The following is a 111,911-nucleotide window of genomic DNA, read 5'->3' as shown; positions in this document are numbered from 1 at the left end:
ATCAGCCGCACCGCTTCTTCGGTGACCAGTGCCGCCGTCAGCCAGCCAAGGCCGATGCCGATGACGGCGCCCGGCATCATGTCGATCAGCATCTTGCGGTCATAGACCCCCCACCATGTCCACACCGAGACGATGTCCATCAAGCACAGGATCGGCAACAGGATGGCGGCTGCCTGCACCGGTGGCATGGTCAGCGCCATCAGCGGCACGCCGACGAAACCGACGGCGCCGCCGAAGCCGCCCTTGGACAGGCCGACCAGAATGACCGCCGGAAGGGCGGCCGCGTAGAACCACGGATCGAGAAGCAGGCCGGACATGGGAGGGGGACTGGTCTGGAGGGAAAGCGTATCGACGCTTGAATAGCCCAGAATCCCGAGCGGGGCGACAACAAATATCGGCAGGGCCGCCCCATCCCTTGGCTGTCGGCGCCTTTGCCTATCGGCGGGCCGAGACCAGCAGGAACATCGGCCGCTCTAGCTCCTCAGCCAGTTCGGGTTTGGCCGCAATCTGTGCGTCGGTCGGGCGGAATTCCTCGACATGGTCGATGGTGAAGCCGGACCGGATCAGAGCGTTGAGCGTGGTGCCGATCGTGCGGTGATGTTTCACCACACCCTTGGCCAGCCAGTCCGTCCGGCGCGGTCCTTCAACCAGGTACTGGTCGACAGGCCATGTCTTGCGGCCCTCGGCATCGATTGCCCAGCCGGGATTGGTCGGCGCCATGAAAATCGGATGCTCGGTCGAGAAGACGAAATGCCCGCCGGGCGCCAGCGCCTGATGCACGGTCCTGAACAGACGCATCACGTCCTCGACATAGTGCAAGGCGAGCGAACTGTAGACGAAATCGAAGCTGGCTTGCCGCAGGCTGAGCTGATCGAGGTCGGCCGTCTCATAGGTGATGCCGGCGTCCGGGCCGGCCGCTCTCGCCCGGGCAAGCATCTTTTCCGACAGGTCCAGGCCAAGCACATGCACCGCCCCGTGCTCGTGCGCCCAGCGGCAGAACCAGCCGAATCCGCAGCCGAGATCGGCGACTCTCGAGCCGCTGACATCGGGCAGCATCGCGCGCAGCGCCGGCCACTCGGCGGCGCCATCCAGACCTTCGACGGAACGGCCGAGCTGGCTGTAGCCTGCGAAGAAATCCTCCCGGTCGTATATATTCTGCGCCATGACGGTCTCGATTCGTTTGGCCGGCACCCTAACCAACCGGCCCGGCTTTCCACCCGGCTTCGATCGGCCCTCTGAAAACATGGCCGAGCCCAGCCTGGCTCAGGAAGCCTGCAAGGCCTTTACCCTGTCACGAGGCGCGGTTGCATCGAGCGGCGGCGGCCGCCGCCGGATCGGCTGCGCCTTGATGATGGCGGTGCTGGTCTCGGCCTTGTCGGCGATGCGGTCGAGAATCCCGTCGAGATCACCGATCGAGCGCACGAACAGCCGGGCGACGAAACAGTCATCGCCCGTCACCTTGTCGCATTCGCCGAATTCGGGGATTTCCTCGATCAGCTTCTGGACGATGTGCAGCTTGCCCGGCAGAGGCCGGATGCGCACGATTGCCTGCAAGGTATAGCCGAGCGCCAGCGGATCGATCTCGACAGTGAACGCCCGGATGACGCCGCGCTCCTCGAGCCGTCGAAGCCGCTCCGAAACGCTTGGCGACGACAGCCCGACCTGGCTGGCCAGCTCCTTCAGCGAGGTGCGCGCATCCTTGACCAGGATTTCAAGGAGATTTCGGTCGAGATCATCAAGCATTTTACATTTCTCGCTGATTTGGAACCACCGCCTAATATAATTAGGTAACTTATTCATACATCCTTTCTGATCGGATGGAAAGCCGCGTTTCCGCATGAGATTATGACGGTTCAACTGATACGGAGGTTTGTTGTGAACGATACAGTGCGTGGCACGGTCGAAATGTCCGCCGCAATGGCGATCCTGGGAACGATCGGATGGTTCGTCGTCCTGTCCGGCCAGCCGATCATGGATGTGGTGTTCTGGCGCTGCGCGTTCGGCGCGCTGACGCTGCTCATCATCTGCGCCGCCCTGGGGCTGCTGCGCAACCGACTGTCGTTGCGCATCATCGGCATCGCCGCGCTCGGTGGCGTCGCCATCGTCGTCAACTGGCTTTTGCTGTTCAGCGCCTTCTCCCGCGCGTCGATCTCGATCGCCACCGCCGTCTACAACACGCAGCCCTTCATGCTGGTCGGCTTCGGCGCGCTCTTCTTCGCCGAGCGGCTGACCTTGACCAAGCTGACCTGGCTGGCCATCGCCTTCGCCGGCATGGTGCTGATCGTTGAGGCCGCTCCCGACGCCGGTGATGTCGGGACGGATTACTTTACCGGCATCGTCATGGCATTAGGCGCGGCTTTCTTCTGGGCCGTCGCCGCCATCGTCACCAAGAAGCTCAAGGGCACGCCGCCGCACCTGATCGCGCTGATCCAGGTCTGCGTCGGCGTCGTCATGCTGGCGCCCTTCGCCAATCTTTCCCAGCTTCCAGCGGATGCATGGAGCTGGACCATGCTGGCGACGCTCGGCATCGTCCACACCGGCCTCATGTACATATTGATGTACGGCGCCATCCAGAAGCTGCCGACGCATCTGCAGGGGTCGCTGTCCTTCATCTATCCCGTCGTCGCCATCCTGGTCGATGTCGTCGCCTTCGGCCATCGGCTGCATCTGAGCCAGGTCGTCGGCGCCACCGCCATCCTGATCGCCGCCGCCGGCATGAATCTCGGCTGGACGCTGTGGAAGGGCAAACCGCCCGTGGCGAGCCCGCACCCGATCAAATGAAGCGCCCCGCCGGCTGCCCGGCGGGCCAACATCGCGATCCCGGCTGCCCGCCTGTTCAAAGCGGGCACTTTGCTCTATGCCGCAATCCAACCATCTTCGCCCGGCATAGGCGAAACGCGGGACCCGAAGAACCATGAATGACGCAACGCCCCCCAACCGCTGTCGCATTGTGCTGATCGCGCCGCCCGGCGTGCCGGCGGCCCGAATCGCCGCGGCATTCGAAGGCGGCGACGTCGCTTCGCTGATCCTGCCCGAGAACGGCATGGATGAGGCCTCCTTCCAGGCTTTCGCCGAACAGATCGTGCCGGCAGCGCAAGCCGCCGGTGCGGCCGTTATTATCGCCGGCGACACCCGCATAGCCGGCCGCGTCCAGGCCGACGGCATCCATGTCGAGGTCTCCAAGGCCGAGCTGGCCGAGACGATCGAACACTTCCAGGCAAAGATGATGGTCGGCACCGGCGGCGCCAAGACGCGTGACGACGCGCTCGAGCTTGGCGAGACACGGCCCGACTACATCTTCTTCGGCCGCTTCGGCTACGACAACAAGCCCGAACCACACCCGCGCAACCTGTCGCTCGGCAGATGGTGGGCGGATATGATCCAAATCCCGTGCATCGTCATGGCCGGATCCGACATCGCCTCGGTCGAAGCCGTGGGCGCCACCGGTGCCGAATTCGTGGCGCTGTCGAGCGCCGTGTTCGCCGACGGCACCGATCCTAGGACAGCGGTCGCCAGCGCCAACGCGCTGCTCGACGAAACCGCGCCACGCTTCGAGGACTGACGTGCCCTCGGCGAGGCTTCCCCTCCAGGCCCTGCTTGCGATGCTGATGGTCCAGGCAGCGGCCGCGGAGACCATCCCGCTGCCGCAGCCCAAGCCGGAAATCGGCGTGCACACCGACAAGCCGATCGACAAGCCGCTGCCGCAGCCCGCCACCACGGCAGAACCGGCGCCGCTGCCGTCGGCCGACACGGTCAATCCCGACCGCTTCGGCGCAAAACCCGCCGACGCGGCCTATGGCGCCTTCCAGCGCGGTCTCTACAAGACAGCTTACAATTTGGCATTGGTCCGGGCGCAAAACGGCGATCCGGCGGCGCAGACCTTGGTGGCCGAGATCCTGTCGCGGGGGCTCGGTGTACCGGTCAATTCGGCGCAGGCGGCGAAATGGTACGCGCTGGCCGCCGAACAGGGTGTGCCGGAATCGCAGTTCCAGTATGCGCTGATGCTGCTCGACGGCCGCTATGTCAAAAAGGATGGAAAAGAAGCCTACGCCCTGATGCAGGCCGCCGCCGAAGCCGGCAACCGGCTGGCGCAATTCAATTTCGCGCAGATGCTGGTCCAGCAGGACCCCGGCGATGCCGGCATGGCCAAGGCGGTCTCCTACTATGAGCGCGCCGCCGCGACCGGCCTCGCGGACGCGCAATATGCGATGTCGCAGATCTACGCCAATGGCGTCGGCGGCAAGCCACGCGACGACGCCCAGGCAAGGCGCCTGCTGGCGCAGGCAGCCAGGCAGAACTACGACACCGCGCAGATCGATCTCGCCGCCTGGATGATCGAAGGCCGCGGCGGTGCGCGCGACCTGAAATCCGCCTTCGGCTGGATGAAGCAGGCGGCGGAAGGCGGCAATGTCGCCGCCCAGAACCGCCTGGCCAAGCTCTATATGCAAGGCATCGGCACCGATCCGGACCTTGTGCTTGCCGGCGCCTGGTACGTCGTCGCCCGCCGTGCCGGCCTCATCGACCCCCAGATGGACGACTTCCTGCAGGGGCTGGACGACGACCAGACCAAGCAGGCGCTGCAGAAGGCCAACCGGCTGCCTTGACGGCGGTTCTCGCGGTCAAGGCAAGTGTAACCCCGGCTCCCTGGCCTGGTTCCAACCTGCCCGCTCCCTTGCCTCTTCTGGCGATTTGTGGTCTTGGGAGCCCGAAATCGCTTTCCCTGCGAACATCCCATACCAACGGCGTGGCCGTTGGCATCATTCCGGATCATCTCATCATGGCCAAGATCAATGGCAACGAAATCCGTCCCGGCTATGTCATCGAGCATGATGGCGGCCTTTGGGTGGCGGTCAGGACCAACACCGTCAAGCCCGGTAAGGGCGGCGCCTACAATCAGGTCGAACTGAAGAACCTCATCAACGGCACCAAGCTCAACGAGCGCTTCCGCTCGGCCGAGACGGTCGAACAGATCCGGCTCGACCTGAAGGATTTTTCCTTCCTCTACGCGCAGGAAGACGCACTGGTGTTCATGGACACCCAGAGCTACGAGCAGCTCGAATTGAACAAGGACTTCGTCGGCGATCGCGCCGCCTTCCTGCAGGACGGCATGATGGTGACGGTCCAGCTCTACGAAGAGCGGCCGATCGGCATTTCGCTGCCCGACTATGTGACGCTGACCATCACCGAGGCCGACCCGGTGGTGAAGGGTCAGACGGCGGCATCGTCCTACAAGCCGGCGATCCTGGAGAACGGCATCCGCGTCCTGGTGCCGCCCTTCATCGGCGCCGGCGAGCGCATCATCGTCGACACCAACGAAATCACTTACGTGCGCCGCGCCGACTGACGCATGTCGCCCAAAAGTGGCCCCGGTTCTGGGTCACCGACATGCATCGAGGCGGAGTTTAAAGCGCAGCACCGGGAAAAAGCACTATGGCACGCTCAGCCCTTCTCAACGTCATGGTCCAGGCCGCAATGAAGGCCGGCCGCTCGCTGTCGCGCGACTTCGGCGAGGTGCAGAACCTGCAGGTCTCGATGAAAGGCCCCGGCGACTATGTCAGCCAGGCCGACCGCAAGGCAGAGGACATCGTCTTTGCCGAACTGTCCAAGGCTCGGCCCGGCTATTCCTTCCTGATGGAGGAGCGCGGTGCGGTCGAAGGCGACGACGGCCAGCATCGCTGGATCGTCGACCCGCTCGACGGCACCACCAATTTCCTGCACGGCATTCCGCTCTTTGCCGTTTCGATCGCGCTGGAGCGCCAGGGCCAGATCGTCGCCGGCGTCATCTACAATCCGGCGATGGACGAACTCTACACCTGCGAACGCGGCGGCGGCGCCTTCATGAACGACCGCCGCTTGCGCGTCGCTGGCCGCATCAAGCTGGTCGACACCGTGATCGGCTGCGGCATGCCGCATCTCGGCCGCGGCCACCACGGCAATTTCCTGGTCGAACTGCGCAACGTCATGGCCGAGGTTTCCGGGGTCCGCCGCCTCGGCTCCGCCTCGCTCGATCTTGCCTATGTCGCCGCCGGCCGCATGGATGGCTTCTGGGAAACCGGCCTGTCGGCCTGGGACATCGCCGCCGGGCTGCTTTTGATCCGCGAGGCGGGCGGCTTCGTCTCCGACATGGACGGCGGCCAGGACATGCTCGACAACGGTTCGGTCGTCGCCGGCAACGAGGTCATCCAACGCGCTTTGCTTAAGGCCGTCAAGAAGCCGCTCTCGGCGCGCTGACAGGCACGCCGCGCTGATGCGCCGCAGTCGCAAAACCGCAACGAAAGCTTGAAATACTGCCCGGCATGCGCCCAAATTGGAGGGCGCGGTGCAGGAACCCGGCTTAGTGAGAGACAACGAACCCTACCCCGATATCCCGTTCATCGGACGCTGGCACTATTCGCGTGCCGAGATGATCGCAGACGGTGTCGTCCACGCGGTCGGCATCGTGCTGGCGATATCGGCCGGTTCCGCACTGCTGGCGCTGGCGGCGTTTCGTGTCGGACCGGGCGAATACATCGCCGCCGCCTTCTACGTGGTTTCGCTGCTCACCGTGCTCTCGGTGTCGATGACCTACAATCTGTGGCCGGTGTCGTCTCCGGCAAAATGGGTGTTGCGGCGTTTCGACCACGCCGCGATCTATCTGCTGATCGCCGCGACCTATACGCCTTTCCTGGCGCAGCTCGAAGGCTCGCCGCTGGCGCGCTGGATGATCGTGCTGGTCTGGACCGCGGCAGTGCTGGGCATTGCCATCAAGGTGTTCTTTCCCGGCCGTTTCGACCGGCTGGCGATCGGCTTCTATCTCGCCATCGGCTGGAGCGGCATCATCCTGGTCAAGCCGCTTGTCCAGACGCTACCGACGACATCGATAGCGCTGATCGTCGCCGGCGGCATCGTCTATTCCTGCGGCGTCATCTTCTTCGCCTGGAAGGGGCTGCGCTTCCACAACGCGCTGTGGCACGGTTTCGTCGTCACCGGCGCCGGCCTGCATCTGGCCGCCATGGTCGACTGTCTGGTCATCAATCGCCTCTGACACTATCGACGCGGCAATATTGCCAAGCGCCATTCAATTTGGTCACAATTCCGTTTAGAGTCGCGGCTTACGTGATCGGCGGCGGCATCGGAAACGGGGCACGGATGGCTTTTCTCAGATCCTTCGGCATGGGCAGACGTTCTGATGTCCTGATCTACGACCCGCATAAACTATCGAGCCCGCAGGTCTTTTTGCTGACCATGGTGATCTTCCTGGTCATCGTCGCCTTCATCGCCGCCATTCTGACCCGACAAATCTCGACCGCCTTTGGCAGCAATCCCGGCCTCAATGGCCTGATCGTCGGCGTGCTGGTGGTCGGCATCCTTTTGGCCTTCGCCCAGGTCGGGCGACTGTTTCGCGAGGTGCGCTGGGTCAACTCCTTCCGTGCCGGCTCTGAGACGACAGAACCGGTGCTGCTGGCGCCGATGAAGGCGATGATCGGCCGTTCCTCGGCGATGGCCTTCTCGACCACTTCGATGCGCACCATGCTCGATTCCATCGCCACCCGCCTCGACGAAAGCCGCGACACCTCGCGCTATCTCGTCGGCCTGCTGGTGTTCCTCGGCCTGCTCGGCACCTTCTGGGGCCTGTTGAACACCATCGGCTCGATCCGCGAGACCATCGAATCGCTCGATCCCGGCACCGGTGACGCCGCCGCGGTGCTCGATTCCCTGAAGCAGGGGCTTTCCGCGCCGCTGGCCGGCATGGGCACGGCCTTCTCGTCCTCGCTGTTCGGCCTCTCCGGCTCGCTGGTGCTCGGCTTCCTCGACCTGCAGGCCGGCCGCGCCCAGACGCGCTTCTACACCGAACTGGAAAACTGGCTGTCCTCGGTGACCGACCTGTCGTCGGACATCGTCGTCGCCGACCCAGCCAAGACCGAATCCTCCGACGAGATCCGGGTGCTGTCGGAACGGCTGCGCAGCATGCAGGAGAATGGCGGCGGCTCCAACCCGCGCGTCGCCACCGCCATGGCCAATCTCGCCGACGGCATTTCCGGCCTGGTCAAGAACATGCGCTCGGAACAGCAGATCATGCGCGACTGGGTCGAAGCCCAGTCCGACGAGCAGAAGGCGATGCGCAACACACTGGAAAAGATCGCCGATGCCCTGAAGAAGCCCGGAGTGCACTGAAGTGGCACTCGCCAGGGGCCGGCGCACCGATCGCCGCATCGACTACTGGCCGGGCTTCGTCGACGCGCTGTCGACGTTGTTGCTGGCAATCATGTTCCTGCTCACGGTCTTCGTGCTGGCGCAGTTCCTGCTGGGACGCGAAATCTCCGGCAAGGATACGGCACTCTCGCGCCTCAACTCCCAGATCAACGAACTGACGCAGTTGCTGGCGCTGGAGCGCTCGACGGCGCAGGACAAGGATGACTCGCTGGCCAATCTGCAGGCATCGCTGTCGGCGGCGGAAGCGGAAAGGAGCCGGCTCCAGCAGTTGCTGGCGCAAGGTGCGGGCGCCGGCGACGCCGCCAACCAGCGCGCCGCGGCGCTCGGCGGCGAACTCGACAGCCAGCGCCAGATCAGCCAGCAGGCACTGAGCCAGGTCGAGATCCTCAACCAGCAGATCGCGGCACTGCGCAAGCAGATCGGCGCGCTCGAGGATGCGCTCAACGTCTCCGAAATCCGCGACCGCGATTCAAACACCAAGATCGCCGACCTCGGCCGTCGCCTCAACGTCGCACTGGCACAGCGCGTGCAGGAGTTGAACCGCTACCGCTCCGACTTCTTCGGCCGCTTACGCGAAATCCTCGCCGACCGCGAGAACATCCGCATCGTCGGCGACCGCTTCGTCTTCCAGTCGGAAGTGCTGTTCCCGACCGGCTCCGAGGTGATCAACGATGCCGGCAAGGTCGAGATGAAAAAACTCGCCGACGCCATCATCGAGCTGCAGAAGGAAATCCCGCCCGAGATCAACTGGGTGCTGCGCGTCGACGGTCATACCGACAACAAGCCGCTCTCCGGCGCCGGCCGTTACCGCGACAATTGGGAGCTGTCGACGGCCCGTTCGACCTCGGTGGTGAAATTCCTGATCGAGAACGGCGTGCCGGCCAACCGCCTCGTCGCCGCCGGTTTCGGTGAGTTCCAGCCGCTCGATCCCGCCGACACCGAAGAGGCGCGCAACAAGAACCGCCGTATTGAACTGAAGCTCACCGAACGTTGATCCATCATCACGCGAACTCACGCGAACTTGTTCGTCGGCTCAACTCTAGGGCGCATATCGAGGCCGGCAAGGCCTGAAAAGATTATCTTTTTTAATTACACATTGTCGCGGGGCGGTCCTAGCTTGCCGCCCGGGCCGAGAACCGCCGGCGATGAATCCCCCTCATCGCGACGCGACGGAACCGGACGGCCCAAGGCCGGAAGGCAGGCGGACAACCGCCGCTTTCCTCTACAAGAGGAGACGCGTGATGCGCTCTTTCAAGACCTCGCTTAGAACTGCGACACTCACGGCGTTCCTCATCGCCGTTCCGCTTGCCGGTGCCTATGCCGCGGGCCATCACAAGGGCGCTCTCGACGCGACCGATCCGACCGACATGACTGGCCCGCGTGTCGAGGCGCTTATCGCACAGGTGCAGGGCGTCCGGCAGGGCATCGTGGACGCAAGACAGGCCAACAACATCACCCCGGCCGTGGCGGAACGCCTGGAAATGCGCACGGCCCACATCAGTCAGGCGGCAGAGAAAGTCGCCGCGTCCTATCATGGCAGGATACCGGCCGCGCAATACCATGACCTGTTGCGTCGTCTCGACAATGTCGACCAGCGGTTGATGGTCGATACCGGCAGTGGTTTCCTGATCGGCGACGGCGCCGACGGCGGCAATTACCCGAACGGCTAAACGGTCCAAGAGGACGGCTGAAACGGTCCAAGAGGAAGGGACGCTGACGCCTTCGGGGAGCCATCCCGCGGGCGTCCTTTTTACCAGCCGAGCCACACCGCGATCAGCGCAACCGCCGCCGGCACGGTCTGGATGAACAGGATCTTGCGCCCGACCGTTGCCGCGCCATAGAGGCCGGCAATGGCCACGCAAGCCAGAAAGAAGACTTTGACCTGGAAACCGGCCGCACCAAGGTATAACCCCCAGATGAGCCCGGCGGCGAGGAACCCGTTGTAGAGTCCCTGATTGGCGGCGAGCACTTTCGAGGCACTGGCGAATTCCCGGGTCAGGTTGAAAGCCTTGTGTCCGCGCGGCGTGTCCCACAGCACCATCTCCAGATAGACGATGTAGGCATGGATCAAGGCCACCAGCCCGACCAGGATGTTGCCGATCATTTTTTCCCCCCTTGATGTGTTGCCGGCAGCATTTCATGCGCGGCCTCGCCTGCGCAAGGTGCATCTGCTGGACGGCGTCTGAGGGTTGCCAACGCCTTTGCGTTGGTATCTTTTCGCGCCGTCCCCAATCACGGAAGCCGCCATGTCCTTTCAGAAACTCGATAATCTCGGTCACAAGCTCGAAGCACTCGAGCATGCGCTGGCCATCCTCGGTGCCGACGAGGCCACCCACATGGCCGTCGGCGGCGGCGAGAAGCGTGCCGAGGCGATGTCGGCACTGGCCGGCATGTATCACACCAGGGCAACGGCGCCGGAGATAGCAGACTGGATCGCCGCGGCAGAGCAGGAAGCGTTGGGTGAAGAGCAGCGCACCGCGGTCTCGGAACTGCGGCGCCAATATACCAACCTGACCTGCCTGCCGGTCGAATTCGTCGAACGCCAGACGACCGCGCGCATGCGTTGCGAGCAACTGTGGCGCGACCTGCGCGCCAAGAACGACTGGGCGGGCTTCCAGCCGGCGCTGGAGGGCGTCGTGGAGTTGGTGCGCGAGGAGGCGGCGCTGCGTGCCGACATGCTCGGCCTCGCCCCCTATGACGCGCTGATGGAGCAATACGACCCCGGCAACCGCACCGCCGACATCACGCCAGTCTTCGCCGACCTGAAGGCTTTCCTGAAAGGCTTCGTGCCGGAGGCGCTGGCTATCCAGGACGCACGGCTGCGCAAGCGCCCGCTGAAGCCGCTGTCGGGCACCTATGCGATCGACCGGCAGCGCGAGCTCGGCCTTGCCATGATGGCGTCGGTCGGCTTCGACCTGACGCACGGGTCGTTGTCGGTGTCGCACCACCCTTTCTGCGGCGGCGTGCCGAGCGACGTGCGCATCACCACCCGCTACAAGACGTCCGACTTCCTGTCGGCGCTGATGGGCGTGCTGCACGAGACCGGCCATGCGCTCTACGAACAGAACCTGCCCAAGGCATGGTCGCACTGGCCGCTCGGCAAGGCGCGCGGCATGGCCGTGCATGAAAGCCAGAGCCTGTTCGTCGAAAAACAGCTCGGCCGCAACCCGGCCTTCTGGAACTGGGCGCTGCCGGTGGTTGAAAAGCATCTCGGTGAGGCCTGGTCGCTCGACGATATCCTGCCGCATGTGCATCGCGTCGAGCGCGGCCTGATCCGTGTCGATGCCGACGAGGTGACCTACCCCCTGCATGTCATCCTGCGCTACGAACTGGAGCAGGAGCTCGTCGCCGGCCGGCTGGAGGTCGCCGACCTGCCCGAAGCCTGGGACGCCAAGATGCGCGATTACCTCGGTCTTTCCACCATCGACAATCCGGCCGACGGGCCGATGCAGGACGTGCATTGGCCAGGGGCCGCCTTCGGCTATTTCCCCTCCTATACGCTGGGCGCGATGATGGCGGCGCAGCAATGGGCGGCGCTGACGCGGGATCATCCTGCCGCCGATGACGATCTCGCCAAAGGCAATTTCGAGGCGATCAACGAGTGGCGCCGCAAAAAAATCTGGTCGCAGGGATCACGCTGGTCGACGCCGGATCTGCTCGAACGCGCCACCGGCGAAAAGCTCAACGCCACCTATTTCGTGAACCATCTGAAGCAGCGCTACGGAACCGCGTAGAGCGCACATCAGGAACGTAGTTGGTTCTGACTACTCCGCCGCGCCCCTGAAAGCAGTGGCGCCGGTTTCGAACTGCAGCTTGGCCAGCCGCGCATAGATGCCGCCCTTGGCGACAAGGCTTTGATGCGTGCCTTCCTCGACGATCGAGCCGCCATCCATGACCAGGATCCTGTCGGCCTTCAGCACCGTTGCCAGGCGGTGGGCGATGACGATCGTGGTGCGGCCCTGCATCAGGCGTTCCAACGCCGTCTGCACCAGCGTCTCGCTTTCGGCGTCGAGGGCGGAGGTGGCCTCGTCGAGCAGCAGGATCGGGGCGTCGCGCAGGATGGCGCGGGCGATCGCAACCCGCTGGCGCTGGCCGCCTGACAGCGTCACGCCGCGCTCACCGACCTGGCTGTCATAGCCTTTTTCCAGCTTGAGGATGAATTCATCGGCAAGTGCATCCTTCGCCGCCGTCTCGATTTCGGCCTTGCTGGCTCCCGGCCGGCCGAAACCGATATTGTCACGCGCGCTTGCCGCGAAAATGGTGACGTCCTGCGGCACGATCGCGATGCGCTGGCGGACCGAAACGGGATCGGCCTCGCGCACGTCGACACCGTCGATCAGGATCTTGCCTGTTTCGGGATCGTAGAAGCGCAGGATCAGTGAAAACACCGTGCTCTTGCCGGCCCCTGACGGCCCGACGATCGCCACCGTCTCGCCCGGCATGACCTGAAAGCTCAAGCCGTGCACGGCGGCGCGGTCGGGCCTTGCCGGGTAGGAGAAGGAGACATTGTCGAAGACGATCGCGCCCTTGGCGACGGCCGGCAGCGGCTTCGGATCGGCGGGAGCCTGGATCGCCGGCTTCTCGGCCAGGATCTCGGTCAGCCGTTCGGCGGCACCCGCCGCTTGCGCAAGCTCGCCCCACACTTCCGAGAGTGCGCCCAGCGCGCCGGCGGCGAACACCGAATAGAGCAGGAACTGGCCGAGCGTACCCGGCGATATCGAGCCTTCGAGCACGTCGCGCGAGCCGAACCACAGCACCGCCACGACGGACGAGAAGATGGTGAAAATGGCGAAGAAGGTAAGGAAGGAGCGCGCGAAGATCGAGGAGCGCGCTGCTTCGAAGGCGGCTTCCACCGCGGCCGAGAAATGCCCGGTGACCAGCTTTTCATTGGTGAAGGCCTGCAGCGTGCGCACCGCGCCGATCTGCTCGCTGGCATAGGCGGTGGCATCGGCCAGCGTATCCTGCGCCTGGCGTGATTTGCGCCGCACCGAACGGCCGAAAGCGACCAGCGGCAGCACGATGACGGGTATCGCTGCGATGACCAGGCCCGACAGTTTCGGACTGGTGATGACCATCATCCCCACCGCGCCAAGACCAAGGATTACGTTGCGCAGCGCCACCGAGGCCGTCGCTCCGACCGCCGACTTGACCTGCGTCGTGTCGGCGGCAAGCCGCGACACGATCTCGCCCGACTGGGCGGTGTCGAAAAAGGCAGGCGACAGCGTCGTCACATGGGCAAACACATCGCGCCGGATATCGGCGACGACGCGCTCGCCCAGCGTGATGACGAAATAGTAGCGGCCGGCCGATGCCGCCGCCAGCAGGGCGGCCATCGCCACCAGCGCTGCGAAATATTCGGCGATGAAGGTGGTGCTGGCCGACGAGAAGCCATGATCGATCATGCGTCGCACCGCCAGCGGCAGCGCCAGCGTGGTTGCCGCCGCGATGACCAGCGAGATGATGGCGCCGACGACCAGTGTGCGATAGTGCGTGATGTACGGGAACAGGCGCCGGAGCGGCTTGAGCGAACGCCGGCGCTCGTCTGCGCTGGTGATTTGCGCCATCCCGATGTTTCCTCCAGCCGCCCTTGGGGTCTACGCCTCAATGCGCTTGCCGCGGCCTTGTGATTCAATTCCGGCTGATGTATAGGCTCGCCGACCGTTTTAGAAGCCGTGGCTCCTCAATAGCTGCGGCTTCGAGTTTTAAAAAGAGGCGCATCGACGCAGGCTTATGCCCGTCGGCAGCGCCGGCAAGCCAGGAACCGAGCCATGAAGAGCGCTATTCATCCCGACTACCACACCATCAAGGTCGTCATGACCGATGGCACCGAATACACGACCCGTTCGACCTGGGGCAAGGAAGGCGATACGATGAACCTCGATATCGACCCGACCACCCACCCGGCCTGGACCGGCGGCCAGCAGACCCTGCTCGACCGCGGCGGCCGCCTGTCGAAGTTCAAGAAGCGTTTCGAAGGTTTCGGCATCTAAGCTCAACGAGCTTTCACGGATCAAAAACCCGCCTCCGTGGCGGGTTTTTTGTTGCGGCGCGGCGCTACTCGGCCAGCAATTCCCTTAGCGCCATGCGCTTGTAGGCGGCGACCAGCCTGTCGCCCTCCTGGCGCTCGACCGAGATCGCCAGCCGCATGGCGGCCTCGCCCATCTGCCAGACCAGAAACGCCGTGGTTTCCAGTGTCGCCGGATCGACCGCCGGCCGCAGCCGTTTCAGCACCGCGGTGAGGAATTCGGCGTTGGCGCGGCTGTCGGCGAGTTCGAGTTGGCGCAGCGCCTTGTCGGCCTGCGTGCCCGACCAGATGTCGCGCATCACCGGCTCGGCCAGGAACAGCCGGTAATAGATGTCGACTAACTCTGAAAACGCGGACTGCAGGCCTTCGGCGTCGCTGACGCCGGCGAGTGCCGCCGAGATGCAGGCTTGGCTTTCGGCGGTGTAGCGCTCGGCCAGCGCCCAGACGATCGCCCGCTTGTCGGGAAAGAACTGGTAGAGCGAGCCGATCGACACACCGGCCCGTTCCGCCACTTCTCCCATGCGCATGGCATCGCTGCCTTGCTCGGCGATCAGCGCCGAGGCAGCGGCCAGCATGCGCTCGACCCGCTCGCGGCTGCGCTGCTGGCTCGGCGCCCGGCGCGGTGAAGCAACCTGCTCCTGTGCGGAAACGGGGGCTGCCGTGTCTTCCAATGACTGACTCCAAATGCAATCAAGATCGCTTGACTCACAAAATACGAGGGTTTATCACGTTTTGCAAATGTGAGGATTGTTCATATTTTGACGCAAAGGAAAACACAACGGGCATATGGAGCAAATGACATGATCGCGAAACTTCTTCCCACCCTCATCTTCATTGCCGCACTCGGCTCAGGCGTCGTCGGCGGCGTCTTCTTTGCTTTCTTCAGCTTCGTCATGCCGGGCCTCGCCCGCATGCCAGCCACAAGCGGCATTGCCGCGATGAATTCGATCAATGTCACAGCTGTGACCCCGCTGTTCATGACAGCGCTGTTCGGCACGGCGCTCGTCTGCGTCCTTGTCGCCATCGGTGCGGTGATTGGCTGGAGCCAGCCGGGTTCGCTCTGGCTGATTGCCGGCAGCCTGCTCTATCTCATCGGCATCGTGGTGGTCACGATGATCTTCAACGTCCCGCTCAACGATGCGCTCGCCGCCGGCGATCTGGCCAGCAGCAATGGCGCAGGCCTGTGGCCACGCTACCTCAATGAATGGGTGATGTGGAACCATGTCCGCGCCATCAGCGGCATAGCCGCGCTGGCATCCTTCTGGTTCGCCACGCGTTGACGACGATGGATGGAGCGACCGATGAAGGATCAATACGCAAAGATGGCCTTCGGCATGGCAATCGGAGTTGGTGTCGGTGCCGCGATCGGCACCGCTCTGGATGAGCTTCCGATGGGCGTCGCCGTGGGTATTGCGATTGGTGCCGCCGTCGGTGCGTGGCGACGCAAGTGACGGCAGCGCTGGCGACCCCTATGCCTTTGTCTTCCGATCGGAATGGCCGAGGTCGCGATCCGGGTCGATGACGTCGCGGACCAGTTGCTTCAGTTTGGCCGCGTCCGGAAAACCGCCGTCGCGCTTGCGGTCCCAGACCAGCACGTCATTGCAGCTGATGGTGAAGATGCCCCCAGTGCCGGGCACCAATGTCACCTCGCCGAGATCGGTGCCGAAGGTCGACAGCAGTTCCTGAGCCATCCAGCCGGCGCGCAGCAGCCAATGGCACTGCGTGCAGTAGGTGATGCGGATGGCGGGGAGTATCTGCTCGCTCATGCCGGGCTTCCGCTCATGCCGCGCTGAGCTTGGCCATGGTCTCGTCGTCGACTTCAAAGTTGGCGTAGACGCTCTGCACGTCGTCGTCGTCCTCGAGCGTGGCAACCAGCTTCATCAGCGACTGTGCCCGGTCCTCGTCGACCGGAACATTGTTTTGCGGCTTCCAGATCAGCTTCACCGATTCCGCCTCACCGAGTGCGCCTTCCAGCGCCTTCGAGACCTCGCCGAGATTTTCGAAGGCGCAATAGATCGTGTGGCCTTCCTCATCCGACTCGACATCATCGGCGCCGGCTTCGATTGCCGCGTCCATGACCTTGTCGGCACTGCCTGCGGAGGCCGGATAGTAGATCTCGCCGGCACGGTCCCACATGAACGACACCGAGCCGGTTTCACCGAGCGCTCCGCCGGCCTTGGTAAAGGCGGCGCGCACATTCGACGCCGAACGGTTACGGTTGTCGGTCAGCGCTTCGACGATGACGGCGACGCCGCCCGGGCCATAGCCCTCATACCGCACGGCTTCGTAGTTCTCGGCGTCGCCCATCGAGGCCTTGTTGACGGCACGCTGGATGTTGTCCTTCGGCATCGACACCGCCTTGGCGTTCTGGATCGCAAGGCGCAAGCGCGGGTTCATCGATGGATCGGGCGTCCCGCTCTTGGCGGCGACGGTGATTTCGCGCGCCAGCTTGGAAAACATTTTCGACCGCACCGCGTCCTGGCGGCCCTTGCGGTGCATGATGTTCTTGAACTGTGAATGGCCAGCCATGGTGTCGTCTTCTCGGCTAGAGCATCCCGAAGCGAAGCGATCTGACCTCGTCTTCCGCATGCCCGAATTCAAAATTTCAGAGCGTCCCAGGTGCAACTCGTGGAAGCACGGCGTTCTCTGTCGGAATGGCCGGCTTATAGATAAATCGGCTCAATTCGTCCAGCCGCACCGCGCATGCGGCGTAAGACATGACCTGCTGCGGCCGCTCACGCCTCGAGGTCCGACTTCAGCCGGTCGATGATGCTGAGCGCATGTCCGGCATACTGGCTGATCCAGCGGTCGTGGATCTGCTTGATCGGCAGCGAGTTGAGATGGTTCCAGCGCTCGCGGCCGTCGCGCCGCGCAACGATCAGGTCGGCCTCCTCCAATACCTTGAGATGCAGCATGACGGTGCAGCGATCGATGTCGGGAAAGGCCTCGCACAGCATGCCGGTCGTCTTCGGCGCGTCCTTCAGCTGATCCAGTATTTCACGCCGGCGCGGATGCGCCAGCGCCTTGAAAACATTGTCGTCTTGCGATCGGCTTGACATGTTATGTTTCTATAACATATTGTTGGGCCGATCAAGGGAAGGAGTTGTGGATATGTCACTTGGATTCAGTGTTTCCGGACGCATCGGCAAGCCGGTCGCCGACGTCTTCGACGCAGTCGTCAATCCGAAGAAACTGAGCGGCTATTTCACCACGATCGGCGGCGCCAGCGCCCCGCTGGAAGCTGGCGCCGGCGTCGTCTGGTGGGGCAAGGTGCCGGTCGAGGTCGACGAAGTGGTCAAGGACAGCCGCATCGTGCTGCGCTGGGATGCCACCGACGCCGACGGCAAACCCGCCTACAAGACCCGCATCGAGATGAATTTCGAGCCGCTCGACGATGGCGGCACCTTCGTCACCATCGCCGAGAGCGGTTGGCAGGAAGGCGCGGTCGGCCTGAAGAAGTCCTACCTCAATTGCGAGGGCTGGTCGCAGATGCTGGCCTGCATGAAGGCCTATGTCGAATACGGCATCAATTTGCGCGACGGCTACTACCGCAGCGAGATGAAGGGCGAACCCGCCAACGAGACCAATATCTGAGCCACCATGGGGAGGATGGAGATCCGCGATGAAGAAAGTAACGCCATTCCTGATGTTCGAGGGCAAGGCCGAAGAGGCAATGACGCTCTATTGCGAGACCATTCCCGGCAGCGGCGTCCTTGACGTCACAAATTACGGCCCCGGCGAAGATGGCCCGGACGGAACGGTCAAGCTGGCGCGCGTGTCGATCGCTGGCCTGGAAGTCATGGTCTTCAACAGCCCCGTGCACCACGCCTTCACGTTCACGCCGTCGGTCTCGCTCTATGTGGACTGTTCCTCTGAGGACGAACTGAACCGAATTGTCGAGACACTGGCAAAGGACGGCGGGTTTCTGATGCCGCCCGACAATTACGGCTTCAGCCGCCGTTTCGCATGGCTCAACGACAGGTTCGGGGTCTCCTGGCAGATCAATCTCGCATGACTGGTCTGGGCAAGGGCGACCACCAACAGCCGAACACGACAACGGAGCCAGCAATGACCACGAAAATCACCGGCGGCATCAACATCGCCATGAAGGTGCCGCCGCACCAGTACGAGGCGACGATCGCCTTCTACCGCGACGTCGTCGGCCTGAAGCCTTTCACGGACAAGGCGCCGGCCATCGGCTTCGAGCTTGGCCCCAACCGTCTGTGGATCGATGAGGCGCCAATGATGAGTCAGGCCGAGGTGTGGCTGGAGCTGTTCACCAAGGATTTCCCCATGGCTGCGGATCATTTAGCCAAGGCTGGCGTTGTGCGTTGCGATGCCATCGAGCCCCTGGGCGAGGGCTTCCGCGGCGGCTGGATCACCAACCCCGCCAATATCATCCACATGCTGCGCGAACCGGACGCCTGGTGAGCGCCAAGCCACGAAAGGAGCATCCGATGGACATCCAGAAAAACCGACCGCCGAAGCCGGCATGCTGATCCGGCGGCCTGTCGCCGAGGTGTTCGAGGCCATCGTCGACCCCGCCATTACAACGAAATTCTGGTTCACTCATGGCAGCGGCCGGCTGGACAGCGGCAAGCAGATCCGCTGGGAATGGCGCATGTACGGCGTGTCGACGACGGTCGACGTCAGCGAGATCGTCGCGAACGAAAAGATCGTCATGCAATGGAGCGATCCGCCGACCACGGTGGTCTGGACCTTCACCGAAATGCCCGACGAGACGACTTTTCTCGAGGTTCGCAATTTCGGCTTTGCCGGCAATGGCGACGAGCAGGTGAAAGAGGCCGTCGGCTCAACCGGCGGCTTCACGCTGGTACTGGCCGGCGCCAAGGCGTGGCTGGAACAGGGCCTGACGCTCGGCCTGATCGGCGACCGTCACCCGAAGGGCGTGCCAGGACATTAGGTATTCAGGGTCTGCCTAATGCCCGCCGCCCGACTTCTTACGTCGCCGCGCCAGCATGTTGAGCCCCTCGACCAATGCCGAAAAGCCCATCGCCGCATAGATGTAGCCCTTGGGCACATGGTAACCCATGCCGTCTGCGATAAGCGTCATGCCGATCATCAGAAGGAAGCCCAGCGCCAGCATGACAATGCTCGGGTTCTTGGCGATGAAGTTGGCCAGCGGCCCGGCCGCCAGCATCATCACGCTCACCGCCACGATCACGGCGATGTACATGATGGCGATCTCGTCGGTCATGCCGACGGCGGTTATGATTGAATCGATCGAGAAGACCAGGTCGAGCAGCAATATCTGGAAGATCGCGCCGGCAAGGCTGATCTGCAGCGTCTCGCCCATCATCGTATCCTTGTGGTCGTCGGGATCGACCGTGTGATGGATCTCCTTGGTCGCCTTCCAGACCAGGAACAGGCCGCCGGCGATCAGGATCAGGTCGCGCCAGGAAAAACCGTGGCCGAAGGCCGTGAACACCGGCGTGGTCAGCTGGACGATGATCGAAATGGTGGCCAGCAGCACCAGCCGCATGATCAGCGCCGCCGAGATGCCGAGCCGGCGGGCACGGGCCCGTTGTGCTTCCGGCAGCTTGTTGGTCAGGATCGAGATGAAGATCAGGTTGTCGATGCCGAGCACGACCTCGAGCACAATCAGCGTCAGCAGCGCGACCCAGGCGGTCGGGTCGGACACGAATTGGAAATGCGGCGCCAGGAATTCGATGAGCTGCATGGAGGTCGTCCCCTCTTTTAACGATCTAGAGCAGTGTCGCCGGCAGTTAGGTACTAAGCGTGCCTATATCAATGTCAGGACCAGAAGGACGGTGCGGTTTCTTCCAGCCGTGGCCCGCGACGAAACGGCGCGATCCGCTCGGTCAGCCCTGTGCGGTCGGAAATATCGACGCCAACGCCGCACAAGGTCGCCGGTCCGGTCGCCGCCTCGAAGCGGCCTTTCGGCACCTTCGACAGGAACCGGTTGAGCGGCTCCTCCTTGTCCATGCCGAGCGAGGAATCGTAGTCCCCGCACATGCCGGCGTCGGACATATAACCGGTGCCGCCGTTGAGGACCTGGTGATCGCCGGTCGGCTGGTGGGTGTGGGTGCCGACGACGAGGCTGGCGCGGCCGTCGACGAAATGCGCGAAGCACATCTTTTCCGAGGTCGCCTCGGCGTGGAAGTCGATAATCACGGCATCCGCCTGCTCGCCGAGCGGACAGGCGGCAAGCTCGCGTTCGCCGGCCTGGAACGGATCGTCGAGCTCGGGATGCATGAACACCCGGCCCATGATGTTGGCGACCAGCACGCGCGCGCCGCTCCTGGCGATATAGACACCGGAGCCGCGCCCGGGCGTGCCCTTGGGAAAGTTGGAGGGACGCAGGAAGCGCTCTTCACGCGGCGCGAAGGCGAGCGCGTCGCGCTGGTCCCAGACATGGTTGCCGGTGGTGACGACATCGGCACCGGCGGCGATCGTCTCGCGAAAAATATCTTCGGTGATGCCGAAGCCCCCCGCGGCGTTCTCGCCATTGACGATGACGAAATCGAGTTTGAAGTCGGAGATCAGGCCGGGCAGTTGTTCCCACACCGCCGTCCGTCCTGTCTTTCCAACCATGTCACCGAGGAAGAGAAGTCTCATATGATCCCGCACCGAAGGTCAGCGAAAGCTGCATGACGCCAGTGAAGATCATGCGTCCCTTGTACTTATCTACAATTTTGGCGCGAAGCGGCGCAACCCGCTCTCGGTCAGTATTTCCGGAATGACGACGTCATGTTCCTCATCCGGCACCATTGCCACCTCCTGGCAGTCGAAGGCGATGCCGACCAGCCGCGGCGGCTGTCCCTTGTCGATCAGCTTGGCGATGGCGCGGTCGTAATAGCCGGCACCATAGCCGATGCGATGGCCGCGCGCATCGAAAGCGGCGAGCGGCACCAGCATCACAGAGGGGTCGAGCACCTCGGCTTCCTCGTGAGGGCCGACCGTGCCGAAACCCATCTCGACCATCGGCGCGCCGCGCACCAGTTCGCGAAAGACAATGGTGGTCTTGTCGAGAATGGCCGGCAGGCAAAGCCGCGCGCCCTTTTCACGCAAGACAAACATCAACGGCCGAACGTCGACTTCGGAACGCATCGGCCAGAAGCCGGAAACGATCTGGCCTGGCTCGACATGGAGATGATCGCGTGCCGTCTCTGCCATTTCAAGCGCGACCTCCACCCGCCAGAATTCATCGAGCGCATCGCGGCGTCCGAGGGCCTCGCGGCGAAGCTGCTTTTTCAGGTCTTTGAGAGAGGTCATGCAGCCAGGGTAGAAAAGGTCAGATCTGGATGGAGTTTTGGGAGCGACGTTTTCCACCGCAATCATCCACCGAAATGCGGGACGCGTGGCAATAAGTGACGATCCACACAACCGGTGGAGAGAGCGATCCCGGGAACCTACAAAGTAGGTGGGCGCCGTGTGAGAAAACCCACGGGTCTTCCCAGGGACAGCTCCCTAAGGATCGTTAAGGCCCCGGGGAAAATGTTCTCCTGCCGGGAAGCACAGACCGTCCCGCCCAATATAGACTGCCGGCCGGCTAAGCGCCAGTGAGACGGGCATATGTTTCCATCAGGGTTCAAGCCCATTCGTCGCGGCCGGCGCACCCTTGCACAGGGTGAGCCGCGTCCTTACGGTTGCCATGACGAACCGAGGAGCAAGAATGCGTTTCGAAGGCACGGCGGCCTATGTCGCCGACAAGGATCTGATGGTGGCCGTCAACGCGGCGATCGCGCTGGAGCGGCCCTTGCTGGTCAAGGGCGAGCCAGGCACCGGCAAGACGGAACTGGCCCGCCAGGTGGCTGCTGCACTTGGCCTCGACCTCATCGAATGGCACGTCAAGTCGACCACCAGGGCGCAGCAGGGCCTTTACGAATATGACGCCGTCTCGCGCCTGCGCGACAGCCAGCTTGGCGACGAGCGCTTCAACGACATCAGGAACTACATCAAACGCGGCAAACTCTGGGAGGCGTTCGCCGCCGGCAGGAAGGTCGTGCTTTTGATCGACGAGATCGACAAGGCCGACATCGAATTCCCCAACGACCTCCTGCAGGAACTCGATCGGATGGAGTTCTTCGTCTACGAGACCGGCGAAACCATCCGCGCCGCCGTCAGGCCGATCGTCATCATCACCTCCAACAACGAGAAGGAGTTGCCGGACGCGTTCCTGCGCCGCTGCTTCTTCCACTACATCCGCTTTCCCGACGTCGACACGCTGCACAGAACCGTCGATGTCCACTATCCCGGCATCAAGCAGAACCTGGTGCGCGCGGCGCTGACCCAGTTCTACGAAATCCGCGACGTGCCCGGCTTGAAGAAGAAGCCGTCGACCTCCGAGGCGCTCGACTGGATAAGGCTGCTGGTCGCCGACGACATCGCGCCGGAAGATCTGCGCGCCGATCCGAAGAACGCCCTGCCCAAGTTGCATGGCGCATTGCTGAAGAACGAGCAGGACGTGCATTTGTTCGAGCGGCTGGCGTTCATGGCACGAAGGCAGCAATAGGTAGCAGCAGCGCTTTCCCTTCTGTGGACCGTTGCCGGCAGCCGAACAGGCAGGCAGCTTCGGCCAAACCTTAAGAGGAGATGACATGGCTGAGATTATCGTCCGCCCGCTCGCGCAGTCCGACCACGCCGATTGGCGGCGGCTGTGGACCGACTACCTCACCTTCTATGAGACGAAGCTGCCGGAAGAGGTCTACGCCATCACCTGGAAGCGGCTGTTCACCGAGGGTGAGTTCGAGCCGAAAGGCTTCATCGCCACGCTGGACGGCAAGGCGGTTGGGCTCACCCATTATCTCTACCACCGCTCAGCCTGGTCGGAAAAAAACAACTGCTATCTGCAGGATCTGTTCGCCGACCCTGACGTGCGCGGCAAGGGCATTGGTGCTGCGCTGATCGAGGCAGTGAAACAGGAAGCCGAAAAAGTCGGCGTCAAGAACGTCTACTGGATGACACACGAGACCAACACCACCGCGCGCAAACTCTACGATCATGTCGCGCGCCGCACCGGCTTCATCGAATATGATCTGCTGTAGATAGACAATGTTCATCCCCTTCTTCCTCGAACTGAAGGCAGCGCGCGTTCCCGTTTCGCTGCGGGAATATCTGTCGCTACTCGAGGGGCTGGAAGCCGGGCTGGTCGACTATGATGTCGAAGGTTTTTATTACCTCGCCCGTGCGGCGCTGGTGAAGGACGAGCGCCATATCGACCGCTTCGACCAGGTGTTTGCGCATGTCTTCAAGGGCATCGAAGCGCTGGGCGGGCCGGATGCCGTCGATGTCGCTGACATTCCCGAGGAATGGTTGCGCCGCATCGCCGAAAAGCACCTGACCGACGAAGAGAAAAAACTGGTCAAGGCGCTGGGCGGTTTCGAGAAATTGATGGAGACCTTGAAGCAGCGGCTGGACGAGCAAAAAGGCCGCCACCAGGGCGGCTCGAAATGGATCGGCACCGGCGGCACCTCGCCCTTCGGTGCCTATGGCTACAATCCCGAAGGTGTGCGTATCGGCCAGCATGAAAGCCGCAACCGCCGCGCGGTGAAGGTGTGGGACAGACGTGAGTTCAGGAATTTCGATGATGCCGTCGAACTCGGCACCCGCAACATCAAGATCGCGCTGAAGCGGCTGCGTCGCTGGGTGCGCGAAGGCGCCGAGGAGGAATTCGACCTGCCCGGCACCATCCACGCCACCGCCGAACATGGCTATCTCGACGTGCAGACGCGGCCCGAACGCCGCAACGCGGTGAAGCTTTTGATGTTCTTCGATGTCGGCGGCTCGATGGACGACCACATCAAGAGCGTCGAGGAGCTGTTCTCGGCCGCCCGCGCCGAATTCCGCCAGCTCGAATATTTTTACTTCCACAACTGCCTCTATGAGGGTGTGTGGAAGGATAATCGCCGCAGGCATGCCGAGGTGATTCCGACCTTCGACCTCCTCCACAAATATGGCCCGGACTACAAGGTGATCGTCGTCGGTGACGCCTCGATGAGCCCTTACGAGATCGCTCACCCCGGCGGTTCGGTCGAGCACTGGAATCCGGAGGCAGGCAGCGTCTGGCTCGGCCGTCTGCTGCAGCAATGGCCGAACGCGGTATGGCTGAACCCCGAAGACCCCAAGAACTGGGGCTACACCCATTCGATTGCGATGATCCGCGACATCTTCGGCGGCCGCATGTTCCCGCTGACTTTGGCCGGGCTTGAAGGCGCGACCAGGCAGCTTTCAAGAAAGCACTGAAAGACCGACAGGAGATCCGATGATCTGCTTCCTCTGCCTGCAATGCGGCGTCCAGTTCGCGGCGACAGAGACGCCGCCAAGACATTGCCCGATCTGCGAGGACGAGCGCCAATATGTGCGCTGGGAAGGGCAGGCGTGGATCACGCCGGAGGAACTTGCTGAAGGGCATCGGCTTGTGATGAAGGATGATGCCGGCGTTCTCGCCTTCGGCATCGAGCCGCGCTTCGCCATCGGCCAGCGGGCGCTGCTGGCACAGACGCCACACGGCAACGTGCTGTGGGACTGCGTTTCGATGGTCAGCGACGAGGCGGTGGCCGAGATCAACCGCCGCGGCGGCCTGGAGGCGATCGCCATCTCGCACTGCCATTATTATTCGGTGATGGTCTGTTGGAGCGAGGCGTTTGGCGGTGTGCCGATTTATCTCCATGCCGATGACCGCCAATGGATCATGCAACCGCACAAGGCGATCGTCAGCTGGGAAGGCGAGACGCTGGCCATAAACCCTTCGCTGACGCTCATCCGCTGCGGTGGCCACTTTGCCGGCGGTCAGGTGCTGCACTGGAAACGCGATGGCGGCGACGTCTTGCTGGCCGGCGATATCCTGCAGGTGACGCCGACGCGCCGCCATGTCAGCTTCATGTACAGCTATCCGAACTACATTCCGCTCAATGCAGCGGCCGTGCGCCGCATCGCGGCGGCGCTGGAGCCATTCGCGTTCGACCATATCTACGGCGCGTGGTGGAACCAGAACATCATCGGGGGCGCAAAAGCGGCGTTGGCTGGCTCGGTCAATCGCTCTCTGGCGGCGATCGCATGAGAACCCAATCGAAAATGCGGGAAAATGCCGTAACAAATGCCTATCTTGGTGCGAATATGAGGTTGCAATCCGCGCATGACCCCGAACCTCCGGTTCGGAAAGGATCATGCGCAAAACCAAAGTGCTATAGCGTCCCTTGCGCGTCCGATGGACGCGCGGCGCTGTAGGAGCGAGCCGGCAAGGCTGAGGAGATCACATGGACACCCACACCTACCCTGTAACCCGCACCGACGCCGAATGGCGCGCCCGGCTGACGCCGGAGCAGTATGCCGTCATGCGCGGTCACGGCACCGAGCGGCCGGGAAGCTGCGCTTTGCTCTACGAGAAGCGCGCCGGCACCTTTTCCTGCGCCGGCTGCGACCAGCCTTTGTTCGAATCCAAGCTGAAGTTCGAGAGCGGCACCGGCTGGCCGAGCTTCAACGACCCGGTGCCGGGCTCGGTCGAAAACACCGTCGACCGCAGCTACGGCATGGTTCGCACCGAATGCCATTGCGCCCGCTGCGGCAGCCATCTCGGCCATGTCTTCGAGGACGGCCCGCCGCCGACCGGCCTGCGCTATTGCATCAACGGCGTGGCGCTGAAATTCGAGCCCTCGGCCTGAGCCATCCGGGGTTCGACACTATGAAAGGGCGGCATCTGTCGCCCTTTTCGTTTAAATATCCGTCGCCCCCCTCTGGGCAGACGATCAGACCACGATCATCGCCACCAGCCACAGCGTGGCGCCAAGCGTCATCATCCAGGCCTTGGCCCCGGGAATCTTTTCGGTGGTCCGCCACACCGCCAAGGTCAGGAACAGGCTGTAGGGCACCGACGCGAAATGCACTGCCAGCACAAGCCCGAGCGGCAACTTCAATCCGAGCAAGACGAGCGCCAGCACCGATGCGGCGATGCTGACCGCGGTGCCGACGAGGACAAGGTCGCGCCAGAACAGCCGATCGAGCGGCACCTGGCCTTGCCAGCGTGAGCGGAAAAAGGAGCCGATACCTTCTGGCAACACCGGATGTCTATCCCTGCCCCAGGACTTCGGTTACCGCACGCTCGAAGCGCGAACATTCGGTCACCAGCCAGTCGGCCATGGCTGGCCAGTTGTCCTCGGCATAGCAGTTCACCCGCCACATCGAATTGATGCCGAGGCCCTCGCAACTCTGTTCCGGCCTGAGCTTCAGCCTGTCTTCGATTTCACGCTGAAACGGCTTCAGCCGCGACCAGGCTTGCGTGGCGCCGAACTTCTCGTTGCGACCGAAGAAGACGCCGACCTGGCTCTGCGCCGGCGCGACATACATGGAAAGGACCAAGGCGAAGTCGGGCAGCCCGCGCTGCCAGAACCAGGGTCCGCGCCGCGCCATCAGAGCCCTTTCTTCCGGATGCCGCACAGCGAACAGCGTCCAGAAGCCGCGCTGGCGGAATTCAGAGGCGCGGCGGGCGCCGAAGTCGAATTCGCTCATGGCTCGATGCTCGCTCCGGCATCATGCTCGGCCCGAGCCTGTTTCGAAATTCGCTCTGGCGAGTCATATGGTGGTGGTTTCGAGAACCGGAGCGGAGCGTACTTAAAGTACGCGAGCACCGGAAGCGCAGAAAACGCCACCAGATGACCGCCGGAGTAGAATTTCCAGACAGTCTCTACACCATGCCGAGCGCGGCCTTGTACAGATCGAGGATGGTTTCCTCTTCCTGCCGCTCGGCCTGGTCCTTCTTGCGCAGCCGGATGATCGTGCGCATCGCCTTGGTGTCGAACCCAGTGCCCTTGGCCTCGGCGAACACTTCCTTGATATCGTCGGAAATGGTTTTCTTCTCTTCCTCGAGCCGCTCTATGCGCTCGATGAAGGCCCGCAGCTGGCCGGCGGCAACAGTCTGGCTGGTATCGGTGATATCGTCGGCCATATTTTTCTCCAAAAGCATCGGCTCCGCGACTCGCGGACGACTGCGGCAAAATTTGAGCCGGTTCGATGCCCGACCGGCGGCGGCGGGTCAAGCCGTTATCGACCAAGCCACGCGGGCTGCCGCCAGAAGCCGACAACCGGTCCGTTTTGCGAACTCTAATTGAAAGCGATCAGCAGATCCTTGGCATCGATCTGGTCGCCCGCCTTGACCAGCACCTCGGCGACCGTCCCGTCGCGCTCGGCGTGCAGCGCCGTCTCCATCTTCATCGCTTCGATGGAAAGCAGCACGTCACCGGCCTTCACAGCCTGGCCGGCAGCCACCGAAAGCGCCGAAACGACGCCTGGCATCGGCGCGCCGACATGCGCCTCGTTGCCGGGTTCGGCCTTGCGGCGGGCCTTGGCGGCGGACGCGCCATGCGCCCGGTCGGGCACCTTGACACGACGCGGCTGGCCGTTGAGCTCGAAGAACACGGTGACCATGCCCTTCTCGTCGACATCGCCGATGGCAAGGCAGCGCACCACCAGCGTCTTGCCCTTCTCGATGTCGACGAAGATCTCGTCTTCCGGCTTCATGCCGTAGAAATAGGTCGGCGTCGGCAGGACGCTGACCGGCCCATAGGTTTCCTGCGCGCCGGCGAAATCCGTGAACACCTTCGGATACATCAGCCACGAGGCGAATTCGAACTCCGACAGCTTGCGCTCGAGCTTTTCCTCGATTTCCTTGCGGTTGGCCTTGAGGTCGGCTGGCTTGAGCAGCGAGCCGGGCCGCACCGTGATCGGCTTGTCGCCCTTCAGCGCTTTCCCCTGCAGCGCCGCCGGCCACCCGCCTGGCGACTGGCCAAGGTCGCCGCGCAGCATCGAGACGACGGAATCCGGGAAGGCGATATCCTTGTCCGGGTTTTCGACATCGGCAACAGTCAGGTCCTGGCTGACCATCATCAATGCCATGTCGCCGACGACCTTGGAGGACGGCGTCACCTTGACGATGTCGCCGAACATCAGATTGACGTCGTGATAGGTCTGCGCCACCTCGTGCCAGCGCGTCTCCAGTCCGAGCGAGCGCGCCTGTTCCTTCAGATTGGTGAACTGCCCGCCCGGCATCTCGTGCAGATAGACTTCCGAGGCCGGCCCCTTGAGGTCGCTTTCAAAGGCGGCGTACTGGTTGCGCACCGCTTCCCAGTAGAACGAGATTTTCCTGATCCATTGCGGGTCGAGACCGGGGTCGCGTTCGGTGCCCTTCAGCGCCTCGACGAGCGAGCCAAGGCATGGCTGCGAGGTGTTGCCGGAGAAAGCATCCATGGCCGCGTCTATGGCGTCGACGCCGCTTTCCACCGCCGCCAGCACCGTCGCCGCCGACAGGCCCGACGTGTCGTGGGTGTGGAAATGGATCGGCAGGTCGGTCGCCTCGCGCAGCGCCTTGAACAGCACGCGTGCCGCCGCCGGCTTCAGCAGTCCGGCCATGTCCTTGACGGCAATGATGTGGGCGCCGGCCGCCTGCAATTCCCTGGCTAGGCCGACATAGTATTTGAGGTCGTATTTCGCCCGCGCCGGATCGAGGATGTCGCCGGTATAGCAGATCGCCGCTTCGATCAGCTTACCCTCGGCGCCGACCGCATCCATGGCGACGCGCATGTTGTCGACCCAGTTCAGGCAATCGAAGACCCGGAACAGGTCGATGCCACCGCTTGCTGCCTGCTTGACGAAATGCTGCACGACATTGTCGGGATAGTTGGTGTAGCCGACGCCATTGGCGCCGCGCAGCAGCATCTGCAACAGCAGATTGGGCGCCGCCTCGCGCACCAGCGACAGCCGCTCCCACGGATCCTCGGTGAGGAAGCGCATGGCGACGTCGAAGGTGGCGCCGCCCCAGCATTCCAGCGATAGAAGCTGCGGCAAGGCACGCGCATAGGTACCGGCGATGCCGGCAATGTCATGCGTTCGCACACGGGTGGCGAGCAACGACTGGTGGCCATCGCGCATCGTCGTGTCGGTGACCAGGACTTGCCTCTGATCGCGCATCCAGGCGGCGAACTTCTCCGGCCCGAGCACATCCAGCTTCTGCTTGCTGCCGCCGGGCACATTGCCGTTGAGGTAAGGCACCACGGGTGCGGCCGCATCGGCCTTCGGCTGCGGCCGGCCGCGCGTCTCGGGATGGCCGTTGACGCTGACGTCGGCGAGATAGTTGATGAGCTTGGTGGCGCGGTCCTGACGCTTGACCTGCTGGAACAGTTCCGGCGTCGTGTCGATGAACTTGGTCGTGTAGGAATTGTCGGCGAAGCTCGGATGGTTGATGATCGCTTCGAGGAAGGTCAGATTGGTGGCGACGCCGCGGATGCGGAACTCGCGCAGCGCCCGGTTCATGCGGGCGATCGTCTCGGCCGGCGTCGGCGCCCACGCCGTCACCTTCTCCAGCAGCGGATCGTAGAAGCGGGTGATGACAGCGCCCGAATAGGCGGTGCCGCCATCGAGGCGGATGCCGAAGCCTGTTGCGCCGCGATAGGCGGTAATGCGTCCGTAATCGGGGATGAAATTGTGCTCGGGGTCTTCCGTGGTGATGCGGCACTGCAGCGCGTGGCCGTTCAGCCTTATGTCCTTCTGCGCCGGCACGCCTGATTCCGGTGTGCCGATGGCAAAGCCGTCGAGGATATGGATCTGCGCCTTGACGATATCGATGCCGGTCACCTGCTCGGTGACGGTGTGCTCGACCTGGATGCGCGGGTTGACCTCGATGAAATAGAATTTGCCGGTGTCGGCATCCTGCAGGAACTCGACCGTGCCGGCGCCGATATAACTGGTCTCGCGGGCGATCTTCAGCGCATGGCCGCAAAGCTCCTCGCGCTGCGACATTTCGAGATAGGGCGCCGGCGCCCGCTCGACGACCTTCTGGTTGCGGCGCTGGATCGAACAGTCGCGCTCGAACAGGTGCACCGCATTGCCATGGGTGTCGCCCAGCACCTGCACCTCGACATGGCGCGCGCGTTCGATCAGCTTTTCGAGATAGACCTCGTCCTTGCCGAAGGCGGCTTTCGCCTCACGCTTGCCTTCGGTGACTTCACGGGCAAGGTCGGCTTCGGCGCGGATGGCGCGCATGCCGCGGCCGCCGCCACCCCATGATGCCTTCAGCATCACGGGATAGCCGATTCCCTTGGCCAGTTTCTTGACCGCCTCCATGTCATCCGGCAACGGATCGGTGGCGGGGATCACCGGCACCCCGACCTCGATGGCGAGATTGCGCGCCGCGACCTTGTTGCCGAGCCGCCGCATTGTGTCCGGCTTCGGCCCGATGAAGGTAATGCCGGCTTCGGCACAGGCGTCGGCGAATTCGGGACTTTCCGACAACAATCCGTAGCCGGGATGGATAGCATCGGCACCCGACAGCCTGGCGACGCGGATCACCTCCTCGATCGACAGATAGCTTTCGATCGGCCCCATGTCCCGGGTCAGATGCGGTCCGCGCCCGACCTGGTAGCTCTCGTCGGCCTTGAAGCGATGCAGGGAGTATTTGTCTTCTTCGGCCCAGATCGCCACGGTTTTGAGGCCGAGTTCGTTGGCCGCGCGAAAGACGCGAATGGCGATTTCGGACCGGTTGGCGACGAGGATCTTCGTGATGGCCAAGGACTGGGCTCCAGCAACGGAAGGAAGAGAAATCGGCGCAATGATTAGCGTGAAAATGCTGCAGTGCAAACAAATTTGACGCGCATTTAAACCGATTGAAATGGAATCATTGCGCCAGAGGCCATCGCATTCATCCAAACAGCCAGAAAAAGCGCCGGCTCTGCCGTGACGCACGATCATTCCCGGCTAAGGGACCCGGCTCCATCGGTCGCCCCCTGAATGGCAAAAGAAAATGCCCGGCGCGAGGCGCCGGGCATCCGCAAACGGTCTGGAGACTGACGAGTCTTACATCTTCTGGATGTAGGTGTACTTGCCGTCGTCGCCCTTCTTCCATTCGTACATCACGTAGCCGGGCAGCGTCGGGTCGCCCTTGGCGTCATAGGACAGATCGCCGAGCACGGTCTTGAACGGGCCGTTTTCATGCAGCGCCTTGGCAACTGCCTGCGGGTCGTTCGACTTGGCAGCGGTCGCTGCCTCGGCGATAGCCTGTACTGCGGCGTAGGAGTAGAGCGTATAGGCTTCCGGTTCGAAACCCTGCGCGCGGAACTTCTCGACGAGTTCCTTGTTGGCGGGGATCAGGCGCGGATCCGGACCGAACGTGTTGAGCGTGCCTGCAACAGCGTCGCCCGCGATCGAAGCCAGTTCGTTCGACACGATGCCGTCGCCGGAAATCAGTGTCGCCTTGAGGCCCTGGTCGGCCGCCTGGCGGATGATCAGGCCTGCTTCGGTGTGCAGGCCGCCCCAGTAGATGATCGAAACGCCGGCTTCCTTCATCTTGGCGATCAGCGCCGAGAAGTCCTTGTCGCCGACATTGATGCCTTCATACATGACTTCCGTCAGGCCCTTGGCATTCATTGCCTTCTTGGTTTCGTCGGCAAGACCCTGGCCATAGGTGGTCTTGTCGTGGATGACGGCGATCTTGGCGTCCTTGAAGTTCGCGGCGAGATAAGCACCGGCAATGCTACCCTGCTGGTCATCGCGTCCGCAGGTGCGGAACACATTCCACAGGCCGCGCTCGGTGAACTGCGGGTTGGTCGCGGCCGGCGTCACTTCGACAATGCCGTTTTCCGCATAGACTTCCGAAGCCGGAATCGAAACGCCCGAGTTGAAGTGGCCGACCACGAACTTGACGCCGTCGCCGACGAACTTGTTCGCAACCGAGATGCCCTGCTTCGGATCGGAGACGTCGTCGCCGACTTCGAGCTTGATCTGCTCGCCGTTGATGCCGCCCTTGGCATTGATGTCGGCGACGGCCGCTTCCGCACCCTTCTGAAGCTGTGCGCCGAAGGCGGCGTTCGGACCGGTGATCGGACCGGCGACGCCGAACATGACGTCAGCCCACGCGTTGCCGCCGAACGCGACCAGCGCGGTCAGGGCGACGGCGGACAAAAGTGACTTTTTCATTTAAACGCTCCCATTTACGGAGTGGGCGTGGATGAAGCTTTCATGCGATGCCCACCCTTATCGCAGAAAGCATAGTTTGCCGATTTTCAGGCACTTGTCACGCCGATTCAATTTCGAGACGGCGTTAATGATGAACGTCAGCCTTTCGGTTTCCAGCTCAAGAGTGAAGCTCTTTCGTAGAGCCAATTATACTGTGTCACCATCTGGTTGGTGCGCGTGTATTGATAGCCGACGAAGCCGAGGATCATCAGCACGATGGTGTCGACGACATAATAGTGCAGCGAGAACATGGTGCCGCCGAACAGCGCGTGATGGATGAAGCGGATCGCGATGCCGAGGCCCAGCATATAGGCGAACAGCTGGATGAAGCTGCGCCACGTCTGAGCACTGGCCTTGCCGGTCATCCACGCCGCCCAGCCGCCGAGCAGACAGGTGACGAAGAAGAACTGCCAGATCGAGGGTTCCTCGTAAAGAATGCCCTGCATGGTGAAGTCTCCTTAGCATGATCCCGAAAAGTTGCGGACTTTCCGGACAAGATCATGCGACAAACAAACAATCTGGAGCGGAATGGCGAATGCACGCATTCCGCTCCGAACTCAGTGGTGTCCGCCTTCGAGATAGGCGGCGCGCACTTCCGGATTGGCGAGCAGCTCCTTGCCGGTGCCGCTCATCGTCACATTGCCGTTGACCATGACGTAGCCGCGCGTGGCGAGCTTGAGCGCGCCGAAGGCGTTCTGCTCGACCAGGAACACGGTCAGCCCCTGGGTGCGGTTCAGTTCGCGGATGGCGTCGAAGATCTGCTTGACGATCAGCGGCGCGAGACCCAGCGACGGCTCGTCGAGCAAAAGCAGCTTCGGTCGTGCCATCAGCGCGCGTCCGATCGACAGCATCTGCTGCTCACCGCCCGACAGCGTGCCGCCGCGCTGGGTGATGCGCTCTTTCAAACGCGGGAACAGCGTGAACACCTTCTCGACGTCCTCGTCATAATGCTTGAGGTTGTCGAGGCTGGCGCCCATCTGCAGGTTTTCCATCACCGTCATGCGCGGAAAGATCCGCCGGCCCTCGGGCGACTGGGCAATGCGCATGCGCGCGATCTCGTGCGTCGGCATCTGGGTTATGTCGGTGCCGGCAAAGGTGATGGTGCCGGCGCGAGCCCGCGGCGCGCCGAAAATGGTCATCATCAGCGTCGACTTGCCGGCGCCATTGGCACCGATCAGCGCCACGATCTCACCTTCCTTCACAGTGACATCGACGCCGTTCAAGGCTCGGATGTTGCCGTAGTAAGTCTGCACGCCCTTGATATCGAGCAGCGTTGTCGCGGCCATCACTTGCCCCCTCCGCGCTTGCCCGCCACGGGCTTGGCAGCGGTCTTGCTCGCGGTCTTTCCGGAGGCTGCCTTTGCAGTCTTTGCGGAAGCATGGCTTGTCGCCACCTTGCCCGCATCGACGCGGCGCGAGAATTCCGTGTCCTTGCCTTGGCCGAGCAACCTGGCCTGTTTGACCCATTCCTCGCGCGCGATACGTCCGTCAAAGGCGAGATAGGCTTCGGCGGCCTCGACGTCGGCCTTTTTCCAGGCGCCGATCTGGTCGAAGTGGAAGATGCCGTGATCGTTGAGCTTCTTCTCGTTGACCGTACCGATGCCCTTGATGCGGGTCAAATTATCGGCCTTGCCGCCGCGAGGCGCCGCCAGCCGATTGGAGATCTCTCCAGCCTTCGCCGTGGCCTTGACTGCCGGCTTGGCCGACGCGGTCGACTTCGCCGCCGTGCCGGTTGCCGCCTTTGACGCCGCTTTCGGTGCAGGCTTTGCCTTCGTCGCCGGCACGGCTGCCAGCGAGGCTGCCTTGTTTGCCGCGGCGAGCGACCGGGCGTCGACCTGACCGGCCTTTGACGCTCCCTTGGCCACCGTAACCCGCTCGCCCGAACTATGGCCGACCGTGTCGGTCACCGGCCCGGCGAGATAGGACGACGATGTTCCCGGACCATGCGCGGCATCCGGCCCTGTATCGAGCTGTTCGATGACATCTTCGTCGCCGACTTCGGTGAGGACGGCTTCGACTTCCTCGTCGTCGACGCCGAGATAGGCGGCGATGACGCGGGGATCTGTGCGTACCGACTGCGGACTGCCGTCGGAAATCTTGCGGCCATACTCCAGCACCACGACATGGTCGGAGATTTGCATGACCACCGACATGTCGTGCTCGATCAACAGGATCGAGGTGCCGGATGTGTTCTTGATGTCGATCAGCAGCTCGTTGAGCGCCGCCGATTCCTTCGGATTGAGGCCGGCCGCCGGTTCATCGAGGCACAGAAGCTCGGGTCCCGTGCACATGGCGCGAGCGATCTCGAGACGGCGCTGCGCGCCATAGGGCAGGTCGCCGGCCGGGTCGTCGGCACGGTCGACAAGATCGGCCTTTTCCAGCCAATGCTTGGCGAGCTCCACCGATTCGGCCGAGGCCTTGCGATAGCCGCTGAAGCCGAACAGGCCAAGCACCGTGTAGCCCGATGCCTTCATCAGTTTGTTGTGCTGGGCGACCAGCAGGTTCTCCAGCAGGGTCATGCCGGAGAACAGGCGGATGTTCTGGAAGGTGCGCGCCACCTTGGCGCGCGCCGGGATCTCATGGTTGGGCAGCCGCTCGAGCAGGAAGGTCGAACCATCGTTCCGGTTGAGCGTGATCATGCCTTCCGAGGGCTTGTAAAAGCCGGTGATGCAGTTGAACACCGTGGTCTTGCCGGCGCCGTTGGGGCCGATCAGCGCGGTGATCTCGCCGCGCTTGGCGGCGAAAGACAGATCGCCGATGGCCACCAGGCCGCCGAACTTCATCGACAGATGATCGACCTGCAGGATAGCGTCGTTCACGCCGGAATTGGCCTTCTGAACAGGGTTCGCATTCATCAGCCGTGTCCTTCCTTGGTGAAGGAGCTTGAGACAGCCTTTCGCTCCTTGAGGAAGGCGGTTGGTTCACGACTGCCGACGAAGCCGCGCGGCTTCCACAGCATGACAATGACCATGGCCATGCCGAACAGAAGCATGCGGTAGAGTTCCGGTGTGAAGTCCGGTCCGAAGACCTGCTTGAGGAAGTCGAGTTCGCGCAACGCCTCGGTACCGCCGATCATCACCATTGCGGCGACCGCGATGCCGACCAGCGAGCCCATGCCACCGAGAACGACGATGGCCAGGATGATGGCCGATTCCAGGAAGACGAAGGATTCCGGGCTGACGAAGCCCTGCCGTGCGGCGAAGAACGCGCCGGCGAAGCCGCCGAACATCGCACCCGTGGCAAAGGCTGTAAGCTTCGTAGTGGTGGTGTTGATGCCGAGCGAGCGGCAGGCGATCTCGTCCTCCCGCAACGCTTCCCAGGCACGGCCGACCGGCATGCGCCGCAGCCGGATGGTGACGAAGGCTGTCAGCAGCGCCAGCGCCAGGATCAGGTAATAGAGGAAGATCTTGTAGTAGGCGCTCGATGTCGCGAGATGCAGCACCTTGGCGATGTAATTGGGGTCCGACACGTTGAAGGTCATCAGGCCGAAGAAGGTGACCTTCGGAATGCCGGAAATACCGGCCGAACCGTTGGTGACCTCGCGCCAGTTGATCAGCACCAGGCGGATGATCTCACCGAAAGCCAAGGTGACGATCGCCAGATAGTCGCCGCGCAGGCGCAACACCGGAAAACCGAGCAGCACGCCCCAGAAGGCGGCCATGGCGCCGGCGGCCGGCAAAAGAATCCAGAACGACAGGCCGTACTGCGTGCCGAGCAGCGCATAGGCATAGGCGCCGACCGCGTAGAAGGCGACATAACCGAGGTCGAGCAGGCCGGCGAGGCCGACGACGATGTTCAGGCCCCAGGCCAGCATCACATAGATCAGGATCTGGATGCCGAAATTGTCGACCCATTTCAGCGAACCTTGCAGCCCGCCGACGAACGACCAGGACATCAGCGACAGGATAGCCACCACCAGGATCGGATAGAGGATCAGCGCGGCAATGCCGAGTTTGGTGAAGTTGGCATGGATGAAGCCCCGGAAATAATAGATCACGCAGGCCAGCACATAGATGACTGCCAGGGCGCGCAGGAACTGCAGATAGCCGGCCGGCTCCGCTCCCACCCATCCGACGAGAGAGCTGTTGACCGCAAACAACAACACCGCCGCGACCAAGGCCACGATGAAGGCCGGCAACTGGAAGAAGCGGGACGCCACGCTGGCCGGCAGCAGGCCGGTGGCGACGTCGGTGATCTTCTGGTTGGCCAGGAAGGGCTGTCCATAGGCGACATAGAGGAAGCGCCCGACAGCCGTGGCGATCACCACGGCGGCAAGCAGGCCCCAGCGTGTCGTCAGGACCAGTTCATTGGAAATGTTCTGGCCAGTCTTCAGGCCGATGAACAGCACGAACAGGCCGAACGATATGGCAGCGGCATAAAGTGCCTCGCGCAACGCGCGCTGCATGGGGGTGGCGACGGTGTCGCGCTCCGGAGATACGGTGACGGCCATGGTCTCAGACCTTTTCGACTTCTGGCCGGCCCAATATGCCGGAAGGCAGGAAGATCAGCACGATCGCCAGGATCGAGAACGCCGCGACGTCCTTGTAGTCGATCGAGAAATAGGCCGACCACATGCTCTCGATGAAGCCGATCATCAGCCCGCCGACCACCGCCCCAGGCAGCGAACCAATGCCGCCCAGCACCGCCGCCGTGAAGGCCTTCACGCCCGGCGTGAAGCCATCCGAGAAGGCAATGACGCCGTAATACATCAGGAACAAAGTGCCGGCGACCGCAGCAAGGGCCGCGCCCATGATGAAGGTGATCGAGATGGTACGGTCGACATCGATGCCGAGCAGCGCCGCCATCTTGCGGTCCTGCTCACAGGCCCGTTGCGCTCGCCCGAGCGAGGTCTTGTTGACCAGATACCAGAACAGCGCCAGCAGCAGCGCCGTGACGACGACGATGATGATCTGCTTCAGCGACACGCTGATGCCGTTGATGTTGTAAACCTGGCTGACCATCGGCGGGATCGGCTTGTTGCGTGGACCCTGCGTCACCTGGACGAAGTTCGACAGCGCGATCGACATGCCGATGGCAGTGATCAGCGGGGCCAGTCGGAACGAACCGCGCAACGGCCGGTAGGCGACCTTTTCGATCGTCCAGTTATAGAGGCTGGTGAGCAGCATCGCCACGATCATCATGATCAGCAGCGCCAGCACAACCGGCACCGAATAGAACAGCGCGCCAAGGGCGAGGAAGACGATCAGTGCCGTGAAGGCACCCACCATGAAGATGTCGCCATGGGCGAAATTGATCATGCCGATGATGCCGTAGACCATCGTGTAGCCGATCGCGATCAGCCCATAGATCGATCCCAGCGTCAGCCCGTTGATAAGCTGCTGGACAAAATACTGCATGTGTACATGGCTCCCCTGGAATGTCGCCCATGCAGACGCATTCCTTTTCGTATTTCCCCTAGTCGTAAAGTTTCGAGCCCGGATTGCAACGTCATTTTTCAATCGTCATGCGTGTTTTCGAAGCACGCTGTCCGATTGCCCGTTTTCCATCATCCAGCCCCTGGACCATCGCGGACCCTACCATTGGCATAACGCAATGTCTTTGACGATTCGACCGCATCATGCGCTCCGTTTCGAAGAAATCGCCGTCAAAATTAGGTGATGAAAGGAATCCTTGCGTTTTTGGCACGATCCATTTTTCAAGCCGTTGCTTTCCGCAAGGTCAGGATCCCCATCACTTGACAACAAATCCGTGAGCGAACGGGTCGCGGTCGTCGATGAAGATGGTGTTCAGTCCGGTCATCCGCGCCCAGCCGCCGATCGAGGGAATGATGGCCGGCTTGCCGGCCACGCTGACATCCTTTTCGACCTTGCCCTTGAACAGCGAACCGATGATCGATTCATGGACGAAGCTGTCGCCGGCCTTGAGTTTGCCCTTGGCATGAAGCTGCGCCATGCGCGCCGAGGTGCCGGTGCCGCAGGGCGAGCGGTCGATCGCCTTGTCGCCGTAGAACACGGCATTGCGGGCATCCGCGCCATCCACCGTCGGCGCACCGGTCCACAGCATGTGCGACAGCCGGTTGATGCCAGGGTTCTCGGGATGGACGAAGGAATATTTCTCGTTGAGCCGCTGGCGCACCACCGGGCTCCAGGCGATGAAGTCGCCCGCCGAATAATCGGCCATGTCGCGATAGTTCTCCTGCGGCTCGACGATGGCGTAGAAGTTGCCGCCATAGGCGACATCGACGGTGATTTCGCCGAGCCCAGGGCATTCGACCGTCAGCCCCTCGGCATGGAGGAAGGACGGCACATTGGTGATGCGCACCTCCTCGACATAGTCGCCGACCTGTTTGTATTCGGCGATGACAAGGCCGGCCGGCGTGTCGAGCCGAAGCACGCCCGGCGTCTTCGGCTTGATCAGTCCGTGTTCGATGGCCATCGTCACCGTACCAATGGTGCCATGCCCACACATCGGCAGGCAGCCGGAGGTTTCGATGAACAGGATGGCGATATCGCAATCCTCGCGCGTCGGCGGATAGAGGATCGAGCCGGACATCACGTCGTGGCCGCGCGGCTCGAACATCAGTCCGGTGCGGATCCAGTCATACTCGGCCAGAAAATGCGCACGCCGCTCCATCATAGTCGCGCCCTGCAGCAGCGGGCCGCCGCCAGCGACCAGCCGCACCGGATTGCCGCAGGTGTGGCCGTCTATGCAGAAGAAGGATTTCTTGGCCATGACGCTCCTCGAAAATCAAAAACCCGAAAAATCAAAATCGTTGCGGACTGAAGGGGGCCAGATCGATCGGTGGAGTCTGCCCCAGGACAAGATCCCTGATCAACCGTCCGGTGGCCGCCGCCTGGGTCAGGCCGAGATGGCCATGGCCGAAGGCATAGACCACCGACCGCTTTCCCGGCGCGCCGCCGATGACGGGCACTGAATCCGGCAGCGAGGGGCGGAACCCCATCCATTCGCGCCCACCCGAGGGATCGAGCCCCGGCAAGAATTTCTGTGCCTTCCGCAGCAGCGCTTTCGACCTGGCATAATTGGGCGGCCGCTCGATGCCGCCGAGTTCAACGGCGCCACCGACACGCAGGCCCGTTTCGAGCGGCGTGACGACGAAACCATGGCCGGAGAAGATCAGCATCCGCTTCACGTCGAAGGCACTCGTCGGCAACGTGGTGTTGTAGCCGCGCTCGGTCTCCAGCGGAATGCGATCGCCGAGCTGCCGCGCCAGCAGATGCGACCATGCGCCGGCGGCGACGACAAGTTGTCGCGCCTGCCTTGTGGTGCCGTCTGCCAACGTCAGCGTCGCACCATCCTGATCCGCCGCGACTTGGCTGATCCGGGCCAGCTCAAAGCGGGCGCCCTTGGCCTGCGCATAGGCCCACACCGCCTTGCCCAGCAGTTTCGGGTCGGCGACCGTCTTCCATCCCGGCACGAACGTGCCTTTGATGAAGCGCGGCGACAGCCCCGGCTGCAAGGCGGCCAGTTCCTCGCCCTCGACATGGCGGAAACCGATGCCGAAACGCTCACGCGCCGCCCAGCCAGGCAGCCCGGCCTGAAATTCGGCTTCGCTTTCATAGAGCTCCAGTGAACCGTCCTCGCGCAGCATCGACCGCGTACCGGAGCGATCGAGCAAGCCCATCCACTCCGCCTCGGCGAGCTTCATCATGCCCGCCTGAGCGGCAAGGCTCGCCTCGTATTTCCCGGGCGCCCCGGCGCGCCAGAAGCGGATTAGCCAGGGCAGAAGCCTCGGCAGATGGGCGGGCGGAATGCTGAGCGGGCCAAGCGGATCGGCCAGCCATTTCGGCAGCTGCCGGATCATGCCCTTGTGGGCCAGCGGCAGCACGTCGGAGAACGCGAAGGCGGCGGCATTGCCGGAGCTCGTCTCCTCGCAAATGCCGGTGCGGTCGAAGACGGTGGCCCTGCGTCCGGCCTCGGCGAGAGACGCAGCGGCACAGATGCCGATGATGCCGCCACCGATGATGGCGATGTCGATTGGAACATCGCTATTCATCTTTGTACGTCACCCCTGCATGCATGTCCCAGTCTCCGCCCCGCTCGCTTCATACCAGCTCAGAACTGCGGCAGTGTCGGCCGCACGGCGAGCGCATCCTTGACGATCTTCTCGACAGCCTTGCGGCGCTCTCCAGACAGCGGCTGGCGCGGCATGCGAACGCGGTCATTTGTGTTGATCGCGAACACTTCGGCAAGCTTGATGTTTTGGACCAGGTAAGTCGAGACATCGAGATCGAGCAGCGGCCGGAACCAGCGGTAGATGGCGAGCGCCTCCTCGCGGCGGCCCTGCTTCATCAGCTGGAATATGGCGACGGTCTCGCGCGGGAAGGCTGTGGCCAGTCCCGCGACCCAGCCGATGGCGCCGACCGACAGCGCCTCGAAGGCCAGATTGTCGACGCCGGTGAACAGGTCGTAGCGGGTGCCCAGGCGATTGATGATCTCGGTCGAACGACGGATGTCGTCGGAGGATTCCTTGATCGCGACAAAGCGCTTGTCCGACGCCAGCTCCTCCATCTGGTCGACGGTGACGTCGACACGGTAGGCGAGCCGGTTCGAGTAGATCATGACCGGCAGGTCGCCCGCCTCGGCGACCGCACGAAGCGCTGCAACCGTCTCTTCCGCATTGGTGTGGTAGATCGGGCTCGGCACGACCATGAGGCCGTTGGCGCCTTCCCGGCTCGCGCGCTTGGCGATGCTGGCCGCCTCGCGTGTGCCGGCCTCGTTGACGGTCAGCAGCACCGGCTTCTTGCCGGCGACCTTCTGTGCGGTCTTCAGCACCTCGATCTTCTCGTCGGGCGACAGCATCGGCCCCTCGCCGAGCGATCCGCAGACGATGATGCCGTCGCAGCCGGCCTCCATCTGCAGGCTGAAGCAGCGCTCCATCTCGGCATGATCGAGACGATCATCCGCGGTGAATTTGGTCGTGACGGCAGGAAAAACTCCGGTCCACATGATCATCTCTCCATCTGATATATCAGTGGTATATCTATTAACAAACCCGCTGTCAATGCGGATTCCGTTATGATATATTCAAGATATATCAGGAGAGCGCATTTGATATCCACGGCAGCAAGCACCGCGACGGAGCCAGCCGCGACCAGGGCCTACCATGTGCTCGAGCACATGATCGTCACGCTCGAACTGGCCCCGGCAAGCTTCGTCACCGAGGGCGCTCTGATCGACAGGCTCGGGCTTGGCAGGACACCAGTGCGCGAGGCGATCCAGCGGTTGGCCTGGGAAGGGCTGCTTGACATCAGGCCGCGCGCCGGGATCGCCATCGCCCCGCTCCATGCCGGCGACTGGCTGCGCGTCCTCGATGCACGTCGCGGCGTCGAGGTGGTGCTCGCCCGCTCGGCCGCCCGCTTCGTCACCCGCGAAGCCGCCGACTTGTTTCACGAAGCAGCGCTCGCCATGCAGAAAGCGGTGATCTCGGGCAATGTGCTTGCCTTCATCCAGGCCGACAAGGCACTCGACGAAGCGCTGGCGCTGGCTGCCGACAATCCCTTCGCCGCCCGTTTGGCCGCCCCCTTGCAGACCCACAGCCGCCGCTTCTGGTTCCGCTACAAGGCCGAAACCGGTCTTGCCGAATCCGCCGAGCACCATGTAGCGCTGATCCGCTCGATCCTTGCGGGCGACGAAGAGGCCGCGGCCAAGGACGCCAAACGCCTGATGGCGCTGTTGCGCGGCCACGCCGAGACGGCCGCCACGCGCTGAACGTCCTTTTATATCCGGTGCGCTCTCGTCGTTGGCGCTTCCTCGAAGCTCGGGTTAAGTCCCGGGCAAGGCAGCCGCCGCCATCAACGGACCGTCCCAGCCTTCGCCTGCCGTGATGACGCAGCTCTGACCATGCGTGTCGGTGGCAAGAATTGTCCAGGTGCCCTGGTCGGAGACGAATATCTCAAGAATCAGGCTCGGGTTGACCAGGCCCCGCGCCGCTTCGCTTTCGTGGAATTTTTCCCCGAGCGCTTTGATCATATCCGCACGGGCCGCGCATTGCTCTGCCATCGCCGGGGCGGCCGGAAACGCGGAAACCGCCGCGAAAAATAGCGTTGCGACAAGACGGGTCATCTGACACCTCCTTGCGCCAGACGATGTCCCCGAAGCTGTCGCCTGCTTGATCTGCCGTACCTCCTTGCGGCAGGACTGCAAACCAAGACGGCAGATGCTACTTGGTTCCATCACATTAGCGTTCAACGGATAGGGTCGCCACCGATTGCAAAAAAACGCCCGGGCGCGAGCGCCCGAGCGTTGAATCCAAACCAATTTGTTGTCCGGCTCAGTTCATCGTCGGGATGACGAATTCGGCACCGTCCTTGATGCCGGACGGCCAGCGCGAGGTCACCGTCTTGGTCTTGGTGTAGAAGCGGAACGCGTCCGGGCCATGCTGGTTGAGGTCGCCGAAGGAAGATGCCTTCCAGCCGCCGAAGGTGTAGTAGGCGATCGGCACCGGGATCGGCACGTTGATGCCGACCATGCCGACCTGGACACGGCTTGCAAAGTCGCGCGCAGCATCGCCGTCACGGGTGAAGATGGCGACGCCATTGCCCATCTCGTGATCGTTGGCGAGCTTGATCGCGCTCTCATAGGTCGGCGCGCGCACAACAGAGAGCACCGGCCCAAAGATCTCTTCCTTGTAGATGCGCATATCGGCGGTCACGTTGTCGAACAGGCAGCCACCCATATAGTAGCCGTCTTCATAACCCTGCATCGAGAAGCCGCGGCCGTCGACGACCAGCTTGGCGCCTTCCTTGACGCCGGTGTCAACATAGCCCTTAACGCGTTCCAATGCCTGCGCCGTCACCAGCGGGCCGAAATCGGCGGAAGAGTCCGTCGAAGGACCGACCTTCAGGCTTTCAACGCGCGGGATCAGTTTTTCCATCAGCCGGTTGGCGGTATCGTTGCCGACCGGGACGGCGACCGAGATCGCCATGCACCGCTCGCCGGCCGAGCCGTAGCCGGCGCCGATCAACGCATCGACGGTCTGGTCCATGTCGGCATCGGGCATGATGATCATGTGGTTCTTGGCGCCGCCGAAGCACTGCACGCGCTTGCCGGCGGCCGTGCCGCGCGAATAGATGTAATGGGCGATCGGCGTCGAGCCGACAAAGCCGATGGCCTTGATGTCGGGATCGTCGAGGATGGCGTCGACCACGTCCTTGTCGCCGTTGACGACGTTGAGGATGCCTGCCGGCAGGCCGGCTTCGAGGAACAGTTCGGCAATGCGCATCGGCACGCCGGGATCGCGCTCCGAAGGCTTCAGGATGAAGGCGTTGCCGCAGGCGATGGCCGGCGCGATCTTCCACAGCGGGATCATTGCCGGGAAGTTGAACGGCGTGATGCCGGCGACGACGCCGAGCGGCTGGCGCATCGAATAGACGTCGATGCCGGGGCCGGCGCCGTCGGTGAATTCGCCCTTCATCATATGCGGCGCGCCGATGCAGACTTCGACCACTTCGAGGCCGCGCTGGATGTCGCCCTTGGCGTCGGCGATCGTCTTGCCATGCTCACGCGCCAGGATGTCGGCCAGTTCGTCATAGTCGCGGGCGACCAGTTCGAGAAACTTCATCAGCACGCGCACGCGGCGCTGCGGGTTGGTCGCGGCCCATTTCGGCTGCGCTGCCTTGGCATTCTCGACCGCCGCGCGCAGTTCCGCCTGCGAGGCCAGCGCCACCGTGCCGCGCACGGAGCCGTCCATCGGCTGCATGACATCCTGCTTGCGGCCGCTGGTCCCGGCGACATGCTTGCCGCCGATGAAATGACCATAGTCGATCATGATTTCTCTCCCTTGTTTGTGATGCTGCATTGTCCGCCTTTGGCCGGCGGATGGCAACGCGAGTGAGAACGCAACCGTTGTGCGGAGAATAGATAACGATTGACGAGCGAGCATCAATTCCCGCAAATGGCGGGGTCACGCGACGACCCAAGGATCGATAGGCTGAGTTCCTTCGCGCCCCCCTCTGTCCTGCCGGACATCTCCCCCTCTAGGGGGGAGATTGCGCCGTCACCTCTGCTTTCGCCGATCATCGAGGCAGTCAACGACGAGCTGTCGGCGAAGCTGCCAATCTCCCCCCTAGAGGGGGAGATGTCCGGCAGGACAGAGGGGGGCGCCAAAGAACACAGCGTCGATAATTGTCATCTGGACCATCCCCATGAACTGGGATGACGTCCGCATCTTCCTCGCCGTGGCGCGCGCCGGCCAGATCCTTGGCGCGGCCAAACGGCTGGAGCTCAACCACGCCACTGTCTCGCGCCGCATCGCCGCACTCGAGGATGCGCTGCGGACAAAGCTGTTTCGCCGGTTGACCACCGGCAGCGAGCTGACGCCTGCCGGCGAGCGCTTTCTCGACATTGCCGAGCGCATGGAAGGCGACATGATCGCCGCACGTTCGACCGTTGCCGGCGAAGGCGACGATGTCTCCGGCACGGTGCGCATCGGCGCGCCGGACGGGTTTGGTGTCGCCTTCCTGGCCAAGCGCCTTGGCGCGCTGACCGCCCTGCACCGCGAGCTGACGATCCAGTTGGTGCCGGTGCCGCGCTCCTTCTCTCTGTCGCGGCGCGAGGCCGACATCGCCATCACCGTCGAGCGGCCGACGGAGGGTCGGCTGGTGGCGGGAAAGCTGGTCGACTACTCGCTCGGCCTGTTTGCCTCCCGCGCCTATGCTGACGTGCATGGTTTGCCCCAAACCGCCGCCGAGCTTGGCCAGCACACATTGATCGGCTATGTGCCGGACCTCATCGTCAGTCCCTCGCTCGACTACGCGGCCGAATTCAGCGCCGACTGGCGCACCAGCTTCGCCATCTCCTCGGCGCTCGGCCAGGCCGAAGCGGTGCGCTCGGGCGCCGGCATCGGCATCCTGCACACATTCGTCGCCCGCTCGATGCCGGAACTTGTGTCCGTCGATGCTGTCGCGCCCATCCGCCGTGCCTACTGGCTGGTCTATCACGAATCGGTCAGGCCGCTGCGCCGCGTCCAGATCGTTGCCAGCTTCATCACCAAGGCAGTGGAGCGGGAGCGAAACCTGTTTGTCTGATGCATGTCGCCCAAAAGTGATCTCGGTTTTGGGAGAACGACATGCATAAACAAAGACGCTAAAGCGCATCGCATGAATCCTTTCAAACGCGCTGCGCTTTAGCCGTGCGCCTTTTCCTTGCCACAAAACCGGCGAGTGTGGCATCAGGCGCGCGGTCGCCGCGTAGGGACATCTTTCAGAAAGCTGGCGCGGATAGACATGCGAGCCGTTCTTGCCATCCTGCCGCTGCTTTTCGTTTCCGCTTGCGCCAATCCGTGGACGAAGGTCCCGGAGGCCGAACTGCCCAAACCGATCCGCAACGCCATGGCGCGGCCTTCGCCTTTCGTCTTCGGCAATTATTGCGGCCCCGGCACCCGCACCGGCGATCTGTCGTTCCGGCCGGTCAACCGCCTCGACACGGCCTGCCGGACGCATGACGCCTGTTACATCGCCCGCCACAACCATTGTGACTGCGATGGCGCCCTCGTCACCTCCGCGAAAGCGATACGCGACGACAAGACAGCGCCGCGCAAAATGCGCGGCGAGGCCGAATTGCTGATCGCCACCTTCGCCATCCCCGTCTGCAAGGTCTTCCCGCAGGGCTTCATGCCGCCGCGTGACCCGGCGCAACTGAGCGTCCTGAATGCCGGAGCGGCCGGGTGAAGGGCCGCGCATCTGTCGCCCTCGTTCTATTCGGGCTGGCCGCCCTTGGCGGCTGTGCCGGCGGCGCTGGTCGCAGTGCCTGCGATCTCCTGCAAGGCCAGACGGCCTGCGCTCGACCCTCGCTATCGGCCAAGACAGCTGGGCCGCAGATCGCCGCCGCGCAGTTTTTCGGCGACGCCAGCACAAGCGACTACGAAAAGCGGTTCCTGGCGCTGCTCGCCCACCACCAGCTCGGCGCGATGGACCGCGCCAACGGCACCGGCCCTTTCGGTCACGACCGCTATGAGATCCGCAATGGCGATTTCCAGGCGACTTACCGGACACTGCAGCAACTGGCCGGGCCGGTTGCCGAAACGCATCTGCCGCCGGCCAGCGGCAGCAGCGGCGACGGCCATTTCGACGGACGCTGGCGGGTGTCGCGGCAGACGCTCTACATCGATGCGGCAGCGCAGCCTTCGACGCCCAGGATCTTCGATTTCTCCGGTCTGCAGGCGCGCAGCGTCGAGATCGTGCTGCGCCAGGCTGGAAAGCAACCGGCCGACATCGAGGGCACCTGCGACGGCTCGCTGGCGATCCGTGCCGGCGGCGGTTCACGCACAATCGCCACGGGCACCGCATTCCGCTTTCGCCTGTCCGGCGAGGACGACACGGTCAGCCTGTTCCCGAGTGACGGCCTGAACCGCTGCACGGCAAGGATCCGCTCCAGCCTTGCCCCGGCCGGCGCGCCGCTCACCATCCAGCGCGAAGAGACCGCCGATCCGGCTCTCGCCGCCTTCGACAGCCGCTACGAGCGTTGCCCGACGCCAGACCCAACCGGCCTCGATCCGCTCAGCCGCGCCTTCTATGCCAGCCGCTGGCTCTCGCAGACCTGTGCCTTGCCGATCGGAAAGCCGCGCCTGCTGCGCAAATCGCGCGACGGCTTCAACGCCAAGGTCGAGGCGCTGATGGGAGCACCACTGTCCGACAGCGCCATCGACAAGGGCGATCCGGAACTGCCGCTCGATTTCTCCAGGGCACCAAGGCTGAAGCTGATCTATCTGTCGTCGCTGGAGTTCAAGGCCGACTTCTCCGGTCGCATCATCGAGCGGTTGATCCGCCATCATGCAGCACTAGGCACCAAGGTCCGCATCATCGTCACCGACGTTCTGGAGCGCGACAAGGACGACGCCCTGCTGCACCGGCTGGCCGCCGAATTCCCCAATGTCGAATTGCAAGAATATCGCTGGCGGGCGGACCATGGCGCGCCGATCGACGAGCAGACCTCACAACTGCACAAGGTCCATCACGTCAAGATGCTGGCAACGCTTGCCGACGATCCCGGGCGCTCACGCGCCATCATCGGTGGCCGCAACATCCATGACGGCTTCCTGTTCCACCAGCCGATCGATCTGTCGCGCTATCCAGACCTTGAGCAATACGACAAGACCGACGGGTTTTCGCTGAACTACTATTCGAACTGGAGCGACTTCGACATCGAGTTCGCCGATCCGGCCACGGTCGAAACGCTGGCTGCGCATCTTTCGACAATGTGGCTGCGCGACGCCGACACCAATCTGGCGCGCCCCTTCTCCATTCCGGTCCGGTCCGACGGCGCCCGCCCGTCAGGCACGGCACGACACTTCATTTCGGTGCCTTACGAGGATGGTCATGCGCTGGAGGACTATTTCGTCGAGCTGGTCGACGCCGCCCGGCACCATATCCAGATCGTCAACCCCTACCTCAACCTGACGCCCAAGCTTGCCCAGGCTGTTGACCGGGCGCTCGCCCGCGGCGTGAGGATCGACATTGTCGGCCGCATCGATCTCAAGGGCGATATCGGCGGCAAGTTTCTCACCGCGCTCAACAAGCTGTTCGTCGAGAAATATGGCGACCGCATCAACATCCGCGAGTTCAAGTCGCCTGACGTGGTGCTGCATTCCAAGATCATGATGATCGACGAAAGGCTGGTCGCCATCTCGTCGGTCAATCTCAACAACCGCAGCTTCTTTCACGACTCGGAGAACGGCATGATGGTGCTCGATCCGGCCTTCTACACCAGGATGAAGCCGATCTATGACGACTATGTCGCCCACTCGAACCCGGTCGCCACCAATGTGACGATACCGTGGGCCTACCGGCTGCTGTTCGACGAGGACTGGGTCCGACAGGCGTTCTGACCTCTTATCGCAGATAACGCTCCTGAGCGAGGTCGCGGACATCGATGTCCGGCACCCGGCTGGAGATGATGTCGGCCAGAACCTTGCCCGAGCCGCAAGCCATGGTCCAGCCGAGCGTGCCGTGGCCGGTGTTGAGATAGAGATTGGAGAGCTCGGTGCGGCCGATCAGCGGCGGACCGTCCGGCGTCATCGGCCGCAGCCCGCACCAGAACGTCGCGTCCCGCATCGCGCCGGCGCCCGGAAAGAGATCGCCGACCGAGTGTTCCAGCGTGCGCCGCCGCGATTCGTGCAGCCTGAGGTCGAAGCCGGAAATCTCGGCCGTACCGCCAACCCGGATGCGGTCGCCGAGCCGGGTGATCGCCACCTTGTAGGTCTCGTCCATCACCGTCGACACCGGTGCCGCGGCGGCGTCCTTGATCGGCACGGTGATCGAATAGCCCTTGACCGGATAGACCGGGATCGGCCGCTTCACCCGGCGCATGAAACCTGCCGAATAACTGCCCAGCGCCATCACATAGGCGTCGGCGGTCTTCCAGCCTTTGCTGGTGCTGAGATTGGCGATGCGGTTGCGGCTGCGGATGACGCGCCAGATCGTCACGTCGTATTCGAACTTGACGCCGCGGGCCACACAGAGTTCGGCCAGCCTGTCGGTGAACATCTTGCAGTCGCCGGTCTCGTCGTGCGGCAGCCTGAGGCCGCCGACGAACTTTTCGCGCACCCCGGCAAGGCCAGGCTCAGCCGCGATGCAACCGTCCTGCTCGAGGATCTCGTAGGGCACGCCGTACTTCTTCAGCACCTCGACATCGCCGCCGGTGCCGTCGAGCTGCTTTTGCGTACGGAACAGCTGCAGCGTGCCCTGGGTACGCTCGTCATAGGCGATGCCGGTCGCTTCGCGCAGCGCCTTCAGCGTGTCGCGGCTGTATTCGGCGAGCGGAACCATGCGCGCCTTGTTGATCGCATAGCGCTCGGCGGTGCAGTTGCGCAGCATCTTGATCAGCCATGTCCACATATGCGGATCGAAGGCCGGCCGCACCACCAGCGGGCCATGCTTCATCAGCAGCCATTTGATCGCCTTCAGCGGAATGCCGGGTCCGGCCCAGGGCGAGGCGTAGCCGGGCGAAATCTCGCCGGCATTGGCGAAGCTGGTTTCCAGCGCCGGGCCTTTCTGGCGGTCGAGAACCGTCACCTCGTGGCCGGCCTCGGCAAGGAAGTACGCCGTGGTCACTCCGATGACGCCGCCGCCCAGCACCATGATCTTCATCGTTCACTCCTTGCCGCGCCGCACGTCCTAGGGACGCCTGGACGCGGCCGCATTTCCGATTTGCGCACGATCCCCGGCGAAAATCGATGCCGACTTTCGGGATCGTGCAGTGTTGCCTGTTCACGCCGCCGTGGGACCGGGGTCGTCATCCCCTGTCTGCCGCATTCCGGCCCTTTCGCCAAGGGGCCGCCAATCGGCTGCGGCGCTGTAGACGAGGGTGAGCCCATGCGGCCGTCGCGCCTCGACTTGGGATCTTTCCCTGACGGCACGCCGCGCGGCCTCCGGCTGGTAGAGCACGGTTGCGACCAGGACCGACTCCCGCCTGCCGTCGGCCTGTTCGATCCATGCAGTCCGGCCCTCGGCCATGCCGAGCATGCAAAGCCCCCGCCTTGTCATGATCGACAGGCTGGAGCCGACCGGACCGCGCACCTCGTTCTGCACCAGGGTCCGGGTCTGGGCAGGGCCGGCATCGACACGAAACACCAGCCTGCTGTTCAGCGTCACGATATCGGATCCGACCGAATCGATCGCGACGACCTCGGCTTTGGAAAGCTTGTCTTCAAGCATTGGAACAATCGGATCCGCGAAAGCCCGCCGACGCTCCAACATGATCTCGAGGACGGCGAAGTCCTTTGTCGTCAGCCGGAAATTCGCGCCTGTCATCGCCGTCTCCATGATCAGGACCCTTCCCGCCCGCAGGCCGGCGCATCGACCACTTCGATGGTCGCCGACAGTTCCCGGCCGCCACGACTGCTCCAGCGCACTGTCTGCCCGATGGTGGCGCCGATGAGCGCCGTCCCCAACGGCGTCAGCACCGAGATCCTGTTTTCACTGATGTCGGCATCGCCGGGATAGACCAGTGTGATGCGCTCCCCGCCATCGTTGCGGATTGTCACCGTCGAACCCATCCGCACCACGTTGGCCGGCATGGAAGCCGCTGCCGTGACGATGGCGCGGTCCATTTCCGAAAGCAGTTCTTCGGCCGTCTCGGGCACGCGGTCGAGCGACGCCCGCGCCAGGCCGGTCAGCCTGTGGTGGTCGGCATCGCTGACCAGAGGCCGGCTCGGTGGACGCAATCCTGTTGCATGTTGCATGGCAAACCTCGATGACTTGGCGCATCGAACAGACGCGCGCCTGCCGCCGCACAAACGGTGGCTTGATGAAAAGCCGGCAGCCGCGAAGCTGTCTGGCTCGGGAATGATGATCAGGTAGAAATGCCCCGGTTCGGACGGACGCCAAAAGGCGGCCGCGCCGGGGCTACGATCCCGCGATCGGGCAGACCCTGAACAAGGTTCTGATATAAGCTGGGTTGCTCATGCAAGGAGCCTTGCCGACAGGCGTCCGCTTGTCAAGCGTGGCCAAACCGCTCAACCGCCGACATAGCGCCGATGGAAGCGCGAGCCGAGGCTGGTCAGAATCTCGTAGCCGATGGTGCCGGCATGGCCGGCAGCGTCGTCGACACTTTGCGAGGGACCGAGCAGTTCGACGAGATCACCCTCGCGCAGCCTGCCGGCCGGCAGGGCGGAAATGTCGAGAATGATCGAGTCCATCGACACTCGCCCGAGGAAAGGCAGGCGCACGCCCTCGAACCAGGCGGCGGACGCGGCGCGGCGCTGCCAGCCATCCGCGTAGCCGAACGAAATCGTCGCCAGCCTGAGCGGGCCTTGCGCTTGATAGGTATGGCCATAGCCGACGCCCGCGCCCTTTTCGACGCTGCGCGTCTGTGCCACCTTTGCCTGCAGCCGCACCACCGGCAGCATCGGATTGGGCTTTGCCGGCGTCGGATTGATGCCATAGAGCGCGGCACCGGGGCGGGCGAGATCGTAGCGAAAGCGTTCCCCAAGAAAGATGCCGGAGGAATTGGTCAGCGAGGCCGGTGCCGCCGGCAGCATCTTGCGCAGCTGCTCGAATGCCAGCCGCTGCCGCTCATTGGCCGGGTGCTCCGGCTCGTCGGCGCAGGCCAGATGACTCATCACGAACCGGATGTCGATGCCGTCGAAGGCCTGCGGATCGGCGGCAACGCGCTCCACATCCCGGGGCGCCATGCCGAGCCGCGACATGCCGCTGTCGACCTGGATCGCGGCCGGCAGTTTTCGGCCGGCGCGGCGAGCCGCCACACGCCAGGCCACCAATTGTTCCGGGCTGTTGATGACGGCGCAAATGTCTGCCGCCACAGCGTCCCGCTCGGCACCGGGCGGAATGCCGTTCAACACGAAAATGGCAGGGCCCGGACCAAGCGAGCGGCGCAGGGCGACGCCTTCGCCCAGGAGCGCAACGAAGAAGACATCGCAGCCTTCGCGCAGCAGCGCCGCCGCGACCTGGCCGGCGCCAACGCCGTAGCCGTCCGCCTTGAGCACACCAGCGCAGGCAACATCGCCCAACCGCGCTTTCAGCCGCCGGTAGTTTTCACGGATTGCACCGAGATCGATGGTGAGGATGGCCCCAGCCGCCACTTCGCTTGTGGCGGTGACCTCTTCTGGCGGCGGCTTTTGGGGGGCGTCGTTCATGGCGACCCTTCGCGTGGTAGTGGATACATCAATAGGACCGCCGGGCCGGCGCGGCAACCGCGGTTGTTGTATAGCGGCTATTGCACCAGATGCCGGAACGCCGCCACCACATCCTCATAGACATGGCGCTTGAACGGCACGATCAGGTCGGGCAAATCCTGCATAGGCCGCCATGCCCATTCGTCGAACTCTGCGGTGTGGCCGCCCGGCGGCGGGTTGATCTGGATCTCGCTGGTGTCGCCGTGGAAGCGAAAGGCGAACCATTTCTGCGTCTGGCCGCGATACCGGCCCTTGAAGGCGATGCCGACGAGATGGTCCGGCAAATCATAGTTGATCCAGTCCGGCGCCTCGGCCAGCAGCGAGACGCCTCGCATGCCGGTCTCCTCATAGAGTTCGCGCTCGGCCGCCTGCAGCGGCTCCTCGCCCTTGTCGATACCGCCTTGCGGCATCTGCCAGAGCTGCGTCGTGCCGGCAAATTCGCTGTCCGGTTCGGCAATCCGGTGCCCGACCCAGACAAGGCCCTCGGCATTGAGGATCATCAGCCCGACACAGGGACGATAAGGCAGCGTTTCGCGATCAATCTTTTTAGCCATGCGTGATGGGGTCCAGCCGTTTTGAGAATTCGCTCCGGTGAGGCAGGTGGCGAGCGTTTTCGAGAACCGGAGCGGAGCGTACTTAAAGTACGTGAGCACCGGAAGCGCAGAAAACGTCGACAGATGCCCGCCGGAGTAGAATTATCAAGACGGCTGTTAGCCTTTTTGCGGGTCAATGGCCACCGCTGAAATCGGCACGATCTCGATGCCGCGCTTCTTGGCCTCGACCACCCAGGACGACACCGTATCGACCGTCAGGTCGAAGGCCGAACCGATGCCGACGGCGGTGCCTTTGGCCCGCGCGGTCGCCTCCAGACTGTCGAGCTTCTTCAGGATTTCGCCGCGATCCTGCACGGCATCGATCGCCATGTCGCCGGCGACGAAGGGCACGCCGTCCTTCAGCGCCAGGTCCGGCGCCAGGCTGCGAGCCGACGAGCCGTCATCGATATAGGCAAGGCCGCGTTTGCCGAGCTCGGCGATGAACGGCTCCATCGCCGCCGCGTCGGCGGAAAAACGGGCGCCCATATAGTTCATGACGCCGGTATAGTTGGTCGTCCGCGACAGTGCCCAGTGCAGGCTTTTCAGGTTCTCATCCGCGCTCGCCGCCACCGTCAGCGTGTTGCGGCCCGGATTTACCTTCGGATAATCGAACGGTTCGAGCGGCACCTGCATGACGATCTCGTGGCCGCTCTGCCTGGCTGCCTGCATCCACCGGCCGATGCTGTTGCCTTGCGGCGCGAAGGCCAGCGTCACTTCCGCCGGCAGCTTGGCGATGGCCGCCTGGGTGCCGGTCTGCGAAACCGAAAGCCCGCCGATGACGATCGCCACCCGTGCGCCGCGCCCGCCCGACCAGGGCCGCGCATAGACGTCGAACGGCCGTCTGCCATCGGTGGCGCGCACCGGCAACGGCCCAGTCTCGCTGGTCTCGATCAGCGCCTTGTCGGGAATATGCGCGATCTTCAGGTTCTGGCCGATGGTCGACGGATCGCGAATGACGATCGCTGCCTTGGGCGGCCCATCGCCCTCCTCCGTCTGCACATGGATGATCTGCGGCCCGCCTGATTTGACCGGCGCCTCCGGCTTCGGTGCCGCCGGGGCCAATGCAGGCGGCGCAGGGGCAGGTTCGGCCGCCGCGGTCACTTTCGGCGTTGAAACTGCAACCTCTTGCGGCTTTCGAAACGGCTTTTCCCTGAGCGCGATCGCGCCGGAGACGCCTGCCACCGCCAGCACGGCCACGGTCGCCATGATCGCACCGCCGCTGAGCTTGCCGGCGGCGCGCGGCGGCCGGACTGCCTGTCCGAGCGGGCGTTCGATGTCCTTGCCGATGTCAGCCAAGCCTAATCCCCGGGCGCATGGCTCCGAAGGCGAAGCCGCTTCGAAAGGACATGCGCGAATTCATCAATCCCGGCGCACCCCGCGCCATGTCTTGGGAGCTTTGCCTCGCCCCCCGAATCAAACTGCCGGAACCTTTCGGTCCCGGCAGCATCGCATTGCTTCCATCAGGCTCAAACAGAAAGATGGAGCGGCGCGTGGCCGCTCCAGATCCTTACTGGTTGAGAACCGCCTTTTGCGGATTGGGCGGGAAGGCCGGATCGGTCTTCTGGCCGCGCAGCAGCTGCTCGGCATAGATGAGCTGCAGATCGTCTTTCGGATCCGGCGGCACATAAGCTGCCGAGCCCGAACCGGTCGTGCTCTCATCGGCGCCCTTGATATGGCCCTTGAGGTCGGATTCGCCGCGCGTCAGGTCCCTGCCCTGCAGTTCCGGCGGCAGCGGCTGGTCGACCTTGATGTCGGGCGTGATGCCCTTGCCCTGGATCGACTTGCCGGACGGCGTGTAATAGAGCGCCGTCGTCAGCCTGAGCGCACCATTCTCGCCGAGCGGAATGATGGTCTGCACCGAACCCTTGCCGAAGGACTGCGTGCCGACCACCGTGACGCGGCGCAGATCCTGCAGCGCGCCGGCGACGATTTCCGATGCACTGGCCGAACCGCCATTGACCAGGACGATCATCGGCTTGCCGTTGATGTCGTCGACCTGCTTGGGCTTGGCGTCGAAGCGGGTGACGTCCTTGGGGTCGCGGCCACGCGTCGAAACGATCTCGCCGCGGTTGAGGAAGGCATCGGACACGCTCACCGCCTGGTCGAGCAGGCCACCCGGATTGAGGCGGAGATCCAGAACGTAGCCCTTCAGCTTGTCGTCGGGAATCTGCTTCTTGATGGTGTCGATGGCGTTCTCGAGGTCGTCATAGGTCTTTTCGGTGAAGGAGGTGATCTTCATGTAGCCGATGTCGTTCTCGACCCGGAACTTGACCGCCTTGACCTTGATGATGTCGCGCACGACCGTCAGTTCGATCGGCTTGTCGGCGCCCTGGCGCAGGATGGTCAGCTTGATCGGCGTGTTGACCAGGCCGCGCATCTTGTCGACCGCATCGTTGAGGGTCAGGCCGCGAACCTCTTCGCCGTCGATCTTGGCGATGTAGTCGCCGGCCAGCACGCCTGCCTTGGCGGCCGGTGTGTCGTCGATCGGCGTGATCACCTTGACCAGGTCGTTCTCCATGGTGACTTCGATGCCGAGGCCACCGAACTCGCCCTTGGTCTGGACGCGCATATCCTGCGCCTGCTCGGCATTCATGTAGGAGGAGTGCGGGTCAAGCGAAGCCAGCATGCCGTTGATGGCATTCTCGACCAGCGACTTGTCGTCGGGCGGTGTCACATACTGTGCCCGCACCCGCTCGAAGATATCGCCGAAGATCGCCAGTTGCTTGTAGGTCTCCGACCCTGCAGCGTTCGCCGCCGAGCCGGGTGCGCCATAGACCAGGCTCATGGCGGACGCGCCTATCAGCGCACCGGCAAACAGAAGCGACAGTTTCCGCATTATTCACGTCCTTCCAGAAAAACGGTCCGCCCACCATGGGGCCGGATCGACGGGTTTTCCATCCTTGCGGAACTCGACATAGAGTTCCGGCGTGGCATTTCCATTCTTCGAAACCGAGGTGCTCGCCACCCGGGCCTCTCCCATCGCACCGATCGGCTCTCCTGCAAGCACTGATTGACCGGTCGCGACGCTGATTCTGTTCATCCCCGCCAAAACGACATGATAGCCGTCGCCTGCGTTCAGGATCAAGAGTTGACCATAAGACCGAAACGGCCCCGCATAAAGCACATTTCCATCCGCCGGCGCGGTGACGATGGCTCCCGATTGTGTCGCAACCATGTCGCCAAGCATCACCGCGCCGTTACCGTCATCGGCGCCGTATCGCCGTTTGATGCGGCCGGTCACCGGCAGCGCGATCTGTCCTTGCAAGGCTGAAAAGGGTGCCGCGGCGGCAAGTTGGTTGCCTTCCGGCACCGGCAGCGACGCCAATTCCGCCGGCGCAGATGCGTTGTCGCCATCCGCCGTCTTCTGCTCGGCGGCCTTGGCCGCATCGGCGGCCTTGCGGCTCTTGTCGGCCTGCGCTTCGAGCGAGGCGATCAACTCTTTCAGGCTGCCGGCCTTGGCCGCCAGCGCTTCGGATCGCTGCTTTTCCGCGGCCATTTGCGTTTGCGTGTCGGCTTCGAGCTTCTGCTTGGCCTCCAGCAGCATGCCGAGCCGCTTCTTTTCCGCCGTCTGGTCGCCGACCGCCGCCGTCAGCCGCGCCCGTTCGGCCTCGATCGACGCCGTAATCCTGGTTTGTTCCTTGAGATCGGCAAGCAGGCTATCGGTCTGCTGGCGCAGTTCGGGTACCACCGCGCCGAGCAGGATGGCGCTGCGCACCGACGACAGCGCGTCCTCGGGCTTGACCAGGATCGCCGGCGGCGGGTTGAGGCCCATGCGCTGCAACGCGCCCAGCACTTCGGCCAGAACGTCGCGCCGCGCCATCAGCGAGGCGCGGATCTTCTGTTCCTGGCCCTTCAGTCCTTCCAGCCGAGCGCCGATGTCCTCGATGTCCTGGCCGAGCTTCTGCTCGGTCATCGCCGACTGGATCAATGCGGCGGTGATCGAGGCGTGATCCTTCTTGATCGTCGCGATATCGGCGGAGAGTTTGGCCAATCGTTCCGACGACAGCGTGATCTCCTTCGAGACCCGTTCATATTCGGCCCGGCTCTGATCCGGATCGGGAGCCATGTCGAGCGTGTTTTCCGCCCGCCCCGCATGCAGCGACAGCACAAGTACCGCCGCCGCGATGCCGCAGCGCGCGCGCCAGGAGCCCGTTCTTGATTTGCTGTCTTCAGACATTGAAGCCCGACTCTATGCGTGGCTTCGTTAACGAACAATCAACCATGTTCGAAACCGCCCACTCGATGCAATCTTGCCTCGGCATTGGGGCGGAAATCCGGGTGTGTCGCACCAATTCACCGGTTTACGAGCGATGGTAGGGATGTCCCGAAAGGATGGTGGCCACACGATAAAGCTGCTCTCCCAGCATCACGCGCACCAGTTGATGCGGCCATGTCAGCAATCCGAACGACATCACTAGTTCGGCCTGGTCGCGCAGCGACTGATCGTGGCCGTCGGCGCCGCCGATGGCGATGACCAACGCCTTGCGGCCACCGTCACGCAACAGGCCGAGGCGCCCGGCGAAATCTTCCGAGGAAAAGCTTTTGCCGCGTTCGTCAAGGAGGATCAAAGCGGTTCCGGGCTGCAACTGCGTCTGCAGTTTCTGGCCTTCCTCACGCCGCCGCTCGTTGGCGGTCTGGCCGCGCCCCTCGGCAATCTCGGCAATGCCGCCAAATTCAAGCCCCACTACCGGGCCGCTCTTGGCGAAACGCTCGAAATAGCGGTCGGCCAGCAGCTTTTCGGGGCCGGCTTTCATCCGGCCCACGGCATGAACTGATATCTTCATCCTCGCCTTGTAAGCCGCGCGAACGACTTAGTGGAGCGTTTCTTCCTCGAGGTCCGGCGCCTGCCACATCTTTTCGAGATTGTAGAATTCGCGGACTTCGGGGCGGAAGACATGGACGATGATGTCGCCAGAATCGATCAGGACCCAGTCGGCGCCGGATAGCCCCTCGACGCGCGCGGTGCCGAGACCGGCATCCTTGATCGCTTTGAGAAGATGATCGGCGACAGCCGCGACATGACGGTGCGATCGGCCCGAAGCGACGACCATGTAGTCGCCGAGGCTCGATTTCCCCTGGATGTCGATGGAGACAATGTTTTCGGCCTTGGAGTCTTCCAGACTGGCAAGGACTGTCTTGATGGCGCGGGACACGGCGTCGTCTACGCTGATCCTGGCCGGCGAAGGCATGATATCGGCCTTCTTCCGCAGTGCTGTTCTCAGTGTATTTCCTTTCGCAGCAAGAACAACCAAATCACCCCTTGAAGCAGGTGACACCACTTAGATAGGCAGAGTTCCCTGACAGTTTCAAGACGGGACCCTGCCTCGCACGAACGTATTGTCGCTCTTGTGGTTCCGCCGCACGCCGGAAAAGATCGGAACCCTCACCGCCCGCATGGGTTATCGGCTCACCGACCAACCGGATTTCCCCCATGCCGATCGACCCGCAAAACGCTTTTCTCAGCGTCCAGGCTGGCCTCGCCCAACTGAGCACGCTGATTGTTTCGTACTCCTTCTCGGCCATCGGTGCCGTCATCCTCTTGATTGTCGGCTACATCGTCGCCGGTCTTGCCGAACGTTCGATCTTCGCTGGTCTCGGCCATATCCATGGTTTCGACGCGACGTTGCGGCATTTCTTCTCGAAGATCGTCCGCTACGCCATCCTGATCCTCGTCACCATCATGGTGCTCGGCCAGTTCGGCGTGCAGACGGCCTCGATCATTGCCGCGATCGGTGCCATTGGCCTCGCCATCGGCCTGGCGTTGCAGGGCACGCTGCAAAACATCGCCGCCGGCATCATGCTTCTGGCGCTGCGGCCGTTCCGCATCGGCGAATCCGTCGAGGTCGGTTCGATCGCCGGTACGATCGAGGAGATCGGCCTGTTCGCGACCAAGCTCAGGACGGCCGACGGGGTCTACATATTGGCGCCGAACTCGACGCTGTGGAACCAGCCGGTGCGCAACTTTTCGCGCAACGGCGTACGCCGCAGCGACATCATACTCAGCATCGGCTCCTGGAACGACATCGACAGGGCGCAGAAAGCCTTGCTTGCCATTGCCGCGGCCGAACGGCGAGTGAAACGTGAGCCGGCACCGATCGCTTTCGTCTCGACATTGGGCGACAGCACTGTTTCGATTGCCCTGCGCTATTGGACATCGTCGGCGGACTTCTTCGCCACCCAGACCGATCTCACCAAGCGCGCCAAACAGGAGTTCGATAGCGAAGGCATATCGATCCCGCTGCCGCCGCCGGAAGCGCCCCAACCGGAAGCCCGTCGACAATAGTCGGTTGGCTCAGTGCCGGCCCTCATCGTCCGGTGCGAAGGCAAGTTCGACCGGCAACGGCGCCTGCGCCGTCATCGGTGCGAAGCTGCCGGTTTCACCGACCGGGACCGCACGCGTCGTGAACACGCGCAAAAGCACGAACAGGCAGAAGGCTGCGGCGATGAGAACAGCCACATAGATGAAAGCCTGCGTTCCGAAGACGGCTGAAAGCGCCGTCACGATGCCGGGCACGACGAAACCCGACAGCGACCAGGCAAACAAAAGCGAACTGGACAGCGCCACCATGTCGTCCTTGCCGGCGCGGTCGGCGGCATGTGCGCTGGCCAGCGAATAGATCGATTCCGAGGCGCCGTCCCACACGATATAGATCACAACCAACGCGGCCAACGCGCCGCCATCGAACCCGAGCGCAAACAGGCCGGCAACCATGGCGAGCGCGGATGCGGCGATCAGCACATAGCGGCGGTCGGTTCGGTCGGAAATCCAGCCAAGCGGGATCTGCAGGATCAGCGTGCCGAGAGGCATCGCCGAAAGCAGCAGCGCCACATCGGCCTGGCTGTAGCCCTTGGCCGTGGCGTGGATCGGCGCGAAGCCCGCAATCGACATCGACAGGCCGCCGACCGCAAGCATGCCGGCGACGCCGACCGGTGAAACCCGCCAGGCACGGCGCAGCGCCACCGAGGCCGCCTGCGGTGCCGGCGGCTGGGCAAGTTTGGTCATCCCGACAGGGAGGATCGATAGCGCGGTGAAGACGATGCCGATCAGCGGCGCATCCGCTGTCCTGATATCGACCAGCGCCAGCGTCGCGTAGCCGACGCCGAGCCCGGCGACATAGGCAACGTAGAAGAAAGCCATCACCCGGCCGCGGATGGCGTTGGCAACGGCATCGTTGAGCCAGCTCTGCGCGACGATGAACAGGCCGCAGATGGCAAAGCCGTAGAGCGCGCGGGCGGCTATCCACAGCAGCGGATGGACCCCGGCGCCGACCGCGGCGTTGGCCAGCGCGATCAGCGCCGACAACACCATGAAGGCACGGGCATGGCCGACCCTTCGCACCAGCGGTCCGGTCAGGATGCAGCCCGCCAGCCCGCCGGCCGAAAGTCCGGTGATGATCAGCCCGGCCCAGGTCGGATCGAAACCCTCGGCGCCGAGCCGAACCGGGATATAGGCAAACATCAGCCCGTTGCCGACGGCAATCAGTGCCATCGACACGATGACGCTGGCAATCGCGATCAGCGGCGTGGGCTCGGCGCCCTGCTCGGCTTCGCTGCGGGTTTTCCTGGGAATCGACATGCCTGCTCAGGATTGCCCATGAAACGGGCAAAGGGAGCGATAAAAGCGACATGGCCGGGCGGTCGGGCTCACCCCTTCGCCAGCTTGCGGATCGCGCTCGATGACAGCGACGAGCGCGGGCCGTGGATGAAGGTCCAGGCCGGTGCCTTCATGCGGGCAAGCCGCGGCGCATCGCCCTCGTCGATGCGGGCATAGTCGAAGGTCTTGGCGACGACCGAGGACAGGAACGACAGCGTCGCGCCAGGGCGGTCGATGACGGCGATCGGGAAGGTCATGACGATCTCGCGCCAGCGCTGCCAGCGGTGAAAATCGCGCAAACTATCCGCACCCATGATCCAGACGAAGTCGACACCGGGATTGCGCGCCTTGACCAGCGCCAGCGTGTCGGCGGTGTAGCGGACGTGATGCGCCGCCTCGAAGGCGGTGACCTTGATCTTCGGGTTCTTGGCGATCTGCTCGGACAGCTGCAGCCGCTCGCCCAGCGGCGCCAACTCCCTGGTGTTCTTCAGCGGATTGCCCGGCGTCACCATCCACCACAGCTGGTCGAGCGCCAGGCGCCGCAGTGCAATCTCGGCGACCAGCGCGTGGCCGGCATGCGGCGGATTGAACGAGCCGCCGAACAGGCCGACGGCGAGGCCTTTCTCGGCATGCGGCATTTTGAGATAATGGGAGGGAACGGGGGGGTGGGAAGGGGATAGCATCGCGCTAGGCACCCCCCTCTGCCCTGCCGGCCATCTCCCCCGCAAGGGGGGAGATCAGCAGTTTCGGCGAAGGCGTAAATCTTGCCGCGTTGGAGATCGGCGAAACCCGAAATGCCAGCCAATCTCCCCCCTTGCGGGGGAGATGTCCGGCAGGACAGAGGGGGGTGGCTGGGCGCAAGCTTCAGGCCCTTTGGGCGAAATACGTCAAGGCCTCACCTGTCCAGACCCGCGCACGCGGTATTTGAACGACGTCAGTTGCTCGACGCCCACCGGTCCGCGCGCATGCATCTTGCCGGTGGCGATGCCGATCTCGGCGCCCATGCCGAACTCGCCGCCGTCGGCGAACTGCGTCGATGCGTTGTGCAGCAGGATCGCCGAATCGATCTCGTTGAAGAATTTTTCGACCGCTTGCGCATCCTCGGCGACGATCGCCTCGGTGTGATGCGAGGAAAACGTCTCGATGTGATCGATCGCACCCTTGATACCGTCGACCAGCTTCACCGCGATGATGGCATCGAGATATTCAGTCACCCAGTCGGCATCGGTCGCCGGCCTGGCGTCGAAAAACACTTTCAGCACCTCGGCATCGGCATGGATCTCGCAGCCGGCCGCGCGCAGTGCGTTGAGGATCGGCACCAGATGCGTGGAGGCGACCGCGCGGTCGACCAGCAGCGTCTCTGCGGCACCGCAGACGCCGGTGCGCCGCATCTTGGCGTTGACGGCGATCCGCACCGCCATTTGGAGCTCGGCCGAACGGTCGATGTAGAGATGGCAGATGCCTTCGAGATGCGCGAAGACCGGCACCCGTGCCTCGGCCTGCACCCGCCCGACGAGGCTTTTGCCACCGCGCGGAATGATGACGTCGAGCATACCGCCCAAGCCTTTCAGCATCTCGCCGACGGCGGCGCGGTCGGTGATCGGCACCAGTTGGATGGCGTCCTCCGGCAGGCCGGCTTCCTTCAGCCCTTCGACCAGGCAGGCGTGGATGGCGGCCGAGGAATTGAGCGAATCCGAGCCGCCGCGCAGGATTACCGGATTGCCGGCCTTGAGGCACAGCGCGCCGGCATCGGCGGTGACGTTCGGGCGGCTCTCATAGATGACGCCGACGACGCCGAGCGGCGTGCGCACGCGCTCGATATGCAGACCGTTCGGCCGATCCCATTGTGCGATCACGTCGCCAACCGGGTCGCGCAATTCGGCGATCTCCCTGATGCCGTCGGCCATGGCGCGAATGCGCGCCGGATCGAGCTTCAGCCGGTCCATGAAGGAGGCGGAAAGCCCGGATTCCTGGCCGTTCGAGACATCGATGGCGTTGGCGTCGAGAATGTCTTGCTGCCTGGCGACGATCGCCTCGGCCATGGCGGCAAGTGCAGCATTCTTGGCGGCGGTGGTGGCAATGGCCAACGGTCGGGCGGCAGCGCGGGCGCGGCGGCCGATATCGGCCATCAGCGCCACTGTGTCTTCTCCGGATTTTTCATGCTGCTTCAGCATGCTCATCCTCCGCTTATGGCGCCACCGGCCAGTACTTGGTCGCTAGCCCCTACTTGGGCACCAGAATGACTCACCACAAGGTCGTCGCGGTGGATCATCGCCGAACGCGCCTCGTAGCCGAGCACGGTTTCGATCTCGGCCGTCTTCAGGCCAGCGATCCTTACGGCATCGGCGGCATCGTAGGCAACCAGCCCGCGCGCGATCTCGCGGCCCTCGGGCGACAGGATCGCCACCGTGTCGCCGCGCGAGAAATTGCCGCTGACCAGCTTGACGCCCGCCGGCAGCAGCGACTTGCCCGACAGCAGCGCGCCGATGGCGCCGGCATCGACTGTCAGCCGGCCGGCCGGTTCGAGTTGGCCGGCGATCCAGGTCTTGTAACCCTTGACCGGATTGGAACTCGGCCGGAAGAAGGTGGCGCGTTCGCCGCGTTCGATCGCCATCAGCGGCGACAGCCGCGTGCCCGACGTGATGATCATCGCGGTGCCGGCGGCGGTGGCGATCTTGCCGGCATCGAGCTTCGTGCGCATGCCGCCGCGCGACAGTTCGGAAGCGGCCGCACCCGCCATCGCCTCGATATCGGGCGTGATCCGGTCGACCACCGGAATGAATTTGGCATGGGGGTCACGCGCCGGCGGCGCCGTATAGAGCCCGTCGATGTCTGAGAGCAGCACCAGGAGGTCGGCGCCCATCATGGTGGCGACGCGAGCCGCCAGCCGGTCATTGTCGCCGTAGCGGATTTCGGAAGTCGCCACCGTGTCGTTCTCGTTGATGACCGGCACTGCCTTCATCTTCAAGAGTGTCGAGATCGTCGCCCGCGCATTGAGATAACGGCGGCGCTCCTCGGTGTCGCCGAGCGTCAGCAGGATCTGGCCCGATTTCAGGCTGCCCTTGCCGAGCGCGTCCGACCAGGCGCCGGCCAATGCGATCTGTCCCACGGCTGCCGCCGCCTGGCTCTCCTCCAGTTTCAGGGCTCGCTTGCCGAGGCCAAGGATGGTGCGGCCAAGCGCGATGGCGCCGGAGGAGACGACGAGGATTTCAGCGCCGCCCTGCGCAAGCACCGCAATATCGTCGGCAAGCGAGGCCAGCCAGTCGCGCTTCAGGCCTGACGTTCGGTCGACGAGCAGCGCCGAGCCGATCTTGACGGTGATGCGCCGATATTTTTTCAGCGACTGCATGGCCTACTTGTCCCAGCGCGTCTCGACCGGGGTAGCCGTCCGCGCACGCGCCTCGCCCACCACCGACATCAGCGCCCGCAGCACCGCCTCGACGCCTTCGCCGGTGACCGCCGACAACAGCATCGGTGCTCGGCCGGCGGCGCGCTTCAGCGAGGCGACTTTCTTCTTGCGCGCATCGGCGTCGAGCGTGTCGACCTGGGAAAGTGCCACGATCTCGACCTTGTCGGTCAGGCCGTTGCCATAGGCCTCAAGTTCCGCGCGCACGGTCTTGTAGGCTTTGCCCGGATTTTCCTCCTGCGCCGAAACCAGATGCAGCAGCACGCGCGTGCGCTCGACATGGCCAAGAAAGCGATCGCCAATGCCGACGCCCTCATGCGCGCCTTCGATGAGACCCGGAATGTCGGCGATGACGAACTCGCGCGCGTCGATCCGGGCGACGCCGAGGCCGGGATGCAGCGTCGTGAACGGATAGTCGGCGATCTTCGGCTTGGCCGCGGTGACCGCCGCCAGGAATGTCGACTTGCCGGCATTGGGCAGCCCGACCAGCCCGGCATCGGCGATCAGCTTCAGCCGCAGCCAGATGTTGAGCTCCTGCCCCGGCAGGCCGGGATTGGCGCGGCGCGGCGCCTGGTTGGTCGAGGTCTTGAAATGTTGGTTGCCGAAACCGCCATTTCCGCCCTTGGCCAGCAGAAAGCGCTGGCCGACCACGGTCAGATCGCAGATCAGCGTCTCGTTGTCCTCTTCGAACACCTGCGTTCCCGCCGGCACCTTCAGCGTGACATCGGCGCCCTTGGCACCGGTCATGTTGCGGCCCATGCCGTGGACGCCGGTCTTGGCCTTGAAATGCTGCTGGTAGCGGTAATCGATCAGCGTGTTCAGCCCGTTGACCGCCTCCAGCCAGACATCGCCGCCACGACCGCCATCACCGCCATCCGGCCCGCCGAACTCGATGAACTTTTCGCGCCGGAACGACACCGAACCGGCGCCACCGTCACCGGAGCGGATGTAGACCTTGGCTTGATCGAGAAATTTCATGGGATTGTACAGTTTCTACTAGTGGCCTTGCGGCATTGCTCTAAACCTTGGCCCTTGCTCTAAACCAAGGCGCGGCGAAGGGCGAGGCCGTTTTGTGACAATGGCCGCGTGGGATCGGCCGGAGAGATGCCGGAATGAAGCTTGTAACTTACAACATCCAGTACGGCATCGGCCTCGACGGGCAATACGATGTCGGGCGCATCGCTGATGCCGTGCGCGGCGCCGACGTGATCGCTTTGCAGGAGGTGACCCGCAACAATCCCAGGAATAGCGGCCGCGACATGGTCGCCGAGATCGGCGAGGCGCTGCCCGACTACTTCGCCGTCTATGGCAGCAATTTCGAGGCCAATATCGGTTCGCACATCGACAATGGCCGCGCCATCACGAAAACCTTCCAGCTCGGCAACATGGTGCTGTCGAAAACGCCTATTCATCTGTCGCGCAACCTGCTTTTGCCGCGCAGCCGCAGCTTCGAGATGATGAACTTCCAGCGTGGCGCGCTGGAAGCGCTGATCGAGACGCCGCTTGGTTTCATCCGCTTCTATTCCATCCATCTCGATCACCGCAGCCCCGTCGAACGCGCCAGCCAGATCCAGTTCTTGCGCCAACGCATGCTGAACTACGCGCTCGAAGGCGGCGCGCTGTCCGGCGTCGCCGAGATCGGCCTGCCGGAACTGCCGCATCCCGAAGCCTTTGTCGGCATGGGCGATTTCAACATGCTGGCCGGTTCACCCGAATATGTCGAACTCGCCGGCCGGCCGGACCATGAATTCGGCATGCCGCTGACCGCCGACTTCGCCGTCGATGCCGCCTTGCGCCTGAACGCCACCGGCGACGATCTCATCAGCTGGGTCGACCCGAAACAACCCACCGACCCCAGCCGCCACAAGCGCATCGACTATATCTTCACAAGCGCTTCGCTTGCCAAATCCCTGAAGCGCCTGTGGGTCGACCGGAAAGCTGACGGTTCGGACCACCTGCCGGTGTGGGTCGAACTGGGCTGATGGCCTTTCATCCGGCAGTGTTTTCACGTTCGACGATCGCCATCATGATCGTATCGCGGTATTCCCCGTCGATATGGACGGCGTCGCGCTGCACGCCCTCCCTGACAAACCCGACCTTGTCGTAAAGAGAGATGGCGCGAGCATTGTCGGAATGCACGGAAAGCTCGACGCGGATAAAGCCGGTCTTGCGCGCCTGTGCCAAGGTCGCATTGATGAGCCGCAGTCCGAGGCCACGCCCCCGATAGGAAGGAATGATCCCCATTCCGAGGGAGCCGCGATGCGCATGGATGAGCCGATCGTGACGTGAGATGTCGCACCAGCCGACGACCTCGCCACGAACAACGGCCACGAACCCCGGATCGCCTCTCCCGATACGGTCCATTGCGAAACTTCTGACTTGATCCAGCGGTGGCGCCTCTAGGAAGGACAGGTACTTTCGCTCACGCGCTACGACATCGAGCGCGCGATGAAAGCTTTCGATATCCCCGGGCGTCATCGGCGCGATCGCGACCGTTTCAATATCGCTGCTGTCGACCATTGGCTTGACCGTCGTCACACATCAAAAATGTACCCAGTTCCGCAGGCTGGTCCAGGTCTTGCGATCGAGCCGGTAGCGCTCGACGGGAACCTGGCCGGCGACGATCGAATTCAGCATGCCCTGGCCGGCATATTGGAACCCGCATTTGTGGATGACGCGGCGCGAGGCCGGATTGATGACCCGCGTCGAGGCCTGCAGCACCTGGATCGACGTCCTCTGGAAGGCGAGATCGACCAGCGCATGGGCTGCTTCCGTCGCATAGCCCTTCTTCCAGTAAGGCTCGCCGATCCAGTAGCCGAGTTCCAGCCCGCGTTCGGTGGTGTTGAGACCGGCACAGCCGACGAACGTGTCGGTTCCGGCCAGCGTCAGGGCATAGGCGATGCCGGCCCGGCGCGACCTGGTCATGGCGAGGAAGGAGCGCGCCTCGGCCTCGCCATAGGGGTGCGGCATGCGTGCCAGCATTTCGGCGACATGACGGTTGTCGGCAAGTTCGACCAGTTGCGCGACATCGCCTTCATGGGGCGCCCGCATCACCAGCCGCTCGGTGACCAGCACCGGGCAGTCTATCGCGTAACTTCCGTCTTCTGAGTCTTCCGCTTCGGCAACCATTTGAAAGTCCTCCAGGCACAAGAAAAAGGGGAGATGGAAACCCATCTCCCCTGATCCTTTTCCTGGCTTTGCCAGACACCGGTTCCCGAGATGGGCGCCGGTGTTCTAGTGCGGAACCGGCTACTCCGCGGCTTTGGCAATCGGGTTGACCGATACGTAGGTTCGGCCGTTGGCTTTTTTGTTGAACGTCACGGCGCCGGTCTCGAGCGCAAAAAGCGTATGGTCCGTGCCCATGCCGACATTGACGCCGGGATGCCACGTGGTGCCGCGTTGACGAATGATGATGTTGCCCGGGATGACGGCTTCGCCGCCGAACTTCTTCACGCCCAGACGCTTGGAATGCGAGTCGCGACCGTTGCGCGACGAGCCGCCAGCTTTCTTGTGTGCCATCTAACTAACTCCGTTGCGCCGCAAGGCGCCTAAAAGGCCTTATGAACGCGTTCGCGTTCCGTTTCAAGTCCGATCCGGCGACCCAATCGCCAGAAAATTACTTCGCAGCCAATTCCTTGGCCTGCTCGCGCCAGTCCTTGATCTGGTCGGCGCTGAAGGGCATGTGCTCGTCGATCTTGGCGACATCCTTCTCGGTCAGCTTGGCAAGCTGGGCGAAGGTGATGATGCCCTGCTCGTTAAGATCCTTGGCTGCGACCGGGCCGATGCCCTTGATCACGGTCAGATCGTCCGGCTCACCCTTCGGTGCCTTGAACAGTGGCGCTGCGGCGGTCTCGGCTGCCTTTGTCTCGGCTGCCTTGGCCTTGGGCTCCTTCTTCGGCGCGGCTTCCGCCTGCACCTCGGTGGCGGCCTCGGCCTTCACCTTCTTCGGCGCCTTGGCCGCTGCCGTCTTGGTCGGCTTGGCGCCACCCAGCAGGATCTCGGAGATCCGCACGGTGGTCAAAAGCTGGCGATGGCCGATCTTGCGGCGCGAATTCTGCCGGCGGCGCTTCTTGAAGGCGATGACGGTGCGGTTCTTGCCCTGTTCGACGACTTCGGCGGTGACCACCGCGCCGTCGACGAACGGCGCGCCAAACGTGACATTCTCGCCTTCGCCATGCGCCAGAACGTGGCCGATTTCGACCATATCGCCGACATTGGCTTCAACTTTTTCGATCTTCAGGAGATCGTTGGCGGCAACGCGATACTGCTTGCCACCCGTTTTAATGACTGCGAACATTTTTTGCCTTTCGCTGTTCGGTCGGCCTTGATGAACCGCCTCTGGCAGTTCAGCCGTCTTTTTGTCAGTCTGCGGGTTCAAAAAACAAGCGGCGCGGAAGAACCCTCCACGCCGATTGCGCGCTGTCCCTAACCGAAGGTTGGGGGCGAGTCAAGGCAAACCAGCCGCGCCGTTTCCGAGATTGTCATTGGCGGGCACGGACCGGCTGTGCCGACATGCCCACGGCGTTGCCCCGCCTGGGCTGAGGATGGGTGACTGGTCGGCAATCTGCCTCGGGTCTCGCTGTACCCCACCAGCCGTGAATCCGCCGCTTGCCAAGCAAGCCAAATAACTGACGGATTGGCCTTGTAACCTGCCCGTTCAGCCGTTATCTAGTGCGCCGCGCCGGCAACGGCCGACCATGACCGCGGAGAGGTGGCAGAGTGGTCGAATGCACCGCACTCGAAATGCGGCATGGGTGCAAGCCCATCGGGGGTTCGAATCCCTCCCTCTCCGCCATTTAGCCCAAGAACCTGACATCTCCTGGGCTGCTAGCCGCCTGCCGCATATCGCGCGCATATCGCGCAGCCAACAGGACAAAGCCGCCCTAGCCGGGACACTCTGGCCTTTGCGGAGGCGTAAAGCTTCGGCGATGGGCAGGCCCATTCGGCTCTCCGCACATGGTTTTCTGTCCGCAAGCGCAGCCATGTCGCTGTGAATTTGCCAGCCGGTTTGGCCCAAATGGGGGAAGTGGCCGGCCCAAGATCTCGTAATGGTTGGTTCGCCCAGCCAGTTAGGAGACCACTATGCGCAAAGCCTCTCTCGCCGTCACAGTCGTCGGCACGGCCTTCTTCAGTCTTTCCACTGTCGCATCGGCATGCGTGTCGATGGACGGCAACTTCGTCGTAAACAACTGCAATTATCGCGTCATGGGAAATTGCAAAGGCTCGGATGGCAGTTGGGGTGGCTTCGGACCCATCCGCCCGGGTAACTTCCAAAAGACGCGATGCCGGCTGGGACGTCAGCTATTGCAATTACGATTCATGGGTGGCCGGCACATGTCGGCCGAAGGATCCCAGGCAAATGTAAGCCGCTTTCAAGCATGTCACTTTGCGGCTCGGCTCGTTGCTGACGATGTGGCCGGCGTCGAACACCGGCCACTCTGTCGGTGCACGATAAATCCGTTACTGCTCCTTCTTGAACAGGTCCTGGAAGATCAGCTGGCCCCAAGTGCGGCCGCGTGCGTGCACCAGTGCGCCACCCTCGTTGAGCTTCCCCAGCTTGACCGGTGCGAACCCGAGTTGTTTGGCTAAGGCCGCCACGGGAGCGATCGCGTCCTCGTCGTCGCTCGACAGGAAGACGACCCGGTGCCCGCCCTCCACGATCGGATCGGCAGCCAAAGTCGCCGCGATCAGGTGATTGAAGCCTTTGACCAACTTGGCGCCGGTGAACGCCTTTGCGACGAAAGCGGAGGACGGCAGACCGTCCAGCTCTTCAGGGACTGGAAACACGTTCGTCGCGTCGATGATCGTCTTGCCTTCCCAGCTTGACAGAGCCTTCGCAACATCTGGGTGCGACTCGAAACGAACCGCCAGAAAGACGATGTCCGCCTTGATCGCTTCCGCCAGCGTTTTCGGGATAATCGTGGGTCCGATCGCGGCCGCATCGGCTGCAAAGCTTTCCGGGTCGCGCGTGGTTGCCACGGACACTTCGATGCCGTTGCGGGCAAACGCCTTGGCAAGAGCGTGGCCGATCTTGCCGAAGCCAATAATTGCATAGCTCATGTATATTCTCCTTCAGTTTACCACGCCCTGCGGGCTCAAAATATCGAATGGAGTGACCGGCCGGGCGCAGGGCGTCAGATTTGCGCCAAGCCGCCGTCGACGGCTACCTCACTGGCGGTCATGAAGCTGCTGTCCGATGACGCGAGAAAGGCAGCCGCCGCTCCAATCTCAGCCGGATCGGCCATGCGCTGGAGCGGGTTCATCGAGGCAAAGGCCTTCAAGCCCTCCTCCCCTATCGCTGCCTTCGCGAGTTCGGTCGCTGTCGGCCCGGGCGACAGCACGTTTACCCGGATGCCGGTGCCCTTCAGGTCCTCCGCCCAGCTCCGCGCAAGATTGCGCACGGCCGCCTTGCTCGCGCTGTAGACGCTGAATGCGGGGGCGCCCGTGGTGCCGGCGCTCGATCCGGTCAGGATGATCGAACCGCCCTCGCCCATCAGCGGCAGCGCCTTCTGGACCGTGAAGATCGTACCCTTCACATTGGTGTCGAAGGTTTCGTCAATGTGCTCGGCGGTGATCTCGCCGAGCGGAAGCAGGCCTCCCGCCCCGGCATTGGCGAAGACGATGTCGAGGGTTCCGCGCTCGGCCTTCACCGCTGCGTAGAGCCGGTCGAGGTCGGCCTCGTTGGAAACCGAGCCTTTCACCGCGCGGGCATTAGGCCCGAGGTCGGCCACGGCGGCATCTAGCGCTTCCTGCCGGCGGCCGAAGATGAAGACGAAGGCGCCCTCCTCGATGAAGCGCTTCGCTGCGGCGCGGCCGATGCCGGTGGCGCCACCCGTAATAACCGCAACCTTACCGTCTAGTTTTCCCATAACTCAATCCTTCCAGGCTCTGTCTTTGGTCGTTCGGGTAAGCCCCGAGAACCTCTAGATGGGCCGTCAGAGTCACGCCGTGAGTGCGGAAGCGCGCACATCGGTGGTGCAAAATCGATCCGCTTTCAGGAACTGACGCCAGCCGTGACGATCCGTGTCCGCCATTCGGAATTGCGCCGCCCCTGTCGACATAAGCTATGATGTCCCGCCCGTACTGCTGTAGCATGCGTTAGATACGGGCTTTGGAAGGCGCACCGCGCGGTGCCGGATTGCACCATGATCGACTGGGATGACATTCGCTACTTTCTTGCCGTCGCGCGCGGAGGCTCGGTGCGGGCTGCCGGCGCGCAGCTCGGGGTGAATCACTCGACCGTGCTGCGACGCGTCGCCCAGCTCGAGGAACGCCTCGGAGCGCACATGTTCGAAAAGCTGCCTTCGGGCTACCGCCTGACGGCTGCGGGCGAGGAGGTCCTCGATCTCGCGAACCAGATGGAAGCGTCGTCGCACCAGCTGGAGACGCGCGTCTTCGGGCGCGACCAGGGTGTGCGCGGGCTTCTGCGGGTGACGCTGGCACCTCCCCTCGCGACACACCTGCTCATGCCGGACTTCGCCGATTTCGCGCGTCTGCACCCGGACATCGAGATGGAAATCCTGTCGTCCGGCGAGCTGGCAAATCTGACCAGCCGAGAGGCCGACGTCGCGATCCGCGTCGTCTACGACCGCAAAACCCTGCCGCTCAATCTTCACGGCCTGAAGGGACCGGAGGTGTTCGGCGGCGTCTACATGTCCCGCGATCGCCTGGCCGCGTGGCGTGCGGGCGCGCCTGATCCCATCCGGTGGATCGTCATAAGCGTTCATGGAATTCCAGAGTGGGCCGGCGCGGGTGAGGTTCGCACCGCGGGGGTTCCATTCAGGACCACGGACGCCGAGGCGCAGATCGTTGCCGTACGGCAAGGTCTCGGGATCACGACACTGCCGTGCTTCGTCGGAGATGCCGACCCCCTGCTGGTGAGGGTGCCGGGCACCGACCTGCACATGTACGGAACGCTCTGGCTTCTCACACAGGGGGAGACACGCAAGACGAAGCGCGTGCGGCTCTTCACGGAGTTCGTATCCCGCAGGCTCGCCGCCTACGCTCCGCTTTTCACGGGACTGTCCATATCGCGCGACTGACGCCCCGCGGGTCGACGCTGCGGGATAAGCGGACAGCGGCACCTATTGCGGTTGCAGATGCTCAGCCATGAAGTCGATGAACGCCTCAGTCTGGGCCTGATCTGTCGACTGGCCGGCCAGAGAACATTGAACTGATCGGTCTCGGCGGGGGCATGGGCGGTGGAGGAATGGGCGGCGACGGAACAGGAGGTTTCGGAACGGATGCCTTCTCCGAAGATCCCTATGCTTCAGGGCGCGTGACCAGTCGCTGATCTGACCTCAGGCCGAACCATCGGATTGGTGCTCGGCAATCGCACTCAGAAAAACCTGGCCGAACTCCTTCAGCTTTGCCGCCCCAACCCCATTCACTTCAGCGAAGGCGTCGAGGTCGTTTGGGCGGCGCTCTGCCATGTCGATCAGGGTGCGATCGGAAAACACCACATAGGCCGGCACCTGGCGCTCCTTGGCGAGCCGCAGTCGCAAGGTCTTCAGCGCGGCCAGCAGCCCGGTGTCCACATCCGATTGCCCGAAATACTGCCCGGAGCGCGTCTTGCCGCGCAAGGCGCGGCTGCGTACCTCGACACGATAATGGAACGGCACCTCGCCACGGCCAAGCGCCTGGCCCTTTTCGGCGATGGCGAGCCCGCCATGGCCGGCCGGATCCGGGATCAGGAACCCGCCGGCGACGAGTTGCCGGATCAGCGACAGCCAAAAATCCTTCTTATGCGCCAGTCCGCTGCCGAAGCTGGCGAGCCTCTGGTGGTTCCTGGCCAGCACCTTCTCGGTTTCATGGCCGAGCAGAATGTCGATGACATGGCCGGCACCGAAGCGTTCGCCACTCTGGGCGATGGCTGCCAGGATGATCCGCGCCTCCGCTCCGCCATCGGCGCGCGGCGCCTGGTCGAGGCAGGTGTCGCAATTGCCGCAAGGCTGCGCTTCTTCGCCGAAATAGCCGAGCAGCACCTGGCGGCGGCACTGCGCCGTCTCGCAATAGCCGATCAGCGTGTCGAGCCGGCCATGCGAGCGCCTCTTGTGCTCGGGCGGCGCATCCTCGTCGTCGATGAACATCCGGCGCATGCGGATATCGCCAAGGCCGAACAGCATATGCGCCTCGGCGTCCCGCCCATCGCGGCCGGCGCGGCCGATCTCCTGGTAGTAGGCCTCCAGGCTGCCCGGCATGTCGGTGTGGAAGACATAGGCGACATCAGGCTTGTCGATGCCCATGCCGAAAGCGATGGTCGCCACCATGACGACGCCTGAAAGGGTCATGAAGCTGTTCTGGTTGGCGTCTCGCGCCTCCTTGCTCATGCCGGCATGATAGGCGAGCGCGGTCACGCCGTTCTTCTCGAGGAAGGCCGCCATCTCCTCCGTCTTCTTGCGCGACAGGCAGTAGACGATGCCGCTGCGGCCGGGATGGCGCGCGACGAAGCGCAGCAATTGCCGCTTGCTGTCCTGCTTGGCCTCGATGGCAAGCTTGATGTTCGGCCGGTCGAAGCCCAGCACCAGGGTCTCGACGCGCTCGGCAAATAGCCGGGATTCGATGTCGGTGCGCGTGCCTTCGTCCGCCGTTGCCGTCAGCGCGATGATCGGCACGTTGGGAAAGATGCCGCGCAGACGCGACAGGTCCTCGTATTCGCGCCGGAACGCCGGCCCCCATTGCGAGATGCAATGCGCCTCGTCGACGGCGATCAGGCTGATATCGAGCCTGGCCAGCGCCTCGAGCATGCGCTCGGTCATCAGCCGCTCCGGCGCGAGATAGAGCAGGCGCGTCTGGCCCGAGGCGACGCGACGCCATGCGGCGATATTGGCATCGCGGTCGATCGAGGAATTGATCGTGTCGGCCGCCACGCCGGCAAGCCGCAAGGCGGCGACCTGATCCTGCATCAGCGCCACCAGCGGCGAAACGACAATGGTGAGCCCACCCAGGACCAGTGCCGGCACTTGGTAGCAGAGCGATTTGCCCGCACCTGTCGGCATGACGGCCAGCACATGACGCCCAGCCAGCAGCGCGTCCATGACATCGGCCTGGCCGGGGCGAAAATCATCGAAGCCGAACACGTCTTTCAGCACGCGCCGCTTGGGATCTCGCTCTTCTGTCGCGACGGCCGCCGGTGCCTGCATCACCGCGCGTCCACGGTCGGCGTGCTTATTGGCATGTCATAGCCGAACTCGGCGCAGAAACGCCGGACGCCGACGAGAAATGCCGGGGGCAGACCGTCGAGATAGGTCCTGAATTCTTCATTCCGTTCCCATTTTCTCAACGAAGCCACCCGGATCGGATTGTCCGGATCCTCGCTGAAACGAATGCGCGGTGTCAGTCCGAACGACTGCGCGATTCTGTCCTGCTGCGCATCGGGCGCGCCGATCATGTCTTCGTAGCGGACAAAGAGTATCTGCCGGTGCGGTTGTGCCTTCTTCAGCCGGGTCAGCGCGTCGTATTCGGCCAGCCAGCGATGCGGCGTGACGTGGAACCGACGCTCGTGGCGTGTTTGCGGATGCGAACTTGTCAGCGTGTCGAATGGATGGCGCACACAATAGATCAAGCCGATGGAGGGAGGTAGCTTCGCCAGATGCGCAAAACCGCGCGCATCGCGCTTGACGACGAGGTTCGATTCCGGCCGATCCAGCATGTCCAGCATTGTGTATCGCGCTTCGGGCGGATGGACGAAAATATCCCCGAAACACCTCATCAGCCGCTGTGTCAGCGTCGTTCCGCTGCGCGCGCAGCCCGAAATGAAAATTCTGTTGGCGGGCGTTGCGCGTGCGTATGTGCGTCTTTGCATGCGCTGTTTCAGAGACAGCGGCACGAATCGCAGAAACTCCCGCATAACCCTTCGCGCGGCCGCTCCAAACGCAGCCTCAAGCCTGCGCGCGCCCTTCATCCGCAATTCCGCTGGCGCAATGCGGCAACCCGATCTTGCATCAGGGCCACCCGGGACGAAACGCGCCGCCTGCGGGCCACGGCCAAGATGCTCATCGCCGATGCCTGCATCAGGCAGACACCGGGCTGCAATTTCGTGGATTGGAGAGGATGTGGAAACCGGTCAAAACGACTCTCCGCATGGGCACCTTGCCTTAGCGCAGCTGACACCGGACCACAACCAGAACAAGCCGGCCCAAGGAAAGCCTGCGGCGCGAACGCGGAAGCTGACCGATTGATCCAAGGCTCGCCGCAGCACCTTCCCTTGTGAGACCTGCACCCCCGCTGGATTCCGCCACGCACCACGATGTAAGCTCGGCCCGACAAGTCAGGGAGGGCGCGATGCTGCAGGCCATTCAGGATGCTCTCGGCGAGCGGTTTCGGTTGCAGCGTGCTGCCTTCGAGGCGCAGCCTTTCCCCAACTTTGGCATCCGCAAGGATCGCCTGAAACGCCTGTTGGCGTTGACCGAGCGGCATGAAGCCGACATCTGCACCGCCATCGACACCGACTTTGGCGGCCGTTCCGCGCATGAGACGCGTCTTGCGGAACTGTTCGTCGTGCGCGCCGGTATCCGCCACGCGCTGTCGCACCTCAGGGGCTGGCGCGAACGCCGCGTTGTCACCACCATGCCGTTCCTGCCCGGCCGAAATCGCCTCGTCCCGCAGCCGCTCGGCGTCGTCGGCATCGTGTCGCCCTGGAATTATCCTTTCCAGCTCGCCGTCGGGCCGGTCACGGCGGCACTCGCGGCCGGCAATCGCGTGCTTATAAAACCTTCCGAATTGACGCCGGCATTTTCAGCGCTGCTGGCCAAACTCGTTGCCGAGCATTTCGCACCCGATGAGCTCAGCGTCATCAGCGGCGACGCGGAGATGGGAAAGGCCTTCGTGTCGATGCCTTTCGATCATTTGCTGTTCACCGGCTCGACCGCGGTCGGACGCCAGGTCGCGATCGCCGCGGCCGCCAACCTGACCCCGGTCACGCTCGAACTCGGCGGCAAGTCGCCGGCAATCTTCGATCCGTCATGCGATCTCGACGCGGCGGTATCCAGCATTGCCTATGGCAAGCTGTTGAATGCCGGGCAGACCTGCATCGCGCCGGATTATCTTCTGGTCCCGAAGGGGCGAGCAGACGCGGTCGCCGCGAAGCTCGCAACGGCGATCGCGAAGCTCTACCCGACCCTGCGCGACAACCCCGATTATACCGCCATCATCAGCGATCGGCACCACCAGCGCCTGCGCGACATGATCACTGAAGCGCGTGACGCCGGCGCCGATGTCACCGAAATCAACCCGGCCAGTGAGGAGCTTGGCGGTACCAGCCGGAAATTGCCGCCGACCCTGGTCCGCAACGCCGGCGCAAACCTGCGGCTGATGCGCGAGGAGATTTTTGGGCCGGTACTGCCCATCGTCGAATATGCCGGGATCGACGAGGCGATAGCCCATGTGAACGGGGCGGACCGGCCGCTGGCGCTCTACTGGTTCGGGCGCGACAGCGGCAACCGTCAACGCATCCTGCATGAGACCGTCGCCGGCGGCGTCACCATCAACGACTGCATGCTGCATCTGGTGCAGGAGAACCAGCCTTTCGGCGGCGTCGGCGCCAGCGGCGTGGGCGCCTATCACGGCGAATGGGGCTTTCGCACCTTCAGCAAGGAGAAGCCGGTTTTCCTGCAGTCCCGGCTGAGCGCGGGAGCCTTGTTGCGCCCGCCCTACGGCAAGACGTTCGAGCGGCTCTTCAGCCTGCTCCGGCATATCACCTGACCGACGCAGTCACCGCCATCACGAACACCCGGCGCGTTAAGCCTATGTTCACCATCATGCGGCAGGTTCGCATCCTGCGGTCATGTCTTGAGTACCGCGGCGCCACAAGCGCCCAGGCAACAACCCGCGCCTCTTTTGAGGTGCGGGTCTTCCCTGGCTAGCCGAGGAAATCGGCCCGGTGCGGCGTGAAGCTGTCGACCAGCCGCCCTGCTTCCAGCGCCTTGACGCCGTGCACCAGACCGGACGGCACAATGAAGCTGCCGCCGGTCTCGATGGTTTCGGTCCTACCGTCGATGGTCACCTCGAAGCGGCCCTCGGCGACATAGCTAGCCTGGACGTGTGGGTGCGAATGCAGGGCGCCGACGCCACCCTTGTCGAAGCCGAATTCGACCAGCATCAACTCGTCGGTATGCAGGAGAACGCGTCGCCTGTTGCCGTCCGGGGTCGGCGTCCAGGCGCCCTCGCCGGCATGCGCGAAAATCTTTGTGGTCATCGTCGTCTCCTCATCGCGCAAGCCAGCCGCCATCCACAGGCACCACCGCTCCATGCATGTAGTTCGACGCCGGCGCCAGCAGGAACACGGCGGCATCGCCAATGTCGCCCGCTTCCCCCCAGCGACCGGCCGGGATCCGCGCCAGGATGGCGGCGCTGCGGTCGGGATCGGCGCGCAGCGCCTGCGTGTTGTTGGTCTCGATATAGCCCGGCGCGATGGCGTTGACGTTGATGCCTTTTTGCGCCCATTCGCAGGCGAGCAGCCGGGTGATGCCGAGCACGCCATGCTTCGAGGCCGTGTAAGACGCGACACGGATGCCGCCCTGAAAGCCCAGCACCGAGGCGATGTTGACGATCTTGCCTTTCCGCTCAGCGGCCAAGGCACGCCTTGCAAAGCTTTGGCAGAGCAAGAAAACCGTCTTCAGGTTGACGTCCATGACGTCGTCCCAATCGGCCTCTCTGAGATCGACGGCATCGGCGCGGCGGATGATGCCGGCATTGTTGACCAGCCCGTCGAGCGGACCGCTTTCGTCCCAGATCCGGTCGAGCAACAGGCCGGCGGCCGAAGTGTCGGCAAGGTCGGCGCTCACCGCTTCGAATTGCCCGCCCACCGCCGCAATCTTGTCTGCCGTATCGTCCATCGACGAGCGGCCGACGCCGACCACCGCGCCCCCGGCGCGTGCGACGCACACGGCGATGCCTTGGCCGATGCCAGTGTTGGCGCCGGTGACCAGGATACGTTTTCCGGTAAGGCTGAAGGGGTCGCTCACCGCAGATCCCCCAACGCCACCGGGTCGACATCGGTATAGTCGACATTGTCGCCGGCCATCGCCCAGATGAAAGCATAATTGGAAGTGCCGGCACCGGAGTGGATCGACCATCCCGGCGACAGCACCGCCTCCTCATTGCCCATGACGATATGGCGCGTCTCGTCAGGCTCGCCCATGAAATGGAAGACGCGCGCCGTCTCGGCCAGGTCGAAATAGAGATAGGCCTCCATGCGCCGGTCATGCACATGGCATGGCATGGTGTTCCACACCGATCCTGGAGCCAACTGAGTCATGCCGACCACCAGCTGGCAGGTCTTCACGCCCTCGGCATGGATGAACTGGAAGATCGAACGCTCGTTGCAGGTGTCCTTGCTGCCGAGATCGAGGCGCTTGGCGTCGCCGATGCGGATCAGCCGGCTGGGCCAGGCCTGATGCGCAGGCGCGCTGAGCAGATAGAATTTAGCCGGCGCGGTCTTGTCCACCGAGGCGAAGGACACGTCGGTGGTGCCCATGCCGAGATAGAGCATGTCGCGCGCCTGCAATTCGAAGGACTGGCCGCCGGCCGTGATGACGCCCGCGCCGCCGATGTTGACGGCGATCAGCTCGCGACGGTCGAGAAAGTTCTTGGTGCCGGTCGGCTTGATCGCTTCCAGCGGCAGCGGTGCGCCAGTCGGCACGGCGCCGCCGACGATCATGCGGTCGTAATGAGTGTAGGTCAGGCTGATGCGGCCAGGCTGGAACAGGCCGTCAATGTGGAAGTTGTGACGCAGCTCATCGGTGCCCATTGCCGCGGCGGCAGCCGGGTCAATGGCAAATCGCGAGGTGTAGTCGGTATGGCTCTGGTTCATTGTCGGTCCTGACTTGAAACGGGTCATTTGCCGGCGGCGGCCTTGACCGAACTGGAATAAAAAGCCTGACGTGCATGCAGCCGCTCGCGGTAACGCTGCTGGCTGGCGGTGAGGTGCGCGCGCATCGCCTCGCGCGCGGCCTCGGCATCGCCAGAGGTAATGGCGTTGAGGATCACCAGATGCTCGCGCTGGAGCCCGCGCTGATAGCTGTCGGATTGCGCCAGTTCGGTCGACCAGGGCGAAGTCACGTCGCACGGGATGGCGCGCCGGCCGAGCACGTCGAGCATCTCGACATAGAAGGGGTTGCTGGTTGCGCTGGCGATGGCGCGATGGAAGGCGAGGTCGGCCGGACCGGTCGGCTCGCTGGCAAGCAGCAGCCGCTCGAATTCGAAGAAGGCTTCCTGGATCGCCGCCTCCTGCGCGGCGTTGCGACGGGTGGCGGCGAGCCCGGCCGATTCGATCTCGATCGCCAGCCGCACTTCGAGCACGTTGAGTGCGATCGAATCCTTGCTGCCCATGTCGGCGGCCAGCGCGCCGAACATTGTCGAGATGTGCTCTGTGACGAAGACGCCGGCGCCCTGGCGCGGTTCGACCAGCCCGTCGGCGGCAAGCTTGGCCAGCGCCTCGCGGATGACGGTGCGGCTGACGCCGAAGGTTTCGGTCAGTTGGCCTTCGGTCGGCAATTTATGGCCGGGCAGGATCTCGCCCGCCTGCAGCTGCTTGCGGATCGCCGCGACGACGGTCTCCGACAGCTTGGGTTTTCTCTCGACCCTGAGGTCGGTTGCGGTGTCCGATGCCATGTCGCCCCCTATTTGAACACGCTCGGCAACCAGAGCGAAATGGCCGGAATGTAAGTGACGAGCCCCAGTACCACGAGCCCGGCCCCATAGAACGGCCAGATCGAGCGCATCGCTTCCCAGACGGATATCTTGCCCACTGCGCACGCCACGAACTGCACAGCGCCCACCGGCGGCGTATTCAGCCCGATGCCGAAGTTGAGGATCATGATGACGCCAAAATGCACCGGGTCGACGCCGTAGGCTTGCGCCACGGGCAGGAAGATCGGCGTGCAGATGATAATCGTCGGCCCCATATCCATGAAGGTGCCGAGGAACAGCATCAAGACGTTGAGCAGGAGAAGCACGACCAGCGGATCCTCCGAGATCGCGTTCATGGAGGCTATGAGCGCTGCCGGCACTTTCAGGAAGGCCATCAACCACGAGAACGCCGCCGCCATGCCGATGATGAGCAGCACCATGGCCGTGGTGCGCACGGCACCATGGGTAGCATGAACGAAACCTTCCCAAGTCATCTGCCGGTAAACGAAGACAGTAACGAGCAACGCATAGATGACCGCGACGCAGGAACTCTCGGTCGCCGTGAAAACGCCCGATCGTACGCCACCGAAGATGATCGCGATCAGCAGCAGGCCGGGCACCGCGACAGCGAAGAGATGCGCGACGGCGGTGAAGCCCGGAAACGGCTCGGTCGGATAGCCGCGGGAGCGCGCCACGAAATAGGCGGTGATCATCAGCGACAGGGCCAACAGCAGGCCCGGAATGATGCCGGCCGTGAACAGGTCGGCGATGGAGATCTTTCCACCTGCCGAGATCGAGTAGATGATCATGTTGTGCGACGGCGGCAGGAGCAGCGCGATCAGCGCCGCCATCGACGTGACGTTGACTGCGTAATCCGCTCCATATCCACGCGCCTTCATCTGCGGGATCATCAAGCCGCCGACCGCCGCTGCCTCGGCCACCGCGGAGCCCGAAATGCCGCCGAACAGTGTAGCGGTCGCAATGTTGACCTGCCCGAGGCCGCCGCGCAAATGGCCAACGAGCGAGCCGGCGAAGGCAACGATCTTGCTGGCGATGCCGCCGCGCACCATCAAGTCGCCGGCATAGATGAAGAAGGGAATGGCCAGCAGCGAAAAGACGCTCATGCCGGAATTCAGGCGCTGGAACACGATGAGCGGCGGCAGGCCCATGTAGAGGACGGTGGCAAAGCTTGCGACGCCGAGGCAGAAAGCGATCGGCGTGCCTATAAGCATCAGAAGGGTGAAGACGCCGAAGAGGATCCAGAGTTCCATGGCGTCAGACCTTCACGTTCGCCGTGTCGAGTTCGGTTGCGACTTCCGCCGGCGGCAGTTCATCGAGCACATCGTCGATCGGCGCACCGGAGAGACGAAGCACGATGCGCTCCAGCGTGAAGAGCGCGACGAGCACGCCTCCCGCGACCAGCGGGACGTAGTCCCAGCCCCCCGATATGCCGAGCGACGGCAAGGTAGCGCCCCAGGTCAATGCGACCAGTTGGCTGCCATACCAGATCATACCGATGCCGAAGGCGAGCGCGACGAGGTCCGAGATCATCCGCAGCCAACGCTTGCCGCCTTTGGGCAGCACGTAGAGCAGGACGTCGAAGCCGAGGTGATAGTTCTCGCGCACCCCGACGGCAGCGCCGAGGAAAATGAACCAGCTCATCAGCATCACCGAGCCCTGCTCGGTCCAGCTTGGCGAGCGGTTCAGGACATAACGACCGAACACCTGCCAGGCGACGAAGGCGGTCATCAGCACCAGCCCGATGCCTGCGACCCATAGCGCCGCTGTGCTGACGCGCGACATCATGCGCGCGACGCCGGACAGGGGCAGTCTATGTTCTGGGCTGGAGGTCACCGGTTCTCTCCGCAAGGGGGATGGCGGCGCGGAATGCCCGCGCCGCCGCTTGATCACTGCACGGCCTTAATGGCTTCGACCATGGCCTTCAGCTTGTCGTCCTTGACGTGCTTCTCGTAGACCGGACCCATGGCGTCGATGAAGGGCTGCTTGTCCGGCGTCGTGATCTGCGAACCGGCCGCTTCGACTTTGGCGCGCGATTCCTTGACCTTGGCGGTCCACAGCTCGCGCTGCCTGGCGACGCTCTCCTTGGCGGCCGCCTTGAAGATCGCCTGATCCTCTGGCGTCAGCTTGTCCCAGCTCGACTTCGCCATGACGAAGGCTTCCGGCACCATAGTGTGCTCGTCGAGCGAATAGAACTTGGCGACTTCCGCATGCTTGGCGGTGTCGTAGCTCGGAAAATTGTTTTCCGCGCCGTCAATGACCCCGGTCTCGATCGCCGAATACACCTCGCCATACGGCATCGGCGTCGCGTTGGCGCCGAGTGCCGCCACCATGTCGACGAAGATGTCGGACTGGATGACGCGGAACTTCATGCCGGCCAGATCGGCTAATGAGTTGATCGGTTTCTTCGAATTGTAGAAGGAGCGCGCGCCACTGTCATAAAAGGCGAGCAGCACCAGCCCGACCTGTTCGAACGCCGCCGCGATCTGGTCGCCGACCGCCCCGTCCATGACCTTGTGCATATGGTCTTCCGAGCGGAAGATGTAGGGCAGCGAGGGCACAGTGGTTTCGGGAATGAGCCCGTTGAACGGCGCCATCGAGATGCGGTTGAGGTCGATCACGCCGGTGCGAACCTGCTCGATCGTGTCCTTTTCTTCGCCTAGCTGCGCGGAATGATAGAGCTCGACCGCATAGCGGCCGGCCGTACGCTCCTTTACAAGCTCGCCGAAATATTTGACTGCCTCGACCGTCGGATAGCCGTCCGGGTGGGTGTCGGACGAGCGCAGAACCGTCTGGGCACTTGCCGTTCCGGCCATCAGTGCGGCGGCGAGCAGCGCAGCTCCCGTCAGTCTTGAAAAATGCAACATGGTTTCCTCCCTTTGCATTGCGGGCGAGTTGCCCCTTCAGAGCCGATACGCCTTTTTCGCCAGCGTATAGGTCAGTTCCCGCGCCAGCTCATGCGCCTCGTCCTCGCGCAGCCTGTGCTCGGCGACGAGACGCGCCAGGAACGCGCAGTCGACTCGCCGCGCCACATCGTGACGCGCCGGGATCGAGGGAAAGGCACGGGTGTCGTCGTTGAAACCGACGGTGTTGTAGAAGCCGGCCGTCTCGGTGGTCATCTCGCGGAAGCGCCGCATGCCTTCCGGGCTGTCGTGGAACCACCAGGCCGGCCCGAGCTTCAGCGCCGGGTAGACACCGGCCAGCGGCGCCAGCTCGCGCGCATAGCTGGTCTCGTCGAGCGTGAAGAGGATGACGGTGAGGTCGCGCTCCAGCCCGACGCAGTCGAGCAGCGGCTTCAGCGCCGTCACATAGTCGGTCCGGGTCGGGATATCGAAGCCCTTGTCGCGGCCGAATTTTTGGAAGATTGCGGGCGAATGGTTGCGCCAGGAGCCGGGATGGATCTGCAGGACCAGCCCATCGTCGAGGCTCATCTTGGCCATCTCGGTGAGCATCTGGGCGCGGAACAGTTTTCGCTCGCGCTCATCGTCGGAACCACGGCGAACCCGATTGAACAGCTCTTGCGCCGCCGCATCCGAAAGATTGGCGGTCTCGGCCGTCGGATGGCCATGATCCGACGAAGTCGCGCCGAAGCTTTTGAAGAAGGCGCGCCGCTGGCGATGCGCATCGAGATAGCCGGCCCAATTGCCGGTGTCGCAGCCGGTGATCTCGCCGAGCCGATCGAGATTGGTTGAAAACCCTTCGAAATCGGGATCGACGACAGCATCCGGCCGATAAGCGGTGACCACACGGCCCTGCCAGTCGCTGTCGCGGATCATCTGGTGCCATTTGAGATCGTCGAGCGCGCCTTCCGTGGTCGCGATGACCTCGATGTTGAAACGCTCGAACAGCGCGCGCGGGCGAAAATTCTCCCACTGCAGCAGCGTCGCGATGGTGTCGTAGTGGCGGTCGGCGGTCGCGGCGGTCAGCGGTTCGTCGATGCCGAACAGATCGGCGAGCACGTGGTCGAACCACAGCCGGGTCGGCGTGCCGCGAAACAGATAATAATGCTCGGCAAAACGACGCCAGATCGTCCGGCCGTCGGTTTCGACAGGCGCGCCGTCCAGCGTCGCGACGCCGAGATCCTCGAGGCGGACGCCCTGGCTGAACAGCATGCGGAAGATGTAGTGATCCGGGACGATGAGCAGTTGCGCCGGATCCGGGAATGGCTCGTTCAGCGCATACCAGCGCGGATCGGTGTGGCCATGCGGGCTGACAAGGGGCAGGTCCTTGATCCCGGCATAGAGATCACGGGCAATCGCGCGCGAATGCGCCTCGGCGGGAAACAGCAGATCCGCATGGGTCAGTGTCACGGTCATCCTCCCAAGGCCACTATCGGTAGGGGCGGCAAGAAATAATGTCAACATACAAAAATCCGATTGTTGTATGATGACTTTTCGACCCATTGTGTGGCAGGAAATCGAATGTTACGCCGCTTTGCCGATCCCTGCCGAGGCCACTCATGTCATCCGACCAGACCAGTCGCACCACGACGACCGAACGCCTTTCCACGAAGACGGTGCGCGCGCTGCCGGCTTCGATCGCGACACCTGCGTATGATCGCAGCCGCGTCGTCCCGGGCATCGTGCACCTTGGTGTCGGCGCCTTCCACCGCGCCCATCAGGCAGCCTATGTCGACGATTGCCTGGCGGCAGGCGAGGCGGATTGGGGCATAACAGGCGTTTCGCTGCGCAGCACCGACACGCGCGACGCTCTCACGCCGCAGGACGGGCTCTACACGCTGGCGATCAGAAGCAGTGGAACCGAAAAGCTTCAGGTCATCGGTTCGATCGGTGCGATGCTGGTGGCCCCGGAGGATCCGGGCGCGGTGCTGGCCGCGCTGACCGACCCGCACACCCGCATCGTCACGCTGACCATCACCGAAAAGGCCTATCTGAGAGCCGCGGGGGGCGGACTGGACGCCGCCCATCCCGACATCGTCCACGATCTGGCAAACCGGGAAATGCCGAAGACGGCGCACGGTTTTCTGACCGAAGCGCTTGCCCGGCGACGCGCCGCCGGCACGCCGCCCTTTACCGTGCTCTGTTGCGATAACCTGCCGGCCAACGGTGTCACGCTGCATCGGCTGCTGACCGAATTCGCCGCATTGCGCGATGCCAGGCTTGGCGTGAAGAGCGACGCCGGAATCGCCGACCACATCGCCCACCAGGTCGCCTTTCCTTCAAGCATGGTCGACCGCATCGTGCCGGCAACCACGGATGCCGATCGGGCACGGATCGCTGAAGAACTCGGCGTCGAGGACGCCTGGCCAGTGATGACCGAGCCGTTTTGTCAGTGGGTGGTCGAAGATAAGTTCCCGACTGGCCGGCCCGCGTGGGAACAATTCGGCGTCACCATGGTTCGCGATGTCGGCCCGTTCGAGGACATGAAGCTCAGGCTGCTCAACGGCTCGCATTCGGCCATCGCCTATCTTGGCCTGCTCAGCGGTCATGCCACCGTCGACCGCGCCTTCGCCGACCCGGCGATCCGGCAATTCGTCGATGCATTGTGGGCCGAAGCCATCCCGACCCTGCCCGAGGATGCCGGATTGGACACGAGCGCCTATACTGCGGAGCTCGCGGAGCGTTTTTCCAACACTGCACTTGCCCATCGCACGGCGCAGATCGCCAATGACGGCAGCCAGAAACTACCGCAGCGCATCATCGCTTCCGCCATCGAATGCCTCGAAGCCGGTACCGAGCTGGTCCATCTCACGTTGGTGGTGGCTGCCTGGATCGCTGCTTGCGCCGCGCGAGGAAAAACCTTGCCGGCGGGACATTTCACCGATCCGCTCGACGCGGCGCTGACGGCACTTTTGAGCGAGCAGCTGCCGGCCAACGAAACCGTGACCGCGGTGTTCGACCTGGCCGGCTTCGCCAGGGACCATGCCGAGCGGCAGACGTTGATCGAACTCGTGGCTGTCCATCTCGTCCACCTGCGGCGCGATGGTCCGGTTCTGGCCTTCGCCGCGCTCGGCATACAGAGCGAGCAGGCCTGAGCTACGGCCTCGCGGTTATGATGTCGGCGGGACAGCGCCCCTAGGCGCGAAGGATCGCGACAGAACGCCCGTCCTGCGCGCTACCAATGGCATGAATTCCAGAGTCTGCGCTCAGGCCTTACGCCGGCAGGATGGCGCCTTCCAGCGTGGTGAGCTGGCTAAGGAACTGTTCCGCCTTGCTGCGAGCCTCGTCGTCCTTGGCATCAGTGGCGTCTTCCTTGGCTTCCTGGATGCGGCGCGCGAGATCGGCGCGGTCGACATCCTTCACCGCGACAGCCGATTCCGCCAGCAGCGTGCAGCCGGCCGGAACGATGTCGGCGAAGCCGCCGAACACCACATAGCGCTCTTCGCCGCCCGCCGCGGTCTTCACCGTGACGACGCCCGGCTTGATCGTGGTCATGACCGGAGCGTGATGCGCCATGACGGTCATCTCGCCTTCGGCGCCGGGAATGACGACGGATTCGACCTGCTCGGAAACGAGCAGACGCTCCGGCGAGACCAGTTCGAACTTGAAAGCTTCAGCCATGATCAATTTAGTGAGTAGGGAATAGGAACTAGGCAGTAGTAAGTGGCCCTAACCGGTCCACATTACGCAGCTGCTATTCCCCACTCACTACTGACTACTCCCTATTCCCTAAATTAAGCCGCTTCAGCCGCGAGGCGCTGTGCCTTCTCGACCGCTTCCTCGATGCCGCCGACCATGTAGAAGGCAGCTTCCGGAAGGTGATCGTAGTCGCCGTTGCAGAGGCCCTTGAAGCCCTTGATGGTGTCGGCGAGGTCGACCAGCTTGCCCGGCGCGCCGGTGAACACTTCGGCGACGAAGAACGGCTGCGACAGGAAGCGCTCGATCTTGCGGGCGCGGGCCACGGTTTGCTTGTCCTCTTCCGACAGCTCGTCCATGCCCAGGATGGCGATGATGTCCTGCAGCGACTTGTAGCGCTGGAGGATCGACTGCACCTGGCGCGCGACGCCATAATGCTCGTCGCCGACGACCAGCGGGTCGAGCATGCGCGAGGTCGAATCCAGCGGATCGACGGCCGGATAGATGCCCTTTTCGGCGATGGCGCGGTTGAGCGTCGTCGTCGCGTCAAGGTGGGCGAACGAGGTCGCCGGCGCCGGATCGGTCAAGTCGTCGGCGGGCACGTAGATGGCCTGCACGGACGTGATCGAGCCCTTGGTGGTGGTGGTGATGCGTTCCTGCAGCGCGCCCATGTCGGTGGCGAGCGTCGGCTGATAGCCCACGGCCGAAGGAATACGGCCAAGCAGAGCCGACACTTCCGAGCCAGCCTGGGTGAAGCGGAAGATGTTGTCGACGAAGAACAGCACGTCCTGGCCCTGGTCGCGGAAATATTCCGCAACCGTCAGGCCGGTCAGGCCGACGCGGGCGCGCGCGCCCGGCGGCTCGTTCATCTGGCCGTAGACGAGTGCCGCCTTGGAGCCTTCGCCGCCGCCCTTCTTGTTGACGCCGGATTCGATGAACTCGTGATAGAGATCGTTGCCTTCGCGGGTGCGCTCGCCGACGCCAGCGAACACCGAGTAACCGCCATGCGCCTTGGCGATGTTGTTGATCAGTTCCTGGATCAGCACGGTCTTGCCGACGCCGGCGCCGCCGAACAGGCCGATCTTGCCGCCCTTGGCGTAGGGCGCCAGCAGGTCGAGCACCTTAATGCCGGTGATCAGGATCTGCGCTTCCGTCGACTGCTCGACATAGGTCGGAGCCGGCTGGTGGATGGAGCGCATTTCGGTCGCGTCGACCGGGCCTTCTTCGTCGACCGGCTCGCCGATGACGTTGATGATGCGGCCGAGCATGCCCGGGCCGACCGGCACGGTGATCGGCGCGCCGGTGTCACGCACTTCCTGGCCGCGAACCAGACCTTCGGTCGAGTCCATGGCGATGCAGCGCACGGTGTTTTCACCCAGGTGCTGGGCGACTTCGAGCACCAGTCGGTTACCGACATTGGTCGTCTCGAGCGCGTTCAGGATCGCCGGCAGGTGATCGCCGAACTGCACGTCGACAACGGCGCCGATGACCTGGCGGACCTTGCCGGCAACGCCGGTTGCCTTGCTGGCCACTGCCGATGTCTTGGCAGCGGCCGCCTTCGCCGGCGCTGCTGCCTTGGCCGGGGCAGCCTTCGCGGCTGCTGCTGGAGCCTTTGCCGCCTTCACGGGGGCTGCGGTTTTCGCGGCTGCGGCCTTGGGGGCTGCCGTCTTGGATGTCGCCTTCTGGGGGGTCGCTGCTTTCGCCATCGTCTTTACCCTTTTTCGTCCTTTGTTTCTCACGCGGTCCGATCGCGGGTCGATGACCCGCGAACCGCGCCTAGAGCGCCTCGGCGCCCGAAATGATTTCGATCAGTTCCTTGGTGATCTGCGCCTGCCGCTGGCGGTTATAGGTGATCGACAGCTTGTTGATCATGTCGCCGGCGTTGCGCGTCGCATTGTCCATGGCGCTCATCTTGGCGCCCATTTCGCCGGCCACATTTTCGAGCAGCGCCCGGAAAACCTGCACGGAGATGTTGCGCGGAATGAGGTCGGAGAGGATTTCGCCCGGCTCCGGTTCATATTCGTAGACGGCGTTGCCGCCATCCGTCGCCTCGGCAGGAGCCGAAGCAACGCCGGCCGGAATGATCTGCTGCGCGGTCGGGATCTGGCTGATCACCGACTTGAACTGCGAATAGAACAGCGTGCAGATGTCGAAGCCGCCCTCATTGAAGAGGTGGATGACCTTCTTGGCGATCGCATCGGCATTGACGAAGCCGAGTGTCTTGACCTCGCGCAGATCGACGCGGTCGATGATCATCGACGCATAGTCGCGGCGCAGGATGTCGAAACCCTTCTTGCCGACGCAGATGATCTTGACCTGCTTGCCGTCCGCCAAAAGCTTGCGGATATGGTCGCGGGCAAGGCGGGCGATCTGCGAATTGAAGCCGCCGCACAGGCCGCGCTCGGCGGTGCAGACGACGAGCAGATGCACGTCATCCTTGCCGGTGCCGGTCATCAGCGCCGGGGCATCGCCGCCGCCGCCGATGGCCTGGGTGATGTTGGCCAGCACGGAACCCATGCGCTCCGAATAGGGGCGCGCCGCTTCCGCAGCCTCTTGCGCACGGCGCAGCTTCGCCGCGGCGACCATCTGCATCGCCTTGGTGATCTTCTGCGTCGCCTTGACCGAGGCGATACGGTTACGAAGGTCTTTTAATGAAGGCATGCTTCAAACCTGATCCCGTCTTGCAATTCGCTCAGGCGAAGGTCTTGGCGAAAGCGTCGATCTCGGCCTTCAGCTTGGCGCGCAGATCGTCCGACAGCGCCTTTTCCTTGCGGATGGCATCGAGGACGTCCTTGCCGGCCGAACGCATGTGGCTGAGCAGGCCATGCTCGAACTTGCCGACCTGGTTGACCGGCAGCTTGTCGAGATAGCCGTTGACGCCGGCGAAGATCACCGCGACCTGCTCTTCCGTCTTCAGCGGCGAGAACTGCGGCTGCTTCAGGAGTTCGGTCAGGCGCGATCCGCGGTTGAGCAGGCGCTGCGTGGCGGCGTCGAGATCGGAGCCGAACTGCGCGAAGGCCGCCATTTCGCGGTACTGCGCGAGCTCGCCCTTGATCGAGCCGGCAACCTGCTTCATCGCCTTGATCTGCGCGGCCGAGCCGACGCGGCTGACCGACAGGCCGACGTTCACCGCAGGACGGATGCCCTGGAAGAACAGGTTGGTTTCGAGGAATATCTGGCCGTCGGTGATCGAGATCACGTTGGTCGGGATGTAGGCCGACACGTCGTTGGCCTGCGTCTCGATGATCGGCAGCGCGGTCAGCGAACCACCGCCCAGATCGTCGTTGAGCTTGGCGGCGCGCTCGAGCAGGCGCGAGTGCAGGTAGAAGACGTCGCCCGGATAGGCTTCGCGGCCCGGCGGGCGGCGCAGCAGCAGCGACATCTGGCGATAGGCGACGGCCTGCTTCGACAGATCGTCATAGCTGATCAGCGCGTGCATGCCATTGTCGCGGAAATATTCGCCCATGGTGGCGCCAGCGAACGGCGCCAGGAACTGCATCGGTGCCGGATCGGAAGCGGTGGCGGCGACGATGATCGAGTATTCGAGCGCGCCGCGCTCTTCCAGCACCTTGACGAACTGCGCGACGGTCGAGCGCTTCTGGCCGACGGCGACATAGACGCAGTAGAGCTTTTCCTTCTCGGGGCCGTTGTCGTGCACCGACTTCTGGTTGAGCATCGTGTCGAGGATGATGGCGGTCTTGCCGGTCTGGCGATCGCCGATGACCAGCTCGCGCTGGCCGCGACCGACCGGGATCAACGCATCGATGGCCTTGAGGCCGGTCGACATCGGCTCGTTCACCGACTTGCGCGGGATGATGCCGGGCGCCTTGACGTCGACGCGCTTGCGCTCGACTGCCTTGATCGGACCCTTGCCGTCGATCGGATTGCCGAGCGCATCGACAACGCGGCCGAGCAGGCCGGGGCCGACGGGGACGTCGACGATCGCGCCGGTGCGCTTGACGATATCGCCTTCCTTGATGTCGCGGTCGGCGCCGAAGATGACGACGCCGACATTGTCGGCTTCGAGGTTGAGCGCCATGCCGCGGATGCCGCCGGGGAATTCGACCATCTCGCCGGCCTGGACATTGTCGAGGCCGTAGACACGGGCGATACCGTCACCGACGGACAGCACCTGTCCGACTTCGGAGACCTCGGCCTCCTTGCCGAAATTCTTGATCTGGTCTTTCAGAATTGCGGAAATTTCCGCGGCGCGGATGTCCATCAGCCGACCTCTTTCAGTGCAAGCTTGAGCGAATTGAGTTTGGTTTTGAGCGACGTATCGATCTGGCGCGAGCCCATCTTGACCACCAGCCCGCCGAGCAGCGACGGATCGACGGTGACGGAGATGGCCACGTCCTTGCCGGCAACGCTCTTCAGCGCCGCCTTGAGTTCGGTCTGCTGGGCAGCCGTCAGCTCGTGCGCCGACGTCACTTCAGCAGCGGTCTCGCCACGATGTTCGGCTGATATCTGGCGGAACGCCCTGATCATGCCGGGAATGGCGAACAGCCGGCGGTTGCGGGCGACGACGCGCAGGAAATTGCCAGTGAGGCCGGCAATCCCCGCCTTGTCGGCAATCGCCGCAATGGCCTTCGCCTGGTCCTCGCTGGAGAACACCGGGCTATTGATCAGCCGGGTGAGATCAGCGCTGCCCGCGAGCATGGCTTCGAAACTGCTGAGGTCGGCTTCGACCTTGGCCACGGAATTTGCCTGCAGGGCGAGTTCGAACAGCGAACCCGCATAGCGTTCTGCGACACCTGAGATTGGCGATGACGATTGAGCCACGGACCGTCTTTTCTCTTGTCTGACAGGCCGTAGATTGTTGGCGCGAGCAAAAACTCTGGCTAAATCTTTGACCTTACTGCATTTTTTCGAGCACGGAGGCGCGGCTTCCGCTATCCCCGGCCGAAAGTCGATTGCCGTCTAGCACAGGCATTTTAAGACCGCAATGCGTCGTTCCGCATGGTTTTCAGGCACTATTGTCGCATCCGGGGAAAGTCACCCGTCTTCCATCGCGGAATACCCAACGATTCAAGGCAGAAAGCCGAAGGCAAAGGCGAGCGGCAACGCCGCCAGGACCAATTCCAGCACAATGGAAACCCAATTGAAAGGCGTGTTGGCGCCATCAGACATCATCGACAGCAGCCGGCCGAAGGCGGTGAACAACCAGGAAAAGCCGAGCGCCATGTAGATCAGCGGCTGCGCCAGCAGGATACAGCACAGGCCGACACCGAGATAAAAGCCCGACATCCTGCCGCGCCCCTCGGCGATCGCGGCAGCCTTCTCTGGCTTGACCTGCAAGCGCAGGGCACGGAAGGCGAGACCAGGTGCCAGAAAAAACAAAAGACCGAGCAGCACGGTGAAGACGGCGCTCGACCAGGCCAGCCATTCGCCCTGGCTCGTCGGCCATGGAAGCGCAAAATCCATCTCGTCCCCTCGAAATGCCTGTTTTGAAATTCCGGGCATTCTAGCGAAGGAAAGAAAGGACGCCAGATGGAGTCCGGCAATTTGCGGAAGCCTGTCAGCCCAGCGTGAATTCGACCGCCGCCTCGGCACGGATGCGCGTTGTGTCGAAGACCGGAACGTCGAAGTCCTGCTGGCCGATGAGCATGGTGATCTCGGTGCAGCCCATGATGACGCTGTCGGCCGCCTCTTCGCGGCGCAGGCGCTCGGTCTCGGCTATGTAAGCCGCCTTTGAAGTCTCCTTGACGATGCCTTGGCACAGTTCCTCATAGATGACACGATGGACCATGTCGCGCCCGGCCGCATCCGGCACCACAGGGCTCAATCCAAATCTGTCGGCGAGCCGGCCCTTGTAGAAGTCCTGCTCCATGGTGAAGCGCGTCGCCAGCAGCGCCGGCCGCTGCATGCCGGCGCGCTTGACCGCCACCGCCGTGGCGTCGGCGATGTGGATCAGCGGGATCGACACCGACGCCTGCACCTGGCCGGCAAGTTTGTGCATGGTGTTGGTGCACAACAACAGGCCATCCGCGCCGCCGGCCTCGAGCTTGCGCGCCGCTTCGACGAGAAGCACGCCGGCGCCGTCCCAGTCGCCATGATGCTGCCGCTCGGCGATCTCGGCGAAGTCGAACGACCACAGAAGCAGTTTCGCTGAATGCAGCCCACCCAGCCGCTCGCGCACGATCTCGTTGAGCAGGCGATAGTAGATGGCGGTGGATTCCCAGCTCATGCCGCCCAGAAGGCCGAGGGTTTTCATATGAGTTTCCACATCTCGCTGGCTTACGGCAACCTATCGCTGAAAGCGCGACCTTACAAAAAGCTCTGCGGGTCGATGTCGACCTGCACCCGAACCGAACCGCGTTGCTTCGGTCCGCTAGCCAGCATGGCCCTGATAAAACCTTGTATGTCGGCGCGCCGTTCGCCCTGGATCAGCAGGCGGAAGCGGTGGCGGCCGCCGAGCAGGGACAGCGGCGCCTCCGCCGGTCCCAGCACGAACAAATCTGTCGCCTCGGGCGCGGCGCGGCGCAGGCCGCGTGCATGGCCCTCGGCTTCCGCCCGTGTCACCGCACTGACGATGACGCCGGCGAGCCGGCCGAAGGGCGGCAGTGCGGCTCGTTCGCGCTCGGCGATCTCGCGCTCGTAAAACGCCTCGGCGTCACCGGAGACGATCGCCCGCATCACCGGGTGGTCGGGCTGAAAAGTCTGCAGCAGGCCGAGGCTCTTCTTGCCGGTGCGGCCGGCGCGGCCGGTGACCTGGCTGAGCAACTGGAATGTGCGCTCGGCGGCGCGCGGATCGCCGTTGGCAAGACCGAGATCGGCGTCGACGACGCCGACCAGTGTCATGTTGGGAAAGTTGTGGCCCTTGGCGACGAGCTGCGTGCCGATGACGATGTCGGCCCCGCCATCGGCGATCGCCTCCAGCTCCAGCCGCAGCCGCCGCACGCCGCCCATCAGGTCCGACGACAAAACGATGGTGCGCGCGTCGGGAAAATGCGTAACGACCTCTTCGGCGATCCGCTCGACACCTGGCCCGCAGGCGACCAGATGATCGAGCGTGCCGCATTCCGGGCAGGCTTCGGGGCGGCGCTCATTGTGCCCGCAATGATGGCAGACCAACTGGCCGCGAAAACGATGCTCGACCAGCCAGGCCGAGCAGACCGGGCAGCCGAAGCGGTGGCCACAAACCCGGCACAGCGTCAGCGGCGCATAGCCGCGCCGGTTGAGGAACAGCAGCGACTGCTCCTGCCTCTCCAGCGTCTGGCGCATCTGGTCGAGCAGCACCGGCGACAGGAAACCGCCACGCGCCGGCGGCGCGCGCCGCATGTCGACCGCCTTCAGATGCGGAAGCGCCGCCTCGGCGAAACGAGCGGAAAGCACCGCTCTGTTGTATTTACCTTGGCTGGCATTGACCCGGCTTTCGACCGACGGCGTCGCCGACGCCAGCACCACGGGGAAGCTGCCGATATGGCCGCGCACCACCGCCATATCGCGCGCATTGTAGAAGACGCGGTCCTCCTGCTTGTAGGCAGGGTCGTGCTCCTCGTCGACGACGATCAGGCCGAGCTCCTTGAACGGCAGGAACAGCGCCGAACGCGCACCGGCGACGACCCGCACGCCGCCTTCCGCCACTTGCCGCCAAACCCGCTCGCGTATCCGCGGCGGCAGGTCGGAATGCCATTCACCCGGCTTGGCGCCGAAGCGCTGCTGGAAGCGCTCGAGAAAGGCATGCGTCAGCGCGATTTCCGGCAGCAGGATCAGCACCTGCCTGCCCTGGTCGAGCGCAGCCGCCACCGCTTCGAAATAAACCTCCGTCTTACCTGATCCGGTGACGCCGTCGAGCAGCGCGACGTTGAACACGCCGGCTGCGACATTGGCGCGCAGCATCTGCGCCGCGGCGCTCTGGTCCGGCATCAGTTCCGGTGTGGCGTAGCCGGGATCGGGCGCGGCCACCACCGGGCGCGGCGGGATCATCACGGTCTCGAACACGCCTTGCGCCCTCAGGCCGTCGATCACCGTCGACGACACGCCGGCGGCGTGAGCGAGGCCGGAGCGCGTCCAGGCAAGGCCGCCTTCAGCCGTCTCCAGCACGCGCTGCCTGGCGCTCGTCATCCGGTCGGGTGCGAGAAGCGTGCGCTGCAATCCCTCGATCCACGGTTCGGGGTCGAAAGCCTCCGGCGCCCTGAGCAGCATGCGCGCCACCATGCCCGGCGGCGACAGCGTGTACTGCGCCACCCAGTCGACGAAACGGCGCATGGCGCGGTCGATCGGCGGGCAGTCGAAGACCTGTTCGATGGGGCGCAGCTTTTTCGCGTCGACCTTCTCGACCGCGCCATCCCAGACGATGCCGGCGACCTGGCGCGGCCCAAGCGGCACGCGCACGATCGAGCCCGGCACCACGCGCATGCCGGCCGGCACTGCATAGGTGTAGGGGCGTTCGGCGGGCATCGGCACCAGCACCGGTGCGGCTGCGACAAAGGGCGAATCTTCGATCATGAGGCGTGACCTTGCCCTGACTTTGGTCTAGATCAAAGGCCGACCCCGAATGTGCATGACATGCACATGAAAATCTTCAGGAGACCCGCCATGAAATTTTTTGTCGACACCGCCGACGTCAAGGATATCCGTGAGCTGAACGATCTGGGGCTGCTCGACGGCGTCACCACCAATCCGTCGCTGATCCTCAAATCCGGCGGCAAGATCGCCGACGTCACCAAAGAGATTTGCGACATCGTCAAGGGTCCGGTCTCGGCTGAAGTCACCGCCACCGAATATTCCGAGATGATGCAGCAGGCCAAGGTTCTGGCCAAGATCGCCGACAATGTCTGCATCAAGGTGCCGCTGACGCTGGACGGGCTCAAGGCCTGCAAGACGATCCGCACCGAGATGAACCGCCTGGTCAACGTCACGCTGTGCTTTTCGGCCAACCAGGCGCTGCTGGCGGCCAAGGCCGGTGCCTCGTTCATCTCGCCCTTCGTCGGCCGCGTCGACGACATCGGCATCGACGGCATGGAGCTGATCCAGGAGATCAGGCAGATCTACGACAATTACGATTTCCAGACCGAGATCCTCGTCGCTTCGGTGCGCACCGTGAACCACGTCAAGCAGGCGGCCCTCATCGGCGCCGATGTCGTGACCGCGCCGCCGGCGACCCTGAAGGCACTGGTCAAGCACCCGCTGACCGACAAGGGCCTGGAACAGTTCCTTGCCGACTGGGCAAAAACCGGCCAGAAGATCGGCTGAGAATGGCGATCGGCTGAAGCCAATTCGCTTGTGATGAAAAGGCCGGGCAACCGGCCTTTTTCATGTGCGCTTCAAGCGGACTGCCGATCAGTCCGCGCCATCGTCCTCGGGTGCGCTTGCCGGCTGGCGCCGGCCCATGATGATTTCGCGTTTGCCGACATGGTTGGGTGTGCCGACCAAACCTTCCTTTTCCATACGCTCGACCAGGGACGCGGCGCGGTTGTAGCCGATGCCGAGGCGGCGCTGGATGTAGGACGTCGAGCACTTCTTGTCGCGCACCACCACCTTGACCGCCTCGTCGTAGATCGCGTCGCTGTCTTCGGCTGCAACGGATCCCTTGTCGAAGACCGCGCCCTGGTCTTCTTCGATTTCTTCCTCGTCCTCATCGGCCGTCACGGTTTCCAGATATTCGGGGCGCCCTTGCGCCTTGAGATGCGCGACGACATGCTCGACCTCCGCGTCGGAAACAAACGGCCCGTGCACGCGGGAAATGCGCCCGCCGCCCATCATGTGCAGCATGTCGCCCTGGCCAAGCAATTGTTCGGCGCCTTGCTCGCCCAGGATTGTGCGGCTGTCGATCTTCGATGTCACCTGGAAGGAAATCCGGGTCGGGAAGTTGGCCTTGATCGTGCCCGTGATGACATCGACCGAGGGGCGCTGCGTTGCCATGATCAGGTGAATGCCGGCAGCGCGTGCCATCTGCGCCAGACGCTGGATCGCGCCTTCGATCTCCTTGCCGGCGACCATCATCAGGTCGGCCATCTCGTCGACGATGACGACGATGTAGGGCATCGGCGCAAGGTCGATTTCCTGCTGTTCGAAAAGCGGTTCGCCGGTGCCCTTTTCGAAGCCGGTCTGCACGGTCATGACAACCGTCTCGCCCTTGTCGCGGGCAGCGGCGGCACGCTCGTTGTAGCCGTCGATGTTGCGCACACCGAGCCGCGCCATCTTGCGATACCGGTCCTCCATTTCGCGCACCGCCCATTTGAGCGCCGTCACGGCTTTCTTGGGGTCCGTGACGACGGGCGTCAGAAGATGCGGGATGCCGTCATAGACAGAGAGTTCGAGCATCTTGGGATCGACCATGATCAGCCGGCATTCTTCCGGCTTCAACCGATAGAGCAACGACAGGATCATGGTGTTGATGGCGACCGACTTGCCGGAGCCGGTGGTTCCGGCCACCAGCAAATGCGGCATCTTCGCCAGCTCGGCGATGACCGGCTCGCCGCCGATCGTCTTGCCGAGACAAAGCGCCAGCTTGCAGCTGGTCTTGCGAAAGCCTTCCGATTCGATCAGCTCCCGGAAATAGACGGTTTCGCGCATCTCGTTCGGGAGCTCGATGCCGATGACGTTGCGGCCAGGCACGACGGCGACCCGCGCCGAAATCGCCGACATGGAGCGGGCGATATCGTCGGCAAGCCCGATGACGCGAGAAGATTTGACGCCCGGCGCCGGCTCGAACTCATAGAGCGTGACGACCGGGCCTGGGCGAACATGAATGATCTCGCCACGCACGCCGAAGTCCTCGAGCACGCTTTCCAGCAGATCGGCGTTCTGCTCGAGCCGCTCCTGCGACATGTAGAAGCCTTGTCCCTCCGGTGGCTGCTGCAACAGCTCTTCCGAGGGAAGCTCATAGGGATCGCCCGGGGTTGACAGCAAGACCTTTCCAGCCCCAGGCAAGCGCGCGGAGCGGGCGCCAACGGCCCCGGCAGGGACGTTCACACTTGGCGCGGCCGACACGGAAACGGCATCGCTTTTGGCGGCTGGGATTGCGACAGCCTGGACCGGCGACGGCGCATTGCTCGCCGGCACGCCAGGTTGGGCGACGGTCCGGTTCGAATTGGCCGGCCAAACATCCGGCAACGGCTTCAAGACCTGGCCCGGAAGGCAGTCGATGACACGAAACAATGCGGTGGCATCGGTCCCTGTCGTCGGGCGAATGTCGATCGGCATAGTGGTCACTGGCGCCACGGCGACCGGTGCAGGCGACGCTGGACCGGTCTGCCGGGCCGGCGACGAAACGTCGACCAGATAGGGTGCCATGGCCTCGAAGAAGGCATGATCCGAAAGATATGGCCAGCGCAGCCTTTCGGAAGTGGTCGTTTTGGCGCCCGGAGCAACGGACGCACGCGCGGATGCCCGTGCCGTAGCGACCGACCTCGGCGGCACCGGCGCAACGGCTGGCACCTTCTCCCTGGCGCGCCCCGGGGCAACAAAAGCAGCAGCCGGCGGTGATGACCCTTGCGAGGCGTGGCCGGCCAGCGGCTCGGAAGCAGGGCTTTTCACCGAAGCCGGCAATGCCAGTAGCGAAGGCGCGGAGGACGCCCCGTTGATCATGGATTGAGCAACGGCTTGCTCTGCTGGGCGCGTCGCGGCGTGTTCGACAACACGCTCGTGCGGCGGACGATGCTTCCTGGCCTCATAGTCCGGCGTGCGTGTAAAACGCACGTTGGGTGCAAGGAAGAAATATTCCTGCCAGGCAGGGCTCTCGATATCGCCGATTTTCGAAGGCGTATCGTCCGAGCCACCCCGCGGCTCCATATAGGGCCGCTTGTTGCCGCCGAGATCGACCACCGGTGCGGAATAGCCGGCCCGGCGTGTGGTGGGCTGCCGGCCGTCCGGCTCCTTGCGAGCCGGACGATCAAGGTCGCCTGCCGCGGAAGAACTTCGCTGACCACCCCTGTCGCCGATGCTCTCCAAGCGCTTCCCCTCGGGGCCATCAGGCAATGCAGCCGTCGATAAATTGACCCGGGAAAAACGCTTGGCTTCCATTCTCAAGACTCACTTTGAAATGTCTGCCGAGCAATAGGGAGCGAGTGGTTAACAGTTGCTTCCCGGATGGATCGCCGACCATCCTGGGCACCAAAATCTTCGTGGTGGTCTGCGAGCGACACGGCACGATCGTCGTCTCGCCGCATCCACGCTGGTGGCGCGATCTACTCGCCGTGCCGCAGCAGCTCGATGGGTCTTCGGACAATCTCTGTTCGAGAATCTGGTCATGATCCCGCGATCACCCCATCGTGCCTGGAGCCAGACCGTTTCCGTGAAGCGATGAGGTGCGCTAGCCGGTCTTGCCGTGCCGGACAAGGTCCTGGGCAATGGACAGCTGCAGCGCTTCCGCCAACTCTCGCGCAGCGCGATTCTCGGCGTCGATCTGCGCCCGGTATGCGGCGAATTCCTGACGCGGCCTGTCGAAGGACGAAGTGATCGAACGCTTGCCGGATGCGATCACCACGCCGGTCTTCGCATCGGCCAGCGTATAGCTGCCGGTCAGCGTCACGGAACCGGCGGTCGGTTCGTCTTCATCCGTTCCGACCTGCACGAGTGCCGCGGACTCGACCGCTTCGGTCACGCCGAGATTTAGCGAATATGCCGGCGAGGCCGGCTCGCCGGCGCCTCGTCCAAACCCGAAAATCAGATTGTTGCGCACCTGTTGGCCGTAACGCGTATTGACCGGCTTGATGCCGATCAACGCCAGTTCGGCACTGGCACTGGCCTGCGAACCCGACAGTGGCGCGCTCGAATAGAGCGGCCGCACCGTGCAGGCCGAGACAAGCGCGAGCGAACCTATCAGGCCGGCAAGCGCTATGCGGCGCAGCAAATGGCTCAACTCTGTCTTTTCCCGATCAGGCAACGACATTGACGATCCTCTGCGGCACGATGATCACCTTGCGCGGAGCCTTCCCTTCGAGTGCTTTCTGCACGAAGTCGAGAGCCAATACCGCTTTTTCGACCGCACCTTGGTCCGCGTCGCGGGCAATTGTCAAATCCCCCCGCTTCTTGCCGTTGACCTGTACCGGATAGGTGACTTCGTTGTCGACGACCAGCGCCGAATCGAAGACCGGCCAAGGCCGTTCGGCAACGAGATCGGTGCCGCCAAGCGCTGCCCAGCACTCCTCGGCCAGATGCGGCATGACCGGCGCGATCAGATGCACGAGAATCTCCACCGCCTGCCGGCAGGCGCCTTTCAGCGCTGCATCGGCCTTGCCTTCGGCCACCTCGTTGAGCGGCGTGGTCAGCGCGTTGGCCAGTTCGTAGATGCGGGCGATGGCGCGGTTGAAGGCGAGCTTCTCGATATCCTGTCCGACCGCCTTCAGTATCTTGTGCGCGGCCTTGGAAACCACCGCGGCCTCACCGCTGCTGGCCGCCACGGGCTTGATGCCGGCCAGTGTTTCGGCCGCCGTCGACACCAGGCGCCAGATGCGCTGGATGAAGCGATGCGCACCGGCGGCGCCATCGTCGGTCCACTCGACATCGCGCTCGGGAGGAGAATCCGACAGCATGAACCAGCGCGCCGTATCGGCGCCGTAGCCATCGGTGATGTCTTCCGGGCTCACCGTGTTCTTCTTCGATTTCGACATCTTTTCCAGCGGACCGATGGTGACGGCCTCGCCGGTGGCGATGTCGATGGCGCTGCGCTTGCCGTCGACATCCTCCAACCGAACTTCGGTGGGCGCCAGCCAGCGGCCATTCGATGCCGAGCCGACGCGATAGGTTTCGTGCACCACCATGCCTTGCGTGAACAGGCCCTTGAACGGCTCGGCCAGATCGACCTGGCCGGCCTCGCGCATGGCGCGGGTGAAGAAGCGCGAATAGAGCAGATGCAGGATCGCGTGCTCGATCCCGCCAATATACTGGTCGACCGGCAGCCATTCGTTGGCCGCCCTGGGATCGGTCGGTTCATGCGCCCACGGCGCGGTGAAGCGGGCGAAGTACCACGACGAATCGACGAACGTGTCCATCGTGTCGGTTTCGCGCCGCGCATCCCTGCCGCATTGCGGACATTTCACATGGCGCCATGTCGGATGCCGGTCGAGCGGATTGCCCGGGCGATCGAAATCGACATCGTCGGGCAGCTTCACCGGCAGGTCCGCCTTCGGCACCGGCACCACGCCGCAAGCCTCGCAATGAATCATCGGGATCGGGCATCCCCAGTAGCGCTGGCGCGAAATGCCCCAGTCACGCAGGCGGAAATTCACCTTGCGCTCGGCCATCGGCCGGTTGCCGATCGTCTTCTGCTCCAGCAGTTTGGCGACCTCGTCGAAAGCCTGATCCGGCTTCATGCCGTCGAGAAAGCGCGAATTGATCATCACGCCGTCATCGACATAGGCTTCATCGATGATCTGGAACGTCGCCGGATTCTCGCCTTCCGGCATCACCACCGGAATCACCGGCAGGCCGTATTTGTTGGCGAAGTCGAGGTCGCGCTGGTCGCCGGACGGACAGCCGAAAATGGCGCCGGTGCCGTATTCCATCAGCACGAAATTGGCGACATAGACAGGCAGCATCCAGTTGTCGTCAAACGGATGGACGACGCGGATGCCGGTGTCGAAACCCTTCTTCTCAGCTGTCTCCAGCGCCGCCACCGAGGTGCCCATATGGCCGATATCCTCGATGAACTTCGCCAGCGCCGGATTGTGCGCAGCGGCCTTCCTGGCCAACGGATGATCGGCGGCGACAGCCATGAAGGAAGCGCCGAAGATGGTGTCGGGCCTTGTCGTATAGACTTCCAGCTCATGCTCGCCATCAGAGGCGTCGGCCAGAGGCCAGCGGATCAGCAGGCCTTCCGAGCGGCCGATCCAGTTCTGCTGCATCAGCTTCACTTTTTCCGGCCATTCGTCGAGGCCGTCGAGCGAATCCAGCAGATCCTGGGCGAAGTCGGTGATCTTGAAGAACCACTGCGTCAGTTCGCGCTGTTCGACCAGCGCGCCCGAGCGCCAGCCGCGTCCATCGATGACCTGCTCGTTGGCGAGCACGGTCATGTCCTCCGGATCCCAGTTGACCTTGGAGGATTTGCGCGTCACCAGCCCCTTCTCGACAAAATCGAGGAACAGCATCTGCTGGCGGTGGTAATAGTCGACGTCACAGGTGGCGAATTCGCGCGCCCAGTCCAGCGACAGGCCCATGACCTTGAGCTGCTCGCGCATGGTGGCGATGTTCTGGTAGGTCCACTCCTTGGGATGGACCTTGTTCTGCATCGCCGCGTTTTCGGCCGGCATGCCGAAGGCGTCCCAGCCCATCGGATGCAGCACGTTGAAGCCCTTGGCCCGTTTGTAGCGCGCCACCACGTCGCCCATCGTGTAATTGCGGGTATGACCGATATGGATGCGCCCCGACGGATAGGGGAACATCTCCAGCACGTAGTATTTCGGGCGCGGATCGTCATTGTGCGCTTCGAACAGCTTCTTGGCGTCCCAGGCCTTCTGCCATTTGGGCTCTGACGCGCGCGGATTGTATCGTTCGGTTGCCATGGGACGTTTTTCACTTAAAAGCAGGCGCGAACTGCGGGCGATGGCTCGGCAGTTCAGGGAATGTGGTCCGGGTGTTCACCATGGTTTGGCAAACCCGTCAACCATATGGGTATCGCGTCTGACAAAAACGCCGGTCAAAACAGCAGGATTTGCATATGGGTGACGCCGTTCAGCAATTTTTCGCGGTCAAGGCGAAGATCGCCGCCGCCGAGCGCGAGGCCGGCCGCGAAGCCGGCGTCGTGACGCTGGTCGCGGTCTCAAAGACCTTCGACGCTGCCGACATCGGCCCGGTCATCGAGGCCGGCCAGCGCGTCTTCGGCGAGAACCGCGTGCAGGAGGCGCAAGGCAAATGGCCTGATCTGAAGGACGCATTTCCCGACATCGAACTGCATCTGATCGGCCCGCTGCAATCCAACAAGGCCAAGGAGGCTGTGGCGCTGTTCGACGTCATCGAGACGATCGATCGCGAGAAGATCGCCGCCGAACTGGCCAAGGAGATCGCCAGGCAGGGCCGCGCACCGAAGCTCTACGTCCAGGTCAACACCGGCTCCGAGCCGCAGAAGGCAGGCATCGAGCCCCGCGACGCCGTGGCCTTTGTCGCCCGCTGCCGCGACGTGCATGGCCTCGCCATCGAGGGCCTGATGTGCATCCCGCCGGCCGATGAGAACCCCGGCCCGCACTTCGCGCTGTTGGAAAAGCTTGGCAAGGAAGCCGTAGTCGCCAAACTCTCGATGGGCATGTCTGGCGACTACGAGACGGCGATCGCCTTCGGCGCCACCAGCGTCCGCGTCGGTTCGGCGATCTTCGGCAGCCGATAGTTCCGATGCACAGACCGGTCTCTAGTCGCTAAATTCCAACATATTCGATTGGCTGCAGGCCACCACACCTTCGTCATCCTAGGGCGGAGCGACGCGAAGCGGAGCGCAGACCCTAGGATCCATGCCGTGACGACAAGGAAAATGCAGCGGTGCAGAATTCTGTTCCGCTGCATTCTTCGGCAGATGTCGCGGGATGGATCCTCGGGTCTGCGCTGCGTCGCTGCGCTCCTTGCTCCGCCCGTGGATGACGACGAGAGAGATGTTTATCCCGAGGTTTGCGATCTGCCGCCGAAAGAGGCTATAGATTCTCGCTGCCAATAGCTTCCAACCCATGTCGAGGGACTAGCAACACATCTGTTCGAGCGGAAACCCTGCCATGCTTCAACGGCATCTGGTATATGACTAGCGAAGCCATCTAGCGAGTAGTGCCCTTGAACTGGCATCTTAAGGACGCGAAGAACAATCTGTCGAAATTCGTACGGCAGGCGCGGGAACAAGGGCCACAAACCATCACGGTGCGCGGAAAGCCAACCGCTGTCGTACTCTCCCCCGAGAACTACGACCGACTGGTCGGCGCAACACCTTCGCTTGCGGAATATCTTCTCTCAGGTCCCGTGTGGGATGACGACTTCGTCGAGGAGGTCAATCGCCGCCCGAAGACGAAGATCCGAGTTATAGACTTATAATCCGCATACTCACGCGAACCTCGTTCGGTGAATGCAGCGGGCGCTTTCTGATGGCGGCATTAGATGCGGTGAGGGGTTATAGGCCAACTCGGCGGGCTCGTTGAGCCAGCAATTGGAAACGAAACGTACCGTTCCTATTTGCTTTGCGTCATCACAAACTCTCTGGAGCCGCCACCATGCGTTACAATCAGCTTGGAAATACGGGGATGTTCGTCTCCGAAATCTGCCTCGGCACCATGACCTTCGGTGCTGCCGGTGAAAATGCCCAATGGGGCCTGATCGCCAGTCTCGACCAGAGGGGCGTCAACGAGATCGTTGCCCATTCGCTCGCCGCCGGCGTCAATTTCTTCGATACGGCCGACGTCTACTCCTTTGGCGAATCCGAACGGCTGCTCGGCCAGTCGCTCAGGGATCTCGGCGTGAACAGGCAGAATGTGGTCATCGCCACCAAAGCCCACGGCGCCATGGGCGACGGTCCGAACCAGCGCGGCTCTTCACGCGGCCACATCATGGATTCGGTCGATGCCAGCCTGAAGCGGCTGCAACTCGACCATATCGATCTTTACCAGCTGCACGGCACCGACACCGTGACGCCGATCGACGAAACGCTGCGGGCGCTCGACGATCTCGTTGCCAGCGGCAAGGTTCGCTATGTCGGCGTCTCCAACTGGGCGGCATGGCGCATCGCCAAGGCGCTCGGCATCGCCGAGCGCAAGGGCTTTGCCCGTTTCGAGACCGTGCAGTCCTACTATTCGATCGCCGGCCGCGACCTCGAGCGCGAGATCGTGCCGCTGCTCAACGAGGAGAAGCTCGGCCTGATGGTGTGGTCGCCGATGGCCGGTGGCCTGCTCTCCGGCAAGTACGGCCCCGGCGCGCCCGGCAATGGCGAAGGCCGCCGCGCGTCCTTCAACTTCCCGCCGGTCAATGAGGACCGTGCCTGGGCGACCGTTACCGTCATGCGCGAAATCGCCAAAAAGCATGATGTCAGCGTCGCCACGGTGGCGCTCGGCTATGTCCTGGCCAAGCCCTTCGTGATGAGCGTCATCATCGGCGCCAGCCGCATGGAGCAGCTGGAGCAGAACCTTGCCGCCACTGAAGTGAAGCTCGACAGCGACGATCTGCTTCGTCTCGACGAGGTCAGCGCCCTGCCGTCCGAATATCCCGGTTGGATGCTGGAGCGCCAGGCAGCGGGCCGCCGCCCGGCGCCGTTCACGCCGAAAGCATAAATATAGCCCACGCTGACATCCCGGGAGCCCGTGGCTCCCGGGATGTCAGCTCAGCCGGACGCTCTCACCCAGAAAATCGAGAAAGGCACGCACCCGCGCCGGCAAATGCCGGCCTTGGCCGACATAGACGGCGTGGGTGGGCTCCTCGTCGCCGGGATTGAATGCCTCCAGCAGCGACACCAGCCGACCGGCGGCGATATCGGCCGCCACATGCCAGCGCGCCAGCCGGGCGATGCCCGCGCCCGCCAGCGCCATCAGCCGCATCGCCTCGCCATCGCTGACCAGCGTGTTGCCGGTGATGGGAACCATGATGGCGCGGCCGTCCGCGTCGAGGAACGGCCAGCCATCGAGATGCCTGACGAACCCGAAGCCCATGCGGTTGTGCCTGTCGAGATCGGCTGGCGTCGGTGGCATGCCGTGCTTCTCCAGATAGGAAGGTGCTGCAACGACGACCACCGGGCTTTGCCCGAGCTTGCGCGCCACCAGCCGTGACTCACTCAGCGGCCCGGCACGGATGGCGACATCGGCGCGTTCCGCCATCAGGTCGATGACGCTGTCGGTCAGCACCAGATCGACTGAAATCTCGGGGTAGCGTTCGAGGAAGCGTGGCAGAAGCGGGATCAGCCGGTGTACCCCGAAGGGCACGTAGCTGTTGACGCGCAGCCTTCCGCGCGGTGCCGCACCCGCCGCCGCCTCCTGCTCGGCCGCCGCCATGTCGGCGAGGATGCGCAGGCCGCTCTCGTAGAATGCTGTGCCTTCCGGCGTCAGTTGCAGCTTTCGCGTCGAACGACTGACCAGCCGCGCGCCAAGCCGGGCCTCCAGCCGCGCGATCAGCTTGCTCACCGCCGAGGGTGTCATGCGCAACGCGCGTGCCGCAGAGGAAAAACTGCCTTCCGCGACGACGCGCACGAAAACTTCGATCTCGCCGGAGCGGTTGATGTCAGGCCTGGCCATTTGTGAATCTATTTCACAGAAAATGTGCCCAAGGCAAGTCTGGTTCACAATGCAGGGGAGCACGATCTCAGGGGTCGGGGCGCGGGACGGCGCTCTTCGTCATCGAAGTGGAAACCGCCATGCCTCTTGCTCTCTACGCCCTCGCCGCGGGTGCCTTCGGCATCGGCGTCACCGAATTCGTCATCATGGGTCTGCTGCTCGATGTCAGCAAGGATCTCGGCGTTTCGATCTCGGCCGCCGGCCAGCTCATTTCTGGTTATGCGCTTGGCGTCGTCATCGGCGCGCCCCTGCTGACCATCGCCACCGGTAACTGGCCACGCAAGACCGTGCTTCTGGTGCTGATGGCGATCTTCACGCTTGGCAATTTCGCCTGTGCACTGGCGCCCGACTACTGGACGCTGATGGGCGCCCGCATCATCACCGCCTTCGCCCATGGCACCTTCTTCGGCGTCGGCTCTGTCGTCGCCACCGGGCTGGTCGCGCCCAACAGACAAGCCTCGGCGATCGCGCTGATGTTCACTGGGCTCACCATCGCCAACATCCTCGGCGTACCCTTCGGCACCTGGCTCGGCCAGGCCTTCGGCTGGCGGGCGACCTTCTGGGCGGTGACACTGGTCGGTCTGGCGGCCTTCGCCGTCATCCTGGCTCTGGTGCCGCGCAGCCGAACAGCGCCCGAAAAGAGCGATCTGCGCGCCGATCTCGCCGTTTTGCGCCGCACGCCTGTCCTGCTCGGTCTTGCCACCACCGTGCTCGGCTATGCCGGTGTCTTCGCCGTCTTCACCTATATCGCGCCGCTGCTGACCGAGATCAGCGGCTTCAAGGAAGCGGCCGTGTCGCCGATCCTGCTCGTCTTCGGTGGCGGCCTCATTGCCGGCAACTTGCTTGGCGGCAAGGTCGCCGACCGCTGGCTGGTGCCGGCCGTGCTGGGCAGTCTCGTGGTGCTGGCCCTGGTGCTCGCCACCATGACCTTCGCCATCCACAGCCAGGTGATGGCCGTCATCTATGTCGGTCTGCTCGGGGCCGCCGCCTTCGCCACCGTGGCGCCGCTGCAAATGTGGGTGCTGGAAAAGGCACAAGGTGCCGGCCAGAGCCTCGCCTCGTCCTTCAACATCGCCGCCTTCAATCTCGGCAATGCGGCAGGTGCCTGGCTTGGTGGTGCGGTGATTGCCCATGGCCTTGGCCTGGGCTCACTCACCTGGGTCGCCGCCCTGCTGCCGCTCGCGGCACTCGGTGTGGCGGGGCTGGCGCTGCGTCTCGATCGCACCGCCACGCTCGGCGAGCCTGCCTCCATCCGGTCGTGACCGTCCTCTGCAAACCCGCTTTCCACACCCTTCATTCCACAGGAGCAAAAAGATGGACTACCGACGTCTCGGTGCATCGGGCCTGAAAGTGCCCGCACTCTCATTTGGCGCGGGAACCTTTGGCGGTTCCGGCCCGCTGTTCGGCGCCTGGGGCAACAGCGACGCCAGGGAAGCGCGGCGGCTGATCGACATCTGCCTGGAGGCCGGCGTCAATCTGTTCGATACTGCCGACGTCTATTCGAACGGCGCCTCGGAAGAGGTGCTTGGCGAAGCGATAAAAGGCCGCCGCGATGCCGTGCTGATCTCGACCAAGACCGCGCTGCCGATGGGCGATGGGCCGGCCGACTATGGCTCGTCTCGGTCGCGGCTGATCAGATCCGTGGATGATGCGCTGAGGCGCCTCGGCACCGATTACATCGACCTGTTGCAACTGCACGCTTTCGACGCCGGGACGCCGATCGAGGAGGTCTTGTCGACGCTGGACGAACTCGTGCGCGCCGGCAAGCTGCGCTATGTCGGCGTCTCCAATTTCTCCGGCTGGCAGGTGATGAAGTCGTTGGCGCAAGCCGACAGCCAAGGCTATCCACGCTATGTCGCGCATCAGGTCTACTATTCGCTGGTCGGGCGCGACTATGAATGGGAGCTGATGCCGCTCGGCCTCGACCAGGGCGTCGGCGCGCTGGTGTGGAGCCCGCTTGGCTGGGGCCGCCTGACCGGCAAGATCCGCCGTGGCCAGTCCTTGCCGGAAAAGAGCCGGCTGCACGACACGGCAAGCTTCGGACCGCCGGTCGAGGACGAGCATCTCTATCGGGTGATGGATGCGCTCGATGCGGTGGCGCTGGAAACCGGCAAGACCGTGCCGCAGATCGCCATCAACTGGCTGCTGCAGCGTCCGACTGTTTCCTCCGTCATCATCGGCGCCCGCAACGAAGAACAGCTGCGCCAGAACCTCGGCGCCGTCGGCTGGAATTTGACGCCGGAGCAGATCAGGAAACTCGACGCGGCAAGCGAAGTCACCGCGCCCTACCCGTACTTCCCGTATCGGCGGCAGGAAGGCTTTGCCCGGCTCAATCCGCCGGTGGTGTGAGCACTGGCGTTGAAGCTGCCAATCTCCCCCCTTGCGGGGGAGATCGGTTGTACCGCGTTCAGTGCAGCACGAACTCACCATCCACCTTGCGCCATTCATTCGGCGCGATCAGCTTCTGGTGGGTGTAGCTGATCGAATGCAGCGGCCCGTCCAGCTTGGCCTTCCAGAACTCGATGAACTTGATCAGTACCGGAAATTGTGGCGCCAGATCGTAGTCCTGCCAGATGAAGCTCTGCAACAGATGCGGATGATCGGGAAAGTGATAGAGAATCTTGGCCGTGGTCAGGCCATAGCCTTTGAGCATCAGGTCCATTTCGGAATGGTCGCGCATGGCAGTCCCCCTTGGGCGGTCCTGGTTGAGTCTCCTTTCCTCCCAACGTCAGAGTGTGCGCGCCGTTGCTTAACTGTCTATTGATTTTTCCTGATCGAAAACGGGTTTTCCGCGCGAAAACATGCAGTTAGCAGCGACGCTGATCGAGTGCTGACAGCGGCGGGAAAAACACCTGCGGCATCCCGCCGCGCGAATCCAACGTCTAATGTTGCCGTAACGGCGGAACTGGTAATAATGCCGCCGAATTCGCGGCCGTGTCGCCGCGATCCCGCCGACATTTCAAGCCGGCGATTGGTTTGGGAGGAAAGTCAGGAATGTCCGAGGTTCATGTCCATCGCGTCCAGCCGGCGTGGAAGAAAAACGCGCTGATCGACAATGACACCTATCTCAAATGGTATGCCGACAGCGTCAAGAATCCGGACAAGTTCTGGGGCAAGCACGGCAAGCGCATCGACTGGTTCAAGCCCTTCAGCAAGGTCAAGAACGCCTCCTTCGACGGCAAGGTCTCGATCAAATGGTTCGAGGACGGACTGACCAACGTTTCCTACAACTGCATCGACCGGCACCTGAAGAAGCGCGGCGACCAGACCGCCATCATCTGGGAAGGCGACAATCCCTACGACGACAAGAAGATTACCTACAATGAGCTCTACGAGCATGTCTGCCGGCTCGCCAATGTGATGAAGAAGCACGGCGTCAAGAAGGGCGACCGCGTCACCATCTACATGCCGATGATCCCGGAAGCGGCCTATGCGATGCTGGCCTGCACACGCATCGGCGCCGTCCATTCGATCGTGTTCGGCGGTTTCTCGCCGGATGCACTGGCCGGCCGCATCGACGACTGCAAGTCGACCTTCGTCATCACGGCTGATGAAGGCCTACGCGGCGGCAAGCCGATCCCTTTGAAGGAAAACACCGACAAGGCGATCGAGATCGCCGCGAAAGCCGGAACGAAAGTCGAAAAGGTGGTGGTCGTGCGCCGCACCGGCGGCAAGACCGGCTGGGTTCCCGGCCGCGACGTCTGGTACCACGACGAGATCGCGACGGTGAAAGCCGAATGCAAGCCCGAGAAGATGAAGGCCGAGGACCCGCTGTTCATCCTTTACACATCGGGCTCGACCGGCAAGCCGAAGGGCGTGCTGCACACCACGGCCGGCTATCTCGTCTACGTCTCGATGACGCACCAATATGTCTTCGACTACCATGACGGCGACATCTACTGGTGCACCGCCGATGTTGGCTGGGTCACCGGCCACAGCTACATCGTCTATGGCCCGCTCGCCAACGGCGCCACCACGCTGATGTTCGAAGGCGTGCCGAACTACCCGTCGCAGTCGCGCTTCTGGGAAGTCATCGACAAGCACAAGGTCAATATCTTCTACACCGCGCCGACGGCATTGCGCGCGCTGATGGGCGCCGGCGATGCGCACGTAAAGAAGACGTCGCGCAAGTCGCTGCGCGTGCTGGGTTCGGTCGGCGAGCCGATCAATCCGGAAGCTTGGGAGTGGTATTTCAACATCGTCGGCAACGGCAAGGTGCCGATCGTCGACACCTGGTGGCAGACCGAGACCGGCGGCATCCTGATCACGCCGCTGCCCGGCGCCACCGACCTCAAGGCGGGTTCGGCGACACGGCCCTTCTTCGGCGTCAAGCCGCAGCTGGTCGACGGCGAGGGCAAGGTGCTGGAAGGTGCCGCCGACGGCAATCTGTGCATCACCGATTCCTGGCCCGGCCAGATGCGCACCGTCTATGGCGATCATGATCGTTTCATCCAGACCTATTTCTCGACCTACAAGGGCAAGTACTTCACCGGCGACGGCTGCCGCCGCGACGCCGATGGCTATTACTGGATCACCGGCCGCGTCGACGACGTCATCAACGTCTCCGGCCATCGTATGGGCACGGCCGAGGTCGAATCCGCACTGGTCAGCCACGACAAGGTTTCGGAAGCCGCCGTCGTCGGCTATCCGCACGACATCAAGGGCCAGGGCATCTACTGCTACGTCACGCTGATGGCCGGCGAGCAGCCGAGCGAGGATCTGCGCAAGGAGCTGATCGCCCATGTCCGCAAGGAGATCGGGGCCATCGCTTCGCCCGACAAGCTCCAGTTCGCGCCCGGCCTGCCGAAGACGCGCTCCGGCAAGATCATGCGCCGCATCCTGCGCAAGATTGCCGAGGACGATTTTTCAGCGCTCGGCGATACCTCGACGCTCGCGGATCCGGCCGTCGTCGATGATTTGGTCGCCAACCGGCAAAACAAGAAGAGCTGATGATGCAGGCCGCGCTCGGCACTGTCAGTGAACTCTGGCGCTATCCGGCGAGTTCGCTTGCCGGCGAGCGTCGGGAAACAATCTCGGTCGAGATCGAGAGCATCGAGGGCGACCGCATGTTCGGCCTCGTCGACGCGTCCGACAATGAGATCGCGCGACCGGACCGCGACCCGAAATGGCACAAGGTGCCGCGCATCCGCACCCGGCTGTCGCCGACCCTGGAACTCGAGATTGCCGTTCCCGGGGACAACTGGCTGGCTGCGCCAAGTATCGAGAGCGACCGCGCGGTGTCGGCCTATCTCGGCTTCGAGGCCTCGATCCGACCGTTTCGCCGCGAGAATGCCGGACCTGACTATTCCGGCCCGCTGACCGCGGAGCGCTACCGCAAGGCGCCCATCCATCTGTTGACCACCGCCTCGCTGGCACGGCTCAAAGCGTTGCATCCGGAAGGGGTCGCCGACCCACGCCGCTTCCGCCCCAACATCGTCGTCGACATGACGGCAATCGAAGGGTCGTTTCCGGAAACGGAATGGATCGGCCGCAAGCTTGCCATCGGCGATCTCCTGCTGACTGTCTCCGAACCCTGCCGCCGCTGCGGTTTCACCATCGTCGCCCAGGATGGCTTCGACCATGATCCGGCGATCCTGCGCAACCTGGTCCGCCACAACGCCCACAATCTCGGCGTCTACTGCACGATCGACCGGCCGGCGCGCGTCGAAGTCGGCGACGCGATGCGCTTCGTGTAAGCTATCGATACAGATCTGCCCGCGTCGGCGGCAGGCCGCTTGGGCCGCGCGCGCGCTTGGTGACGACGGTCTGGAAAATCTGTGCCGAGGCACGTTCGAAGGTGATCGAACAGCCGGTCAGGTAGAGCAGCCATAGCCGCGCCCTGGCCTCGCCCACCTCGGCGATAGCCTCGTCGAAACGCGCGTGCAGGCGCTCGGCCCACAGGCGACAGGTGCGGGCGTAATGCTCGCGCAGATTCTCGACGTCGTAGACCAGGAAGCCGTGCGCCTCGAGATTGCCTGTTGTCATGCCGATCGTGTCGAGTTCGCCGCCGGGGAAAATGTATTTGATCAGCGCCTTGAACTCCGGCCCCTTGCGCAGGGTCTTCTTCATGTCGCCCTTGCTGCGCCTGGTGATGGCGTGATGCAGATAGATGCCGCCGGGCTTCAGCAGGCGGTGGACAGTTGAGAAATAGGTCGCGTGGTTGGCGAGCCCGAGATGCTCGAACATGCCGATCGACGAGATCTTGTCGAACGAGCCGGTGAGTTCGGCATAGGATTTGATCTCGATGGTGATGCGGTCCTCCAGACCCTCGGCGCGGATGCGTTCACGGGCAAGATTGGTCTGGGCCTGCGACAGCGAGACACCGTGGCCGATGACGCCATAGTTCTTCGCGGCATGGATGAGCATCGCTCCCCAGCCACAGCCGATGTCGAGCAGTCGTTCGCCAGGCTTCAGCCGGAGCTTGCGGCAGATATGGTCGAGCTTGTCGATCTGCGCTTGATCGATGCTGTTGGCGAAATCCTTGAAGTAGCCGCAACTGTAGACCATGCGCTCGTCAAGGAAGAGCCGGTAGAAGGCGTTCGAAATGTCATAGTGATGCTGGATCGCCTCCTGGCTCGAACCGCTGACATAGGGGTTGCGCCCCGACAGATCGGTCCGCGCCGTCATCTGCCTGCGTGCCAAAAGCACGGAAGGCAGGTCGCGCAGGATCGCCATTTTCGGCAGCGATTTGAGCTTGGTTCTGAGCTTGCCTTGCGACGGCAGGGCGTAGAAGTCGAAAAACGTCCCGTCTTCGATATCGATCGTCTTGGAAATCCACATTTCGATCAGCGTCGACAGGGATGGTCGCTTCACCACCTGCCAGACGATGTCCTGGTCGTTGATGGTGAGCACTGGACCCGTGGCGGGGCCGATCCGCTCCCCGGTCCACAGCCTGACGGCAAAGCCCGGTTTCAGCGTCTCGACAACCGTCCGCACGATCCGCGCCGCTCTCTCGGCTGCCTCCATGCATCCCTCCCACAGGGGCCGACCCGGATTGCCGGCTCGGCTCTATGCCATGATCTTGCCTGCCCGGCCGACAGCCCGCAACCCAGTGTCGTGCCAAAAGCACCTTCCCACTTTTTCAAACCTGCGCCTTGTCTTTTGCTGCAACGCACCCCATCATGAGTATGTGTTCAACAAATCGAAAGGAG

General features: G+C 63.4%; 111 protein-coding genes, 1 tRNA gene and 1 other RNA gene (1 of these 113 only partly in view). 40 read left to right on the top strand and 73 right to left on the bottom strand.

The genetic code is table 11. From position 1 onward, the window contains the following. From NKI21_RS05565 to NKI21_RS05555, 3 genes are all read right to left on the bottom strand, one after another. Positions 1-317 carry the 5' portion of a sulfite exporter TauE/SafE family protein gene (locus tag NKI21_RS05565; RefSeq protein WP_352864847.1) on the bottom strand. It extends 454 nt beyond the left edge of the window, so only the first 317 of its 771 coding nucleotides appear in the window; it begins with the start codon at positions 315-317; its stop codon lies off the left edge, out of view. Between the two features lie 118 nt (positions 318-435). After that, positions 436-1,164, bottom strand: coding sequence for a class I SAM-dependent methyltransferase (locus NKI21_RS05560; protein ID WP_128305340.1), 729 nt, complete (start codon positions 1,162-1,164; stop codon positions 436-438). Between the two features lie 99 nt (positions 1,165-1,263). Next, positions 1,264-1,743, bottom strand: coding sequence for an Lrp/AsnC family transcriptional regulator (locus NKI21_RS05555; RefSeq protein ID WP_023811840.1), 480 nt, complete (start codon positions 1,741-1,743; stop codon positions 1,264-1,266). 132 nt (positions 1,744-1,875) lie between these two features. Here NKI21_RS05555 and NKI21_RS05550 point away from each other — a divergent pair, with 132 nt between their 5' ends. From NKI21_RS05550 to NKI21_RS05510, 9 genes are all read left to right on the top strand, one after another. Then, on the top strand, positions 1,876-2,781 hold the full coding sequence (locus tag NKI21_RS05550; RefSeq protein ID WP_352864844.1) for a DMT family transporter: 906 nt from the start codon (positions 1,876-1,878) through the stop codon (positions 2,779-2,781). A gap of 133 nt (positions 2,782-2,914) precedes the next feature. Then, positions 2,915-3,562: a thiamine phosphate synthase gene (locus NKI21_RS05545; RefSeq protein ID WP_023811838.1), complete on the top strand. Its 648-nt coding sequence runs from the start codon at positions 2,915-2,917 to the stop codon at positions 3,560-3,562. A gap of 1 nt (position 3,563) precedes the next feature. Continuing rightward, entirely contained in the window at positions 3,564-4,604 is a 1,041-nt protein-coding gene (locus NKI21_RS05540) for a tetratricopeptide repeat protein (RefSeq protein WP_352554257.1), read from the top strand. Positions 4,605-4,777: 173 nt separating this feature from the next. After that, entirely contained in the window at positions 4,778-5,344 is a 567-nt protein-coding gene (gene efp / locus NKI21_RS05535; protein WP_013529127.1) for an elongation factor P, read from the top strand. A gap of 86 nt (positions 5,345-5,430) precedes the next feature. After that, positions 5,431-6,231: an inositol monophosphatase family protein gene (locus NKI21_RS05530; protein ID WP_352554258.1), complete on the top strand. Its 801-nt coding sequence runs from the start codon at positions 5,431-5,433 to the stop codon at positions 6,229-6,231. 106 nt (positions 6,232-6,337) lie between these two features. Then, positions 6,338-7,024 (top strand): PAQR family membrane homeostasis protein TrhA, encoded by a 687-nt coding sequence (trhA, locus tag NKI21_RS05525; protein ID WP_352554259.1) that lies wholly within the window; start codon positions 6,338-6,340, stop codon positions 7,022-7,024. Positions 7,025-7,128: 104 nt separating this feature from the next. After that, on the top strand, positions 7,129-8,154 hold the full coding sequence (locus NKI21_RS05520) for a MotA/TolQ/ExbB proton channel family protein (RefSeq protein ID WP_352864840.1): 1,026 nt from the start codon (positions 7,129-7,131) through the stop codon (positions 8,152-8,154). A gap of 1 nt (position 8,155) precedes the next feature. After that, positions 8,156-9,187 carry a peptidoglycan -binding protein gene (locus NKI21_RS05515; protein ID WP_023811834.1) on the top strand — a complete coding sequence of 344 codons (1,032 nt, stop codon included), beginning with the start codon at positions 8,156-8,158 and terminating at the stop codon, positions 9,185-9,187. A gap of 247 nt (positions 9,188-9,434) precedes the next feature. Continuing rightward, positions 9,435-9,863 carry a hypothetical protein gene (locus NKI21_RS05510; RefSeq protein WP_352440967.1) on the top strand — a complete coding sequence of 143 codons (429 nt, stop codon included), beginning with the start codon at positions 9,435-9,437 and terminating at the stop codon, positions 9,861-9,863. An 80-nt stretch (positions 9,864-9,943) separates the two neighbouring features. Here the strand turns inward: NKI21_RS05510 and NKI21_RS05505 are convergent, their stop codons facing one another. Further along, complete coding sequence (locus NKI21_RS05505) at positions 9,944-10,297, bottom strand: DUF1304 domain-containing protein (RefSeq protein ID WP_352440968.1); 354 nt, start codon at positions 10,295-10,297, stop codon at positions 9,944-9,946. Between the two features lie 142 nt (positions 10,298-10,439). Between NKI21_RS05505 and NKI21_RS05500 the strand changes: the two genes are divergently transcribed. Then, positions 10,440-11,927, top strand: a complete 1,488-nt coding sequence (locus NKI21_RS05500) for a carboxypeptidase M32 (RefSeq protein WP_352440969.1) — start codon at positions 10,440-10,442, stop codon at positions 11,925-11,927. 30 nt (positions 11,928-11,957) lie between these two features. Here NKI21_RS05500 and NKI21_RS05495 read toward each other — a convergent pair whose 3' ends face one another. Next, the gene (locus NKI21_RS05495) at positions 11,958-13,757 is read right to left on the bottom strand and encodes an ABC transporter transmembrane domain-containing protein (protein ID WP_352440970.1); all 1,800 of its coding nucleotides are present in this window, start codon (positions 13,755-13,757) and stop codon (positions 11,958-11,960) included. A 204-nt stretch (positions 13,758-13,961) separates the two neighbouring features. On the opposite strand from NKI21_RS05495, the gene rpmE reads away from it, so the two are divergent. Further along, positions 13,962-14,183 carry a 50S ribosomal protein L31 gene (gene rpmE / locus NKI21_RS05490; RefSeq protein WP_023811830.1) on the top strand — a complete coding sequence of 74 codons (222 nt, stop codon included), beginning with the start codon at positions 13,962-13,964 and terminating at the stop codon, positions 14,181-14,183. A 64-nt stretch (positions 14,184-14,247) separates the two neighbouring features. On the opposite strand, the gene NKI21_RS05485 is transcribed toward rpmE, so the two are convergent. Next, complete coding sequence (locus NKI21_RS05485; RefSeq protein WP_023811829.1) at positions 14,248-14,889, bottom strand: TetR/AcrR family transcriptional regulator; 642 nt, start codon at positions 14,887-14,889, stop codon at positions 14,248-14,250. A 129-nt stretch (positions 14,890-15,018) separates the two neighbouring features. Here NKI21_RS05485 and NKI21_RS05480 point away from each other — a divergent pair, with 129 nt between their 5' ends. Together NKI21_RS05480 and NKI21_RS05475 are read left to right on the top strand one after the other, a co-directional pair. Further along, on the top strand, positions 15,019-15,498 hold the full coding sequence (locus NKI21_RS05480; RefSeq protein WP_352440971.1) for an anthrone oxygenase family protein: 480 nt from the start codon (positions 15,019-15,021) through the stop codon (positions 15,496-15,498). A 21-nt stretch (positions 15,499-15,519) separates the two neighbouring features. Beyond that, positions 15,520-15,669, top strand: a complete 150-nt coding sequence (locus NKI21_RS05475) for a glycine zipper domain-containing protein (RefSeq protein ID WP_352440972.1) — start codon at positions 15,520-15,522, stop codon at positions 15,667-15,669. A gap of 18 nt (positions 15,670-15,687) precedes the next feature. Here the strand turns inward: NKI21_RS05475 and NKI21_RS05470 are convergent, their stop codons facing one another. From NKI21_RS05470 to NKI21_RS05460, 3 genes are all read right to left on the bottom strand, one after another. Next, a complete protein-coding gene (locus NKI21_RS05470; RefSeq protein ID WP_352440973.1) occupies positions 15,688-15,984 on the bottom strand; it encodes an Rdx family protein in 297 nt (98 codons plus the stop codon). Between the two features lie 13 nt (positions 15,985-15,997). Further along, positions 15,998-16,747, bottom strand: coding sequence for a YebC/PmpR family DNA-binding transcriptional regulator (locus NKI21_RS05465; RefSeq protein ID WP_352440974.1), 750 nt, complete (start codon positions 16,745-16,747; stop codon positions 15,998-16,000). A 206-nt stretch (positions 16,748-16,953) separates the two neighbouring features. After that, positions 16,954-17,277, bottom strand: a complete 324-nt coding sequence (locus NKI21_RS05460; protein ID WP_352440975.1) for an ArsR/SmtB family transcription factor — start codon at positions 17,275-17,277, stop codon at positions 16,954-16,956. Between the two features lie 52 nt (positions 17,278-17,329). On the opposite strand from NKI21_RS05460, the gene NKI21_RS05455 reads away from it, so the two are divergent. From NKI21_RS05455 to NKI21_RS05440, 4 genes are all read left to right on the top strand, one after another. Continuing rightward, a complete protein-coding gene (locus NKI21_RS05455; protein WP_352440976.1) occupies positions 17,330-17,812 on the top strand; it encodes an SRPBCC domain-containing protein in 483 nt (160 codons plus the stop codon). Between the two features lie 28 nt (positions 17,813-17,840). Further along, complete coding sequence (locus NKI21_RS05450; protein ID WP_352440977.1) at positions 17,841-18,233, top strand: VOC family protein; 393 nt, start codon at positions 17,841-17,843, stop codon at positions 18,231-18,233. 53 nt (positions 18,234-18,286) lie between these two features. Beyond that, a complete protein-coding gene (locus NKI21_RS05445) occupies positions 18,287-18,649 on the top strand; it encodes a hypothetical protein (RefSeq protein WP_352440978.1) in 363 nt (120 codons plus the stop codon). A gap of 61 nt (positions 18,650-18,710) precedes the next feature. Beyond that, positions 18,711-19,142, top strand: a complete 432-nt coding sequence (locus tag NKI21_RS05440) for an SRPBCC family protein (RefSeq protein WP_352440979.1) — start codon at positions 18,711-18,713, stop codon at positions 19,140-19,142. A 15-nt stretch (positions 19,143-19,157) separates the two neighbouring features. Here NKI21_RS05440 and NKI21_RS05435 read toward each other — a convergent pair whose 3' ends face one another. The 4 genes from NKI21_RS05435 to ssrS all read right to left on the bottom strand — a co-directional run bounded on the left by NKI21_RS05435 (position 19,158) and on the right by ssrS (position 21,727). Next, positions 19,158-19,919 carry a TerC family protein gene (locus NKI21_RS05435; RefSeq protein WP_128305329.1) on the bottom strand — a complete coding sequence of 254 codons (762 nt, stop codon included), beginning with the start codon at positions 19,917-19,919 and terminating at the stop codon, positions 19,158-19,160. 74 nt (positions 19,920-19,993) lie between these two features. Further along, positions 19,994-20,818: a TIGR00282 family metallophosphoesterase gene (locus NKI21_RS05430; protein ID WP_023811815.1), complete on the bottom strand. Its 825-nt coding sequence runs from the start codon at positions 20,816-20,818 to the stop codon at positions 19,994-19,996. Positions 20,819-20,887: 69 nt separating this feature from the next. Beyond that, positions 20,888-21,475: a 5-formyltetrahydrofolate cyclo-ligase gene (locus NKI21_RS05425; protein WP_352864828.1), complete on the bottom strand. Its 588-nt coding sequence runs from the start codon at positions 21,473-21,475 to the stop codon at positions 20,888-20,890. Positions 21,476-21,571: 96 nt separating this feature from the next. Next, a non-coding RNA gene (gene ssrS / locus NKI21_RS05420) (6S RNA) lies at positions 21,572-21,727 on the bottom strand. A gap of 148 nt (positions 21,728-21,875) precedes the next feature. On the opposite strand from ssrS, the gene NKI21_RS05415 reads away from it, so the two are divergent. The 5 genes from NKI21_RS05415 to msrB all read left to right on the top strand — a co-directional run bounded on the left by NKI21_RS05415 (position 21,876) and on the right by msrB (position 25,863). Beyond that, positions 21,876-22,715 (top strand): AAA family ATPase, encoded by an 840-nt coding sequence (locus tag NKI21_RS05415; RefSeq protein ID WP_352864825.1) that lies wholly within the window; start codon positions 21,876-21,878, stop codon positions 22,713-22,715. Positions 22,716-22,800: 85 nt separating this feature from the next. Then, entirely contained in the window at positions 22,801-23,247 is a 447-nt protein-coding gene (locus tag NKI21_RS05410) for a GNAT family N-acetyltransferase (RefSeq protein ID WP_352864822.1), read from the top strand. Between the two features lie 7 nt (positions 23,248-23,254). Beyond that, complete coding sequence (locus NKI21_RS05405; protein ID WP_352864819.1) at positions 23,255-24,445, top strand: vWA domain-containing protein; 1,191 nt, start codon at positions 23,255-23,257, stop codon at positions 24,443-24,445. A gap of 19 nt (positions 24,446-24,464) precedes the next feature. Then, the gene (locus tag NKI21_RS05400) at positions 24,465-25,262 is read left to right on the top strand and encodes an MBL fold metallo-hydrolase (protein ID WP_352864816.1); all 798 of its coding nucleotides are present in this window, start codon (positions 24,465-24,467) and stop codon (positions 25,260-25,262) included. Between the two features lie 196 nt (positions 25,263-25,458). Next, positions 25,459-25,863, top strand: a complete 405-nt coding sequence (gene msrB, locus NKI21_RS05395) for a peptide-methionine (R)-S-oxide reductase MsrB (RefSeq protein WP_127270383.1) — start codon at positions 25,459-25,461, stop codon at positions 25,861-25,863. 84 nt (positions 25,864-25,947) lie between these two features. Here msrB and NKI21_RS05390 read toward each other — a convergent pair whose 3' ends face one another. The 13 genes from NKI21_RS05390 to NKI21_RS05330 form a co-directional block, all read right to left on the bottom strand. Then, positions 25,948-26,259 (bottom strand): hypothetical protein, encoded by a 312-nt coding sequence (locus NKI21_RS05390; protein WP_127270382.1) that lies wholly within the window; start codon positions 26,257-26,259, stop codon positions 25,948-25,950. 7 nt (positions 26,260-26,266) lie between these two features. Next, positions 26,267-26,707, bottom strand: a complete 441-nt coding sequence (locus NKI21_RS05385; protein ID WP_352629162.1) for a hypothetical protein — start codon at positions 26,705-26,707, stop codon at positions 26,267-26,269. Between the two features lie 175 nt (positions 26,708-26,882). After that, positions 26,883-27,143, bottom strand: a complete 261-nt coding sequence (locus NKI21_RS05380; RefSeq protein ID WP_013529099.1) for a DUF2312 domain-containing protein — start codon at positions 27,141-27,143, stop codon at positions 26,883-26,885. 155 nt (positions 27,144-27,298) lie between these two features. After that, the gene (gene pyc, locus NKI21_RS05375) at positions 27,299-30,757 is read right to left on the bottom strand and encodes a pyruvate carboxylase (protein ID WP_352611380.1); all 3,459 of its coding nucleotides are present in this window, start codon (positions 30,755-30,757) and stop codon (positions 27,299-27,301) included. Between the two features lie 285 nt (positions 30,758-31,042). Next, a complete protein-coding gene (locus tag NKI21_RS05370; protein WP_023811805.1) occupies positions 31,043-32,161 on the bottom strand; it encodes a branched-chain amino acid ABC transporter substrate-binding protein in 1,119 nt (372 codons plus the stop codon). A 137-nt stretch (positions 32,162-32,298) separates the two neighbouring features. Beyond that, complete coding sequence (locus tag NKI21_RS05365) at positions 32,299-32,646, bottom strand: DUF6867 family protein (protein ID WP_023811804.1); 348 nt, start codon at positions 32,644-32,646, stop codon at positions 32,299-32,301. A 111-nt stretch (positions 32,647-32,757) separates the two neighbouring features. Continuing rightward, on the bottom strand, positions 32,758-33,486 hold the full coding sequence (locus NKI21_RS05360) for an ABC transporter ATP-binding protein (protein ID WP_127296224.1): 729 nt from the start codon (positions 33,484-33,486) through the stop codon (positions 32,758-32,760). After that, complete coding sequence (locus NKI21_RS05355) at positions 33,486-35,054, bottom strand: ATP-binding cassette domain-containing protein (protein ID WP_352760441.1); 1,569 nt, start codon at positions 35,052-35,054, stop codon at positions 33,486-33,488. The genes NKI21_RS05360 and NKI21_RS05355 overlap by 1 nt, the downstream gene beginning before the upstream one ends. Next, complete coding sequence (livM, locus tag NKI21_RS05350; protein ID WP_127296226.1) at positions 35,054-36,649, bottom strand: high-affinity branched-chain amino acid ABC transporter permease LivM; 1,596 nt, start codon at positions 36,647-36,649, stop codon at positions 35,054-35,056. Before livM ends, NKI21_RS05355 begins: the two co-directional genes overlap by 1 nt. A gap of 4 nt (positions 36,650-36,653) precedes the next feature. Continuing rightward, positions 36,654-37,556 carry a branched-chain amino acid ABC transporter permease gene (locus NKI21_RS05345; RefSeq protein WP_013529092.1) on the bottom strand — a complete coding sequence of 301 codons (903 nt, stop codon included), beginning with the start codon at positions 37,554-37,556 and terminating at the stop codon, positions 36,654-36,656. 334 nt (positions 37,557-37,890) lie between these two features. Next, complete coding sequence (locus NKI21_RS05340; RefSeq protein ID WP_023811801.1) at positions 37,891-38,892, bottom strand: 4-hydroxyproline epimerase; 1,002 nt, start codon at positions 38,890-38,892, stop codon at positions 37,891-37,893. Between the two features lie 31 nt (positions 38,893-38,923). Further along, positions 38,924-40,174, bottom strand: coding sequence for an NAD(P)/FAD-dependent oxidoreductase (locus NKI21_RS05335; RefSeq protein ID WP_023811800.1), 1,251 nt, complete (start codon positions 40,172-40,174; stop codon positions 38,924-38,926). 59 nt (positions 40,175-40,233) lie between these two features. Continuing rightward, positions 40,234-41,127: a dihydrodipicolinate synthase family protein gene (locus NKI21_RS05330; RefSeq protein WP_352864809.1), complete on the bottom strand. Its 894-nt coding sequence runs from the start codon at positions 41,125-41,127 to the stop codon at positions 40,234-40,236. 69 nt (positions 41,128-41,196) lie between these two features. Between NKI21_RS05330 and NKI21_RS05325 the strand changes: the two genes are divergently transcribed. Further along, positions 41,197-41,889 (top strand): GntR family transcriptional regulator, encoded by a 693-nt coding sequence (locus NKI21_RS05325; protein WP_352722972.1) that lies wholly within the window; start codon positions 41,197-41,199, stop codon positions 41,887-41,889. Between the two features lie 54 nt (positions 41,890-41,943). On the opposite strand, the gene NKI21_RS05320 is transcribed toward NKI21_RS05325, so the two are convergent. Both NKI21_RS05320 and NKI21_RS05315 read right to left on the bottom strand, forming a co-directional pair. Further along, the gene (locus NKI21_RS05320; RefSeq protein ID WP_023811797.1) at positions 41,944-42,243 is read right to left on the bottom strand and encodes a hypothetical protein; all 300 of its coding nucleotides are present in this window, start codon (positions 42,241-42,243) and stop codon (positions 41,944-41,946) included. A 208-nt stretch (positions 42,244-42,451) separates the two neighbouring features. Further along, a complete protein-coding gene (locus NKI21_RS05315; RefSeq protein WP_023811796.1) occupies positions 42,452-43,948 on the bottom strand; it encodes a CoA-acylating methylmalonate-semialdehyde dehydrogenase in 1,497 nt (498 codons plus the stop codon). A gap of 376 nt (positions 43,949-44,324) precedes the next feature. Here NKI21_RS05315 and NKI21_RS05310 point away from each other — a divergent pair, with 376 nt between their 5' ends. The 3 genes from NKI21_RS05310 (at position 44,325) to NKI21_RS05300 (ending at position 48,004) form a co-directional block, all read left to right on the top strand. After that, positions 44,325-45,206 (top strand): LysR family transcriptional regulator, encoded by an 882-nt coding sequence (locus NKI21_RS05310; RefSeq protein WP_023811795.1) that lies wholly within the window; start codon positions 44,325-44,327, stop codon positions 45,204-45,206. A 198-nt stretch (positions 45,207-45,404) separates the two neighbouring features. Beyond that, on the top strand, positions 45,405-45,848 hold the full coding sequence (locus NKI21_RS05305; protein WP_023811794.1) for a phospholipase A2 family protein: 444 nt from the start codon (positions 45,405-45,407) through the stop codon (positions 45,846-45,848). Then, entirely contained in the window at positions 45,845-48,004 is a 2,160-nt protein-coding gene (locus NKI21_RS05300; protein WP_352864804.1) for a phospholipase D-like domain-containing protein, read from the top strand. The genes NKI21_RS05305 and NKI21_RS05300 overlap by 4 nt, the downstream gene beginning before the upstream one ends. A 4-nt stretch (positions 48,005-48,008) precedes the next feature. Here NKI21_RS05300 and NKI21_RS05295 read toward each other — a convergent pair whose 3' ends face one another. The 10 genes from NKI21_RS05295 to rsfS form a co-directional block, all read right to left on the bottom strand. Further along, the gene (locus NKI21_RS05295; RefSeq protein ID WP_128304957.1) at positions 48,009-49,265 is read right to left on the bottom strand and encodes a D-amino acid dehydrogenase; all 1,257 of its coding nucleotides are present in this window, start codon (positions 49,263-49,265) and stop codon (positions 48,009-48,011) included. A gap of 120 nt (positions 49,266-49,385) precedes the next feature. Beyond that, on the bottom strand, positions 49,386-49,928 hold the full coding sequence (locus tag NKI21_RS05290; RefSeq protein WP_352677044.1) for a GreA/GreB family elongation factor: 543 nt from the start codon (positions 49,926-49,928) through the stop codon (positions 49,386-49,388). A gap of 14 nt (positions 49,929-49,942) precedes the next feature. Further along, positions 49,943-50,359 (bottom strand): nucleoside diphosphate kinase regulator, encoded by a 417-nt coding sequence (gene rnk, locus NKI21_RS05285; protein ID WP_023811790.1) that lies wholly within the window; start codon positions 50,357-50,359, stop codon positions 49,943-49,945. A gap of 273 nt (positions 50,360-50,632) precedes the next feature. Further along, positions 50,633-51,772, bottom strand: coding sequence for an alanine racemase (gene alr / locus NKI21_RS05280; protein WP_352772993.1), 1,140 nt, complete (start codon positions 51,770-51,772; stop codon positions 50,633-50,635). A gap of 77 nt (positions 51,773-51,849) precedes the next feature. After that, complete coding sequence (locus tag NKI21_RS05275; RefSeq protein ID WP_023811788.1) at positions 51,850-52,365, bottom strand: RNA pyrophosphohydrolase; 516 nt, start codon at positions 52,363-52,365, stop codon at positions 51,850-51,852. 156 nt (positions 52,366-52,521) lie between these two features. Then, positions 52,522-53,700, bottom strand: a complete 1,179-nt coding sequence (locus NKI21_RS05270) for a divergent polysaccharide deacetylase family protein (protein ID WP_352440993.1) — start codon at positions 53,698-53,700, stop codon at positions 52,522-52,524. A 211-nt stretch (positions 53,701-53,911) separates the two neighbouring features. Continuing rightward, positions 53,912-55,243: a S41 family peptidase gene (locus NKI21_RS05265; protein WP_352441041.1), complete on the bottom strand. Its 1,332-nt coding sequence runs from the start codon at positions 55,241-55,243 to the stop codon at positions 53,912-53,914. Beyond that, positions 55,244-56,581 carry a murein hydrolase activator EnvC family protein gene (locus tag NKI21_RS05260; RefSeq protein WP_352440994.1) on the bottom strand — a complete coding sequence of 446 codons (1,338 nt, stop codon included), beginning with the start codon at positions 56,579-56,581 and terminating at the stop codon, positions 55,244-55,246. It abuts the gene before it with no gap. Positions 56,582-56,705: 124 nt separating this feature from the next. Next, complete coding sequence (gene rlmH / locus NKI21_RS05255; RefSeq protein WP_023811784.1) at positions 56,706-57,188, bottom strand: 23S rRNA (pseudouridine(1915)-N(3))-methyltransferase RlmH; 483 nt, start codon at positions 57,186-57,188, stop codon at positions 56,706-56,708. Between the two features lie 27 nt (positions 57,189-57,215). Then, the gene (gene rsfS, locus NKI21_RS05250; protein ID WP_013529073.1) at positions 57,216-57,593 is read right to left on the bottom strand and encodes a ribosome silencing factor; all 378 of its coding nucleotides are present in this window, start codon (positions 57,591-57,593) and stop codon (positions 57,216-57,218) included. A gap of 242 nt (positions 57,594-57,835) precedes the next feature. Here rsfS and NKI21_RS05245 point away from each other — a divergent pair, with 242 nt between their 5' ends. Then, the gene (locus NKI21_RS05245; protein ID WP_352440995.1) at positions 57,836-58,687 is read left to right on the top strand and encodes a mechanosensitive ion channel family protein; all 852 of its coding nucleotides are present in this window, start codon (positions 57,836-57,838) and stop codon (positions 58,685-58,687) included. Between the two features lie 9 nt (positions 58,688-58,696). On the opposite strand, the gene NKI21_RS05240 is transcribed toward NKI21_RS05245, so the two are convergent. The 5 genes from NKI21_RS05240 to obgE form a co-directional block, all read right to left on the bottom strand. Next, the gene (locus NKI21_RS05240) at positions 58,697-59,980 is read right to left on the bottom strand and encodes an MFS transporter (RefSeq protein WP_352440996.1); all 1,284 of its coding nucleotides are present in this window, start codon (positions 59,978-59,980) and stop codon (positions 58,697-58,699) included. 68 nt (positions 59,981-60,048) lie between these two features. Continuing rightward, complete coding sequence (locus NKI21_RS05235; protein ID WP_352440997.1) at positions 60,049-60,681, bottom strand: nicotinate-nucleotide adenylyltransferase; 633 nt, start codon at positions 60,679-60,681, stop codon at positions 60,049-60,051. A gap of 204 nt (positions 60,682-60,885) precedes the next feature. Then, entirely contained in the window at positions 60,886-62,172 is a 1,287-nt protein-coding gene (locus NKI21_RS05230; RefSeq protein WP_352440998.1) for a glutamate-5-semialdehyde dehydrogenase, read from the bottom strand. A 2-nt stretch (positions 62,173-62,174) separates the two neighbouring features. Beyond that, a complete protein-coding gene (gene proB / locus NKI21_RS05225; protein ID WP_023811780.1) occupies positions 62,175-63,347 on the bottom strand; it encodes a glutamate 5-kinase in 1,173 nt (390 codons plus the stop codon). Positions 63,348-63,350: 3 nt separating this feature from the next. Continuing rightward, a complete protein-coding gene (gene obgE / locus NKI21_RS05220) occupies positions 63,351-64,382 on the bottom strand; it encodes a GTPase ObgE (RefSeq protein ID WP_023811779.1) in 1,032 nt (343 codons plus the stop codon). Between the two features lie 134 nt (positions 64,383-64,516). Here obgE and NKI21_RS05215 point away from each other — a divergent pair, with 134 nt between their 5' ends. Then, a complete protein-coding gene (locus NKI21_RS05215; RefSeq protein WP_128304967.1) occupies positions 64,517-65,386 on the top strand; it encodes an endonuclease/exonuclease/phosphatase family protein in 870 nt (289 codons plus the stop codon). Positions 65,387-65,393: 7 nt separating this feature from the next. On the opposite strand, the gene NKI21_RS05210 is transcribed toward NKI21_RS05215, so the two are convergent. The 4 genes from NKI21_RS05210 to NKI21_RS05195 all read right to left on the bottom strand — a co-directional run bounded on the left by NKI21_RS05210 (position 65,394) and on the right by NKI21_RS05195 (position 67,701). Next, positions 65,394-65,924: a GNAT family N-acetyltransferase gene (locus NKI21_RS05210; RefSeq protein WP_352750600.1), complete on the bottom strand. Its 531-nt coding sequence runs from the start codon at positions 65,922-65,924 to the stop codon at positions 65,394-65,396. 21 nt (positions 65,925-65,945) lie between these two features. Beyond that, entirely contained in the window at positions 65,946-66,533 is a 588-nt protein-coding gene (locus NKI21_RS05205) for a GNAT family N-acetyltransferase (protein ID WP_023811776.1), read from the bottom strand. A 120-nt stretch (positions 66,534-66,653) separates the two neighbouring features. Next, positions 66,654-66,923, bottom strand: coding sequence for a 50S ribosomal protein L27 (rpmA, locus tag NKI21_RS05200; protein ID WP_013529063.1), 270 nt, complete (start codon positions 66,921-66,923; stop codon positions 66,654-66,656). A gap of 97 nt (positions 66,924-67,020) precedes the next feature. Continuing rightward, positions 67,021-67,701 carry a 50S ribosomal protein L21 gene (locus tag NKI21_RS05195; protein WP_352441000.1) on the bottom strand — a complete coding sequence of 227 codons (681 nt, stop codon included), beginning with the start codon at positions 67,699-67,701 and terminating at the stop codon, positions 67,021-67,023. A 408-nt stretch (positions 67,702-68,109) separates the two neighbouring features. On the opposite strand from NKI21_RS05195, the gene NKI21_RS05190 reads away from it, so the two are divergent. Next, a tRNA-Ser gene (locus tag NKI21_RS05190) sits at positions 68,110-68,199 on the top strand. Positions 68,200-68,864: 665 nt separating this feature from the next. Here the strand turns inward: NKI21_RS05190 and NKI21_RS05185 are convergent. Continuing rightward, positions 68,865-69,464 carry an NADPH-dependent F420 reductase gene (locus tag NKI21_RS05185; protein ID WP_128304050.1) on the bottom strand — a complete coding sequence of 200 codons (600 nt, stop codon included), beginning with the start codon at positions 69,462-69,464 and terminating at the stop codon, positions 68,865-68,867. Positions 69,465-69,538: 74 nt separating this feature from the next. Beyond that, positions 69,539-70,273, bottom strand: coding sequence for an SDR family NAD(P)-dependent oxidoreductase (locus NKI21_RS05180; RefSeq protein ID WP_128304051.1), 735 nt, complete (start codon positions 70,271-70,273; stop codon positions 69,539-69,541). 276 nt (positions 70,274-70,549) lie between these two features. Between NKI21_RS05180 and NKI21_RS05175 the strand changes: the two genes are divergently transcribed. Next, positions 70,550-71,446, top strand: coding sequence for a LysR family transcriptional regulator (locus NKI21_RS05175; protein ID WP_128304052.1), 897 nt, complete (start codon positions 70,550-70,552; stop codon positions 71,444-71,446). 258 nt (positions 71,447-71,704) lie between these two features. On the opposite strand, the gene recQ is transcribed toward NKI21_RS05175, so the two are convergent. Together recQ and NKI21_RS05165 are read right to left on the bottom strand one after the other, a co-directional pair. Continuing rightward, positions 71,705-73,546 (bottom strand): DNA helicase RecQ, encoded by a 1,842-nt coding sequence (gene recQ / locus NKI21_RS05170; protein WP_352864795.1) that lies wholly within the window; start codon positions 73,544-73,546, stop codon positions 71,705-71,707. Further along, positions 73,546-74,307, bottom strand: coding sequence for a sulfotransferase family protein (locus tag NKI21_RS05165; RefSeq protein WP_128304054.1), 762 nt, complete (start codon positions 74,305-74,307; stop codon positions 73,546-73,548). Before NKI21_RS05165 ends, recQ begins: the two co-directional genes overlap by 1 nt. 380 nt (positions 74,308-74,687) lie before the next feature. Here NKI21_RS05165 and NKI21_RS05160 point away from each other — a divergent pair, with 380 nt between their 5' ends. After that, positions 74,688-76,106, top strand: a complete 1,419-nt coding sequence (locus NKI21_RS05160) for a coniferyl aldehyde dehydrogenase (protein ID WP_352864793.1) — start codon at positions 74,688-74,690, stop codon at positions 76,104-76,106. A gap of 157 nt (positions 76,107-76,263) precedes the next feature. Here the strand turns inward: NKI21_RS05160 and NKI21_RS05155 are convergent, their stop codons facing one another. The 8 genes from NKI21_RS05155 to uxaC all read right to left on the bottom strand — a co-directional run bounded on the left by NKI21_RS05155 (position 76,264) and on the right by uxaC (position 83,368). Next, positions 76,264-76,599, bottom strand: coding sequence for a cupin domain-containing protein (locus NKI21_RS05155; RefSeq protein WP_023811768.1), 336 nt, complete (start codon positions 76,597-76,599; stop codon positions 76,264-76,266). Positions 76,600-76,609: 10 nt separating this feature from the next. Then, positions 76,610-77,368, bottom strand: coding sequence for a 2-dehydro-3-deoxy-D-gluconate 5-dehydrogenase KduD (gene kduD, locus NKI21_RS05150; RefSeq protein WP_023811767.1), 759 nt, complete (start codon positions 77,366-77,368; stop codon positions 76,610-76,612). Further along, complete coding sequence (kduI, locus tag NKI21_RS05145) at positions 77,365-78,216, bottom strand: 5-dehydro-4-deoxy-D-glucuronate isomerase (protein WP_352864789.1); 852 nt, start codon at positions 78,214-78,216, stop codon at positions 77,365-77,367. Before kduI ends, kduD begins: the two co-directional genes overlap by 4 nt. A 23-nt stretch (positions 78,217-78,239) precedes the next feature. Further along, positions 78,240-79,016: a FadR/GntR family transcriptional regulator gene (locus NKI21_RS05140; RefSeq protein WP_352864785.1), complete on the bottom strand. Its 777-nt coding sequence runs from the start codon at positions 79,014-79,016 to the stop codon at positions 78,240-78,242. 8 nt (positions 79,017-79,024) lie between these two features. Further along, complete coding sequence (locus NKI21_RS05135) at positions 79,025-80,305, bottom strand: TRAP transporter large permease (RefSeq protein WP_023811764.1); 1,281 nt, start codon at positions 80,303-80,305, stop codon at positions 79,025-79,027. Positions 80,306-80,309: 4 nt separating this feature from the next. Further along, complete coding sequence (locus NKI21_RS05130; RefSeq protein WP_031213442.1) at positions 80,310-80,840, bottom strand: TRAP transporter small permease; 531 nt, start codon at positions 80,838-80,840, stop codon at positions 80,310-80,312. Positions 80,841-80,941: 101 nt separating this feature from the next. Further along, on the bottom strand, positions 80,942-81,919 hold the full coding sequence (locus tag NKI21_RS05125) for a TRAP transporter substrate-binding protein (RefSeq protein WP_023811762.1): 978 nt from the start codon (positions 81,917-81,919) through the stop codon (positions 80,942-80,944). Between the two features lie 36 nt (positions 81,920-81,955). After that, positions 81,956-83,368, bottom strand: coding sequence for a glucuronate isomerase (uxaC, locus tag NKI21_RS05120; RefSeq protein ID WP_352441008.1), 1,413 nt, complete (start codon positions 83,366-83,368; stop codon positions 81,956-81,958). 143 nt (positions 83,369-83,511) lie between these two features. Here uxaC and NKI21_RS05115 point away from each other — a divergent pair, with 143 nt between their 5' ends. Then, positions 83,512-85,047, top strand: coding sequence for a mannitol dehydrogenase family protein (locus NKI21_RS05115; RefSeq protein ID WP_352864781.1), 1,536 nt, complete (start codon positions 83,512-83,514; stop codon positions 85,045-85,047). Positions 85,048-85,165: 118 nt separating this feature from the next. Here NKI21_RS05115 and NKI21_RS05110 read toward each other — a convergent pair whose 3' ends face one another. The 8 genes from NKI21_RS05110 to NKI21_RS05075 all read right to left on the bottom strand — a co-directional run bounded on the left by NKI21_RS05110 (position 85,166) and on the right by NKI21_RS05075 (position 94,039). Beyond that, entirely contained in the window at positions 85,166-85,573 is a 408-nt protein-coding gene (locus NKI21_RS05110) for a F0F1 ATP synthase subunit epsilon (RefSeq protein ID WP_013529039.1), read from the bottom strand. A gap of 113 nt (positions 85,574-85,686) precedes the next feature. Next, positions 85,687-87,294, bottom strand: coding sequence for a F0F1 ATP synthase subunit beta (gene atpD, locus NKI21_RS05105; protein ID WP_023811758.1), 1,608 nt, complete (start codon positions 87,292-87,294; stop codon positions 85,687-85,689). A gap of 70 nt (positions 87,295-87,364) precedes the next feature. Beyond that, positions 87,365-88,249, bottom strand: a complete 885-nt coding sequence (locus NKI21_RS05100; protein ID WP_023811757.1) for a F0F1 ATP synthase subunit gamma — start codon at positions 88,247-88,249, stop codon at positions 87,365-87,367. 31 nt (positions 88,250-88,280) lie between these two features. Continuing rightward, a complete protein-coding gene (gene atpA, locus NKI21_RS05095) occupies positions 88,281-89,810 on the bottom strand; it encodes a F0F1 ATP synthase subunit alpha (RefSeq protein WP_023811756.1) in 1,530 nt (509 codons plus the stop codon). Continuing rightward, positions 89,810-90,370 carry a F0F1 ATP synthase subunit delta gene (locus NKI21_RS05090; protein ID WP_128304061.1) on the bottom strand — a complete coding sequence of 187 codons (561 nt, stop codon included), beginning with the start codon at positions 90,368-90,370 and terminating at the stop codon, positions 89,810-89,812. Before NKI21_RS05090 ends, atpA begins: the two co-directional genes overlap by 1 nt. 246 nt (positions 90,371-90,616) lie before the next feature. Beyond that, positions 90,617-91,012: an AGROH133_08824 family phage infection protein gene (locus NKI21_RS05085; protein WP_013529034.1), complete on the bottom strand. Its 396-nt coding sequence runs from the start codon at positions 91,010-91,012 to the stop codon at positions 90,617-90,619. Positions 91,013-91,106: 94 nt separating this feature from the next. Continuing rightward, entirely contained in the window at positions 91,107-91,802 is a 696-nt protein-coding gene (locus tag NKI21_RS05080) for an aspartate/glutamate racemase family protein (protein ID WP_352864777.1), read from the bottom strand. 53 nt (positions 91,803-91,855) lie between these two features. Beyond that, positions 91,856-94,039: a primosomal protein N' gene (locus tag NKI21_RS05075; protein ID WP_352441011.1), complete on the bottom strand. Its 2,184-nt coding sequence runs from the start codon at positions 94,037-94,039 to the stop codon at positions 91,856-91,858. A gap of 90 nt (positions 94,040-94,129) precedes the next feature. Between NKI21_RS05075 and fsa the strand changes: the two genes are divergently transcribed. Next, a complete protein-coding gene (gene fsa / locus NKI21_RS05070) occupies positions 94,130-94,786 on the top strand; it encodes a fructose-6-phosphate aldolase (protein WP_127270489.1) in 657 nt (218 codons plus the stop codon). A gap of 87 nt (positions 94,787-94,873) precedes the next feature. Here fsa and NKI21_RS05065 read toward each other — a convergent pair whose 3' ends face one another. From NKI21_RS05065 to leuS, 3 genes are all read right to left on the bottom strand, one after another. Next, positions 94,874-97,558 carry a DNA translocase FtsK gene (locus NKI21_RS05065; RefSeq protein WP_352864774.1) on the bottom strand — a complete coding sequence of 895 codons (2,685 nt, stop codon included), beginning with the start codon at positions 97,556-97,558 and terminating at the stop codon, positions 94,874-94,876. A 289-nt stretch (positions 97,559-97,847) separates the two neighbouring features. Continuing rightward, positions 97,848-98,426: an LPS assembly lipoprotein LptE gene (gene lptE / locus NKI21_RS05060; RefSeq protein ID WP_023811749.1), complete on the bottom strand. Its 579-nt coding sequence runs from the start codon at positions 98,424-98,426 to the stop codon at positions 97,848-97,850. Beyond that, positions 98,413-101,037 (bottom strand): leucine--tRNA ligase, encoded by a 2,625-nt coding sequence (gene leuS / locus NKI21_RS05055; RefSeq protein ID WP_352441013.1) that lies wholly within the window; start codon positions 101,035-101,037, stop codon positions 98,413-98,415. Before leuS ends, lptE begins: the two co-directional genes overlap by 14 nt. 155 nt (positions 101,038-101,192) lie before the next feature. On the opposite strand from leuS, the gene NKI21_RS05050 reads away from it, so the two are divergent. From NKI21_RS05050 to NKI21_RS05040, 3 genes are all read left to right on the top strand, one after another. Continuing rightward, positions 101,193-101,855, top strand: coding sequence for a YggS family pyridoxal phosphate-dependent enzyme (locus tag NKI21_RS05050; RefSeq protein ID WP_352441014.1), 663 nt, complete (start codon positions 101,193-101,195; stop codon positions 101,853-101,855). Between the two features lie 431 nt (positions 101,856-102,286). Then, the gene (locus NKI21_RS05045; protein WP_023811747.1) at positions 102,287-102,541 is read left to right on the top strand and encodes a type II toxin-antitoxin system Phd/YefM family antitoxin; all 255 of its coding nucleotides are present in this window, start codon (positions 102,287-102,289) and stop codon (positions 102,539-102,541) included. A gap of 176 nt (positions 102,542-102,717) precedes the next feature. After that, positions 102,718-103,767 carry an aldo/keto reductase gene (locus NKI21_RS05040; protein ID WP_128304067.1) on the top strand — a complete coding sequence of 350 codons (1,050 nt, stop codon included), beginning with the start codon at positions 102,718-102,720 and terminating at the stop codon, positions 103,765-103,767. A gap of 45 nt (positions 103,768-103,812) precedes the next feature. Here the strand turns inward: NKI21_RS05040 and NKI21_RS05035 are convergent, their stop codons facing one another. After that, complete coding sequence (locus NKI21_RS05035) at positions 103,813-104,721, bottom strand: LysR family transcriptional regulator (RefSeq protein WP_352441015.1); 909 nt, start codon at positions 104,719-104,721, stop codon at positions 103,813-103,815. Positions 104,722-104,840: 119 nt separating this feature from the next. On the opposite strand from NKI21_RS05035, the gene NKI21_RS05030 reads away from it, so the two are divergent. Together NKI21_RS05030 and NKI21_RS05025 are read left to right on the top strand one after the other, a co-directional pair. Continuing rightward, complete coding sequence (locus NKI21_RS05030) at positions 104,841-106,022, top strand: MFS transporter (RefSeq protein ID WP_352441017.1); 1,182 nt, start codon at positions 104,841-104,843, stop codon at positions 106,020-106,022. Positions 106,023-106,074: 52 nt separating this feature from the next. Then, positions 106,075-107,109, top strand: a complete 1,035-nt coding sequence (locus tag NKI21_RS05025; protein ID WP_128304069.1) for an aldo/keto reductase — start codon at positions 106,075-106,077, stop codon at positions 107,107-107,109. 58 nt (positions 107,110-107,167) lie between these two features. Here the strand turns inward: NKI21_RS05025 and NKI21_RS05020 are convergent, their stop codons facing one another. After that, entirely contained in the window at positions 107,168-107,440 is a 273-nt protein-coding gene (locus NKI21_RS05020) for an usg protein (protein ID WP_109664371.1), read from the bottom strand. 314 nt (positions 107,441-107,754) lie between these two features. Between NKI21_RS05020 and acs the strand changes: the two genes are divergently transcribed. After that, positions 107,755-109,710 carry an acetate--CoA ligase gene (gene acs / locus NKI21_RS05015; protein ID WP_352441018.1) on the top strand — a complete coding sequence of 652 codons (1,956 nt, stop codon included), beginning with the start codon at positions 107,755-107,757 and terminating at the stop codon, positions 109,708-109,710. Positions 109,711-109,712: 2 nt separating this feature from the next. Beyond that, the gene (locus NKI21_RS05010) at positions 109,713-110,456 is read left to right on the top strand and encodes an MOSC domain-containing protein (RefSeq protein WP_502896751.1); all 744 of its coding nucleotides are present in this window, start codon (positions 109,713-109,715) and stop codon (positions 110,454-110,456) included. A 1-nt stretch (position 110,457) separates the two neighbouring features. On the opposite strand, the gene NKI21_RS05005 is transcribed toward NKI21_RS05010, so the two are convergent. Further along, positions 110,458-111,726: a class I SAM-dependent methyltransferase gene (locus tag NKI21_RS05005; RefSeq protein WP_352441020.1), complete on the bottom strand. Its 1,269-nt coding sequence runs from the start codon at positions 111,724-111,726 to the stop codon at positions 110,458-110,460. Positions 111,727-111,911: the final 185 nt, after the last annotated feature.

This window comes from Mesorhizobium sp. M0715, from assembly GCF_040320355.1.
In the GTDB taxonomy this organism is placed as follows: domain Bacteria; phylum Pseudomonadota; class Alphaproteobacteria; order Rhizobiales; family Rhizobiaceae; genus Mesorhizobium.
This window is presented reverse-complemented; position numbering and strand designations above follow the sequence as displayed.

What these genes read in the sequence shown, in the direction of transcription:
- NKI21_RS05560 (WP_128305340.1), bottom strand. Translation starts at nt 1,164, where the DNA reads ATGGCGCAGAATATATACGACCGGGAGGATTTCTTCGCAGGCTACAGC.
- NKI21_RS05555 (WP_023811840.1), bottom strand. Translation starts at nt 1,743, where the DNA reads ATGCTTGATGATCTCGACCGAAATCTCCTTGAAATCCTGGTCAAGGAT.
- NKI21_RS05545 (WP_023811838.1), top strand. Translation starts at nt 2,915, where the DNA reads ATGAATGACGCAACGCCCCCCAACCGCTGTCGCATTGTGCTGATCGCG.
- efp (WP_013529127.1), top strand. Translation starts at nt 4,778, where the DNA reads ATGGCCAAGATCAATGGCAACGAAATCCGTCCCGGCTATGTCATCGAG.
- NKI21_RS05530 (WP_352554258.1), top strand. Translation starts at nt 5,431, where the DNA reads ATGGCACGCTCAGCCCTTCTCAACGTCATGGTCCAGGCCGCAATGAAG.
- NKI21_RS05520 (WP_352864840.1), top strand. Translation starts at nt 7,129, where the DNA reads ATGGCTTTTCTCAGATCCTTCGGCATGGGCAGACGTTCTGATGTCCTG.
- NKI21_RS05510 (WP_352440967.1), top strand. Translation starts at nt 9,435, where the DNA reads ATGCGCTCTTTCAAGACCTCGCTTAGAACTGCGACACTCACGGCGTTC.
- NKI21_RS05505 (WP_352440968.1), bottom strand. Translation starts at nt 10,297, where the DNA reads ATGATCGGCAACATCCTGGTCGGGCTGGTGGCCTTGATCCATGCCTAC.
- NKI21_RS05500 (WP_352440969.1), top strand. Translation starts at nt 10,440, where the DNA reads ATGTCCTTTCAGAAACTCGATAATCTCGGTCACAAGCTCGAAGCACTC.
- NKI21_RS05495 (WP_352440970.1), bottom strand. Translation starts at nt 13,757, where the DNA reads ATGGCGCAAATCACCAGCGCAGACGAGCGCCGGCGTTCGCTCAAGCCG.
- rpmE (WP_023811830.1), top strand. Translation starts at nt 13,962, where the DNA reads ATGAAGAGCGCTATTCATCCCGACTACCACACCATCAAGGTCGTCATG.
- NKI21_RS05480 (WP_352440971.1), top strand. Translation starts at nt 15,019, where the DNA reads ATGATCGCGAAACTTCTTCCCACCCTCATCTTCATTGCCGCACTCGGC.
- NKI21_RS05475 (WP_352440972.1), top strand. Translation starts at nt 15,520, where the DNA reads ATGAAGGATCAATACGCAAAGATGGCCTTCGGCATGGCAATCGGAGTT.
- NKI21_RS05470 (WP_352440973.1), bottom strand. Translation starts at nt 15,984, where the DNA reads ATGAGCGAGCAGATACTCCCCGCCATCCGCATCACCTACTGCACGCAG.
- NKI21_RS05465 (WP_352440974.1), bottom strand. Translation starts at nt 16,747, where the DNA reads ATGGCTGGCCATTCACAGTTCAAGAACATCATGCACCGCAAGGGCCGC.
- NKI21_RS05460 (WP_352440975.1), bottom strand. Translation starts at nt 17,277, where the DNA reads ATGTCAAGCCGATCGCAAGACGACAATGTTTTCAAGGCGCTGGCGCAT.
- NKI21_RS05455 (WP_352440976.1), top strand. Translation starts at nt 17,330, where the DNA reads ATGTCACTTGGATTCAGTGTTTCCGGACGCATCGGCAAGCCGGTCGCC.
- NKI21_RS05450 (WP_352440977.1), top strand. Translation starts at nt 17,841, where the DNA reads ATGAAGAAAGTAACGCCATTCCTGATGTTCGAGGGCAAGGCCGAAGAG.
- NKI21_RS05445 (WP_352440978.1), top strand. Translation starts at nt 18,287, where the DNA reads ATGACCACGAAAATCACCGGCGGCATCAACATCGCCATGAAGGTGCCG.
- NKI21_RS05440 (WP_352440979.1), top strand. Translation starts at nt 18,711, where the DNA reads ATGCTGATCCGGCGGCCTGTCGCCGAGGTGTTCGAGGCCATCGTCGAC.
- NKI21_RS05435 (WP_128305329.1), bottom strand. Translation starts at nt 19,919, where the DNA reads ATGCAGCTCATCGAATTCCTGGCGCCGCATTTCCAATTCGTGTCCGAC.
- NKI21_RS05430 (WP_023811815.1), bottom strand. Translation starts at nt 20,818, where the DNA reads ATGAGACTTCTCTTCCTCGGTGACATGGTTGGAAAGACAGGACGGACG.
- NKI21_RS05425 (WP_352864828.1), bottom strand. Translation starts at nt 21,475, where the DNA reads ATGACCTCTCTCAAAGACCTGAAAAAGCAGCTTCGCCGCGAGGCCCTC.
- NKI21_RS05415 (WP_352864825.1), top strand. Translation starts at nt 21,876, where the DNA reads ATGCGTTTCGAAGGCACGGCGGCCTATGTCGCCGACAAGGATCTGATG.
- NKI21_RS05410 (WP_352864822.1), top strand. Translation starts at nt 22,801, where the DNA reads ATGGCTGAGATTATCGTCCGCCCGCTCGCGCAGTCCGACCACGCCGAT.
- NKI21_RS05405 (WP_352864819.1), top strand. Translation starts at nt 23,255, where the DNA reads ATGTTCATCCCCTTCTTCCTCGAACTGAAGGCAGCGCGCGTTCCCGTT.
- NKI21_RS05400 (WP_352864816.1), top strand. Translation starts at nt 24,465, where the DNA reads ATGATCTGCTTCCTCTGCCTGCAATGCGGCGTCCAGTTCGCGGCGACA.
- msrB (WP_127270383.1), top strand. Translation starts at nt 25,459, where the DNA reads ATGGACACCCACACCTACCCTGTAACCCGCACCGACGCCGAATGGCGC.
- NKI21_RS05385 (WP_352629162.1), bottom strand. Translation starts at nt 26,707, where the DNA reads ATGAGCGAATTCGACTTCGGCGCCCGCCGCGCCTCTGAATTCCGCCAG.
- NKI21_RS05380 (WP_013529099.1), bottom strand. Translation starts at nt 27,143, where the DNA reads ATGGCCGACGATATCACCGATACCAGCCAGACTGTTGCCGCCGGCCAG.
- NKI21_RS05370 (WP_023811805.1), bottom strand. Translation starts at nt 32,161, where the DNA reads ATGAAAAAGTCACTTTTGTCCGCCGTCGCCCTGACCGCGCTGGTCGCG.
- NKI21_RS05365 (WP_023811804.1), bottom strand. Translation starts at nt 32,646, where the DNA reads ATGCAGGGCATTCTTTACGAGGAACCCTCGATCTGGCAGTTCTTCTTC.
- NKI21_RS05360 (WP_127296224.1), bottom strand. Translation starts at nt 33,486, where the DNA reads ATGGCCGCGACAACGCTGCTCGATATCAAGGGCGTGCAGACTTACTAC.
- NKI21_RS05355 (WP_352760441.1), bottom strand. Translation starts at nt 35,054, where the DNA reads ATGAATGCGAACCCTGTTCAGAAGGCCAATTCCGGCGTGAACGACGCT.
- livM (WP_127296226.1), bottom strand. Translation starts at nt 36,649, where the DNA reads ATGGCCGTCACCGTATCTCCGGAGCGCGACACCGTCGCCACCCCCATG.
- NKI21_RS05345 (WP_013529092.1), bottom strand. Translation starts at nt 37,556, where the DNA reads ATGCAGTATTTTGTCCAGCAGCTTATCAACGGGCTGACGCTGGGATCG.
- NKI21_RS05340 (WP_023811801.1), bottom strand. Translation starts at nt 38,892, where the DNA reads ATGGCCAAGAAATCCTTCTTCTGCATAGACGGCCACACCTGCGGCAAT.
- NKI21_RS05335 (WP_023811800.1), bottom strand. Translation starts at nt 40,174, where the DNA reads ATGAATAGCGATGTTCCAATCGACATCGCCATCATCGGTGGCGGCATC.
- NKI21_RS05330 (WP_352864809.1), bottom strand. Translation starts at nt 41,127, where the DNA reads ATGTGGACCGGAGTTTTTCCTGCCGTCACGACCAAATTCACCGCGGAT.
- NKI21_RS05325 (WP_352722972.1), top strand. Translation starts at nt 41,197, where the DNA reads ATGATATATTCAAGATATATCAGGAGAGCGCATTTGATATCCACGGCA.
- NKI21_RS05320 (WP_023811797.1), bottom strand. Translation starts at nt 42,243, where the DNA reads ATGACCCGTCTTGTCGCAACGCTATTTTTCGCGGCGGTTTCCGCGTTT.
- NKI21_RS05315 (WP_023811796.1), bottom strand. Translation starts at nt 43,948, where the DNA reads ATGATCGACTATGGTCATTTCATCGGCGGCAAGCATGTCGCCGGGACC.
- NKI21_RS05310 (WP_023811795.1), top strand. Translation starts at nt 44,325, where the DNA reads ATGAACTGGGATGACGTCCGCATCTTCCTCGCCGTGGCGCGCGCCGGC.
- NKI21_RS05305 (WP_023811794.1), top strand. Translation starts at nt 45,405, where the DNA reads ATGCGAGCCGTTCTTGCCATCCTGCCGCTGCTTTTCGTTTCCGCTTGC.
- NKI21_RS05295 (WP_128304957.1), bottom strand. Translation starts at nt 49,265, where the DNA reads ATGAAGATCATGGTGCTGGGCGGCGGCGTCATCGGAGTGACCACGGCG.
- NKI21_RS05290 (WP_352677044.1), bottom strand. Translation starts at nt 49,928, where the DNA reads ATGACAGGCGCGAATTTCCGGCTGACGACAAAGGACTTCGCCGTCCTC.
- rnk (WP_023811790.1), bottom strand. Translation starts at nt 50,359, where the DNA reads ATGCAACATGCAACAGGATTGCGTCCACCGAGCCGGCCTCTGGTCAGC.
- alr (WP_352772993.1), bottom strand. Translation starts at nt 51,772, where the DNA reads ATGAACGACGCCCCCCAAAAGCCGCCGCCAGAAGAGGTCACCGCCACA.
- NKI21_RS05275 (WP_023811788.1), bottom strand. Translation starts at nt 52,365, where the DNA reads ATGGCTAAAAAGATTGATCGCGAAACGCTGCCTTATCGTCCCTGTGTC.
- NKI21_RS05260 (WP_352440994.1), bottom strand. Translation starts at nt 56,581, where the DNA reads ATGTCTGAAGACAGCAAATCAAGAACGGGCTCCTGGCGCGCGCGCTGC.
- rlmH (WP_023811784.1), bottom strand. Translation starts at nt 57,188, where the DNA reads ATGAAGATATCAGTTCATGCCGTGGGCCGGATGAAAGCCGGCCCCGAA.
- rsfS (WP_013529073.1), bottom strand. Translation starts at nt 57,593, where the DNA reads ATGCCTTCGCCGGCCAGGATCAGCGTAGACGACGCCGTGTCCCGCGCC.
- NKI21_RS05245 (WP_352440995.1), top strand. Translation starts at nt 57,836, where the DNA reads ATGCCGATCGACCCGCAAAACGCTTTTCTCAGCGTCCAGGCTGGCCTC.
- NKI21_RS05240 (WP_352440996.1), bottom strand. Translation starts at nt 59,980, where the DNA reads ATGTCGATTCCCAGGAAAACCCGCAGCGAAGCCGAGCAGGGCGCCGAG.
- NKI21_RS05235 (WP_352440997.1), bottom strand. Translation starts at nt 60,681, where the DNA reads ATGCTATCCCCTTCCCACCCCCCCGTTCCCTCCCATTATCTCAAAATG.
- NKI21_RS05230 (WP_352440998.1), bottom strand. Translation starts at nt 62,172, where the DNA reads ATGCTGAAGCAGCATGAAAAATCCGGAGAAGACACAGTGGCGCTGATG.
- proB (WP_023811780.1), bottom strand. Translation starts at nt 63,347, where the DNA reads ATGCAGTCGCTGAAAAAATATCGGCGCATCACCGTCAAGATCGGCTCG.
- obgE (WP_023811779.1), bottom strand. Translation starts at nt 64,382, where the DNA reads ATGAAATTTCTCGATCAAGCCAAGGTCTACATCCGCTCCGGTGACGGT.
- NKI21_RS05215 (WP_128304967.1), top strand. Translation starts at nt 64,517, where the DNA reads ATGAAGCTTGTAACTTACAACATCCAGTACGGCATCGGCCTCGACGGG.
- NKI21_RS05210 (WP_352750600.1), bottom strand. Translation starts at nt 65,924, where the DNA reads ATGGTCGACAGCAGCGATATTGAAACGGTCGCGATCGCGCCGATGACG.
- NKI21_RS05205 (WP_023811776.1), bottom strand. Translation starts at nt 66,533, where the DNA reads ATGGTTGCCGAAGCGGAAGACTCAGAAGACGGAAGTTACGCGATAGAC.
- rpmA (WP_013529063.1), bottom strand. Translation starts at nt 66,923, where the DNA reads ATGGCACACAAGAAAGCTGGCGGCTCGTCGCGCAACGGTCGCGACTCG.
- NKI21_RS05195 (WP_352441000.1), bottom strand. Translation starts at nt 67,701, where the DNA reads ATGTTCGCAGTCATTAAAACGGGTGGCAAGCAGTATCGCGTTGCCGCC.
- NKI21_RS05185 (WP_128304050.1), bottom strand. Translation starts at nt 69,464, where the DNA reads ATGAGCTATGCAATTATTGGCTTCGGCAAGATCGGCCACGCTCTTGCC.
- NKI21_RS05180 (WP_128304051.1), bottom strand. Translation starts at nt 70,273, where the DNA reads ATGGGAAAACTAGACGGTAAGGTTGCGGTTATTACGGGTGGCGCCACC.
- NKI21_RS05175 (WP_128304052.1), top strand. Translation starts at nt 70,550, where the DNA reads ATGATCGACTGGGATGACATTCGCTACTTTCTTGCCGTCGCGCGCGGA.
- recQ (WP_352864795.1), bottom strand. Translation starts at nt 73,546, where the DNA reads ATGCAGGCACCGGCGGCCGTCGCGACAGAAGAGCGAGATCCCAAGCGG.
- NKI21_RS05165 (WP_128304054.1), bottom strand. Translation starts at nt 74,307, where the DNA reads ATGAAGGGCGCGCGCAGGCTTGAGGCTGCGTTTGGAGCGGCCGCGCGA.
- NKI21_RS05160 (WP_352864793.1), top strand. Translation starts at nt 74,688, where the DNA reads ATGCTGCAGGCCATTCAGGATGCTCTCGGCGAGCGGTTTCGGTTGCAG.
- NKI21_RS05155 (WP_023811768.1), bottom strand. Translation starts at nt 76,599, where the DNA reads ATGACCACAAAGATTTTCGCGCATGCCGGCGAGGGCGCCTGGACGCCG.
- kduI (WP_352864789.1), bottom strand. Translation starts at nt 78,216, where the DNA reads ATGAACCAGAGCCATACCGACTACACCTCGCGATTTGCCATTGACCCG.
- NKI21_RS05140 (WP_352864785.1), bottom strand. Translation starts at nt 79,016, where the DNA reads ATGGCATCGGACACCGCAACCGACCTCAGGGTCGAGAGAAAACCCAAG.
- NKI21_RS05135 (WP_023811764.1), bottom strand. Translation starts at nt 80,305, where the DNA reads ATGGAACTCTGGATCCTCTTCGGCGTCTTCACCCTTCTGATGCTTATA.
- NKI21_RS05130 (WP_031213442.1), bottom strand. Translation starts at nt 80,840, where the DNA reads ATGATGTCGCGCGTCAGCACAGCGGCGCTATGGGTCGCAGGCATCGGG.
- NKI21_RS05125 (WP_023811762.1), bottom strand. Translation starts at nt 81,919, where the DNA reads ATGTTGCATTTTTCAAGACTGACGGGAGCTGCGCTGCTCGCCGCCGCA.
- uxaC (WP_352441008.1), bottom strand. Translation starts at nt 83,368, where the DNA reads ATGACCGTGACACTGACCCATGCGGATCTGCTGTTTCCCGCCGAGGCG.
- NKI21_RS05115 (WP_352864781.1), top strand. Translation starts at nt 83,512, where the DNA reads ATGTCATCCGACCAGACCAGTCGCACCACGACGACCGAACGCCTTTCC.
- NKI21_RS05110 (WP_013529039.1), bottom strand. Translation starts at nt 85,573, where the DNA reads ATGGCTGAAGCTTTCAAGTTCGAACTGGTCTCGCCGGAGCGTCTGCTC.
- atpD (WP_023811758.1), bottom strand. Translation starts at nt 87,294, where the DNA reads ATGGCGAAAGCAGCGACCCCCCAGAAGGCGACATCCAAGACGGCAGCC.
- NKI21_RS05100 (WP_023811757.1), bottom strand. Translation starts at nt 88,249, where the DNA reads ATGCCTTCATTAAAAGACCTTCGTAACCGTATCGCCTCGGTCAAGGCG.
- atpA (WP_023811756.1), bottom strand. Translation starts at nt 89,810, where the DNA reads ATGGACATCCGCGCCGCGGAAATTTCCGCAATTCTGAAAGACCAGATC.
- NKI21_RS05085 (WP_013529034.1), bottom strand. Translation starts at nt 91,012, where the DNA reads ATGGATTTTGCGCTTCCATGGCCGACGAGCCAGGGCGAATGGCTGGCC.
- NKI21_RS05080 (WP_352864777.1), bottom strand. Translation starts at nt 91,802, where the DNA reads ATGAAAACCCTCGGCCTTCTGGGCGGCATGAGCTGGGAATCCACCGCC.
- NKI21_RS05075 (WP_352441011.1), bottom strand. Translation starts at nt 94,039, where the DNA reads ATGATCGAAGATTCGCCCTTTGTCGCAGCCGCACCGGTGCTGGTGCCG.
- fsa (WP_127270489.1), top strand. Translation starts at nt 94,130, where the DNA reads ATGAAATTTTTTGTCGACACCGCCGACGTCAAGGATATCCGTGAGCTG.
- NKI21_RS05065 (WP_352864774.1), bottom strand. Translation starts at nt 97,558, where the DNA reads ATGGAAGCCAAGCGTTTTTCCCGGGTCAATTTATCGACGGCTGCATTG.
- lptE (WP_023811749.1), bottom strand. Translation starts at nt 98,426, where the DNA reads ATGTCGTTGCCTGATCGGGAAAAGACAGAGTTGAGCCATTTGCTGCGC.
- leuS (WP_352441013.1), bottom strand. Translation starts at nt 101,037, where the DNA reads ATGGCAACCGAACGATACAATCCGCGCGCGTCAGAGCCCAAATGGCAG.
- NKI21_RS05050 (WP_352441014.1), top strand. Translation starts at nt 101,193, where the DNA reads ATGGGTGACGCCGTTCAGCAATTTTTCGCGGTCAAGGCGAAGATCGCC.
- NKI21_RS05040 (WP_128304067.1), top strand. Translation starts at nt 102,718, where the DNA reads ATGCGTTACAATCAGCTTGGAAATACGGGGATGTTCGTCTCCGAAATC.
- NKI21_RS05035 (WP_352441015.1), bottom strand. Translation starts at nt 104,721, where the DNA reads ATGGCCAGGCCTGACATCAACCGCTCCGGCGAGATCGAAGTTTTCGTG.
- NKI21_RS05030 (WP_352441017.1), top strand. Translation starts at nt 104,841, where the DNA reads ATGCCTCTTGCTCTCTACGCCCTCGCCGCGGGTGCCTTCGGCATCGGC.
- NKI21_RS05025 (WP_128304069.1), top strand. Translation starts at nt 106,075, where the DNA reads ATGGACTACCGACGTCTCGGTGCATCGGGCCTGAAAGTGCCCGCACTC.
- NKI21_RS05020 (WP_109664371.1), bottom strand. Translation starts at nt 107,440, where the DNA reads ATGCGCGACCATTCCGAAATGGACCTGATGCTCAAAGGCTATGGCCTG.
- acs (WP_352441018.1), top strand. Translation starts at nt 107,755, where the DNA reads ATGTCCGAGGTTCATGTCCATCGCGTCCAGCCGGCGTGGAAGAAAAAC.
- NKI21_RS05010 (WP_502896751.1), top strand. Translation starts at nt 109,713, where the DNA reads ATGCAGGCCGCGCTCGGCACTGTCAGTGAACTCTGGCGCTATCCGGCG.
- NKI21_RS05005 (WP_352441020.1), bottom strand. Translation starts at nt 111,726, where the DNA reads ATGGAGGCAGCCGAGAGAGCGGCGCGGATCGTGCGGACGGTTGTCGAG.